Origin of the sequence: Arthrobacter citreus (assembly GCF_038405225.1) — a bacterium.
Lineage (GTDB): Bacteria > Actinomycetota > Actinomycetes > Actinomycetales > Micrococcaceae > Arthrobacter_B > Arthrobacter_B citreus_A.
The window spans coordinates 3306566-3420876 of record NZ_CP151657.1; the positions used below are offsets into that span (position 1 = coordinate 3306566).

At 65.4% G+C, this 114311-nt stretch carries 105 protein-coding genes, 3 tRNA genes, 1 pseudogene and 1 riboswitch (2 of these 110 running past the window's edge); of the genes and pseudogenes, 43 read left to right on the plus strand and 66 right to left on the minus strand.

The features are described 5' to 3' along the window. From AAE021_RS15300 to dacB, 10 genes are all read right to left on the minus strand, one after another. On the minus strand, positions 1-397 hold the 5' portion of the coding sequence (locus AAE021_RS15300; protein WP_342023159.1) for a DUF3180 domain-containing protein. Its footprint begins 116 nt before the window's first position; 397 of the gene's 513 nt are visible here — the first part of the coding sequence; the start codon lies at positions 395-397; its stop codon lies off the left edge, out of view. An 8-nt stretch (positions 398-405) separates the two neighbouring features. Further along, the gene (folK, locus tag AAE021_RS15305) at positions 406-906 is read right to left on the minus strand and encodes a 2-amino-4-hydroxy-6-hydroxymethyldihydropteridine diphosphokinase (protein ID WP_342023160.1); all 501 of its coding nucleotides are present in this window, start codon (positions 904-906) and stop codon (positions 406-408) included. Further along, on the minus strand, positions 903-1289 hold the full coding sequence (gene folB / locus AAE021_RS15310; protein WP_342023161.1) for a dihydroneopterin aldolase: 387 nt from the start codon (positions 1287-1289) through the stop codon (positions 903-905). The genes folK and folB overlap by 4 nt, the downstream gene beginning before the upstream one ends. Positions 1290-1292: 3 nt before the next feature. Beyond that, positions 1293-2198 (minus strand): dihydropteroate synthase, encoded by a 906-nt coding sequence (gene folP, locus AAE021_RS15315; RefSeq protein WP_342023162.1) that lies wholly within the window; start codon positions 2196-2198, stop codon positions 1293-1295. A gap of 14 nt (positions 2199-2212) precedes the next feature. Further along, positions 2213-2830, minus strand: a complete 618-nt coding sequence (gene folE, locus AAE021_RS15320; protein WP_342023163.1) for a GTP cyclohydrolase I FolE — start codon at positions 2828-2830, stop codon at positions 2213-2215. A 188-nt stretch (positions 2831-3018) separates the two neighbouring features. Next, a complete protein-coding gene (gene ftsH, locus AAE021_RS15325; RefSeq protein WP_342023164.1) occupies positions 3019-5136 on the minus strand; it encodes an ATP-dependent zinc metalloprotease FtsH in 2118 nt (705 codons plus the stop codon). Between the two features lie 220 nt (positions 5137-5356). Then, a complete protein-coding gene (gene hpt, locus AAE021_RS15330) occupies positions 5357-5908 on the minus strand; it encodes a hypoxanthine phosphoribosyltransferase (protein WP_152220688.1) in 552 nt (183 codons plus the stop codon). Between the two features lie 36 nt (positions 5909-5944). After that, on the minus strand, positions 5945-6988 hold the full coding sequence (gene tilS / locus AAE021_RS15335) for a tRNA lysidine(34) synthetase TilS (RefSeq protein WP_342023165.1): 1044 nt from the start codon (positions 6986-6988) through the stop codon (positions 5945-5947). Between the two features lie 111 nt (positions 6989-7099). Continuing rightward, positions 7100-8260 carry a zinc-dependent metalloprotease gene (locus AAE021_RS15340; protein WP_342023166.1) on the minus strand — a complete coding sequence of 387 codons (1161 nt, stop codon included), beginning with the start codon at positions 8258-8260 and terminating at the stop codon, positions 7100-7102. Between the two features lie 61 nt (positions 8261-8321). Continuing rightward, positions 8322-9830, minus strand: a complete 1509-nt coding sequence (dacB, locus tag AAE021_RS15345) for a D-alanyl-D-alanine carboxypeptidase/D-alanyl-D-alanine endopeptidase (protein WP_342023167.1) — start codon at positions 9828-9830, stop codon at positions 8322-8324. Between the two features lie 228 nt (positions 9831-10058). On the opposite strand from dacB, the gene AAE021_RS15350 reads away from it, so the two are divergent. Together AAE021_RS15350 and AAE021_RS15355 are read left to right on the plus strand one after the other, a co-directional pair. Next, positions 10059-10604, plus strand: a complete 546-nt coding sequence (locus AAE021_RS15350) for an inorganic diphosphatase (RefSeq protein WP_342023168.1) — start codon at positions 10059-10061, stop codon at positions 10602-10604. A gap of 246 nt (positions 10605-10850) precedes the next feature. After that, positions 10851-11480, plus strand: a complete 630-nt coding sequence (locus AAE021_RS15355; RefSeq protein WP_342023169.1) for a hypothetical protein — start codon at positions 10851-10853, stop codon at positions 11478-11480. Between the two features lie 20 nt (positions 11481-11500). Here the strand turns inward: AAE021_RS15355 and AAE021_RS15360 are convergent, their stop codons facing one another. Next, positions 11501-12352 carry an HAD family hydrolase gene (locus tag AAE021_RS15360; RefSeq protein WP_342023170.1) on the minus strand — a complete coding sequence of 284 codons (852 nt, stop codon included), beginning with the start codon at positions 12350-12352 and terminating at the stop codon, positions 11501-11503. A 96-nt stretch (positions 12353-12448) separates the two neighbouring features. Further along, complete coding sequence (gene serS / locus AAE021_RS15365) at positions 12449-13726, minus strand: serine--tRNA ligase (RefSeq protein ID WP_342023171.1); 1278 nt, start codon at positions 13724-13726, stop codon at positions 12449-12451. 64 nt (positions 13727-13790) lie between these two features. Between serS and AAE021_RS15370 the strand changes: the two genes are divergently transcribed. Continuing rightward, the gene (locus tag AAE021_RS15370) at positions 13791-14915 is read left to right on the plus strand and encodes a diacylglycerol/lipid kinase family protein (protein WP_342023172.1); all 1125 of its coding nucleotides are present in this window, start codon (positions 13791-13793) and stop codon (positions 14913-14915) included. On the opposite strand, the gene AAE021_RS15375 is transcribed toward AAE021_RS15370, so the two are convergent. The 4 genes from AAE021_RS15375 to AAE021_RS15390 form a co-directional block, all read right to left on the minus strand. Beyond that, on the minus strand, positions 14912-15184 hold the full coding sequence (locus tag AAE021_RS15375; protein WP_342023173.1) for a hypothetical protein: 273 nt from the start codon (positions 15182-15184) through the stop codon (positions 14912-14914). The two genes, AAE021_RS15370 and AAE021_RS15375, sit on opposite strands and share 4 nt — an antisense overlap. A 128-nt stretch (positions 15185-15312) precedes the next feature. Further along, positions 15313-16194, minus strand: coding sequence for a DNA topoisomerase IB (locus tag AAE021_RS15380; RefSeq protein WP_342023174.1), 882 nt, complete (start codon positions 16192-16194; stop codon positions 15313-15315). A 191-nt stretch (positions 16195-16385) separates the two neighbouring features. Next, positions 16386-17354, minus strand: coding sequence for a prephenate dehydratase (pheA, locus tag AAE021_RS15385; RefSeq protein WP_342023175.1), 969 nt, complete (start codon positions 17352-17354; stop codon positions 16386-16388). Then, on the minus strand, positions 17351-17668 hold the full coding sequence (locus tag AAE021_RS15390; RefSeq protein WP_342023176.1) for a rhodanese-like domain-containing protein: 318 nt from the start codon (positions 17666-17668) through the stop codon (positions 17351-17353). The genes pheA and AAE021_RS15390 overlap by 4 nt, the downstream gene beginning before the upstream one ends. A gap of 129 nt (positions 17669-17797) precedes the next feature. Here AAE021_RS15390 and AAE021_RS15395 point away from each other — a divergent pair, with 129 nt between their 5' ends. From AAE021_RS15395 to pgm, 4 genes are all read left to right on the plus strand, one after another. After that, positions 17798-19243, plus strand: a complete 1446-nt coding sequence (locus AAE021_RS15395) for an amidase (protein WP_342023177.1) — start codon at positions 17798-17800, stop codon at positions 19241-19243. Between the two features lie 243 nt (positions 19244-19486). After that, entirely contained in the window at positions 19487-20890 is a 1404-nt protein-coding gene (locus tag AAE021_RS15400) for a peptide MFS transporter (protein ID WP_425362489.1), read from the plus strand. Positions 20891-21029: 139 nt separating this feature from the next. Beyond that, positions 21030-21263 (plus strand): hypothetical protein, encoded by a 234-nt coding sequence (locus AAE021_RS15405; RefSeq protein ID WP_342023179.1) that lies wholly within the window; start codon positions 21030-21032, stop codon positions 21261-21263. A 49-nt stretch (positions 21264-21312) separates the two neighbouring features. Next, complete coding sequence (gene pgm, locus AAE021_RS15410; protein WP_342023180.1) at positions 21313-22944, plus strand: phosphoglucomutase (alpha-D-glucose-1,6-bisphosphate-dependent); 1632 nt, start codon at positions 21313-21315, stop codon at positions 22942-22944. A 92-nt stretch (positions 22945-23036) separates the two neighbouring features. Here pgm and AAE021_RS15415 read toward each other — a convergent pair whose 3' ends face one another. Continuing rightward, positions 23037-24446 (minus strand): aldehyde dehydrogenase family protein, encoded by a 1410-nt coding sequence (locus AAE021_RS15415; protein ID WP_342023181.1) that lies wholly within the window; start codon positions 24444-24446, stop codon positions 23037-23039. After that, entirely contained in the window at positions 24443-25306 is an 864-nt protein-coding gene (locus tag AAE021_RS15420; protein ID WP_342023182.1) for an SDR family NAD(P)-dependent oxidoreductase, read from the minus strand. The genes AAE021_RS15415 and AAE021_RS15420 overlap by 4 nt, the downstream gene beginning before the upstream one ends. A gap of 147 nt (positions 25307-25453) precedes the next feature. On the opposite strand from AAE021_RS15420, the gene AAE021_RS15425 reads away from it, so the two are divergent. Next, positions 25454-26767 (plus strand): uracil-xanthine permease family protein, encoded by a 1314-nt coding sequence (locus AAE021_RS15425; RefSeq protein WP_342023183.1) that lies wholly within the window; start codon positions 25454-25456, stop codon positions 26765-26767. Between the two features lie 58 nt (positions 26768-26825). On the opposite strand, the gene AAE021_RS15430 is transcribed toward AAE021_RS15425, so the two are convergent. Both AAE021_RS15430 and AAE021_RS15435 read right to left on the minus strand, forming a co-directional pair. After that, a complete protein-coding gene (locus AAE021_RS15430; protein WP_342023184.1) occupies positions 26826-27935 on the minus strand; it encodes a glycerate kinase in 1110 nt (369 codons plus the stop codon). 51 nt (positions 27936-27986) lie between these two features. Next, complete coding sequence (locus AAE021_RS15435) at positions 27987-28778, minus strand: glycerophosphodiester phosphodiesterase (RefSeq protein ID WP_342023185.1); 792 nt, start codon at positions 28776-28778, stop codon at positions 27987-27989. 170 nt (positions 28779-28948) lie between these two features. Between AAE021_RS15435 and AAE021_RS15440 the strand changes: the two genes are divergently transcribed. The 3 genes from AAE021_RS15440 to AAE021_RS15450 are packed head-to-tail and all read left to right on the plus strand — an operon-like array spanning position 28949 to position 33545. Continuing rightward, entirely contained in the window at positions 28949-31456 is a 2508-nt protein-coding gene (locus AAE021_RS15440) for a DUF2156 domain-containing protein (protein ID WP_342023186.1), read from the plus strand. Beyond that, positions 31453-32754, plus strand: coding sequence for an alpha/beta hydrolase (locus AAE021_RS15445; protein ID WP_342023187.1), 1302 nt, complete (start codon positions 31453-31455; stop codon positions 32752-32754). Before AAE021_RS15440 ends, AAE021_RS15445 begins: the two co-directional genes overlap by 4 nt. Beyond that, positions 32751-33545, plus strand: a complete 795-nt coding sequence (locus AAE021_RS15450) for a phosphatase PAP2 family protein (protein ID WP_342023188.1) — start codon at positions 32751-32753, stop codon at positions 33543-33545. Before AAE021_RS15445 ends, AAE021_RS15450 begins: the two co-directional genes overlap by 4 nt. A 46-nt stretch (positions 33546-33591) precedes the next feature. Here the strand turns inward: AAE021_RS15450 and AAE021_RS15455 are convergent, their stop codons facing one another. The 4 genes from AAE021_RS15455 to AAE021_RS15470 all read right to left on the minus strand — a co-directional run bounded on the left by AAE021_RS15455 (position 33592) and on the right by AAE021_RS15470 (position 36834). Next, complete coding sequence (locus AAE021_RS15455; RefSeq protein ID WP_342023189.1) at positions 33592-34395, minus strand: HAD family hydrolase; 804 nt, start codon at positions 34393-34395, stop codon at positions 33592-33594. Between the two features lie 100 nt (positions 34396-34495). Continuing rightward, complete coding sequence (locus AAE021_RS15460) at positions 34496-35032, minus strand: YbhB/YbcL family Raf kinase inhibitor-like protein (RefSeq protein ID WP_342023190.1); 537 nt, start codon at positions 35030-35032, stop codon at positions 34496-34498. Between the two features lie 46 nt (positions 35033-35078). Next, positions 35079-35999 (minus strand): carbohydrate kinase, encoded by a 921-nt coding sequence (locus AAE021_RS15465; RefSeq protein ID WP_342023191.1) that lies wholly within the window; start codon positions 35997-35999, stop codon positions 35079-35081. A 4-nt stretch (positions 36000-36003) separates the two neighbouring features. Continuing rightward, positions 36004-36834: an alpha/beta hydrolase gene (locus AAE021_RS15470; RefSeq protein WP_342023192.1), complete on the minus strand. Its 831-nt coding sequence runs from the start codon at positions 36832-36834 to the stop codon at positions 36004-36006. Positions 36835-36939: 105 nt separating this feature from the next. Between AAE021_RS15470 and AAE021_RS15475 the strand changes: the two genes are divergently transcribed. Both AAE021_RS15475 and AAE021_RS15480 read left to right on the plus strand, forming a co-directional pair. Further along, positions 36940-38046, plus strand: a complete 1107-nt coding sequence (locus tag AAE021_RS15475; protein WP_342023193.1) for a (p)ppGpp synthetase — start codon at positions 36940-36942, stop codon at positions 38044-38046. A 12-nt stretch (positions 38047-38058) separates the two neighbouring features. Further along, on the plus strand, positions 38059-39111 hold the full coding sequence (locus AAE021_RS15480) for a winged helix DNA-binding domain-containing protein (RefSeq protein ID WP_342023194.1): 1053 nt from the start codon (positions 38059-38061) through the stop codon (positions 39109-39111). Positions 39112-39124: 13 nt separating this feature from the next. Here AAE021_RS15480 and AAE021_RS15485 read toward each other — a convergent pair whose 3' ends face one another. Further along, on the minus strand, positions 39125-40135 hold the full coding sequence (locus AAE021_RS15485) for a LacI family DNA-binding transcriptional regulator (protein WP_342023195.1): 1011 nt from the start codon (positions 40133-40135) through the stop codon (positions 39125-39127). Between the two features lie 210 nt (positions 40136-40345). Between AAE021_RS15485 and AAE021_RS15490 the strand changes: the two genes are divergently transcribed. Continuing rightward, positions 40346-41344, plus strand: coding sequence for an SDR family oxidoreductase (locus AAE021_RS15490; RefSeq protein ID WP_342023196.1), 999 nt, complete (start codon positions 40346-40348; stop codon positions 41342-41344). A gap of 89 nt (positions 41345-41433) precedes the next feature. Here AAE021_RS15490 and AAE021_RS15495 read toward each other — a convergent pair whose 3' ends face one another. From AAE021_RS15495 to AAE021_RS15505, 3 genes are all read right to left on the minus strand, one after another. Beyond that, complete coding sequence (locus tag AAE021_RS15495; RefSeq protein ID WP_342023197.1) at positions 41434-41901, minus strand: SRPBCC family protein; 468 nt, start codon at positions 41899-41901, stop codon at positions 41434-41436. Between the two features lie 42 nt (positions 41902-41943). After that, on the minus strand, positions 41944-44403 hold the full coding sequence (locus AAE021_RS15500; protein ID WP_342023198.1) for a phosphoketolase family protein: 2460 nt from the start codon (positions 44401-44403) through the stop codon (positions 41944-41946). 128 nt (positions 44404-44531) lie between these two features. Then, a complete protein-coding gene (locus AAE021_RS15505) occupies positions 44532-47180 on the minus strand; it encodes an ATP-dependent DNA ligase (protein WP_342023199.1) in 2649 nt (882 codons plus the stop codon). A 122-nt stretch (positions 47181-47302) separates the two neighbouring features. On the opposite strand from AAE021_RS15505, the gene AAE021_RS15510 reads away from it, so the two are divergent. Continuing rightward, a complete protein-coding gene (locus tag AAE021_RS15510) occupies positions 47303-48781 on the plus strand; it encodes an SDR family oxidoreductase (RefSeq protein WP_342023200.1) in 1479 nt (492 codons plus the stop codon). Position 48782: 1 nt separating this feature from the next. On the opposite strand, the gene AAE021_RS15515 is transcribed toward AAE021_RS15510, so the two are convergent. The 7 genes from AAE021_RS15515 to soxR all read right to left on the minus strand — a co-directional run bounded on the left by AAE021_RS15515 (position 48783) and on the right by soxR (position 54100). After that, positions 48783-49469, minus strand: coding sequence for a pentapeptide repeat-containing protein (locus tag AAE021_RS15515; RefSeq protein ID WP_342023201.1), 687 nt, complete (start codon positions 49467-49469; stop codon positions 48783-48785). A gap of 2 nt (positions 49470-49471) precedes the next feature. Continuing rightward, a complete protein-coding gene (locus tag AAE021_RS15520; protein ID WP_342023202.1) occupies positions 49472-49615 on the minus strand; it encodes a PLDc N-terminal domain-containing protein in 144 nt (47 codons plus the stop codon). 146 nt (positions 49616-49761) lie between these two features. Next, a complete protein-coding gene (locus tag AAE021_RS15525; protein ID WP_342023203.1) occupies positions 49762-51393 on the minus strand; it encodes a bifunctional hydroxymethylpyrimidine kinase/phosphomethylpyrimidine kinase in 1632 nt (543 codons plus the stop codon). Beyond that, positions 51390-52085, minus strand: coding sequence for a thiamine phosphate synthase (gene thiE / locus AAE021_RS15530; RefSeq protein WP_342023204.1), 696 nt, complete (start codon positions 52083-52085; stop codon positions 51390-51392). The genes AAE021_RS15525 and thiE overlap by 4 nt, the downstream gene beginning before the upstream one ends. Continuing rightward, positions 52082-52891, minus strand: coding sequence for a hydroxyethylthiazole kinase (thiM, locus tag AAE021_RS15535; protein WP_342023205.1), 810 nt, complete (start codon positions 52889-52891; stop codon positions 52082-52084). Before thiM ends, thiE begins: the two co-directional genes overlap by 4 nt. Continuing rightward, positions 52883-52972: riboswitch (TPP riboswitch) on the minus strand. (Overlaps the previous gene by 9 nt.) Before the next feature lie 48 nt (positions 52973-53020). Continuing rightward, the gene (locus tag AAE021_RS15540) at positions 53021-53509 is read right to left on the minus strand and encodes a flavin reductase family protein (protein WP_342023206.1); all 489 of its coding nucleotides are present in this window, start codon (positions 53507-53509) and stop codon (positions 53021-53023) included. Between the two features lie 108 nt (positions 53510-53617). Next, positions 53618-54100, minus strand: a complete 483-nt coding sequence (soxR, locus tag AAE021_RS15545; RefSeq protein ID WP_342023207.1) for a redox-sensitive transcriptional activator SoxR — start codon at positions 54098-54100, stop codon at positions 53618-53620. A 169-nt stretch (positions 54101-54269) separates the two neighbouring features. Between soxR and AAE021_RS15550 the strand changes: the two genes are divergently transcribed. The 3 genes from AAE021_RS15550 to AAE021_RS15560 are packed head-to-tail and all read left to right on the plus strand — an operon-like array spanning position 54270 to position 56417. Continuing rightward, entirely contained in the window at positions 54270-55223 is a 954-nt protein-coding gene (locus AAE021_RS15550) for a hypothetical protein (protein ID WP_342023208.1), read from the plus strand. Between the two features lie 15 nt (positions 55224-55238). Further along, a complete protein-coding gene (locus tag AAE021_RS15555; RefSeq protein WP_342023209.1) occupies positions 55239-56153 on the plus strand; it encodes a Ku protein in 915 nt (304 codons plus the stop codon). 3 nt (positions 56154-56156) lie between these two features. Further along, positions 56157-56417 carry a hypothetical protein gene (locus tag AAE021_RS15560; RefSeq protein ID WP_342023210.1) on the plus strand — a complete coding sequence of 87 codons (261 nt, stop codon included), beginning with the start codon at positions 56157-56159 and terminating at the stop codon, positions 56415-56417. A gap of 45 nt (positions 56418-56462) precedes the next feature. Here AAE021_RS15560 and AAE021_RS15565 read toward each other — a convergent pair whose 3' ends face one another. The 5 genes from AAE021_RS15565 to AAE021_RS15585 form a co-directional block, all read right to left on the minus strand. Continuing rightward, positions 56463-56702 carry a DUF2630 family protein gene (locus AAE021_RS15565; RefSeq protein ID WP_342023211.1) on the minus strand — a complete coding sequence of 80 codons (240 nt, stop codon included), beginning with the start codon at positions 56700-56702 and terminating at the stop codon, positions 56463-56465. 62 nt (positions 56703-56764) lie between these two features. Next, the gene (locus tag AAE021_RS15570; RefSeq protein ID WP_342023212.1) at positions 56765-57478 is read right to left on the minus strand and encodes a glycosyltransferase; all 714 of its coding nucleotides are present in this window, start codon (positions 57476-57478) and stop codon (positions 56765-56767) included. Between the two features lie 4 nt (positions 57479-57482). Further along, positions 57483-58805, minus strand: coding sequence for a bifunctional PIG-L family deacetylase/class I SAM-dependent methyltransferase (locus AAE021_RS15575; protein WP_342023213.1), 1323 nt, complete (start codon positions 58803-58805; stop codon positions 57483-57485). Between the two features lie 23 nt (positions 58806-58828). Beyond that, positions 58829-59869: an acyl-CoA dehydrogenase gene (locus AAE021_RS15580; RefSeq protein ID WP_342023214.1), complete on the minus strand. Its 1041-nt coding sequence runs from the start codon at positions 59867-59869 to the stop codon at positions 58829-58831. A 202-nt stretch (positions 59870-60071) separates the two neighbouring features. Continuing rightward, entirely contained in the window at positions 60072-60536 is a 465-nt protein-coding gene (locus AAE021_RS15585; protein ID WP_342023215.1) for a DUF4383 domain-containing protein, read from the minus strand. A 164-nt stretch (positions 60537-60700) separates the two neighbouring features. On the opposite strand from AAE021_RS15585, the gene AAE021_RS15590 reads away from it, so the two are divergent. Together AAE021_RS15590 and AAE021_RS15595 are read left to right on the plus strand one after the other, a co-directional pair. Beyond that, entirely contained in the window at positions 60701-61498 is a 798-nt protein-coding gene (locus AAE021_RS15590) for an SDR family oxidoreductase (RefSeq protein WP_342023216.1), read from the plus strand. 3 nt (positions 61499-61501) lie between these two features. Next, positions 61502-62986 (plus strand): FAD-dependent oxidoreductase, encoded by a 1485-nt coding sequence (locus tag AAE021_RS15595; RefSeq protein ID WP_342023217.1) that lies wholly within the window; start codon positions 61502-61504, stop codon positions 62984-62986. Positions 62987-63189: 203 nt separating this feature from the next. On the opposite strand, the pseudogene AAE021_RS15600 reads toward AAE021_RS15595, so the two are convergent. After that, positions 63190-63639, minus strand: a pseudogene (locus AAE021_RS15600) (SRPBCC family protein); the annotation flags it as partial. Positions 63640-63819: 180 nt separating this feature from the next. Between AAE021_RS15600 and AAE021_RS15605 the strand changes: the two are divergent. Then, a complete protein-coding gene (locus AAE021_RS15605) occupies positions 63820-64317 on the plus strand; it encodes a Dps family protein (protein WP_152220810.1) in 498 nt (165 codons plus the stop codon). Positions 64318-64439: 122 nt separating this feature from the next. Here the strand turns inward: AAE021_RS15605 and AAE021_RS15610 are convergent, their stop codons facing one another. Beyond that, positions 64440-65147 (minus strand): FadR/GntR family transcriptional regulator, encoded by a 708-nt coding sequence (locus tag AAE021_RS15610; RefSeq protein WP_342023218.1) that lies wholly within the window; start codon positions 65145-65147, stop codon positions 64440-64442. 158 nt (positions 65148-65305) lie between these two features. Between AAE021_RS15610 and AAE021_RS15615 the strand changes: the two genes are divergently transcribed. The 4 genes from AAE021_RS15615 (at position 65306) to AAE021_RS15630 (ending at position 70161) form a co-directional block, all read left to right on the plus strand. Then, the gene (locus AAE021_RS15615; protein ID WP_342023219.1) at positions 65306-65824 is read left to right on the plus strand and encodes a gluconokinase; all 519 of its coding nucleotides are present in this window, start codon (positions 65306-65308) and stop codon (positions 65822-65824) included. A 75-nt stretch (positions 65825-65899) separates the two neighbouring features. Beyond that, complete coding sequence (locus tag AAE021_RS15620; RefSeq protein WP_342023220.1) at positions 65900-67300, plus strand: GntP family permease; 1401 nt, start codon at positions 65900-65902, stop codon at positions 67298-67300. 222 nt (positions 67301-67522) lie between these two features. Next, positions 67523-68296 carry a metal-dependent hydrolase gene (locus AAE021_RS15625; protein ID WP_342023221.1) on the plus strand — a complete coding sequence of 258 codons (774 nt, stop codon included), beginning with the start codon at positions 67523-67525 and terminating at the stop codon, positions 68294-68296. A gap of 128 nt (positions 68297-68424) precedes the next feature. Next, on the plus strand, positions 68425-70161 hold the full coding sequence (locus tag AAE021_RS15630) for a sodium:proton antiporter (RefSeq protein WP_342023223.1): 1737 nt from the start codon (positions 68425-68427) through the stop codon (positions 70159-70161). A 48-nt stretch (positions 70162-70209) separates the two neighbouring features. Here the strand turns inward: AAE021_RS15630 and AAE021_RS15635 are convergent, their stop codons facing one another. Together AAE021_RS15635 and AAE021_RS15640 are read right to left on the minus strand one after the other, a co-directional pair. After that, entirely contained in the window at positions 70210-70587 is a 378-nt protein-coding gene (locus AAE021_RS15635) for a VOC family protein (RefSeq protein WP_342023224.1), read from the minus strand. A 46-nt stretch (positions 70588-70633) separates the two neighbouring features. Then, positions 70634-71434, minus strand: coding sequence for a LysR substrate-binding domain-containing protein (locus tag AAE021_RS15640; protein ID WP_342023225.1), 801 nt, complete (start codon positions 71432-71434; stop codon positions 70634-70636). Between the two features lie 112 nt (positions 71435-71546). On the opposite strand from AAE021_RS15640, the gene AAE021_RS15645 reads away from it, so the two are divergent. Next, complete coding sequence (locus AAE021_RS15645; protein WP_342023226.1) at positions 71547-71978, plus strand: DUF5997 family protein; 432 nt, start codon at positions 71547-71549, stop codon at positions 71976-71978. Between the two features lie 105 nt (positions 71979-72083). Here AAE021_RS15645 and AAE021_RS15650 read toward each other — a convergent pair. Then, positions 72084-72166, minus strand: a tRNA-Leu gene (locus AAE021_RS15650). Between the two features lie 443 nt (positions 72167-72609). On the opposite strand from AAE021_RS15650, the gene AAE021_RS15655 reads away from it, so the two are divergent. Genes AAE021_RS15655 through pknB form a run of 7 tightly spaced genes read left to right on the plus strand, consistent with a single transcriptional unit; the run spans position 72610 to position 81976 of the window. Then, a complete protein-coding gene (locus tag AAE021_RS15655; RefSeq protein ID WP_342023227.1) occupies positions 72610-73338 on the plus strand; it encodes a DUF3662 and FHA domain-containing protein in 729 nt (242 codons plus the stop codon). A 59-nt stretch (positions 73339-73397) separates the two neighbouring features. Further along, a complete protein-coding gene (locus AAE021_RS15660; protein WP_342025437.1) occupies positions 73398-73823 on the plus strand; it encodes an FHA domain-containing protein FhaB/FipA in 426 nt (141 codons plus the stop codon). A gap of 44 nt (positions 73824-73867) precedes the next feature. Then, positions 73868-75334: a PP2C family protein-serine/threonine phosphatase gene (locus AAE021_RS15665; protein WP_425362490.1), complete on the plus strand. Its 1467-nt coding sequence runs from the start codon at positions 73868-73870 to the stop codon at positions 75332-75334. Further along, the gene (locus AAE021_RS15670; RefSeq protein WP_342023229.1) at positions 75334-76758 is read left to right on the plus strand and encodes an FtsW/RodA/SpoVE family cell cycle protein; all 1425 of its coding nucleotides are present in this window, start codon (positions 75334-75336) and stop codon (positions 76756-76758) included. Before AAE021_RS15665 ends, AAE021_RS15670 begins: the two co-directional genes overlap by 1 nt. Then, positions 76755-78209, plus strand: a complete 1455-nt coding sequence (locus tag AAE021_RS15675) for a penicillin-binding protein 2 (protein ID WP_342023230.1) — start codon at positions 76755-76757, stop codon at positions 78207-78209. Before AAE021_RS15670 ends, AAE021_RS15675 begins: the two co-directional genes overlap by 4 nt. Beyond that, entirely contained in the window at positions 78206-80050 is a 1845-nt protein-coding gene (locus tag AAE021_RS15680; protein WP_342023231.1) for a protein kinase domain-containing protein, read from the plus strand. The genes AAE021_RS15675 and AAE021_RS15680 overlap by 4 nt, the downstream gene beginning before the upstream one ends. A gap of 6 nt (positions 80051-80056) precedes the next feature. Further along, positions 80057-81976 (plus strand): Stk1 family PASTA domain-containing Ser/Thr kinase, encoded by a 1920-nt coding sequence (pknB, locus tag AAE021_RS15685; RefSeq protein WP_342023232.1) that lies wholly within the window; start codon positions 80057-80059, stop codon positions 81974-81976. On the opposite strand, the gene AAE021_RS15690 is transcribed toward pknB, so the two are convergent. From AAE021_RS15690 to AAE021_RS15700, 3 genes are read right to left on the minus strand one after another with little or no spacing between them, the layout of a single operon-like run. Next, a complete protein-coding gene (locus AAE021_RS15690; protein WP_342023233.1) occupies positions 81973-82632 on the minus strand; it encodes an aminodeoxychorismate/anthranilate synthase component II in 660 nt (219 codons plus the stop codon). The genes pknB and AAE021_RS15690 overlap by 4 nt on opposite strands. Before the next feature lie 5 nt (positions 82633-82637). Continuing rightward, positions 82638-82808, minus strand: a complete 171-nt coding sequence (locus tag AAE021_RS15695) for a hypothetical protein (RefSeq protein WP_342023234.1) — start codon at positions 82806-82808, stop codon at positions 82638-82640. A 1-nt stretch (position 82809) separates the two neighbouring features. Beyond that, entirely contained in the window at positions 82810-83613 is an 804-nt protein-coding gene (locus AAE021_RS15700; RefSeq protein WP_342023235.1) for a class E sortase, read from the minus strand. A gap of 215 nt (positions 83614-83828) precedes the next feature. On the opposite strand from AAE021_RS15700, the gene AAE021_RS15705 reads away from it, so the two are divergent. After that, a complete protein-coding gene (locus AAE021_RS15705; RefSeq protein ID WP_342023236.1) occupies positions 83829-84083 on the plus strand; it encodes a cell division protein CrgA in 255 nt (84 codons plus the stop codon). A 617-nt stretch (positions 84084-84700) separates the two neighbouring features. Here the strand turns inward: AAE021_RS15705 and AAE021_RS15710 are convergent. Both AAE021_RS15710 and AAE021_RS15715 read right to left on the minus strand, forming a co-directional pair. Next, positions 84701-85342 carry a rhomboid family intramembrane serine protease gene (locus AAE021_RS15710; protein WP_342023237.1) on the minus strand — a complete coding sequence of 214 codons (642 nt, stop codon included), beginning with the start codon at positions 85340-85342 and terminating at the stop codon, positions 84701-84703. A gap of 297 nt (positions 85343-85639) precedes the next feature. Further along, positions 85640-86182 (minus strand): peptidylprolyl isomerase, encoded by a 543-nt coding sequence (locus AAE021_RS15715; RefSeq protein ID WP_342023238.1) that lies wholly within the window; start codon positions 86180-86182, stop codon positions 85640-85642. Positions 86183-86353: 171 nt separating this feature from the next. Here AAE021_RS15715 and AAE021_RS15720 point away from each other — a divergent pair, with 171 nt between their 5' ends. Beyond that, on the plus strand, positions 86354-87307 hold the full coding sequence (locus AAE021_RS15720; protein WP_342023239.1) for a hypothetical protein: 954 nt from the start codon (positions 86354-86356) through the stop codon (positions 87305-87307). A gap of 72 nt (positions 87308-87379) precedes the next feature. Here the strand turns inward: AAE021_RS15720 and AAE021_RS15725 are convergent, their stop codons facing one another. The 12 genes from AAE021_RS15725 to dnaA form a co-directional block, all read right to left on the minus strand. Next, positions 87380-88291, minus strand: coding sequence for a DMT family transporter (locus AAE021_RS15725; protein WP_342023240.1), 912 nt, complete (start codon positions 88289-88291; stop codon positions 87380-87382). Between the two features lie 234 nt (positions 88292-88525). Then, positions 88526-88598, minus strand: a tRNA-Ala gene (locus AAE021_RS15730). Between the two features lie 67 nt (positions 88599-88665). Then, entirely contained in the window at positions 88666-88785 is a 120-nt protein-coding gene (locus AAE021_RS15735; RefSeq protein ID WP_342023241.1) for a DLW-39 family protein, read from the minus strand. A 45-nt stretch (positions 88786-88830) separates the two neighbouring features. After that, positions 88831-88904: transfer RNA gene (locus AAE021_RS15740), tRNA-Ile, on the minus strand. A gap of 150 nt (positions 88905-89054) precedes the next feature. Further along, positions 89055-89564, minus strand: coding sequence for a DUF3566 domain-containing protein (locus AAE021_RS15745; protein WP_152220854.1), 510 nt, complete (start codon positions 89562-89564; stop codon positions 89055-89057). Beyond that, positions 89561-92185 carry a DNA gyrase subunit A gene (gene gyrA / locus AAE021_RS15750; protein ID WP_342023242.1) on the minus strand — a complete coding sequence of 875 codons (2625 nt, stop codon included), beginning with the start codon at positions 92183-92185 and terminating at the stop codon, positions 89561-89563. The genes AAE021_RS15745 and gyrA overlap by 4 nt, the downstream gene beginning before the upstream one ends. Before the next feature lie 60 nt (positions 92186-92245). After that, the gene (gene gyrB / locus AAE021_RS15755) at positions 92246-94312 is read right to left on the minus strand and encodes a DNA topoisomerase (ATP-hydrolyzing) subunit B (RefSeq protein WP_425362411.1); all 2067 of its coding nucleotides are present in this window, start codon (positions 94310-94312) and stop codon (positions 92246-92248) included. A 293-nt stretch (positions 94313-94605) separates the two neighbouring features. Continuing rightward, positions 94606-95211: a DUF721 domain-containing protein gene (locus AAE021_RS15760; RefSeq protein WP_342023243.1), complete on the minus strand. Its 606-nt coding sequence runs from the start codon at positions 95209-95211 to the stop codon at positions 94606-94608. Continuing rightward, positions 95195-96379: a DNA replication/repair protein RecF gene (gene recF / locus AAE021_RS15765; protein WP_342023244.1), complete on the minus strand. Its 1185-nt coding sequence runs from the start codon at positions 96377-96379 to the stop codon at positions 95195-95197. Before recF ends, AAE021_RS15760 begins: the two co-directional genes overlap by 17 nt. 104 nt (positions 96380-96483) lie before the next feature. Then, positions 96484-97434 (minus strand): phosphogluconate dehydrogenase (NAD(+)-dependent, decarboxylating), encoded by a 951-nt coding sequence (gnd, locus tag AAE021_RS15770; RefSeq protein ID WP_342023245.1) that lies wholly within the window; start codon positions 97432-97434, stop codon positions 96484-96486. Between the two features lie 44 nt (positions 97435-97478). Continuing rightward, positions 97479-98603, minus strand: coding sequence for a DNA polymerase III subunit beta (gene dnaN, locus AAE021_RS15775; protein ID WP_342023246.1), 1125 nt, complete (start codon positions 98601-98603; stop codon positions 97479-97481). 565 nt (positions 98604-99168) lie between these two features. Then, positions 99169-100587: a chromosomal replication initiator protein DnaA gene (gene dnaA, locus AAE021_RS15780; RefSeq protein ID WP_342023247.1), complete on the minus strand. Its 1419-nt coding sequence runs from the start codon at positions 100585-100587 to the stop codon at positions 99169-99171. Between the two features lie 478 nt (positions 100588-101065). On the opposite strand from dnaA, the gene rpmH reads away from it, so the two are divergent. The 8 genes from rpmH to AAE021_RS15820 all read left to right on the plus strand — a co-directional run bounded on the left by rpmH (position 101066) and on the right by AAE021_RS15820 (position 107126). Further along, positions 101066-101203: a 50S ribosomal protein L34 gene (rpmH, locus tag AAE021_RS15785; RefSeq protein WP_056010217.1), complete on the plus strand. Its 138-nt coding sequence runs from the start codon at positions 101066-101068 to the stop codon at positions 101201-101203. A 62-nt stretch (positions 101204-101265) separates the two neighbouring features. Next, on the plus strand, positions 101266-101634 hold the full coding sequence (rnpA, locus tag AAE021_RS15790; protein WP_342023249.1) for a ribonuclease P protein component: 369 nt from the start codon (positions 101266-101268) through the stop codon (positions 101632-101634). Positions 101635-101641: 7 nt separating this feature from the next. Beyond that, positions 101642-102013 (plus strand): membrane protein insertion efficiency factor YidD, encoded by a 372-nt coding sequence (gene yidD / locus AAE021_RS15795; RefSeq protein ID WP_342023250.1) that lies wholly within the window; start codon positions 101642-101644, stop codon positions 102011-102013. Positions 102014-102021: 8 nt separating this feature from the next. Continuing rightward, positions 102022-102984: a membrane protein insertase YidC gene (gene yidC / locus AAE021_RS15800; RefSeq protein ID WP_342023251.1), complete on the plus strand. Its 963-nt coding sequence runs from the start codon at positions 102022-102024 to the stop codon at positions 102982-102984. A gap of 74 nt (positions 102985-103058) precedes the next feature. Further along, positions 103059-103553 carry a protein jag gene (locus AAE021_RS15805; RefSeq protein ID WP_342025439.1) on the plus strand — a complete coding sequence of 165 codons (495 nt, stop codon included), beginning with the start codon at positions 103059-103061 and terminating at the stop codon, positions 103551-103553. A 47-nt stretch (positions 103554-103600) separates the two neighbouring features. Next, positions 103601-104233: a 16S rRNA (guanine(527)-N(7))-methyltransferase RsmG gene (gene rsmG / locus AAE021_RS15810; RefSeq protein ID WP_342023252.1), complete on the plus strand. Its 633-nt coding sequence runs from the start codon at positions 103601-103603 to the stop codon at positions 104231-104233. Positions 104234-104781: 548 nt separating this feature from the next. After that, positions 104782-105669, plus strand: a complete 888-nt coding sequence (locus AAE021_RS15815) for a ParA family protein (protein WP_425362491.1) — start codon at positions 104782-104784, stop codon at positions 105667-105669. Between the two features lie 98 nt (positions 105670-105767). Continuing rightward, positions 105768-107126, plus strand: a complete 1359-nt coding sequence (locus AAE021_RS15820) for a ParB/RepB/Spo0J family partition protein (RefSeq protein WP_342023253.1) — start codon at positions 105768-105770, stop codon at positions 107124-107126. Between the two features lie 2906 nt (positions 107127-110032). On the opposite strand, the gene AAE021_RS15825 is transcribed toward AAE021_RS15820, so the two are convergent. From AAE021_RS15825 to AAE021_RS15840, 4 genes are all read right to left on the minus strand, one after another. Further along, complete coding sequence (locus AAE021_RS15825; protein WP_342023254.1) at positions 110033-111259, minus strand: glycosyltransferase family 2 protein; 1227 nt, start codon at positions 111257-111259, stop codon at positions 110033-110035. A gap of 66 nt (positions 111260-111325) precedes the next feature. Continuing rightward, positions 111326-112075 carry a hypothetical protein gene (locus AAE021_RS15830; protein ID WP_342023255.1) on the minus strand — a complete coding sequence of 250 codons (750 nt, stop codon included), beginning with the start codon at positions 112073-112075 and terminating at the stop codon, positions 111326-111328. Between the two features lie 17 nt (positions 112076-112092). Next, positions 112093-113718 (minus strand): polysaccharide deacetylase family protein, encoded by a 1626-nt coding sequence (locus AAE021_RS15835; RefSeq protein ID WP_342023256.1) that lies wholly within the window; start codon positions 113716-113718, stop codon positions 112093-112095. 45 nt (positions 113719-113763) lie between these two features. Further along, positions 113764-114311: the 3' portion of a GDP-mannose 4,6-dehydratase gene (locus tag AAE021_RS15840; RefSeq protein WP_342023257.1), read on the minus strand. The gene runs 454 nt beyond the window's last position; 548 of the gene's 1002 nt are visible here — the last part of the coding sequence; its start codon lies off the right edge, out of view; the stop codon is at positions 113764-113766.

Genomic DNA, 114311 nt, shown 5'->3' on the forward strand with positions numbered 1-114311 from the left:
CGGAGATCATGAGCGCTCCTCCGGCCATCATGGCCAGGGCGGACCATGTGGCGCTGTGTCCCGGCCGCAGCGACCACAGGGGTACCTGTTCCAGAAAGATACCCGCATGCCAGCCCAGCAGCAGCGAACCGGCATAGGCGGCGGCCTGGGCCAGGACCAGGGTCCGCGCCGCGGCGATGGGGTCCAGTTCGCGGTCCCGGTGGCCCTGCTGCCAGCGCCTGACCCGAAGTCCAAGGACGAGCGTGGCTCCCGAGATCAGCAGTACGGTCAGCAGCCCGAACAGGCTCAGGACCGGTGCGGGCAGGGAATTGCGGGTGGCCCAGTTGTTGACCAGCCAACCCAGGACACCGGACGCGATCGTTATGACGGCCAGCCAGCGGTACCGGATGTTCCCCACGTTAAGGATCAGTCTCCCTCGTAGATTTCCAGGCCGGGAAGGTCCTCGGCCCGGGCGGCGAGCTCGGCCACCGGGGTTCCCGACAGCTTGGCCTCGGGATCCATCCAGGCCCACGGCTGCAGGACAAAGGCCCGGGTGTGGGCCCGCGGATGCGGAAGGGTGAGGGTCTCGTCGTCGAGCACCGTGTCACCGTAGGTGATGATGTCCACGTCCAGGGTTCGCGGCCCCCAGCGCACCTCGCGCTTGCGGTGGTGGGAGTTTTCCACGCTCTGGCAGTGTGCCAGCAGGTCATGCGGCGGCAGGTCGGTCTCCACTGAGACCACAAGGTTCAGGTAGTCGGGCTGCTCGGGCCCGCCCACCGGGCTGGTCCGGACCACCGGAGAAACGGCCTGGAGCCGGACGCCGGGGTGATCGGCCAGTTCCGCCACTGCGCGTGAAAGGGTGTCCCGGCTTTCGCCGAGATTGCTGCCCAGGGCCAGGACCGCGGTGACCGCGGCGGGCGCGTTCATGCCCGGTCCCGGTGGATGGTTACCGCTACGTCGCCGAAGGGAACGGTGATGGGTGCCTGCGGTTTGTGGACGGTCACGTCAACGGCGCCAACCCCGGCAAACCCGTCCAGGACGGCTTGGGCAATGCGCTCCGCGAGGGCCTCGATCAGGTTCAGTGGTTCGCCGGCGATGATGGCCGCCACCTGTTCGGCAAGCTCGCCGTAATGCGCCGTCTGCGTCAGGTCGTCGCTGAGGCCGGCCGGCCGCAGGTCCGTGTGCAGCACCACGTCCACCACAAAGGGCTGGCCGTTGCGCCGCTCGTCCTCGAATACTCCGTGGAATCCCCGCGCGGTGATACCCGTCAGCGTGATGGTGTCGCGTGTGGCTGTGCCGGAAGCGTTCATGTCCTATCCCTTCCAGGCTGCGGTGGTCTTGACGGCATCGACGTTGGGGCCGACGTTGTGCACGCGGACGCACCACACCTTGGCGAAGGCGGCCAGTGCCGTAACCGCCGCCGTGGCGTTGTCGCGTTCCAGCGGCGGGGCGGCCTTGCCGGAGCTGGCCAGCAGGGATCCGAGGAAACGCTTCCGGGAAGCACCGATGAGCACCCGGTGGCCCAGGGCGTTAAACCGGTCAATGTTCCTCAGCAGCTCCCAGTTGGCGGCACCGTCCTTGGAGAATCCCAGTCCGGGGTCGAGGATGATCTGCTCGGGCGCCACGCCGGCGTCGAGAAACTGCTCCCGGATTTTCGTCAGTTCGGTGATGACGTCATCCACAACGGAGTCGTACTCCGCGTGGGGGTCGCTGCTGCGGACGGCGCCGCGGCTGTGCATCAGCACGTAGCGGACGCCGGTGCGCGCTATCAGCTCCGGCATCCCGGGATCAACATCCAGGCCGGAGACATCGTTGATGACGGCGGCGCCGGCGGTGATGGCCTTCTCTGCCGTGGAAGCGTTCATGGTGTCCACGCTGACCAGTGCGCCGGCCTTCACCAGCGCCTCAACGACGGGCAGGATCCGCTGCTGCTCCTCCGCGGGATCAACCCGGACCGAATCCGGCCGCGTGGACTCCCCGCCCACGTCAATGATGTCGGCGCCGTCATAATGCATCTTCAAACCGGCCTGGATCGCCTGGTCGGCCTGTCCGAACTGTCCGCCGTCGCTGAAGGAATCCGGCGTGACGTTCAGGATGCCCATCACCAGGGTGCGGTCCGCCGGAAGGTCTTCGAACCGGCGGGGCGTCCGAACCGGGCGGACCACTGGAAGAGGCGAGGTCGCGGGCCCGGTGCCGGGAGCGGCGGCGAGTGAATCCATGAGGTGGTGGGGTCCTATCGTCCGAGTATGAGGCTCATTGCTTCCGCACGGGTTGCGGTTTCGCGAAGCTGGCCGCGGACCGCCGAGGTGACGGTCTTGGCTCCGGGCTTCCGCACGCCGCGCATCGACATGCACAGGTGTTCGCATTCAATGACAACTATGGCACCGCGGGGGTCCAGGTTGTCCATCAGTGCGTCGACGATCTGTGTTGTCAGACGCTCCTGGACCTGCGGCCGCCGCGCGTACACGTCCACCAGGCGGGCCAGCTTGCTCAACCCGGTAACTTTGCCGTCCTTCGACGGAATGTAGCCGATGTGGGCGGTGCCGTGGAAGGGCACGAGGTGGTGTTCGCAGGTGGAGAAGAACGGGATGTCCTTGACCAGCACCATCTCCTCGTGTTCCAGGGCAAAAGTGGTGGCCAGCAGGTCCACCGGGCTCTGGTGCAGGCCGGCGAAGATTTCCGCGTAGGACTTCGCGACCCGCTTGGGGGTGTCCTGCAGTCCCTCACGGTCCGGATCCTCACCGATCGCGAGAAGAATTTCGCGGACCGCTTTTTCAATCCGGGGCTGATCCACGGGGGCCAGGGGGGCGGAGATGTCATCCGCAGTCAGTTCATCGTCGAAATCCGTCACTGGTCGATCCTACCGTGACTGCCGCCGGCGGCGGCCCGGCGGCGGCCCGGGGGCGGCGCGGCGGCCCGGGGGCGGCGCGGCGGCCCGGGGGCGCACCAGCCAGCGCGGCGCGCCGCCGGCAGGCGGGTACGCCGACGGCCCGGCACATGGTGCCGGGCCGTCGGAGTGCAACAGCTGTTCTAGCGGAACTAGCGGTCGTTCTGTGCCGGGTTCTCCGAACCATCGGTCCGGCCGGCGGTGCCGCCCTGGCCCGGGTGTCCGGATCCAGTGCCCTCCGGCTGCGGAAGCCCGTTGCTGGACACGTCAAAGTCCTGGGGCAGATCGGCGTCGGCAATCTGGTCCTGCGGTGAAACGCTGTCCGGATTGGGCTTGCCGTTGGCCGCGGCTTCACGCCGTTCCCGCGCGGATACCACCGGCGGCAGGCTGTGGACCTGGCGGGTTGGCTTGGAGAGCCAGACTTCGCGGACGTCGCGCTTGCGCACGTCGTGGAAGACCTCGGCGATCTCGGCCTGGTTCAGGGTCTCGCGTTCGAGCAGTTCCAGGGCCAGCCGGTCCAGGACGTCCCGGTTTTCGGTCAGGATTTGGTACGCCTCGTCGTGGGCGTTATCCAGCAGGCGCCGGATTTCCTCATCGACAACGTAGGCCACCTGGTCGGAGTAGTTCCGTTCCTGGCCCATGTCGCGGCCCAGGAAGGGTTCGCCGCCGCCGCTGCCGAGCTTTACGGAACCGATCCGCTCGCTCATGCCGTACTGGGTAACCATCTTGCGGGCCGTGGCGGTGGCCTTTTCGATGTCGTTGGAGGCACCGGTGGACGGATCGTGGAACACGATCTCTTCGGCCACCCGGCCGCCCATGGCGTAGGCGAGCTGGTCCAGCAGTTCGTTGCGCGTGATCGAGTACTTGTCATCCTGGGGCAGCACCATTGTGTACCCCAGGGCGCGGCCGCGGGGCAGGATGGTCACCTTGGTGACGGGGTCGGTGTTGCGCAGCGCTGCCGCCACTAGGGCGTGTCCACCCTCGTGGTAGGCCGTGATCTTGCGTTCCAGTTCCTTCATGACGCGGCTGCGCTTCTGCGGCCCGGCGATCACCCGGTCAATGGCCTCGTCCAGCGCGCGGTCGTCAATGAGCTGTGCGTTGGAGCGGGCCGTCAGCAGGGCTGCCTCGTTCAGGACGTTGGCGAGGTCCGCACCGGTGAAGCCTGGCGTCTTGCGTGCCACGGTTTCCAGGTCCACGCCGTCGGCCATCGGCTTGCCCTTGGCATGGACCTGCAGGATGTGCAGGCGGCCCTGCATGTCCGGAGCTTCGACGCCAATCTGGCGGTCAAAGCGGCCCGGGCGCAGCAGTGCCGGGTCCAGCACATCGGGCCGGTTGGTGGCGGCAATCAGGATGACGTTGGTGTTGCCGTCGAATCCGTCCATCTCCACCAGCAGCTGGTTCAGGGTCTGCTCGCGTTCGTCATTGCCGCCGCCCACGCCGGCGCCGCGGTGGCGGCCGACGGCGTCGATCTCGTCAACGAAGATGATGGCCGGGGCGTTGGTCTTGGCCTGCTCGAAGAGGTCGCGGACGCGGGATGCACCCACACCGACGAACATCTCGACGAAGTCGGAGCCGGAGATGGAGTAGAAGGGCACTCCCGCCTCACCGGCCACGGCACGGGCGAGCAGGGTCTTACCGGTGCCGGGAGGGCCGTACAGCAGCACACCCTTGGGGATCTTGGCGCCCACGGCCTGGAACTTGGCCGGATCCTGCAGGAATTCCTTGATTTCGTGCAGTTCCTCCACGGCCTCGTCCGCGCCTGCGACGTCGGCGAAGGTTACCTGCGGCATGTCCTTGTTGGTCAGCTTTGCCTTGGACTTTCCGAACTTCATCACCTGCGAGCCGCCGCCCTGCATGCGGGAGAGCAGGAACCAGAAGATGACGCCGATAATGATGAACGGCAGGAACAGGCCCAGGAAGCTGGTGAACCAGTTGGTCTGCACCGGCTGGTCGGTGAAGCCTTCGGCGCCGGAGTCGTTCACCGCGGCGACAATGTCCTCGCCGCGGGCGGTGCCGAAGAAGAACTGGACGTTCTCGCTTTCCTTGCCGCTGCTGTCCTTATACGGCTCCTCGAGCGTGAGGTCCACACGCTGCTCGCCGTCGTAGATTTTGGCCTGCTCCACCTTCTGGTCCTTGAGCAGCTGCAGGCCCACGCTGGTGTCCACCTGGGTTGCCCCGCTCGCGGAAAGGCTGGGAAGAATGAGCACAAGAAGGGCCAATGCCAGGACAATCCAAATGCCCGGCCCCTTGAAGAAGTTCTTAGATTTCATTCGTCGTCAGGGCGTACGCCCCGTCCCTCCTGATCAACAACGCTGATAATGCGCGGAAATATGCTTCAACTAGCTATACACCGTTACCTGTTGGAACACGTCCTGAAGACCCCGAAAGTTCCCTCTGGGCGTAGCACGCCGACGTGATGCTGATCGCTGACACGGAACCGGACGGCGGCCTGCTGGCCACCGTCCGGATTCTGCGTCAGCCGGGTGCCTGTTACTCGTAGACGTGCGGTGCCAGGGTTCCGATGAAGTCAAGGTTGCGGTACCGCTCCGCGAAGTCCAGGCCGTAGCCCACAACGAACTCGTTGGGGATCTCGTAACCGACGTACTTGACGTCGATTTCCACCTTCGCAGCGGTGGGCTTGCGCAGCAGCGTGCAGATTTCGACGCTGGCCGGGCCGCGGGACTGCAGGTTGGTGCGCAGCCAGGACAGGGTCAGGCCGGAGTCGATGATGTCTTCGACAATCAGCACGTGCTTGCCGAGGAGGTCCGTTTCCAGGTCCTTGAGGATCCGGACGACGCCCGAGGACTGAGTGCCGGAGCCGTAGGACGAGACTGCCATCCAGTCCATCGTGACGTGGCTGTGCAGGGCACGGGAGAGATCAGCCATGACCATGACGGCGCCCTTGAGCACGCCGACCAGCAGGATGTCTCGCCCGGCGTAGTCGCGGTCAATCTCGGCTGCGAGTTCGGTCACCCGCGTTTGGATCTGTTCCTTGGTGTAGAGAACGTGCTTGAGGTCTGACTGGACGTCGTGTGAATCCACGAATGGCTCCCGGGTACGAGATGTTGCAGCTGGATTTTAGGTGCTGCTCTTTTTCCTAAAGACAAGATTGCCATAGCCGGAGGGGCCTTGGGGAACGGGATTTGTGCGCACCTGGCGGTAAACGCTCACTTTGCCGACCAGTTCCACCGGGCCCGCGGACCCGGTGCGGCGCAGAAGTGCCTCCACTGAACGCAGTCTCTCGTAGCTGGGCTGGGCGGCTCCGAGTTCGACGGCGGCCAGAGCCAGGACGCGCTGGCGTACGGCGGGAGCCAGCTCACGCAGCTGTGCTTCCGGCAGCAGGAGCGTGCCGGAATCAGCAGTCCCGGCGCCGGCGGCATCCGCTGGAGAGACGCGCAGCCGCTCAAACGTTTCGGCGCTCACGGCGTCGAGGTAGTCCGCGTCATTGGCGAGGATACGTGAGGAACGGAACAGCGCCTCGGCGATTCCCGGGCCCAGTTTCTCTTCCAGGAACGGCAAAACCTCTGCCCGGACCCGCGACCGGGCAAAGGCCGGATCGGAGTTGGTGGGATCAAACCAGGGATCCAGGCCCTCGCTTTCGCAGATCTCCTCAGTCTCGCTGCGGCGCAGCCCGAGCAGTGGACGCAGGTATTTCCCGCGCACGGCCCGCATGCCTGCCAGCGACCGGGTGCCCGATCCGCGCGCGAGGCCCAGGAGCACCTGCTCGGCCTGGTCATCCAGTGTGTGCCCGAGCAGCACGGCGCTGGCGCCGGTCTCCTCCACGGCCTCGTCCAGGGCCGCGTACCGTACGGTCCTGGCAGCCGCTTCCGGACCCATGCCAGTGGCGGGCACCGAGACGGTGCGGACCTGGACCGGGTCCAGTCCCATGTTCCGCAGCTTCCGGGCGGCGGCTGCGGCGACGTCGGCCGAGCCGGGCTGCAGTGCGTGGTCCACGACGACGGCGCCCACCCGGTAGTCGCCCCGGCGGGCGAAGAACGAGGCGGCTTCGGCCAGGGCCAGGGAGTCCGGACCGCCGCTGCACGCCACCAGCAGCAGCGGCGGCGGAACGGCGGCGGTGCCCCGCGGCGCCAGCCCGGCGTCGTCGAGCGCTTCCCGGATCATGTTCCGGGCCTTGCCGAGGGTGGGGTTCAGGCGTTTGCGGGGTCGCCCTGAGGTGGAGTTCGAGGGAACACCGGGGACGAAAAAATCAGAGTCTTGCCTGTGCACGTGCGGTTACAGTCCCATCCGGGTCATCCACAGGGAGGGATTGTGGATTTCAGCTTCGCTGGGAAGATTGGCCGGGCCCTCCCAGACCCGGTTGAAGCCGTCCATGCCGGCGCCGTCGACAACCGCACGGACAAACTTCGAGCCGTCCTTGTACTGGCGCATCTTGGCGTCCAGTCCCATGATCTGCCGGAAGAAACGGTCCAGCCAGCCGTGGCTCTTGCCGCGGGCGTTAAAACGCTGCCTGATCGTCTTCACGCTGGGAACGATTGAGGAGTCGACGGCGTCCATCACCACGTTGGCGTGGCCCTCCAGCAGCGACATGACCGCGGTCAGGTGGGACATCCGTTCCTTGTCCTCGGGGTCCTGCAGCAGGGACATGATGTCCATGGGCCGCTTGGGAACGCCGTCACCACCGTCACCGCCATCACCGCCGGTTCCGCCGGTCAGCGCCTCGCGGCCGGCAGGCGACGCGAGGGTCTTGGCGGCCTGGCCGATGCGCTCGGACAGGGTTTGGGCCTTGTCCATCAAACCGTTGGTGAGCATGCCGATCTGTTCCAGCATGTGATCGCGCAGCCACGGCGCGGCCGCGAACTGGACCCGGTGGGTCTGCTCGTGCAGGCATACCCACAGCCGGAAATCAGCCGGGACCACGTTCAGTTCACGTTCCAGGGCAATGATGTTCGGTGCCACCAGCAGCAACCGGCCGCCGGAAGGACCGCCGGGGGTTTTCGCGGAGAACGGATCGTACTGTCCGAGCACCTTCGAGGAGAGGAAGGCCAGGACGGCGCCCAGCTGGGCCCCGGTGACGGTGCCGCTCAGGGCCGTGTTCGTGTTTGTCAGCTGGTCCGGGCGGGTTTGCGCCAGGTGTTCCAGCGCCGGGTTCATCAGTGCGGCAAAGCTGCGGGAATTGGCCTTGGCCCAGGATGCCCGGTCCACCACCAGCACCTCGGAATCGCGCAGGTCCCGGGCAGCTTCCAGCCCGGTGATGCGGTGGACGTGGGTCACTGCCTCGTCGGCGCGGGCGCGCAGGTCCGCAACGGCTTCGCGGATTTCGCGGGCCGGCATCTTGGGGCCGGCGGATACCAGGGTGGCCGCAGTTCCGGCGGCCAGGTCCCAGTTCACCAGATCGGGGGCGGCTGAGGCGGGGTGGCGCTGATAGCTCTCCATTCATCCATCAGACCACATGGCCTCCCTCATTGAAGAGGGGTTCGCTCAACGCCAAACGCCGTCAGCGGCAGCCGCACCCGGCCAGGACGGCTGCGGCGGCGTCGACGGCGTCGCGGGCCTGCGCCGTGTTGGCCTCGAGTCCATTGGCCACGAAGGCGAAGGACAGCAGCCGGCCGTCTGCGTCAGTGACGTACCCGCTGAGCGATGTCACGGCGAACAGGGTTCCGGTTTTGCCCCGGACGATGCCGGCGGCGGACTCCGAAGGCGGAGTGCCGTCGGAGAACCTGGAGGCGAGGGTGCCGCTCAGCCCGGCGACCGGGAGGGAGTATGGCAGGGCACGCACGTCGTTTTCCGTTGTGGTCAATGACGCCTGCACCGTTGCGGCGAGCTGCCCGGTGGTGATTTCCGTTCCGGCGGCCAGCCCGGAGGCATCGGCCAGGACCAGTCCCGCCGTATCAACGCCAAGCCGGGACACCGCGGCAGCCACTGCATCCGTTCCGCCCTGGAACGTTGCTTCCCGGCCGGTGGCCAGTGCACTCATTCGGGCCAGTGCTTCGGCCAGGTAATTGTCCGAGGTGAGCAGCATGTGCCGGACCTGGTCCGCAACGGGAGCCGACTCAACCGCGGCCAGCTGCTCAGCGCCGTCGGCTGCGGTGCCGCGTTCAATGACGGGGTTCACGCTGAATCCGTATCCGGCGGCCGATGTTTTCAGCGCGCCGGCAAAGGCCTTGGCCGCCGCCAGGGCTGCGTCGTCGACCCGCGGACCGGAGGAGACCCCTTCTTCGGCCCAGGCGGAATTGATGGCCAGCGGATACAGAGCCGCCATTTCTCCGGCCTCCACGTCCTCGGTGCTCCAGTCCGGCGACAGGGAGTCCCCGGTGAAGAGAGTGTCGTCGACCTGGACGCGGACGGTTCCCGTGGTTCCCCGTGCCTTTAGTGCCGCCGCCGTCTTATCGGCGAGGGTGGCCAAGCCGGCCCGGGCCGCCGTATGGTCTTCATCCGATTGGCCGTCATCAGTTTGGACTTCGTCCGTTTGGCCGCCATCAGTCTCGTCCGGCTGCTCGTCGTCCGATTCACCAGCGGTCAGGAGAACGTCTCCCCCGCCCTTGAGCACAATGGTTCCCCCGGCCCTGCCCTGGTGGACGGATGTTTCAAACCGGGTGTCGGCTCCGAGGTCCGCGAGTGCGGCGGCGGCCGTGAGGATCTTGAGGCTGGATGCCGGTGTTACCGCACTGGAGCCGTCGAGGTCATAGAGGACCTCCCCAGTCATGGCATCCAGAACCGAACCGTGGAACGTCCCGCTGCCGGTGACCGTCAGTTCGGCGTCCAGCAGTTCCTTGAGGGCCGCCGGGTCCGGGGCCGCCGATCCGGTGCCTGCCGGGACCGGGAATTCCTCGCCGCCGGCGGCAAGCCGGGATGGCGCGTTCTGGTGGGACGGCACCACGAGCTGCCGCTGGGGCTGCTCGGAACGGAGGGCGGCGAGGACCGGGGGCCCGACGTAGAGGGCCAGCGGGAGAACCAGCACGGCAAGAACCAGGGTCAGCAGCAGGCCGGTAAACGCCCGAGCCATCGCCTCACCACTGCTTTCCGTTAGCCTCGTCCACTGCCGGAAACAGTGAAAGGGCACCAAGACATATATCTTTAAGACTAGACCGGCGCCGCAGCCCGCGTTGACGCGGACACTCACGCGGCTGTTGGCGTGTTGATCAGCCTACGTTCACGGCACCGTTTTCCTTGACGCCGCGTTCGCCAATCCGTTGTGCGGTGCCCCCGGGTGCCGCGCGCAAGAGGAGTATCCATGAAGCTCGACGTCACCATCGAGATCCCCAAGGGATCCCGGGTCAAGTACGAAATCGACCACGAAACCCACCGCCTGCGCCTGGACCGCATCCTCTTCACGTCCATGGCCTACCCCACCCACTACGGCTACTTCGAGAACACCCTCGGTGAGGACGGCGATCCCCTGGACGCGCTGGTCATGCTGCAGGACTTCGACCTGATGCCGGGCGTCCTGGTGGAATCCCGCCCGATCGGCGTGTTCAACATGGTGGACGACGGCGGCGGAGACGCCAAGGTTCTGTGCGTTCCCGTGGACCCGCGTTTCGATCACATCCAGGACATCTCGGACGTGTCCGACTTCCTGCTCGATGAGATCAAGCACTTCTTCACCAAGTACAAGGACCTGGAGCCGGGCAAGTGGGTTGAAGCCGCTGACTGGGCCGGCCGCGAAGCTGCCGAGACCGAGGTTGAGGCATCCCTGAAGCGTTTCGAAGCGCTCGGCGAAGGCAGCGAAGAGGACGAGCCCCAGGGCCGCGACGTCGACGCCGATCCGAAGAACAACTAGCACTTCCTGCCCGGCCGGTGCCCCAGCGGTGCCGGATCCGGATCAGCGCCCGACGGCGGCTGCCCCCTTTACGGGGCGGCCGCCGTCGTCGTTTTGCACTGATTCCCTGATGCCGTTTTGCTGTGGTTCCGTGATGCCGGCTGCGCCGGTCCGGTGATTTTCCTGCCCACCGTCGGGGCAAGGCTTACGATGGCGCGCCGCAACCGAATCCGGTTGTTTTTCCTGCTGCTCTGGCATGCTGATCCCATGCATTACGTGCTGACCATTAACCAGCGGGACTCGCGGGAATCCGGAGACCTCGTCCCGGACCTGATCCGGTCACTGCGGCATCTGCCGGCATCTGTCCCGTTCCAGCGCTCCGTTGGCGACGAAGCGCAGGGCGTGCTGGCCGATGCCCCGGCGGCCGTGGAGGCGGCGCTGACGGCCATCCGGCAGCGGCGCTGGAACGTGGGGATCGGCGTCGGCGAACTGCGCCCGCCGCTGAAGCAGGCCATTCTGGATAATGACGGCTTCGGACTGGTCTACACCCGCCGCGCCGTGGACCGGGCACGAAAAACCGGCGAGCGTATTCCGCTTGCCGTGGACGGTCCGGATATGGATATTGCGGCCGAGGCCCAGGCTGTCCTGCGGCTGCTCGGCCAGATAGTGGCAAGCCGGACCGACGCCGAATGGAAGGTCCTGGATCTGATGACGCCGGGCGCGCGCGGCCAGCAGAAGTACGTGGCCGAACTCCTGGGCATCACCACGCAGGCAGTCAGCAAGGCTGTGGTGCGCTCCCACTGGCAGGAGGAGTGGGCAACCCGTCCCGCCGCAGCCCGGCTGCTGTCGCTCTGCTACGGACCGGCGGCACTGCCGCCTGCAGCGCTGACCTACTGACCAGCCGGGGTTACGCCGGCTTAGGCCTGAGCGTCCGACAGCCCGCGGAGAATTGTTGCCGCGCCGTCTTCATAAACGGTTCCCGTGACTTCAGTGGCCGCTTCCAGGACCTCCTGCGGAGCCTGGCCCATGGCCACTCCCCGGCCCGCCCAGCCGAGCATCTCGATGTCATTGCGGCCGTCACCCATGGCCAGGGTGTGTTTCCGGTCGATATCCAGGGTGCAGCGGACCTTTTCCAGGGCGCTGGCCTTGGTGACGCCCTCGGCCGCGATATCCAGCCACGCGGTCCAGCCCACGGAATACGTCACGCCGTGCAGCCCGATGGCCCGCACCGCCTCGCCGAACTCCTCGGCGGTTGAATCGGTGCTGAACACCACCACGCGGACCGCCTCAGCGCTGCGCAGCCGTTCAAAGTCGACGGGCTGGGCCTCGACACCAAAGCTGGCGTCCTGGAACCGTTCCGTGGAGAGGAAGTTGCCGTGGGAGTCCTCGAGCGCAAATTTGGCCGTGGGCAGGCTGACCCGCAGGGCGTCCAGTGCCACCGAGGGGTCAAAGACCACCCGGTCCAGCACCCGGTAACCGTCGGGCAGTGAAGTGTCGATTTCCAGGGTGACGCCACCGTTGGAGCACACGCAGTAGCCCTTGGTGATGCCGAGGCGTTCCAGGATGGGAAGGGCCGCTCCGTACGAGCGTCCCGTGGCGATCACCAGGTGGTGCCCGGCCGCGATGGCGGCCTGTGCGGCTTCGCGGACACCGGCGGACATGTGTCCGTCATGGTCCACGAGGGTGCCGTCAACGTCCAGTGCTACGAGGTGCGGATTGTTACGGGGATCTTGCCGGTCTTCGATGCCGGCACTTGTCAAAGTAGTCATCTCCCTTATTTAAACAGAAGACCGCTGATCCTCAAAGGACTCATCTCACATCTGCGCTGATTCCGGCAACAACTTTCCCTCCGGCACCACCTGTCCCTACAGGACGGGCAGGACCTCGAGTCCGCCGAGGTAGGGGCGAAGGGCGGCAGGCACCGTGACGGATCCGTCCGGGTTCTGGTGGTGCTCCAGGATGGCCACGATCCACCGGGTGGTGGCCAGGGTTCCGTTGAGCGTGGCCACGGCCCGCGTTCCCTTGCCCTCGCCGTCCTGGCGTTCGCGGATGTTCAGTCGGCGGGCCTGGAAGGTGGTGCAGTTGGACGTGGATGTCAGCTCCCGGTAGGCGTTCTGGGTGGGAACCCATGCCTCGCAGTCGAACTTCCGGGCGGCGGACATGCCCAGGTCCCCGGCTGCGGTGTCGATGACGCGGTACGGCAGCTCCACCTTGGCCAGCATTTCCTCTTCCCAGGCCAGCAGCCGCTGATGCTCCGCGGCGGCGTCCTCCGGCTTGGTGTAAATGAACATTTCCACCTTGTTGAACTGGTGGACGCGGATGATGCCGCGGGTGTCCTTGCCGTGGGATCCGGCTTCCCTGCGGTAGCAGGAGGACCAGCCGGCGTAGCGGACGGGGCCGCCGTTCAGGTCCAGGATTTCGTCGGCGTGGTAGCCGGCCAGGGGCACCTCGGACGTGCCCACCAGGTAAAGGTCGTCGTCGGCCAGACGGTAGATCTCGGCGTCGTGCGCAACGTCGAACCCGGTGCCCTGCATGGTTTCGGGGCGGACCAGCGTGGGAGTGATCATGGGAACAAAACCGGCCTGCACGGCCTGGTCCATGGCCATGTTCAGCAGTGCGAGCTCCAGGCGGGCACCGACACCGCGCAGGAAGTAGAACCGCGAGCCGGAGACCTTGGCGCCGCGCTCCATGTCAATGGCGCCCAGCAGTTCACCGATTTCCAGGTGGTCGCGGGGTGTGAAGCCCTCGGCCTCGAAGTCACGGGGCTTTCCGACCGTCTTGAGAACCTCGAAGTCGTCCTCGCCGCCGGCCGGAACGCCGTCCTGCACCAGGTTCGGGATCCGGCGCAGCAGCGCGTCGGACTCGGCCTGGGCGGCGTCAGCTTCGGCGCCGGCCGTCTTGACGGCACCGGCCAGTTCCTTGACCTCGGCCAGGAGCGCCTGCTTTTCCTCACCCTTGGCCTTGGCGACGCGCTTTCCAAACGCATTCTGCTCGGCGCGCAGGTTCTCGAAGCGGGTGCGGGAATCCCGGCGGGCAGCGTCTGCGGCAATGATCGCATCCACCAGGGACTCGTCCGCTTGGCGGGCGCGCTGGGAGGCTCGGAATTTTTCAGGGTTTTCGCGGAGCTCATTTACATCGATCACGCTTCAAGAGTACCCAAAACCGCGGCAGGGCCTGGCATGGACCCGGGTTAGGCTGGGAACCACTATGTCCACTCCCCAGATCCTCCTGCTTTCACTCCTCCTGGCCCTCGCGGCGGCGGGTGTGGTGTGGGCTTCGGTACGGCGACGGCGTCGCAAATCCGCGGGGCAGGCTGTCGTCAAGACGCTGGCCCCGGGGCACCAGAGAGTTGCAGTGGTCATCAATCCCATCAAGGTGCAGGCTCCGGCGGCACGGGTGCTGCTGGAGCAGGCGTGCGAGCTGGCCGGATGGGACCCGCCGCTGTTTCTGGAAACCACGGCCGACAGCCCCGGCTTTGAACAGGCGCGGTGGGCAGTGCAGTCAGGGGCCGACGTCGTTGTTGCGGCCGGTGGCGACGGAACCGTGCGGGAGGTTGCCCGTGCCCTGGCCAATAATCCGGCCGCCCTGGGGCTGCTCCCGCTGGGTACCGGAAACCTGCTGGCGCGGAACCTCGGCCTGCCGGTGCTGGACCTCCCGGCGGCCGTCAGCACCGCGCTGCACGGGCAGGAACGGCGCATCGACATGGGCACCATGACGCAGGAGAACTCGGTCACGGGGGAAACCAGCAGCAGTGCCTTCCTGGTGATGGGCGGTATCGGCCTGGATGCCGAAGTGCTGGCGGCCACCCGGGACGACCTGAAGGAACGCGTTGGCTGGATGGCCTACAGCGAGGCCGGTGTGCGGCTCCTGCCGGGACGCCGGACCAAGATGTCCATTTCCCTGGACGGCGAGCCGGCGCGGGTGCGCAAGGTGCGCAGCATCCTGTTTGCGAACATTGGGCGGCTGCCGGCCGGAATCGACTTCATCCCCGAAGCCCGCATGGACGACGGTCTCCTGGACGTGGTGGTCATGAGTCCGCGCAGCCTGGCCGGCTGGTTATGGCTGGCGGGCAAGGTGGTCACCAAATATCCCAAAGACCTTCCGGTGATTGACCACCGCCGTGCAAAGACCGTGGAAATCAGCGTGGGCCAGCCCACCCGCACCCAGTTGGACGGCGATGTCACCGGAACCGCCACCACCGTGCGGGTTCAGGTCAACCCGCTGGCGCTGCTGATCCGTTCACCGGCACCGGCCCGGCCGCGGCCCCGGCCGTTCGGGGGCCGGAACCAGGTTCCGGCCCGGAACGGGGCCGCGGCGGGCAGGACTTCCTAGGAGTCCTGGGTGCCTTCGGCGTCCGTGTAGCCGCCTTCTTCCTTGGCCGGCTGGCCGCCGTCGGCATCGTCCTTGTCGGTGTACTCGCCCTCGTCGCCGCGGTTCACCGATGCAGGCGATGCCTGCTCCCGGATCAGCTGCTCTTCCTCGGCGAAGCGGATGTCGTTGCCCTGGTCGCCGGCGTCACCGCGCCAGTTGTCATCACCGGTGGACTGCCCGCTCGGCTTGGGGTCGGTCAGCTGTTCTTCCTCATTGGGGTATTCAGACATGCGCTTGCCTTCCTGAACGTCTACACAGGACCGGCTCCGGCCCTGCTAACCGTGTGCAAAACCCTGCACACTTAACATCAGCATACTTACGACTACGGAAAGGGCGAAAGCCGGCTGTCGCCGCCGAATTACGAAGTGAGCATCATCCGCACCGCGGTTTCGGAGGCCGAGAACCCGGCAATGCCGATGACATCGCCATCCATGAAGCGGTCCACAACCCGGGGATCGATGTACGACTTCCGGGCCACGGCGGGCGTGTTCCCCAAGTGCTCGGCCACCTTGCGGGTTGTGGCGGTTACGGCTTTTTGCCGGTCCTTCTTGGTGGATACCAGGGGGAACGCACGGGCCAGGTGCATCGCTGCCACCACCGTTGCCTGCCAGGTGCGGAAGTCCTTGGCCGTGAAGTCGCCGCCGGTCACCTCTTTCAGGAACGCATTCAGCGACGAGCCGGTGATGCTGTGCCACGTCCCGTCCGCTCCCTGATAGGCAAGAGCCGTGTCCGGGTCCGGCCGCGCGAGCATCGGTTCCAAGGCTGCCACCAAGTCGGGATCTTCGATCAGGGTGTGCCACTCCTGCCCGCTCTTGCCGGGAAAATCGAACCTCACCTCGTTGCCCTGCACCGTCACATGCTCCACGCGCAGCGTAGTGGTCCCATAGGAGCCGTTGACTTCGGCGTAACGTTCCCCGCCAATCCGCAGGGCGCCGGCGTCGACAATGCGCAGCGCGGCCGCGTAGGCGCGCTGCGGGCCGCTGCCCCCGGCGCGCAGGTGCTTGGTGATCAGCCGCCGGGCAGCCGGAAGGGACTGTGCAAATTCCAGGGACCTGTCGAATTTCTCCCGGTCCTTCATCTCCCGCCAGTACGGATGATAGATGTACTGGCGCCGGCCCGCGGCGTCAGTACCGGTGGCCTGGATGTGCCCGTTGGGATAGGGACTGATCCACACATCCGTCCACGCCGGAGGTATGGCCAGGGACCGGACGCGCTCCAGGGTCTCCCTGTCGGTCAGCACATCACCGCGCAGACCCCGATAGCTGAAGCCCCGTCCCCAGCGCCGGCGTGAATATCCCGGATGCTCGCAGTTGCTCCTCCGCAGCCGCACCATGTTGTTCTCGTTTCAGGTCAATCACACATTCCGGTTCACCCTGACGTTCTTCCGCTCCGGGTGTGGGCCTTTTCTTACCGGCGGCCCCTGCGCCGAGATTAGCCTTTCAGCAGCCCCTGAAGCCAGAGGTCCGCGGAATGGAAGGCCTCGTCGCTGGTGTGTTTGGGGATTTCCGGCTCCCTGTGGTCGGCCCGGGGGTAGGACCCCAGGAACCGCAGCTTCGGACTGATCCGGTGCAGGCCCTTCAGCGCATCCGCCATCCGGGCGTCGCTGATGTGCCCGTCGGCGTCAATGCTGAAGAAGTAGTCGCCCAGGAACAGGCCGGTGGGACGGGACTCGATCCGGCTGAGGTTCACGCCGCGCGCGGAGAACTGGTCCAGGATTTCCATCAGGGCCCCGGGGTGGTCCTCCGGCAGGGGTACCACGAGGGTGGTTTTGTCCGCCCCGGTGGGCGCCGGCAGCTCTGGAGCAGCACTGAGCAGCACAAAGCGGGTCACGGCGTCGGCGACGTCGCCAATATCCCGGCGGAGCACCTCCAGTCCCAGCCGCTCCGCCACCAGCGGTGAACAGATGGCGGCGTCGTATCCCGGATCCGCCGAGGCGAGCCCGGTTGCCGCTGCGGCGGTCGACGACGCGGGAAGATATTCTGCCTGCGGAATATGTTTATCCGCCCAGTCCCGGCACTGCGCCCAAGCGTGGGAATGCGTGGAAACAGTCGATATTCCGGCCAGATCCAGCCCGGGCCGCACCGCCAGGACAAAAGTGATTGACACCAGGATTTCACGCTGGATACGCAGCGGATGGCCGGTGGAAATCGCGTCAAGGGTGGCGCTGACACCGCCCTCCACCGAATTCTCGATCGGCACCACCGCGGCATCAGCACGGCCGCTGCGGACCATTTCCAGCGCAGCGCTCACGCTGGTGGCGGGAATCCGTTCGGCTGTTTCGGCGCCCGGAACCTGCAGCAGGGCAGCTTCCGTAAAGGTGCCTTCAGGGCCAAGGTAGGTGTAAGTCGGCGTGCCGGAGACCGGGGCTCCCCCATCACCTTCACTCAGCGGATTACTCATACGACCGTGGGTTCCTGCCCGTTGTCCGAAACCATGGGCTTGCCGGCTTCCAGCCATGCACCCATGCCTCCGGTGACGTTCACCGCGGAGTAGCCATGGGATTCCAGCCATGCCGTGGCCCGGGCGCTGCGTCCGCCCGTGCGGCAGATGACTGCAAGATCCTGGTCGGGGTCCAGGTCGTTGAGACGTTCGGGAAGTGCGTCGAGCGGAATGTGGAGGGCGCCGTCCACATGGCCCGCTTCCCATTCGTAGTCTTCCCGCACATCCAAAATCCTGGCGTTGCTGCTGATGTCGCCGACGGATACGTTTTCCATTTGCGGACTCCTGTTCCTTGCTGGTTGGGGCCCGTCCGGCATGCCGGACCCAGGACCCCCGGGTCGATTCCCTCCCAGCCTATAGTGGGAGCCCTGCCCGGAAAATAATCCGCACGTCCCGGAGGTCACATGCCCGTTCCGCCGCTTCCCGGCTCCGCCTATCTGCCGCCGGATGAGCCCACGGCTCTTGCGTGGCGGGACCGCCTTGCATCGGGGGAAGTCAGCGCCCGCGAAGTGACCGCGCACTTCCTGCAGCGGATTGAGGAACGAAACCCCGCCCTGGGCGCTTTCCTGCTGGCAACACCGGAAACCGCCCTCCGGGAGGCAGCCGAAGCGGACGAGCGGTTTGCCCGCAGCGGTCCGGCGGGAATGCTCCACGGGATGCCTTTGGCCCATAAGGATCTGGCCGACGTTGCCGGCATTCCCACCACCCTGGGCACCGCCGCACTCACACCGTATGTCCCGGCGCAGGACGGCCCGCTGCCCGCCGTCCTGCGCCGCGCCGGGGCCATCAGCCTGGGCAAAACGCAGGTTCCGGAATTTGGGCTGAGCAGCTACAGCGAAAATCTTGTGGGACCTCCGGCGCGTAACCCCCTGGACCCCTCACGGAGCCCCGGCGGTTCCAGCGGTGGCAGTGCCGCCGCGGTGGCAGCGGGAATGCTCCCGTTTGCCCCGGGCACCGACGGTGGTGGATCCGTGCGCATTCCGGCGGCTGCCACCGGCCTGGTGGGCCTGAAACCAAACCGCGGCCGGGTGCCGTCCGGCGGCGGCCAGAACGATCTGGGCCAGTTTGTGGTGGCCGGGCCGCTGGCGCGCACCGCGGCGGACGCCGCCCTGCTGCTGGACGCCATGGTTGCCGGGCCCAACCACCACGCAACGTCGGCCGCGCCCGTCGACGGCAGTTTCCTGGCCGCAGCACTGCGCGCCGAGGGAAGGTTCCGCATTGGCGTGAGCACGGTTTCACCGTTCTCTTCCCGCTTGGACATCACACTGGACCCCGAGGCCACCTCAGCGCTGGAGGCCGGAGTCCGCGACCTCGCGGCGGCAGGACACGACGTGGTGGACGCAGACCTCAGCTATGACGAGAGGTATCCGGATGCCTTCCGGACGGTGTGGACGGCGTCGCTGGCCACGCTGGAGCTGCCCCGGGGCGGGGAGGCACGGTTGACCCCGCTGACTGCCGCGGTCCGCCGCCGGGCCCTGCGCCGTTCTGCGGCCGACCTGGTCTCGGCCATCGACATTCTGCGCCGCTTCGAGGAAGACACCATCCGCGCCTACAGCGCTTACGACATGATCCTCACCCCGGCCCTGGGCATGACTCCGCGCCCACTGGGGTGGTACCAGGCAAACGAACCGGGGGCCGGAGCTGGAGATGAGGACGCCCTGGGCATGGAGGACTACGCCCGGCAGTGCCGCTACTCCCCCTACACCTCCATGGTCAACGTCTGCGGACTGCCGGCCATCACGGTGCCGACCCTCAAGACGGAAACAGGACTGTCCATGGGCATCCAGCTCATTGGGCGGCCCGGGGCCGAGGCCCAGCTGCTGTCAGTGGCCGCCCAACTGGAGAAATAAACCGCATATCCTACCCCACGCTGTCCCGCAGCCCTTCCCAACAGCCGTAACAGTGTGCCGTGGCACCGATTTGTTCGTGACCTTTCTCACCGGGGCTCCTGCGGCAAAAGCCGCAGGACGGAGATTTATGGGCTGACGCCGCTGGAGACTCCCATGCTCCGGTGCGAATATGTTTGGGTGAGTTCTAATCCCAGCACCTCAGCCGCTCCGCCGGCCCGCAAGTCCTTTTTCGGCCATCCCCGTATGTTGGCGAACCTCTTCAGCGTTGAGCTGTGGGAACGGTTCTCCTTCTACGGCATGCAGGGCATCCTGCTGTACTACATGTACTACTCGGCTACGGAAGGCGGGCTGGGCATTGACCTGGCCGTCGCCACCGGCCTTGTCGGTGCATACGGAGGTGGCGTCTACCTGTCGACCATCCTCGGTGCCTGGATCGCGGACCGCCTGCTGGGTTCCGAGCGCGTGCTGTTCTACGCCGCCGTCATTGTCATGCTCGGCCATATTTCCCTGGCCGTCCTGCCGGGCGCCGCGGGACTTGCCGCCGGCCTGATCCTCATCGCCCTCGGTTCCGGCGGTGTGAAGGCCAACGCGACCTCGCTCGTCGGAACGCTGTACGAAGAGAAGGATGAGCGCCGCGACGCCGGTTTCTCCATCTTCTACATGGGCATCAACATCGGCGGCCTGCTTGGCCCGCTCCTGACCGGTCTGGCCTGGACTGAATACGGCTTCCATTACGGCTTCGGGCTGGCCGCCCTGGGTATGGCCATCGGCCTCATCCAGTACGGCATGACCCGCAAGTACCTGCCTGAATCCGCCCATGAGGTCAGCAACCCGCTGCCCCGCGCGCAGTTCACCAAGGTCATCATCTGGACAGTTGCCGCCATCGCCGTCATCATCCTGGCCGTGGTCTTCGGCCTGCTGGGCGCACAGAACCTGGCAGTGGTCATGGCCGTGGTGGCCATCCTGGCGTCCATCGGCTACTTCGTGGTGATCCTGACGAGCAAGAAGGTCAACAAGCTCGAACGCCGCCGCGTGTACTCCTTCATGCCGATGTTCATTGCCAGCGCAGCCTTCTGGGCCCTGTTCCAGCAGCAGTTCACCGTGGTGGCCATCTACGCCGACACGTCACTGAACCGCGACCTGTTTGGCTGGGAGATGCCGCCGAGCTTCGTGCAGTCCATCAACCCGATTTTCATCATCGTGTTCGCAGCGGTATTCGCCGGAGTCTGGACCAAGCTGGGCGACAAGCAGCCGTCCTCCCCGCTGAAGTTCGCCCTGGGCCTGGCCGTCATGGGCCTGGCATTCCTGGCCTTCATTCCGTTCTCCGGCGGAGGCCCCAACAGCACTCCGCTGCTGGCCCTGGCCGGGATCCTGCTGCTCTTCACGTTCGCTGAGCTGTTCCTGTCCCCAATCGGCCTGTCCGTGGCAACCAAGCTGGCGCCGTCCATTTTCCGGACCCAGATGGTGGCTCTGTTCTTCCTGTCCGTTTCCCTGGGCACCACCCTGGCCGGCTGGCTTGCACAGTTCTACAACCCGGATACCGAAGTCAGCTACTTCCTGTTCAGCGGCATCACGGCGATCGTCCTGGGCGTTGCCCTGGCCGCAGCCACTCCCGCCATCAAGAAGCTGATGGGTGGCGTGCGCTAAGCAGCACAGCACCGCACCACCCGCGGCTTCGCGGGGCAGACAACAACGACGACGGCCCACGCCGTCGTCGTTGTTGTTTAACTCCCTGCCCTGGTGCTAAACCTGAAACAGTAAGCACACTGACGATGAGGAGGATGCCGTGACTGACACCAAGGGCAGGGGCACCGGCAAAGATCCCGCCGAGGCCGCGGACAACCCGGCGGAAGCGCTGGCGAAGGACGCCGCTGACTTTGTCCCCGACGGAACCGGGGGCCTGAATGAAACCGACGACCAAGTGGAAGTCCACGCGAGTATTTCCGAAGGCATGAACTCGGAGAACAAGACCTCCGGCACCACTTCCACCGCTTCACCGGCGGACGGCCGAAAGCCCTAAAGGAGCGCTACTCCTGCCAAGGGGGTGTTTGTTTGGCATGCTTAGGGGTATGTCTAACCGAGCTGGCACAGTTGCCCAACCCTCCGACCTTGTTGACCTGACGGCGCTCTTGGATGCCTACTACGACATCTCGCCCGACATGCAGGACCCCTCGCAGCGCGTGGTCTTCGGCACGTCGGGCCACCGCGGATCATCCCTGAACGGTGCCTTTAACGAGCCCCACATCGCCGCCATCACGCAGGCGATCGTCGAGTACCGCACCGGACAGGGCATCACCGGCCCGCTGTTCATGGGCAAGGACACCCACGCGCTGTCAGAGCCGGCACAGAACACCGCGCTGGAGGTCCTCGCCGGCAACGGCGTGAACGTCCTGATCGATTCCCGCAACGGCTTCACGCCCACTCCGGCGCTGAGCCACGCCATCCTCAAGCACAACACCGGCCGCACCGAGGAGGCCGACGGCATCATCATCACCCCGTCGCACAATCCTCCGGCCGACGGCGGCTTCAAATACAACCCGCCCACCGGCGGGCCCGCCGGGTCGGAGGCCACCAACTGGATCGCCAACCGCGCCAACGAGCTGCTGGAAGACGGACTGCGCGGAGTCAAGCGCATTCCCCTCGGCGAGGCCCGGCTGGCCGACTCGGTGGGGACGTACGACTTCCTGCAGAACTATGTCCAGGACCTCCCTTCAGTCCTGAACCTCGATGCCATCCGCGAATCCGGGCTCCACATCGGGGCGGACCCGCTGGGCGGCGCATCAGTGGATTACTGGGGCGCCATTGCCGAGATGCACCAGCTGAACCTCACGGTCGTCAACCCGAACGTGGACCCGCAGTGGGCCTTCATGACCCTGGACTGGGACGAGAAGATCCGCATGGACTGCTCCTCGCCCTACGCGATGGCGTCCCTGATCTCCCGCGCCGGCGAATATGACATCGCCACGGGCAACGACGCCGACGCCGACCGCCACGGAATCGTCACCCCGGATGCCGGGCTGATGAACCCCAACCACTACCTCGCCGTCGCCATTGACTACCTGTACCGCAACCGTGCGGACTGGCCGAAGAACGCCGTCGTGGGCAAGACGCTGGTGTCCTCCTCGATGATCGACCGCGTGACGGGCGACCTGGGCCGCACCCTGATGGAGGTCCCCGTGGGCTTCAAGTGGTTTGTCCCGGGCCTGCTCAGCGGTGAAGCGGCCTTCGGCGGAGAGGAATCCGCCGGCGCGTCCTTCCTGCGCCGTGACGGCAAGGCGTGGACCACTGACAAGGACGGGATCCTGCTGGCCCTGCTGGCCTCGGAAATGACCGCTGTGACGGGCAAGACGCCGTCCCAGCGGTACCGGGAGCTGACCGGAAAGTTCGGCGACCCGGAGTACGCCCGCGTGGACGCCCCGGCCAGCCGGGACCAGAAGGCGGCGCTGGCCAAGCTGTCGCCGTCGGACGTCACAGCCACCACCCTGGCCGGCGAGGAGATCACCGCACGGCTCACCGAGGCGCCGGGCAACGGTGCTCCGGTTGGCGGGCTGAAGGTGACCACCGAGAACGCATGGTTTGCCGCACGCCCCTCCGGCACCGAGGACGTGTACAAGATCTACGCGGAGTCCTTCAAGGGCATCGAGCACCTGCGCACGGTCCAGGCCGAAGCCAAGGCCATTGTGGACGGGGTTATTTCCTAGCCCGGCCTAGCCCGGCCCCGCGAGATGGCGGAAAGTGCGTTTCCCAGGCCTGGGAAGGGCAGTTTCCGCCATCTCGCGGTGGGGTGGCGGATTCAGAGCAGGCGGCGCAGCAGCCGTCGCTTGAGCCCCGTGTAGGGCGGGTAGGCGACCTTCAGCGTGTCCAGCAGCGTTCCCTTGGTGAAGACCGGGCGTAGCTGGCTGAACGTGTCGAACGAGTACTTGCCGTGATAGGCACCGGTGCCGGACGCACCCGCACCGCCAAACGGCAGTCCGGGAACGGCCAGCTGCACGGTGCTCACGTTGTGGTTCACGCTGCCGGCCCGCACGCCGCGTTCGAAGGCCTTCCGGGCCGCGGGGGACTGCGTGTACAGGTAGGACGCCAGCGGCACCGGACGTGCGTTGATAAACGCCATGGCCTCGTCCAGGTCCTTGACGGTGAGCACGGGCAGGATCGGTCCGAAAATCTCTTCCTGCATAACCGCCGAGTCCGGCGGCACATCCGTCAGGATGGTCGGTTCCAGGTACAGCGAGTCCCGGTCGCCGCGCCCGCCGGCAAGAACCGTGCCGCTTTCCAGCAGCCCGTGCAGACGGTCCCAGTGCCGGGCATTGATGATCCTGCCCAGGTCAGCGCTCCGGGCCGGATCTTTGCCATACAGCTCTGTGACGGCCTTGGCCAGCTGCTTGCGGAGCTTCGGAGCGGCATCCTCTGTCACGAGGACGTAATCCGGTGCCACGCAGGTTTGGCCGGCATTGAGCATTTTGCCGAACACCAGGCGGCGGGCCACAGCGGCCATGTTCCCGTCCAGGACGACGGCGGGTGACTTGCCGCCGAGTTCGAGCGTGACCGGTGTCAGGTACTTGGCCGCCGCCTCCAGCACCACGCGGCCCACCCGCTCTCCTCCGGTGAAGAAGATGGAATCAAACCGCTCGGCGAGAAGAGCCGTGCTGGCCTCCTGCCCGCCCTCCACCACCACGACGGCGTCCGGGTCCAGATACTGCGGCACAAGCTCGGCAATGACCGCCGACGCGGCGGGCGCAAGCTCGGAGGGCTTGAGGACCGCTGCGTTGCCCGCTGCGAGCGCGCCGATCAGCGGTGCCAGCAGCAGCTGCACCGGATAGTTCCACGGTGCAATGATCAGCACCACGCCGAGCGGCTGGGGTTCGGTCCTGGCTGATGCGGGCTGCAGGCCCAGCGGCACCGGAACCCTGGTGCCGCGGGTCCACTGCGCCAGGTGCTTCAGCGCATACTCCGCCTCAGCCCGTGTAATGGACAGTTCCGTCAGGTATCCCTCCAACGGATTTTTTCCGAGGTCGCTGGCCAGGGCAGCGGCGAACTCAGACTCCCGTTCGCTGAGCATGCGGATCAGGCCGTGGAGCTGCGCGCGCCTCCATTCCAGCGGCCGGGTCCGGCCTGAGTCGCAGGTCCGGCGCACTGCCGCAACCAGTGAGCTGATATCCAGTTCCGGACTGTTCCCTGCGGTTTGCAGGACGCCGGCGCTCATCGGCGTGCCTCCGGCGCAGCATGTGCCGGGGTTTCCGGGCGTCCCGTGAAATGGTCCATCGACTGGTAAACCTTGAACACCCGCCCGGCAACAACATCCCACAGCGGCTGCGGCAGCAGTCCCCGCAGGGCGCTTCCCAGGGGCACCGTCCACGGCAGCTGGATTCTCGCCTTGCCGGCCATGAGGGCGGCCCACGCCCGGTCCACCACGTACGCAGGCTCCATCAGGGGCGTCATCAGGGGCCCGCGGGCGCCTGCAAACATGCCGGTCTTGATGTAGCTGGGAATCAGCGTGGTGACCTGGACATGACCGTTGCCGGATTCATTCAGTTCCAGCCGCAGCGAATCGCTCCACCCGATGACCGCCCACTTGGAGGCGGTGTACACACTCATCCTCGGCACCGAGAGGGTGCCTGACGCCGAAGCGACGTTCAGGATCCGGGCCGGCGTGCGGCGGGCAATCATTGCCGGCAGGAAGGCGCGGGTGATGTGCATCGGCGCCACCGCGTTTACCTGCATCACGGCTTGGATGTCCGCCCCGGGATCGTGCTCCCAGAAGTACTTTCCGCGGACAATTCCGGCGTTGTTGATCAAGACGTCAGGCACGGCGATCTCCGCCATGGTCTCTGCGGCGGCAGCCGTTACCTCCTCCAGGGAACTGACGTCCAGCGCCCGCGGGTGGACGGCTGCCGCACCCATGGCACGCAGGTCGGCGGCAGTTGCCTCCAGGGCATCGGCGTTGCGGTCCCAGAGGACCACGTGCGCGGCGCCGCCGCGCACGGCCCGCTCGGCGTACAGCCGGCCCATCCCCATGGCCGCACCGGTGATGAGTACCGTTCGGCCCGAAACTGATATGCCCATGCTGATCCGTCCGTTCGCGGGATACGACACATTCCGACCCCGATTGCTCTGCCGGTAAAATGGTTACGCCTGCAACGTAACACCGTGGACATCAACGCCCGGTACTATTCTGCACGAACCCTCCCTTGGTCTTTGAAAGGCACATCCATGAGCAGATTCGGTACGTCTTGGACCATTCATGGTGATGGGAAGACCATTAAACCCGGTGAATATGTGGCCCCCGGGGAACGGCTGAGCTGGCCGCGGACCATTGGCATCGGCTCCCAGCACGTGGTGGCCATGTTCGGCGCCACCTTCCTGGTTCCACTCCTGACCGGCTTCCCGCCCGCCACCACTCTGCTGTTCTCAGGCATCGGCACCATCCTGTTCCTGATCATCACGGCGGGACGGGTCCCCAGCTACCTGGGCTCCAGCTTCGCGTTCATAGCCCCCATTGGAGCGGCCACTAACCAGCATGGCCCCGGCGGCGCGCTGGGCGGCATCATCATGGCCGGCGCCGTCCTGTTCCTCATCGGCCTTGCCGTCCAGGTGGCGGGCACCAAGTGGATCCAGATCCTTATGCCGCCAGTGGTTACCGGAACCATCGTGGCCCTGATCGGCCTCAACCTCGCCGGCACCGCCCGGACCAACTTTGAGGAGGGACCGGTCACCGCCGTCGTGACAGTGGTGGTGATCCTGCTGTGCACCGTCCTGTTCCGGGGCTTCCTGGGCCGGCTGTCCATCCTGATCGGCGTGATCGCCGGTTATGTTGCGGCAATGATCCAGGGCCAGGTGGACTTCCAGGCGATCGGTGACGCCGCGTGGTTTGGACTGCCGGAATTCATGTCGCCAACCTTCCACTTCTCGGTGATCGGCCTTTTTGTCCCCGTCGTCCTGGTGCTGGTAGCCGAGAACATCGGCCATGTGAAGTCCGTGGCGGCGATGACCGGCCGCGATCTTGACCCCTACGCGGGACGCGCGCTGATGGCTGACGGCCTGGCCACCGTCCTGGCTGGATCCGGCGGCGGCTCCGCCACCACTACCTACGCGGAAAACATCGGCGTGATGGCAGCTTCCCGCGTGTATTCCACGGCCGCTTACTGGGTGGCCGGCATCGTGGCCATCCTGCTGAGCCTCTTTCCCAAGTTCGGCGCGATGATTGCCACCGTACCCCCGGGCGTGCTCGGCGGCGCGGGAGTGATCCTCTACGGCATGATCGGCATCCTGGGCGTGCGCATCTGGGTGGATAACCGGGTGAATTTCTCCAACCCGATCAACCTCTCCACCGCCGGCCTGGGCCTGATCATTGCCATCGCCAACTTCACCTGGGTGGTGGCCGGCCTGGAGTTCGGCGGGATCGCCCTGGGTACGGGAGCCACCCTGATCGCCTTCCACGGAATGCAGGCCGTGGCCCGCTGGCGCGGCACCGACCCGGACCAGCCGGCCGAAGACCTGGGCGCCAAGCCGAGCCGGCTGGGCTAGCTCCAGCCTGCAGGGGCTCCCGCCGCAAACAGCGGGAGCCCCTTATTGTCAGCGGCCGTTACGCGCCTTCGAGTGCCTGGACGGTAGCCCGGGTCAGCCACCGGCCGGCCTGGGTCATGGCTTCCTGCGGGTCCGACACCAGGTCCAGCAAGCTCACGGCTGCCACCACGCCGTATTCCGCCAGCACCTGCGGCGGCAGGGTGATCCGTCCCGCCAGGGCGACCACCGGGATACCGGAATCCCGGGCCCGCTCGGCAACTGACAGCGGAGCCTTGCCGTACCGGGACTGCTCATCCAGTGATCCTTCGCCCGTCAGGACCAGGTCAGCCTTCTCCAGTGCTGCATCCAGTCCCGTCAGCCGGGCGATGACGTCGAAGCCGCTTTCCAGGGAGGCATCGGTAAACGCGAGGAATGCTGACGGAAAACCGCCGGCCGCACCGGCTCCCGGAATATCGACGTCGACGCCGGTCCCCTCCCGCAGCAGCTCGGCCCACCGAACCAGCGCTTCATCCAGCAGCAGGCGGGCCGAGGCATCGGCGCCTTTCTGTTCCCCGAACACATGGGCCGCTCCTTCCGGGCCGGTGAGCGGGTTGGTGACGTCTGCGGCGATGCGTACCCGCACGCCGCGCAGCCGGCCATCCAGGCCCGATGCGTCAATCGCCGCCGCCAGGGACAGGCCGGCGCCACCCGGCGGCACCGGGTCTCCCGCTGCGTCCAGGATCCTCAAGCCCAGGGCGGTCAGGGCCCCGGAGCCGCCGTCCGTCATGGCCGAACCGCCAATGCCCAGCACAATTTCGGTGGCTCCGGCGTCCAGTGCCTCCCGGATCAGCTCCCCACTGCCGTAGCTGGAGGCCGCGAGCGATGACTGCACGGAGGGATCCACGAGCATCAGCCCGGAGGCGCGGGCAGTTTCAATTACTGCGGTTTTTCCGGTCAGGGCCCACACAGCGGTGACGTAACCGCCCAGGGGTCCGCTCACGCTTGCCGTGTTCTCGCTGGCCCCCGCGGCGAGCGCAGCTTCCAGGGTGCCTTCTCCGCCGTCAGCCACCGGAACCATGGTCACGTCCGCCTCCGGGTACACGGCGAGCACGCCTTCGGCCATGGCTTCCGCCGCTTCCACAGCGGAGAGTGAGCCTTTGAATTTATCCGGAGCTATGAGTACGCGCATGCACCCATACTGCCAGCCCGGGGGCCGATCCGGCTCTCCGGAGGCAGTGGGTTAAGGCCCGGCCGGCCCGGAGCCACGCTGCGGCCAGGTTCCCCGCTGCGCCAGCACCTCCGCGAGCAGGTCCGCCCGGTCGGAGACCAGTCCGTCCACGCCCAGGTCGAGCAGCCGTTCCATATCCGCCGGGTCATTGACAGTCCACACGTGCACCTGCAGGCCCGCTTTGTGGCAGTGGGCCAGGAAGCGTGCGGTGACAATCCGCAGTCGGCCCTGCACCTCGGGGACCTGCAGGCACTGATACCGGCCCAACCGTGCCAGCAGCCCCGCCAGGCCGGCCGGCGCCAGCAGGACGGTCAAGGCGGTAAAGAGCACCCCGGCGGAACTGGCTGCGGGCCGGGACAGGCGCCGCAGCGCGGCCAGACGACGGCGGTCCGAAAAGGATGTCACCAGCACCCTGTCCTGCGCGCCGTGTTTGTTCAGCAGCCGTGCCAGTTCAGCGGAACCGGCGGCGTCTTTGATGTCCACATTCAACCGGACGTCCGGCAGCTGCGTCAGGACCTCCTCGAACGTGGGGACGGGTTCCGATCCCCCGATCCGCGCCTGCCGGAGCTCGCGGAGGCTCAGGCTCCGCACGGGCCCTCCGGCGCCGGCAACGCGGTCCAGCGTGGCGTCATGGAACGCCAGCAGTACGCCGTCGCGGGTGGTGCGCACATCCGTCTCCAAGTACCCGAACCCGAGCTCCGCTGCGGCGCGGAACGCGGCCATGGAGTTTTCGAGGCCGTCCCGGGAGAATCCACGATGGGAAAAGCCCAGCGGTGCCGGGGAGTCAAAATAGGAAAAGCTCACGTGCGTACTTTATCCATAGCGTCCCCGGCAGCGGCACAGCCCATCCCCTTCCGGCGGTTCCGGTCCTAGACTGGCAGCACCCGGGCGCCGCTGTTCCGCACGGGAGCGGCGACGTGGTGCGGAGGTACCCGGTTTTGGCGACGAAGTCCACTGCAGGAAGGACATCCGGTATGCCGCGCCCGCTGCGCTGGCCGGCGCACTGGCTGCGCGGCAGTGCCCAGCGCGCGCCGGTAACCCTAAGCTTTCTCGCCGTCCTGTGGATTGCCGGGGCAGTCAGCGAAAGCCTGGTCTCCGGGCCCGCCGGTGAGGTGGCCAACTGGGTCATTCTCTCGGCCGGTTCACTCCCCGGGCATTGGCCGGCCCTGCTGCTCTCCGGGTTCTGGGCCGCCAATCTGGGCGGGTACATCATCGGCACCCTCCTGGTGCTGCTGGTGGCGCTTCCCTGCGAACGCCTTATCGGCTCGGCCAGATTTGCTGCGGCCGCCGTATTCAGCCAGGTTCTCGGCGCGCTGCTCGCGATCGGTTTCGCCCATGCCGCCAACGCCATTCCCGGAGAATGGTCGCTGGCCCTGGAATCCGAGTCCTTCGTGGGGCCGGTGGCCCTGGTCTGCGGTGTGGCCGCCGCGGCCAGCGCCCGCTTTCCCACCCTGTGGCGCCGCAGGGTGAGGGTTGGACTGTTCACCCTGCTGATCCTTCTGGCCCTGTACGGCGGCTCGTTCCACAGCATTACGGTGCTCGCTGCCACTGTGACAGGTGCCTTCGCGGGACCGGTGCTGGAGGGCCGGCCGCCCACCCTTCCGGGCCGGGTGGTGATCAGCCGGCGGGAAGCGCGCGTGCTGGTGGCCCTCATCGTGGCAGCGTCAGCGGCGGGGCCGGTCATTTCGGCGCTGAGTGCCCAAGCGGTGGGGCCGCTGGCGGTGCTGCGGTTCCTCAATACCGACATTGAACTCATCGACGCGCAGACTTTCGCGGCGCTGTGCAGCGAACCGGCACAAAAGACAGACTGCGGCGCCGCTGCGCTGCAGCTGCGTGCCGGTCCGGCCGGATTCTTCCTGGCCACGCTGCCCCAGGTTCTGTTGGTTGTCCTGGCCGAAGGGCTGCGGCGGGGGCGCCGTTTTGCCTGGTGGGGGGCCGTGGCACTGCAGGGCCTGATGACCGTCCTGGCGGCGCTCCGCGCGGCACGGTACCTCACCGGGGGATATGCCGGCCGGTATGAACTGGGTGCGGCCCAAAATGCGCTGGCCCTGGTCCTGCCCGTGTTGGTGCCCCTCGGTGTGTTCGTGCTGCTCTGTGCCGCCCGCGGCCTCTTCACGGTCTCGGCGCCGCCGGCCACGTACCGCCGGCTCTCGGTCACTGTGGCCGGAGCAGCCGTACTCCTCAGTGCCGTGTATGTCCTCGGTGGACTGGCCTTCCGCAATGACTTCACCCCGCAGGCGACGCCTGTGGCACTGATCGCCGACCTGCCGGAGCGGTTCCTGCCGGTCCTGGAACTGGAGATTCCGACGTCGACTCCCGGGCTCCTCCCGCTGACTCTGCCGGCCGACCTGCTGTATGAGGGCGTGGGCGTGCTGTTTTGGGTATTTGTCTGCGTGCTCCTGCTGAGGTCATTCCTGCAGCCTGCCTACCGCCGGGACTCCAGGGACACCGACCGGGCCCGCGCCCTCCTCAAGGCCCACGGCGGCGGAACCATGACGTGGATGACGCTTTGGCCCGGAAACACGTACTGGTTCTCCCCCAGCGGCAATTCATACGTCGCGTTCCGTCCCAACCCCGGCGTTGCGCTGACTGTCGGACGTCCCGTGGGACCGCGCCGCGAACTGCGCCGGACCATTGAGGAATTTGTCGATTTCTGCACGGCCAACGGAGCTGCCGCATGCTTCTATTCAGTGGACGAAGAGGTTGAAACCGTCACCGCCGGCCTGGGGTTCTCCAGGCTGCAGGTTGCCGAGGAGACCATCCTGGAGCTGGGGAACATGGAGTTCCGGGGGAAAAAATTCCAGGACCTGAGGACGGCGCTGAACCACGCCCGCAAGGCAGGCATCGAGGCGAAGTGGATCAACTATCCGACGGCGCCGCTGGCCGTGGTGGATCAGCTGCACGCCATTTCCGAAGAATGGGTGGCGGACAAAAAGATGCCGGAAATGGGCTTTACCCTGGGCGGGCTGGACGAGGTGGATGATCCCGAGGTCCGGTGCCTGATCGCCGTGGACAGCGACGGCACCATCCATGGCGTGACGTCCTGGCTCCCGGTGTACCGGGACGGCCGGGTGGTGGGGTGGACGCTGGATTTCATGCGCCGGCGCGGCAGCGGCTTCCGCCCGGCCATGGATTTCCTGATCGCATCCGCGGCCGGGATGCTGCAGGACGAGGGCTACGAGCTCCTCAGCCTCTCCGGCGCTCCCCTGGCCCGGACCGAGAGAACCGGAAAGGGTGACGCCCAGCTCCTGGACTCTGTCCTTGACCTGCTGGGCTCCACCTTGGAGCCGGTGTACGGCTTCCGCTCGCTGCTGGCCTTCAAAGCCAAGTTCCAGCCCCGTTATGTCCCCCTGTACATGACGTACTTCGATCCGGCGTCCCTGCCCGCCATCGGCAACGCCGTTGCACGGGCCTACCTGCCCCGGATCTCCCTGGCGCAGGGCCTCACCATGGTCCGGCGTATCGTGGACCGCGCCCGGTGACTTCGATTTCACTGGTCAGCGGGGCCGTGCCGGCGGTGCTGCTGGTCCTGGGCGCGCTGTCCCTGGTGTGGCTGGCGTGGGGTAGGCGACGGCACGTTTTCCTTGTGGTGCCGCTGGCAGCGGCGGTGGCGGTGCTGCTGACACTGATCCTCTACGGCCTGGCGGAAGACGTCTTTTATTGGTGGAATGCGTCGCTGCCGCGGATCCTTTACATCTATGCAGCATTCGGCATACTTTGCCTCATCCTGGTCTTTCCCCGAATCCGGGCGGCGGACTCCCTGTGGCCGCGGCTGGTAACCGTCACGGCAGCGGCCCTGGCAGTAACCGCTGTCGCAGGCGCGGCCAACAGCGCCTACGGGCAGTTCCCCACCGTGGGATCCCTGTTCAGCCCGCCGCAGCCCGAGGCTGAGCCGCTGCCGGAGCGAAGTCCCGGCAGCGCCGCGGGTTTGCCCGCCACCACCGACACCAATTGGACTCCCCCGGACTCGATGCCGGCGGGCGGCAAGGTGTACTCGGCCTCCATCCCGGGAGCAGTTTCCGGATATGCCTCAAACCCGGCGCTGGTCTATCTTCCGCCCGCCTACCTGGCGGACCCGGCGGCGGTAAACCTGCCGGTTCTGGTGCTCATCCACGGCCAGCCGGGTTCGCCCGGCGATTGGCTCGTGGGAGGACAGCTGCTCGAGATGATGGATTCCTTTGCCGCGGACCACGCGGGGCTGGCTCCCGTAGTGGTGATGCCCGATGCCTCCAATGCCAACAACAAAAACTGGCCACTGTGCCTGGATTCCGAGATCAGCTCCTCGGCCACGTACCTGGCGGTGGACGTTCCGGCATGGGTCCAGCAGCACCTGGCCGCCGGCCTGAACGGAGGATCCCAGTTCGGAATTGCCGGATACTCCTACGGCGGAACCTGCGCCCTGCAGCTGGCTGCAAATTATCCGGAGGCCTACCCCACCTTTATCGACATATCCGGGGAAGCGGAACCCGAAATCCCGCAGGGCAGGCAGGCCCTGATCAATACGTACTTCAACGGCGACGCGGCCGCGTTCACGAAACAGAATGCCCTGGACCTGCTGGCGGACGGTTCCTATCCCGAGTCAGCCGGGATTGTGGTGGTTGGAGCCGATGACTCCGTTTACGCCCCGCAGGGGGAGAAGGTTGCCGCCGCCGCCCGAAGCGCGGGCATGGAGATCATCCTGCAGAAGGTGCCCGGCGCCCACTCCTGGCAGGTGTGGAAAGCGGGTCTGGCACAAAACCTGGACTGGCTGGGCCGCCGGTTGGGCATACTGTCTTCATGACCCGAGACAGTTTTCAGCCTCCACCGCAGCAGGGCTCCGGTCCCCCGGAACGGTCCCGGTCCCGGGTACCGGGCTGGCTCGCCGCGGCGTTCCAATGGTTGGCGCAGCTGACCTCTCCGCATGCCGCGCTGCTCATCACACTGGCGGCGGGACTGGTTCCGGCCGTTCTCCTCACCCTGGGCTCGGCGGAAGTCTACGAGTCGGTGACCGAGTCGGACGGAGTGGCCCGCCTCGACCAGCCCGTCCTGGATGCGGCCCTGATGCTGCGTTCACCGCAGCTGGACAGTGCCGTGACGGCGTTCACCAACCTCGGCGGCACCATCGGCATGCCCATCCTGGCGGCCGCGGCGATGCTGGCCATGGCGCTGCGGTGGCGGTCCTGGACGCCGGTGCTGCTGGTATGCGCCGCGGCCGCCGGCTCACTGCTGATGACAGTGGCCGGCAAGGAAGTGGTGGGCCGCGCGCGGCCGGCCCTGACGGAGGCCGTTCCCCCGTTCGAGTATTCGGCATCCTTTCCCAGCGGGCATTCGCTGAACGCCGTCGTCATCAGCGGCGTGGTGGCGTACCTGCTGATCCTGCACCTGCACAGCCGCGGCGCGAAGGTGTTGACCGTGGTCCTGGCTTCAGCTTTTGCGGCCGCCATGGGCCTGAGCCGGGTCTACCTCGGGCACCACTGGTTCACTGACGTCCTGGTGGCCTGGACCCTGGGACTGGCCTGGCTGGCCGTGGTGATTACCGCGCACCGGCTGCTGCACTCCCGGCGGGCGGCGCAGCAAACGGCGCGCAGCTGATCCCACCGGCGGTTCCGGATGGTGTCCCGGCAGCGCCCCAAGAGCTTCAGGTGCGGCGCAGCAGCGCTTCGAGGATCTGTGCGACGCCGTCGTCAGCGAACGCCGGTGCCACCTTGTCCGCGGCGGCGAGGGCGTCCGCGTGTCCGGAGGCCATGGCATACCCGCAGCCTGCCCACTGCAGCATCTGCACGTCGTTGGGCATGTCCCCGAAGGCCACCACGTCCGCACGGTCGATGCCGCGGGATGCGGCATAGCCGGACAGGGTGACCGACTTGTCCAGGCCGAGCAGCGACATCTCCAGCAGCGCGGTGGAAGGCGCGGAATGCGTGGTCGAGACCAGGTGCGCCACGGAGGGCCGAACCTTGTGCAGGAACTCGTCCGGGGACGCACCGTCCACCCGGGCCAGGAACTTCACCACGGTGTGGGACTCGTCCAGGGTGGTTTCCAACGGTGCCGGAGTGGCGGCGCCGGGCAATTCACCGGATCCCGGCTCGAGGAAGCCCGGACCCAGATGGAACCCGTCCACGGTCTCGGCGGCGAAGCGTGCGCTGGGGTACAGCTCCCTGATGACGCCGGCGGCAGCAAAGATGTCCGGCAGGGCCAAAGCCTGAGCCTCCAGCACCCGCCCGGCCGCCAGGTCATACGTGATGGCACCGTTGGAGCAGATGACGGTCCCGCGGTGGCCCAGCAGGTCCCGCAGCGGACTGAGCCAGCGCGGCGGCCGGCCGGTGACAAAAACGACGTCGATGCCCGCTTCAGCGCAGTCGCGGAACGCGCGGACGGTCCGGTCGCTGATCCGGTTGTCGGGACCGACGATGGTCCCGTCCAGGTCACTTGCCACCAGACGCACCGGGCACCTCATTCACTCACGGAGTTGGTGTGCGCAGCTGCGCACGACTCCAGCCTAACCGGACCGGCGGGCTTCGCCGCAGGCGGCGAAGCGGCGTCCACTACTCGGCCGCGACCTCCGCAAGCCCGGTTATCCGGGCCCGGGCCAAGGTATGGGTAAACAGGTTGAATCCCAGGAAGGCAGGACTGGCATCCGCGGGCACTTCAAGGGTTTCCACGTCGACGGCGTGGACCACCACCATGTAGCGGTGCGGGCCGTGTCCCGCGGGCGGGGCCGCTCCCACGAATCCGCGGAACCCGGCGTCGTTCACCAGCTCCACCGTGCCTTTGGGCAGTTCATGCCGGTTTGAGGCGTCTGCCGGCAGGGATGACACCCCCGCCGGGATATTGAAGGCAGCCCAGTGCCAGAATCCGCTGCCGGTGGGTGCGTCGGGGTCGAAGATGGTCACCGCGAAGCTCTTGGTGCCCTCCGGTGCTCCGGACCAGCTCAGCTGCGGTGATTCATCCTTTCCGCCCGGCACTCCCATTTTTCCGCTGTACTGGGCCAGGGTGAACGGTTCAAGGTTCGAGAAATCATCGCTGGTGACGGTGAAGGCCGGCACCTGCGGCAACGCGTCATAGGGATCGTGGGACTGCATGTGTTTCTCTCCTTTTCCTGGTGGTTTTCGTGATGGGCGGGCGCGGTTACGGCAGTTCCAGCTCGGCCCGGTACGGCGGATTGGCTCCGGCGCGGGAAACGGTCACTGCGGCGGCGCGGACGGCGAAGTTGAGCACTGCCTGGAGGTCCCCGGTGCCGATTCGGGCCAGTTCAGCGCGCCGGGCACCGCCGTCGAGCTCCCGGTCCATCAGCGAAACCAGCAGGGCGGACATGAACGAGTCACCGGCTCCCACCGTATCCACCACGGTGACCGGCGGTACCGAAGCTTCAGCTTCACCGGCGGCGGTCACGGCCCATGCACCCTTGGAACCGCTGGTCACCGCGATCAGGGCCGGTCCCAGGCCAAGCCAGCGGCGGGCGGCGTCCTGGGGCGAATCCTGGGGATACAGCCAGGCCAGGTCCTCGTCGGAGGCCTTGACGACGTCGGAGAGGGCCACGAATTTTTCGGCCTGTTCCCGCGCGTAGGCCACATCGGTGATGATGGACGGCCGGCAGTTGGGGTCGTAGCTGATGATGATCCCAGGGCGGGCGCGTTCCACGGCCTGGAGCACGGCATCGGCGCCGGGGCGGAGCATTGCCGCAATGGATCCGGTGTGCAGGACGGTGGTCCCCTCCAGCAGCCGCGGCAGGGCGTCAGCCAGGGATGGCAGCTGCCACTCGAGGTCAAAGGTGTAGCGGGCACCGCCGGCCGGGTCCAGGACCGCGGTGGCCACGCTGGTGGGAAGGTTGTCGGCGGGCAGCGGGGTGAGGACCGAGTTGGCGCGCAGGTGCTGTTCGATCAGCAGCCCGTACTCATCCGTGCCGTAGCGGCCCGCGAACTGCACCGGCCGTCCCAGCCGGGCCACGCCGACGGCGACGTTCAGAGGGCTTCCACCGGGATGGAAACGCTTGGGAGCGGTGTCGCTGACAACCTCGTCCACGAGGGCTTCGCCGATTACTGTGAGCACGACCTCAACCTAACAGAGCAGCACGCCGGATGCCTTGAGAATGGTCCACATCAAAACTGTCCATGCCAAAGACCCCGGCCCCTTCGGCGGCCTGCGTCAGGGCGGTGACGACGGCGGACCATGCCGGGGTCCCGGGTGTGATGGGCGCGAAGTGGTCTCCGGGAACGAGCCGCAGTTCGGCCGGTGATCCGCTGGCCAGGGCGGCGTTCACAAACGTGGTGGAACAGCTCAGGGGAACAGCGGAATCGCTCTCTGAGTGCAGGGCCACAACGGGCACGGACAGCGGAAGCAGCTGCAGCGGATCCGCGCTGCGGTACCGGTCCCCGTCATCCGCGGGCGAGGATCCGAGAAAATTGCGGACCGCGCCGTCGCTCAATTCCAGCTCCAAGGCCTGGGCCATGTTCAGCACGCCCGCCTGGCTCACGACGCCGGTCACCGGCACGGCGGCACCGCTCCGGGCCGCCGCCCACACCGCTAGCTGCCCTCCCGCGGAATGGCCCAGCACGGTAACCCGGGACAGGTCCAGGCCGTGTTCCCGTGAGGCGGGACCGAGGGCGTCGATCCCGTCGCTGATGTCGTTGAAGGTCTCCGGCCAGCCGCCGCCGTTCCCGGCCCGCCGGTACTCCAGGTTCCAGCACGTGAAGCCCCGGCCGGCAAGATCGAGCGCACCGGGACGCCCCAACTCGGCGGTGTGTTTGGACCGCCAGTAGCCGCCGTGGATGATGACCACCACTCCGGCGTGCGGGACCGTGCGCCCGGAACTCTCCGGAAGTGTGAGCTCGGCATATTGTTCCGGGTCAGGCCCGTAAGGAATTCGAAGCGGACGCGGCGGCATCGGTAGCACTCCTTCAACTGGCCTAATGTGGTACTGAGCCTAATGGCCGGCGCGGCCGGCCGGAGGGCGACACATCGGGGTTCGTGAACGAATGGAGAGTTTTTTATGGGCGCGTGGGACAGCCTTGATGACCGGCTGCGTCCGGTGGTCCAGGCGAGTACTGAGGAGTATGCCCGGGTTCGCCCCGCCTTGGAAAAGCTCACCCGGGAGATGGAGGAAAGCCTCCGCGGCACCTTCACTGACAGCCCGGTCCGCCCGCTCTTTGTCGCATCCCGGACCAAAACAGTGGAGTCCTTCCGGGACAAGGCCTCCAGGACTTTGCCTTCCGAGGATCCCGACGAGCTGCCGACGCTGCTGTTTCCCGATCCGCTGCGCAACCTGATCGATCTGGTGGGTCTGCGCGTTATCGTGACGCTGCCCCACGAGGTGGACGAGGCGGCCAACCTCATCAAGCGGCAGCGCGCCGAATTCGACTGCCGCGGAGACCGTGAAAAAGACATCGGTTCCATCGAGTCCGGCACCTACGGCTATTCCAGCCGCCACCTGATCCTGCGGACCATCCAAAATGACACCGTCCGGGAGTACCACAAACTGCTGGACCCGGAACAGCGGCCTAACGGCAGCTACCTGTTCGAGGTGCAGATCCGCACCGTACTGGCGCACGCCTGGTCCGAGATCGAACATGACATCCGCTTCAAGGCGGGCGATCCCCGCGCCTGGAGCCCTTATTTTGACCGCCAGTTCACCGCCACGGCCGCCATGCTGGAAACCGTGGAAACGGCCTTCGCCGAACTGCACGAACGCTACGAGACCGTGACCGGTTTCTGGGACGAGGAGGGCGAGGGCAGTGCACCTCTGACGCCGAACCGGATCCGGGACGTGTGGATGACGCTGCTGCCGCACGTGAACCGCAAAACCGGGGATGACTGGGGCTGGGCGGCGGAACTGCTGGCCGCGCACGGCATGAAAACCACCATGGACCTGGCCGGGCTGCTGCAGGCCGACGCCATCACCGAGGTCCGCCAGGCGCTGGACCACCGGTACTCCCCCGGCCCGGACCGGCTGCTGGATGACCTGCTGCTGTGGCGCTTCGGCAAGGAACACATTGACCTCACCGCCGAACCGGAGGATGCCCCGGTGAAACCGCGGCGCGAGTCCCTGGGCCGGCGGTACCGGCAGATGCAGCTCTTCCGGGCCCGCGAGGCACAGTAGTAACTTTGCCCCGTGGGCATCGAACTGACCGGGCGGGACGCACGCCGGCTGCGGTGGCAGTCGCAGCTGCTGGGCGGCTCCGACCTGTCACCGGCCGGTGTCGTGCGCCGCGCCGTGGCACTGCAGGGGCAGGACTTGCCCGCCGTGCTGCAGGCCATCGCCATCCGCTCCCGCCCGGGAACCACCGTGCAGGACGTCCGCGGCGCCTTTGACCGCGGCGATCTGGTCCGCAGCTGGCCGATGCGCGGCACGCTTTTCGCCACCACACCGCAATTCCTGGGGGTCCTGCTGGCCTTCACCGCCGGACGCATCCGCGCCATGGCAGCACGGCGCCGCGCCGAGCTGGGGCTGGATGAAACGGTGATTTCCAGCGCCCGGGAAACCCTGCGGCAGGCTCTGCAGGAGCGGCCGCTGCTGCGCTCCGGCGCCATGGAGCTGTGGGAGGACGCCGGGATCAGCACGGCTGACGGGCGGGGCTACCACCTGCTGATGCACCTGGCGGTGGAGGGGCTGGTGCATTGGGGACCGTTCACCCCGGACGGCACGCAGCAGCAGCACCTCGTCCTGTCGGAACCGCATCACCCCGGGGAACCGGATGCCGCACTGGCGGAGGTGGTCCGCAGCTTTGTCCTGGCGCGGGGACCGGTGACGGAGGCGGACCTGGCCTGGTGGACCAAACTGCCCAAAACCATGGTCCGGCGTGCTGCCGCCGCAGCCGGGGATCTGGTGGAAGTCCGGGTGGATGGCGCTCCGGCATGGATGGTGGGCGAACCCCCGGTTCCGGCACAATCCGGCGTCACGCTGGTTCCGGGCTTCGACGAGTGGATCCTTGGCTACGCGGACCGGTCACTGGCGGCAAGCCCGGCCATGCTCGCCGCCCTGGTTCCGGGCAACAACGGAATTTTCCGGCCCGCCGTCCTGGTGGACGGCGTCGTCGTGGGGACCTGGCGGTGGCCACGCACCTCCCGGCTCGCACGCGAGCCGGTGCTGGAGATGGTGGAACCGGTGAGCCCGGCAACGCTGCGGCGGATCAAGCAGGCGCTGGCGGACTGGCCGCACCGCTGACGCGGCCCAAGCCTTAGGCCGAGGCGCGCCGAATCAGGGTCACCGGCGGCAGGGTGCCGGATTCCGCGGGCCCGGCTTCCGGGGCGGGACTGTTTCCGGTCCCGTCGCCGTCGACGGTTTGCGCCAGCACCATCCGGGCGAAACGCTCCCCGAGCGTGGCCGAGTCCACCCGCACGGTGGTCAGCGGGGGCAGCGCAAGTGATGCCAGCGGAACGTCTTCGGCACCGATCACGGCGAGGTCCCGGGGCGCCTGCCGGCCGTGCGCCGCCAGCCCGGCCAGCAGCGCAAAGGCATGGTCATCATCAAAGGCGCAGGCTGCGGTAACGGGCGCCGGTCCATCCAGGAAGCGGCCGACGACGGCGGCGGCCTCCCCAGCGTCCAGCCGCAGTGGCTCAATCACCGGCGGCGGAAGCCGGAGCCGGGCGCAGGCGTCAGTGATGGCCGCCAGCCGGATCTGTACGCGCCACGCATAGCCTGCTTCCGGCGGCACTGCCACGCCTATCCGCTGATGCCCGGCCGCGGCCAGATACTGCACCTGCAGCGCGCCTATGCCGAGGTCCGGATCGAGCGGATCCGAGAGCGTTTCCTGCAGTGAGGCGACGGGCAGACCGCTGGACCGCAGGGCAGCCAGTTCAGCCTCCTCCAGCGGGGTGGTGAGGATCAGTCCGGCGGGGGTGAGCGAATGCACCAGTGAAACGGCACCGCCCTGCGCCGGCAGCCGGTGCGCGATCAGCCGCAGCCCGTGGCGTTCCAGCTGTTCGGAGGCGGCGTCAATGATCATGGCCAGCGCACGGCCCAGCGGCTCGGGCGGCAGCAGCATCAGCACCAGGTCGCTGCGGCCGCGGCGCAGGGTGCGGGCGGCGGTTGACGGCGTGTAACCCAGCGCCCGGGCCGCGGCCAGGACCCGGTCTCGGGTGGCTGCGGAAATGCTTTGTCCCGTGTTGCCGTTCAGCACGTAGCTGACGGTCGCCCGGGAAACTCCCGCGGCCTGCGCGACGTCGCTCGACGTAACCCTGCGATCCACCCGCTGCGCACCTTTCACTGTCTTCCCGGGCCAACTTCCCGGGTAATCCGCCCCGGAATGTGCGGGGCTTATGTGTTCCGGATTTCTCCGGTATTCTGACGATACAGGGAACTTACACGTGTAACCTGCACGTGTAGCCTGCACCGGATAACTGCCGGTGAACCAGCGGCCGCAGATCCACGGCCGCCCTCCGACCGAAAGGACCGGCTCGTGGCCAACCAGCCCATCACCGCCCAGAACACCGTCCAGCAGTGGCTCGACCACCCGGCAGGCGGACCCGCCATCCGCGGCATGCTCGCCGCCGCAGGCAGCGACGAATCCACGCTGGGCCCGGCACTGACCCTGAAGCTGCAGCAGCTTGTCGACCTGAGCCAGGGCAAGTTCCCGCAGGCCGCGGTGGACGAGCTCGTGAAGGCAGCCAACGGCGGAGTGATGCCCGAAACCGCCGAGACCGCTCTGCCGACCGTGGCCGGACGTTTCGAAGGCCGCACCGTGATCGTCACGGGCGCCGGGTCCGGCATTGGCCGCGCCACCGCCGGACGGATCGCCCGCGAAGGCGGCCGCGTGATCGCCGTCGACATTGCCGAGGGCCGCATCAAGGAGCTCGCCGAAGAGCTCGGCGACGCCATTGTTCCGGTAGCCGCCGACCTGACGGACCTCGACGCCGTGGAGCGGATCATCGCCGCCGCCGGCGGACAGATTGACGGCCTGGCCAACGTGGCCGGCATCAACGATGACTTCAGCCCGCTGCACGAGGTGTCCGACGCCATGTGGCAGAAGGTGTTCGCCGTGAACGTTGACGGCCTCGTGCGCCTGACCCGCGCCGTACTGCCGTCCATGCTCGAAGCACACAAGGGCTCAATCGTGAACATCACCTCGGAGGCCGGCCTGCGCGGCTCGGCGTCCGGCGTGGCCTACACCGCCTCCAAGCACGCGGTGGTCGGCATTACCCGCAGCACCGCGTTCATGTACGCCAAGGAAGGCATCCGCGTGAACGCCGTGGCTCCGGGCGGCGTGGCCACCGGCATTCCCATGGGCGGGGCGACCAGCGAGTACGGCGAAGCCCGCCTCGGCCCGGCCCGCATCAACATTCCGGGCCTGGCATCGGCCGAGGAGCTGGCAGCGTCCATCACGTTCCTGCTCAGCGACGACGGCGTGAACATCAACGGCGCCATCCTTCCCTCTGACGGCGGCTGGTCGGCGGTCTAACCGCTGCCGTACCCGCTGCATCACGACGGCGGCCGGTGCCTTCCCAGGGGAAGGCACCGGCCGCCGTCGTCGTGCAGTCAGCGAATCAGCTACGCTCCGGAGACTCCGGCGGCGAGCTTGTTCAGCGACTCCTCCAGGTCGTCCTTGGACACCATCGGGAAGGAGACCTTCTTGAGGGTCTCCTTGTCGGTGACGTTGGACCAGTCATAGGTCAGCGTCACTTCGGTGGAGTCCGGGCCCTGGGGTTCGAGTTCCCAGACCCACTGCCAGCCCTTGGGCTCGGTGCCGGCCGGAGCCGTCTGCCAGGCCAGGAGCTTGTTGTGGTCGTACCCGGTGACGGTGTTTTCCGTCTGGTAGTCGCCCATTTTTTCGTTGTTCATGTTCATGGTGAAGACCTGCCCGGAGGCGGTGATGCGGTCGGTCTTCTCGTCCGAGATCACCATGCCGGAGCCGTCCAGCTCGGGGTGACGCTCGGGGTTGGACAGGAGGTTGAAAATGTCTGCTGCTGAAGCATCGATGATTCGTGAGACAACAACACTGCTCTGATCAGTGGTCAATGAACTCTCCTTCGATAGATGGATCGTACGTACCTGCGCGGGTCAGTCCGTGGTCTGCTCCGAGGCTTCCTGCAGTTCCCAGCCGGTGATGTACGGCGGGTCCTGCCCTTCGTCCCGGGTGTACTGCCGGCAGCGTGCCCGTTCATCCTGCAGCCACTGCCGGAAACCGGCCTGCGTTGATCCCAGCGACGCTACCCGGTCCAGCACGTCGATGGCCAACTGGAACCGGTCGATCTGGTTCAGCATGGCCATGTCGAACGGCGTGGTGGTGGTGCCCTCTTCCTTGTAGCCGCGCACGTGCAGGTTCCCGTGGTTGGTGCGCCGGTAGGTCAGGCGGTGGATCAGCCAGGGGTAGCCGTGGTAGGCGAAAATCACGGGCTTGTCCTGGGTGAAAAGGGTGTCAAAATCCCTGTCGGACAGCCCGTGCGGGTGCTCCGCCTCGTCCTGCAGGCGCATTAGGTCCACCACGTTGACCACCCGGATTTTCAGGTCCGGCAACTGCTCTTTGAGCAGGGCGGCGGCGGCCACGGTTTCCAGGGTGGGCACGTCGCCGGCGCAGGCCATCACGACGTCGGGATCGGTCTTTTCCCCGGGCCCCGCTGTTTCGCTGCCGGCGAAGTCCCAGATGCCAATGCCGCGCTGCACGTGCAGCAGGGCTTCCTGCGGATCAAGCCAGGCGGGAGTGGGCTGCTTGCCCGAGACCACCACGTTCACGCGGTCCCGGGTGCCCAGGATGTGCCGCGTGACGACGAGCATGGTGTTCACGTCCGGCGGCAGGTACACCCGGATGACGTCGGCCTTTTTGTTCACCACGTGGTCGATGAAGCCCGGGTCCTGGTGCGAGAACCCGTTGTGGTCCTGCTGCCAGACGTGGCTGGACAGCAGGTAGTTCAGCGACGCCACAGGCTGGCGCCAGGACAGTCCGCGGCTGACTTTCAGCCACTTGGCGTGCTGGTTGAACATGGAATCGACAATGTGGACAAAGGCTTCGTAGCAGTTGAACACTCCGTGCCGGCCGGTGAGCAGGTAGCCCTCCAGCCAGCCCTCGCAGAGGTGTTCGCTCAGGACTTCGGCCACGCGTCCGCTGCGGGCGAGGTTCTCGTCGATCTCGTCGATGCGCTGCTGCCAGGCCTTGTCCGTCACTTCGTACACGGCCTGCAGCCGGTTGGAGGCCGTCTCGTCCGGCCCGAAGATGCGGAAGTTGGAGGGGTTCTTCGAGATGACGTCCCGCAGGTAGCCGCCGGCGGTGATCATCGGGGAGATCCGCTGCGTGCCGGGTTTCTCCACATCCACGGCGTGCTCGGAGTAGGCCGGCAGTGCCAGGTCCTGCAGCAGCCGGCCGCCGTTCGCATACGGGGTGGCGCTCATCCGCAGGTCCCCCGCCGGTGCCAGGGCGGCGATTTCCGCGCGCAGCCGGCCGGCGTCGTCGAACAGTTCCTCCGGCCGGTAGGAAGCCAACCACTGTTCAAGCTGCGCCAGGTGCTCGGGGTTGTCATGGATTTCGGACAGCGGCACCTGGTGCGCGCGCCAGGTGCCCTCCACCTGCTTGCCGTCCACCACCGCGGGTCCGGTCCAGCCCTTGGGCGAGCGGAGGATGATCATCGGCCAGCGCGGGGCGTGGAGGTTGCGCTCGTCAGCGTCCGGTGCGTCGGCGGGCACGGCGGTACGCTCCCCGGAGCGGTAGGGCGCCTGGATGGCGTCGATTTCCGCGAGGCATGCCTCCAGCGCGGCGGCGAAATCGGCGTGCGCCTGCGCCGTGGACGCCGGGTCCTCCACGGTGACGAGGTGCGGGTGGTAGCCGTAGCCCTCCATCAGTTTCACCAGCTGCTCCTCGGGCATCCGCGCGAGGATCGTGGGGTTGGCAATCTTGTAGCCGTTCAGGTGCAGGATGGGCAGCACCGCGCCGTCCACGGCGGGATCCAGGAAGCTGTTGGAGTGCCAGCTGGCCGCGAGCGGCCCGGTTTCCGCCTCGCCGTCGCCAATCACGGTGGCGGCAATCAGGTTGGGGTTGTCGAACACCGCACCGTAGGCGTGGGCCAGGGAATAGCCCAGCTCGCCGCCCTCATGGATGGACCCGGGAGTTTCCGGGGCGGCGTGGCTGGGCACGCCGCCGGGGTAGGAGAACTGCTTGAACAGAGTCCGCAAACCCTCCTCATCCTTGCCCACGTGACTGTAAATCTCCGAGTAGGTGCCCTCGAGCCAGGCGTTGGCGACGTTGGCGGGACCGCCGTGGCCGGGCCCGGTAATGAACAGGACTTCCCGCTCCTGCTCCCGGATCAGCCGGTTCAAGTGGGCGTAGATGAAGTTCAGCCCGGGCGTGGTGCCCCAGTGGCCCAGCAGCCGGGCCTTCACATCCGTTTTCTCCAGCGGCCGGCGCAGCAGCGGGTTGTCCCGCAGGTAGATCTGCCCGGCGGAGAGGTAATTGGCGGCGCGCCACCACGTGTCCACGTCTTTCAGGGTTTCGCTCAGGGGTTGTTCCGGTGCAACTGGCGCAGAGGTCATGCGGTGCCTCCTTGGCGGGGTTGGTTCATCGGGATCAGTTCAGCGCGGTTTCAGACGGCGGGATTTACGACGGCGGGACGGCGGCGGGCCCGACGGCGGGACGATGACGGTGGATTGTCGTCGATGTATCAGGGAGCCTCCACCACAACGTCGGAGGGTTTTTTGTCCGGGCGCAGCCCCCGCCACGCGGGATGGCGCAGCTTGCCGGTGCCGGTGCGTTCAGAGTACGTCACCTCACCCACGAGGACCGGGCGGACCCACTGCGCATCAGAGGCGTCGGCGCCGGGAACACCGTCCAGCGGAGCCGTTTTGCGGGCCAGCTTCTTGAGCTTGCCGCCCACCAGTGCCAGGTCCCGTTCGCTGAGCCCTGAGCCCACCCGGCCAATGTAGGCCAAATCATGCCCGTCCGGCACCGCCACGAGCAGGGAACCGATCTTGGAGGCACGGTTGCCCTTGCCCGGACGCCAGCCAACAATCACCACTTCCTGGGTGAAGGAATTCTTGAGCTTGATCCAGCTCTTCGACCGGCGGCCGGGGGAATACGTGCTGTCCAGCCGCTTGGCCATCACTCCTTCAAGCCCGAGTTCCCTGCTGGAATCCACGGCCTCATCCATGGACATCTCCAGTGCCGGCGGGACCTGGACGTGCCCGTCCTCCCCCGCCGGTTCCACCGCCTGCTGCAGGATTTCCCGGCGCTGGGTGTACGGCAGCTCCAGCAGGGAATTGCCGTCCAGCCAGAGCAGGTCAAAGAGCATCAGGTGCACGGGGGTGCGGGCTGCGGCGGCATCTATGTCGCGCTTTTTGGTCAGGTGCATCCGGGGCTGCAGCAGCCCGAAGTCCGGCCGCCCAGCCTTATTGACGGCGATGATCTCCCCGTCGAGCACGGCGCGCTCCCCGTTCAGGTACCGGCCCAGTTCCTGCAGTTCGGGATACGCCGCGGTCATGTCGTTGCCGTTGCGGCTGATCAGGCGGGTTCCCTCCGGCGTCACGTCCACGATGGCGCGCACACCGTCCCATTTCATCTCAAAGCCCCACTCGTCGTCGTCGTTGACGTCCGCCCGGGTGCCCAGCGTGGCGAGCATGGGTTCAATGGACGGCAGTCCGTGGTCGGCGGCGTCGGCGGCCACTGCCTTCACCACCGCGCCGGCATCCGGAAGTGCCGCGCGGGGCGCCGGTGCGGCAGCGGCGGCGGCCACCGTTTCCTCGGGCGACGCTGCGGCCTCGGCCTTCGGTGCTTCCTGCCCGGATTCCCTCTTCTTCGGCGCGCCCTTCGACTCCGCTTTTGGCGCCGCCTTCGACGCGGAATCCGCCTGCCCGTCCTCGTCGGGCTCCGCAGCGGGCTGGTGCTTCATCAAGTGGATGAGCCAGTTATTGGCTCCGCCCTTGCCTCCGGTGTGGATCAGCGCGAACCGCCGCACCGCACCGCCTTCGGAGGCGAGTCCGCCGTCGGGCTGCCCGTGCAGCACCGCGATGACTTCCTTGCCGTCGCGCCATTTTTCCTTCTCGTACGTGCCGTGGTCCCAGATCCGGACTTCTCCGGCCCCGTACTCCCCTTTCGGGATGGTGCCTTCAAAGCTGCCGTAATCCAGCGGATGATCCTCGGTCTGGACGGCCAGGTGATTCTTGTCCGGCGAATCCGGCGGCCCCTTCGGCAGTGCCCAGGACACCAGGACGCCGTCGTGCTCCAGCCGGAAGTCCCAGTGCAGCCGCCGGGCATGATGTTCCTGGATCACAAAGCTGTTGCCCTCCGAAGGTTCGGCGGGTTCCTCGGGCACCGGTTCCGGCGTTTTGGCCGCATCGCGCATGCTGCGGTATTTGCTGAGCCGGTCGGCGGCGGCTTCGTCCTCACCGAGAACATCCGCGTCCACTTCACCGGAATTCATCCCCGCCAGCAGATCGCCGTCGTCGGCCAGCCGCTGCATCACCGCTTCATAATCCAGCTGTGCCAGGTCCGGATCGTCCAGCTCCTCCCAGGTGCGCGGAGCGGCAACCGTGGGGGTGAACCGCCCACGCAGGGAATACGGGCAAATGGTGGTTTTGTTGCGGTGGTTCTGGCTCCAGTCCAGCAGCACCTTCCCGGTGCGCCGGGACTTCTTCATGTCGGACACAATCAGGTCCGGGTGGTCCGCTTCCAGCGCCCGGGCCAGCTCGTGGGCCACGGCGCTGACCTCGTCGGACGTCTGCTGCCCGTCCAGGGCCGCGTACAGGTGAATGCCCTTGGATCCGCTGGTGACCGGCCGGGCGTCGAGGCCCATGTCGGCGAGGATGCCGCGGGCCAGCCGCGCCACTTCGGCGCACTGGGCCAGGTCCGCGCCGTCCCCCGGGTCCAGATCCAGCACCAGCCGGTCCGGGTTGTTGATCTTTCCGCGCGGGCCGAACCGCCACTGCGGAACATGGATTTCCAGGGCGGCGCTCTGGGCCAGCCAGGTGAGCGTGGCCAGGTCATTCACCAGCGGATAGATGTTGGTGGAGCTCTTGTGCTCAATCGCGAAGCGCTTCACCCAGGTGGGCGCGGAGGTTTCAATGTTTTTCTGGAAAAACACCTGCCCGGGCTCCTGCGGAGTTCCCACCCCGTGCACCCAGCGCTTCCGCGTGCACGGGCGGTCGCGGGAGTACGGCAGCAGCGCTTCGGCTACGGCGGCGTAATACGCCAGGACCTCCGCCTTGGTGGTTCCGGTCTCCGGATAGAGCACCTTGTCCAGGTTGGTCAGCCGCAGCCGGTGGCCGTCCACATTAACAGTCTCCTGCTGCTTCAGACCCGCTCCGCTGCTCGCCATGGTCCCTAGTCTTACCGGGATTACCGGCCGATTTCCACTATTTGTCAGACTGCTGAGGGAATTACGCCGAGGGCGTTCCGCCTCCCCTCGGCCCCGTGGCGCAAACTGTGTAAGTTGGAAAAATGAGTGAGCCGCAGCGGGTCTTGGTAACGGGTGCAACGGGCTACATCGGCGGACGGCTTGTTCCGCTCCTGATTCAGGACGGGCACAAGGTGCGGGTCCTGGTGCGGTCCCCGGAAAAGCTTAATGATGTGCCGTGGCACGACGACGTCGAGATTGTCCAGGGCGACCTGACGGACAAGGACTCCGTGGCCGGTGCCATGGCGGACACCGACACCGTGTACTTCCTGGTCCATTCGATGGCCTCCGGCAAGGGTTTCGCCGCCCAGGAGGAGGACATCGCCAACATCGTGGCCCAGGCCGCCGAGGAGGCCGGCGTCTCGCGGATCGTCTATCTGGGCGGCCTCCATCCGGAGGGCGAACTGTCCCCGCACATGCGCTCCCGCACCGAGGTGGGGCGGATCCTGCTGGAGGGCAAGGTTCCCGCCGTCGTGTATCAGGCCGGAGTGGTCATCGGCTCCGGGTCTGCATCGTTCGAGATGATCCGGCACCTGACCGAAACCCTCCCGGTGATGCCGGCTCCGAGCTGGGTGCGCCGGCGGATCGAACCCATCGCCATCCGCGACGTGCTGCATTACCTGGTGCGCGCCGTCGATCTGCCCGCGGACATCAACCGCACCTTCGACATCGGCTCCCGCGAGGTGCTGACCTACGCGGAGATCATGAATGGCTATGCCGAGGAAGCGGGCCTGCCGCGGCGCCGGATTTACGCCCTGCCGCTGCCAGCCCCGCGGCTGGCCGGCATGTGGGTGGCCCTGGTGACCCCCATTCCACGGTCCATGTCGCTGCCGCTGGTCGAATCCCTCCAGCACGACGCCGTGGCCAAGGAACACGACATTGATCAGTACCTGCCCCTGCCCGACGGCGGACTCACCGGATACTCGGAGGCGGTCAAGCGGGCGCTGGGCAAGGAGAAGCGCGGGGAAGTGGAAACCACCTGGGCCGGAGCATCGCCGGCGGCGGACGAGGCGTCCTCGCCGCTTCCCAGCGACCCGGACTGGGCCGGCCAAACGGTTTACGTGGACTCCCGGCAGCGCCGGTCAGCCGTTGCCCCGGAGCATGTCTGGAAGGTGATCGAGGGCATCGGCGGCAAGAACGGCTGGTATTCGCTGCCCATGGCCTGGGCCATCCGCGGCGTGCTGGACAAGACCGTGGGCGGGGCGGGGCTGACCCGCGGCCGGCGGAACCCCACCACCCTCTTCACCGGCGACGTCGTGGACTGGTGGCGGGTGGAGCTCCTGGAGCGCGGAAGCCTGCTGCGGCTGCGTGCCGAAATGCGGGTTCCGGGCAAGGCCTGGCTGGAGCTGCGGGTGGATCCCGACGGCGACGGCAGCCTGTACCGGCAGCGCGCCATTTACTTCCCGAAGGGTCTGGGCGGAAGACTGTACTGGTGGCTGATCGCCCCGTTCCACGGACTGATTTTCCCGTCCATGGCCAAGAACATCACCAAGCACGCCGCCAGGCTGGCCGAAGAGACCTGAGTCAGCCCTCCACACGCAGGCCCAGGTTGACCGCCAGCAGCGGGGCCAGCATCATCAGCTGCGCCTCGTCCACGGTGGCTCCGCTGAGACCGGGGAGGTGCGTGATGGAACGGAACCCGGTGGTGCGCAGGTCAACGTCCTGCAGCACCGCGCCGGACAGGTTCAGGCTGCCGATGGTGCAGTCGCGGAACGCCACCCGGGTGGCGTGGACACCGTCCAGGTCCAGTTCCTCGATCCTGCAGTTGCTGAACAGCACGTCGGTAAGCCGGGAACTGCGCAGGTTCACGAAGTCCAGCTTGCCGCCGTCCACATGCACCGAGTTCCAGCCGCTGTCGTAAAGCTCCGCCGACCCCAGCCTGCTGCCCTCCAGCACCACGTCCCTGAACGTGCTGCGCGGCGCCCGGAACACCGGGGCGTACAGGCCCGAAAACCGGCACTCCAGGAATCGGGCACCGCGCAGCCCGGTGTCCATCATGGAGACCGAGGCGAACTCGCACTCCAGGAAGGTGCTGCCCTGCAGGTCCCTTCCGTCGAAGGACTCGCCGTCGAAACGCAGCCCCTCGCAGGTGTCCCCGGCCTCCTGCGCCGGGGCGTCAGTCAGACCGTTCAGCCGCACCGGATCCAAAGCCGGGGCCCTGGTTTTTCCGGCGGATTTTGTGCTTCCGGACCGGCGGGCTGCCGAAGCCACGCCTACTTGCGCCGGCCGAAGATGAAGTAGGAGAGCGGGCCGACAAAGTTCACGGCACAGGCCGCCGACCACAGCGCCCGGGATCCGCGCACTTCCCCGGCCGGGCGCCGCCAGATGTCAGCCAGGGCCAGGCCGGCGAGAAGCACCTAGACGGTGGAGGCCACACCCACCATCTTCTTCTGCTGGGCGGTGAGGTCCCTGATGGATTTTTTCTTAACCAACGTGCTCTCGTTTCTGTCGGGGACGCCGGGATGGAGGCTGCTGCCTCCATCCCGGCACCGAGTGCTTTTGACTACGATTCTCCCGCACCAGCGGCGAAAAACTCATACTCCCGGTGCGCCGATTCGTGGAAGGCGGAGCGGGTGAGCTCTCTGACATCCTCGGGGCTGCGGTCCAGCACACGTTCCAGAATGTCCACCGCGGCTGTCGTGGATCCGGCAAAAGCCGGGTCGCTGTAGGTGTCCAGCCATTCGGCGTAGGGGTGGCCCGAATGGTTGGCATCCGACAGCCGGGTGCCCACATCCGCATAAATCCAGAAGCACGGCAGGAGCGCGCCAACCAGCCGTTCGTATTCGTTGGCTCCCCGGCCGGCGCCCGGGCCGGCAGCGTCGGCGCTGCCCAGCAGATGCTGCAGATATCCGCGGGTCACCGGTCCCGGCACGGCCTCCCGTCCCGCCAGCCCACCGTCAGTCCCTCCGCCGATCCCACCGCCGATCCCACCGTCCGGCAGCCACGAGGTGTGCAGCTCCATCTCGGTGGCCAGGGCATCGTACGCTGCCTTGGCCCAGAACACCTGCTCGTCGAGGGCGGGCGCCAGTTCGCTGGCACGCGCCAGTGCCCGGGCGTAGCCGCGGAGGTACAGGGCATCCTGGGCGAGGTAGAACTCGAAGGCTTCCCGGTTCAGGTGTCCGCTGCCCAGGGCCCGGACGAAGTCCAGCTCGTTGATGTCCGCCCGCACGGCGGCCGTCTGCTCCCACAGTGCCGCGGTGTGGGGGCCGGCCGCTTGGACCGGAGGAGCTTCCTTCATGGCTTCCGGCGCCGCCGCGGCTGCCCCAAGCGGTGCAAGCCCGCGTTCCCACACCCCGCGAAAATGGTGCACCGGGCCGTGGCCGGCGCCGACGTCGAGCTCGTCGGCGTATTCCAGCGCCTCCTGCAGCCACTCCTTGGTGGCCGTCAGCGCCAGGTCCCAGCGGCCCGTCCGGGCGTAACAGGTGGCCAGGGCCGCGGACATGGAGCATCCCGTTCCGTGGGTGTTGACCGTATCCACCCGCGGCGTCCGCACCTGCAGCACCACAGGGTCCGCAGCGGCGGCGTCCACTAGGGCATCGGGGCACCACTGGCCCGCAAGATGGCCGCCCTTGACCAGCACCTGCACGCCGTAGGCCGCGGACAGGCGTTCACCCTGCGCCAGCGCCGAGCTCCAGTCCCGGGCAACGGGTTCCTGCACCAGCACCGCCAGTTCCGGAAGGTTCGGTGTCACCACGTCCACGCGGTGCAGCAGCTGCCGGAGGGCGGCTTCCGCGCCGTCGTCCAGCAGGCGGTCTCCGCTGGTGGCAATCATGACCGGATCCAGCACCACGGCGGGCACCTGGGCCTCAGCCAGCCAGGCGTCAACGGTGTGCGTGACGCCGGTGCTGCCCAGCATGCCGATCTTCACGGCGTCGATAATGACGTCGTCGCTCACGGCGTCCAGCTGTTCACGCAGGAAACCGACGGGCGGAGTGTGCACCGAGCGCACGCCGCGGGTGTTCTGGGCGACGAGCGCGGTCACCACGGCCATCCCGTAGCCGCCGGTGGCCGCGATCGATTTCAGGTCCGCCTGGATACCGGCACCGCCGGCGGGATCAGTGCCGGCAATACTGAGGATCCGGGGAACCCTGTGGATGCTGCCGAAGTCCGAGCCGGCGTTTGTGCCGGCGCTCATGCGGGAATCCCCGCATTCCAGGCCCGGACCAGGTCAGCTGCCGCCCGCTGCGGATCAGCTGCCGCGCAGATGGCCGAGACCACTGCGGCGCCGGTGGCTCCGGCGGCCCGCAGCGGTCCGACGTCGTGGTGCAGGATGCCGCCGATGGCCACCACCGGAAGCGGGGCCCGGGCAGCGAAGCCGGCAAAGCCCTCCACCCCCAGCGGCTCCGGATGGTCGGGCTTGGTGTGAGTGGGGCGGATAACGCCGGCCCCGAGGTAATCCACGGTTCCCGGCGGCAGCACCGCGAGGGCGTCCAGATGCTCGGTGGTGTTGGCGGTCAGGCCGACAACGGCGTCCGGGCCCACCAGGGTGCGCACCAGTTCGGCGGGAAGATCCTTCTGGCCCACGTGCACGCCATGGACGTCGGCTCGCGCTGCCCGGGCGGCAAGATAAATATCAACCCGGTCATCCACCAGCACGGTGGCCCGGCCGGCCGCGGCCTCGGCGACGGCGAGGACGAGGGCATAAAAGTCCGCGGCGGAGGCGTCTTTTTCCCGCACCTGGATGGTTTCCACGCCGCCGGCCACGGCCGCCCGGACCGTTTCGACAACGCCGCGCGGCCCGCACAGGAGGGTGTCGGTCACCAGGTAGATGCCGCTGCTGCGGATACGCTCCCGGGAGCGGGACACGTCCGCCACTCCGGCCTTCACGCGGTCACCAGCCGCTGCTCCAGGTCCTGCCCGGTCAGGGAGGCAAGGGCATCGAGGAATCCGGCGGCGAAGCTGCCCGGCCCGGAGGATGCCTGCGCGGCAGGTTCAGCGGCCACCGTGTAAACCGCTGTTGCCGCTGCCACGGCGGCCAGCGCGCCGCCGTCGTCGGCCACTGCGAGGAAGGCCGCGGTGACCGCACCCAGCGCACACCCGCCGCCGGTAACCCGTGTCAGGAGCGCATCCCCGTTGCTGATCCGGAGGGTCTGGACCCCGTCCGTGATCAGGTCTGTCGGTCCGGACACGGCCACCACGGAGCCATGCTTCTCCGCGAGCAGGAGCGCTGCGGGCAGAGCTGCTTCCGGGTCATCGGTCGCGTCGACGCCGCGGCCGCCGGTCCCCAGACCGGCGAGGGCGATGATCTCCGACGCGTTCCCGCGGATGGCCGTTGGCCGCAGGGCCAGCAGTTCCGCGGCCAGGGCGGTGCGCACGGGCAGGCTGCCCACGGCCACCGGATCCAGGACCCAGGGGGTTCCGGCGTCATTGGCGGCTTCGGCTGCCTCCAGCATGGCCCGGCGCTGTTCCTCGTGCGGGGTGCCCAAGTTGATCAGCACGCCGGAGGCAGCCCGGGCAAACGGTCCGGCCTCCCCCGGGATGTCGGTCATGGCCGGCGCCGCGCCCAGCGCCAGCAGCACGTTGGCGGTGAAGTTGGTGACCACGGCATTGGTCAGGCACTGCACCAGCGGCGGCTCGGTGCGCACGCGGTCCAGGAGGGTGGAAACAGTTAACGGTGTCAGGCGAATAGTCATCCGCGACATCCCTTCGCTAGTTCGAACTAGATCAGGTTCAACGGGTCTTATCTCAGCCTTGCGGCACCCCGTGTCACTGCAGACGACTCTAGGCCATTTCCGTGCCCGTTCCCACCTGTGCGGGGAGCGTCAGAGCGTGGAGTGCTCTCCCAGACGGTGGTAGGTGCGGTTGTGGTAGACCAGCGGCTCGTCCGGCGCGCCGGGCGTCAGGACCTCCAGGACCTCGGCGGTGACCAGCACCGATGAGCCGACGGCGGTGCGGCCCAGCACGCGGGAGCGGAGGGCACGCGGGACCTCGCGCAGCAGCGGTTCACCGGTGGGAAGCTGTTCCCAGGCCAGGGAGGAGGTGAAGCGGTCCGATCCCGGGCGGGCAAACAGGCCGGCGAGGCCGGCATTCCGGGCCCCCAGGAGGTGGACCACAATCGTTTCGGCGGAGGCGACCACGCCGGCCGAGCCGGAGGCAGAAGCAAGCGAGAACACCAGGATGGCCGGGTCCGCGGAGACCGACGACACAGACGAAGCAGTGAGTCCCACCGGACCGGACCCGCCGGCTGCGGTAATGACGGCCACTCCCGCGGGATGGGCACGGAAGGCGTCCTTGAAAAGGTCTGTGAGCATAGCTCTACGCTAGAACCTCAACAATGGTTGAGGTCAAATCGGTGGTCCTCCGAACGCCGGATACACAGCGGATTGTTCTTCCCTTCCCGGCCGGAACCAGCCGGAACCTCAGTACTCCAGGAGCGGGGCCCCGGTTCCCCGGCCGGCCGACTCGTCACCGGGATTCACAAACCGGCATTCGGCCAGTGAGAGGCAGCCGCAGCCAATGCAGCCGCCGAGCCGGTCCCGCAGGGCCTCCAGGGAATGGATCCGGGCGTCCAGTTCCTCCCGCCAGGCGCGGGACAGCCGCTGCCAGTCGTTATGGTCCGGCACGGCGTCTTTCGGCAGTTCATCGAGGGCGCGGGCGATGGTGGCCAGCGGAACTCCGGCGCGCTGGGCGGCCCGGATGACCGCAACCCTGCGGAGCACCGACCGGTCAAAGCGGCGCTGGTTCCCTGCGGTGCGGCGGCTGACGATCAGCCCCTGCCGCTCATAAAAATGCAGGGCGGACACCGCCACTCCGCTGCGCTCGGCCACCTGGCCCACGGTCAGTTCGGACCGGGCCCACCCGCGTGCGTCAGCTACTCCGTCATTACCCACCGTCTTGCCCATGTTCCCCTCCGTTCCTCCATTATCGGCCCATGGGCATTCCGCGCGCGCCCCCTTGCCAGCGTCAGCCATGATTTCACGGGCCGGGTTCTGGCTACTCCACCGCCGGCGTGCCTACAGTGGCGCACTAAACAGTGTCCGGGCACCTGTCCGGCCCGGAAAGGCACCCTCCGTGAGCGCTGCACCTCCTGAACCTCCGGCCGCCGGAACCCTGGTTTTCCTGCAGGGCGCCGGCGGTCCCGATCCTGTTCCCGCCCAGACCATCCGTGAGCAGCTGTCGTTGGAACCAGGCCTGGCCGATTACACGGTCCTGAATGTTGCCTGGGCCGCCGGAGCCGCTCCCGACATCAGCGTGGCGCCCGCCCTGCCCCCGCGCTACCGGGATTCCACCACCGCTGAGATACCCGGGGCCTACAGCGGCGGGCGGGGGATGGCACTGGTTGGAATGGATTTGCTGCGCGCATCAGCGGCGTGGCCGCCGGGCGCCGGTTCAGCCGCAGGGGCGGATGCAGCGGATGCAGAGAACCTGATGCTGGCCGGCAGCGTTCAGCGGCTGGTGCTGGGGCTGGTCACGGACGCCGCAGTCAACCGGCGCGTGCCGCTGATGGATGCTGCATCGGATTTTTCCCGCAGTATCATCTATTACCTTCGCCGCGGAGCCGAGGCCCGGTCCGTCATAACCAATGCCCTGCGGATGATCCCGCAGGACGCCCCGGTCATCCTGTTCGGCCACAGCCTCGGCGGCGTGGCCGCCGTGGACCTGTTGACCGGGCCGGAGTGGGATGCGGCCGGAGCGCGCGTTGATCTGCTGGTCACCGCCGGCTCCCAGAGCCCCTGGCTCTTCCTGCTGAATGGACTGGAACATGTGGGCCCCGGAATTCCCGGGAACGTTCCGGTGCCCTGGCTGAACTTCTGGGATGAACGTGACCTGCTGTCCTTCTGCGCCGAAGAGGTCTTTTCCGGCAGAGGTGACTTCATCCGCGATGTTCAGATCACCTCGGGTGAACCATTCCCTGCCTCGCATGGTTCCTATTTCACCGATCCGGTACTCTACGCGGCCATGCGCGAGCGGATGGCGGGCACGGATCCAGCCCGGGACGGCTCTGGTCCGGACACCGGGGTTTAGTGTTCACTGGACTACATGAGAGCCATCTGGAAGGGCGCCATCGCCTTTGGACTGGTCAACGTGCCGGTTAAGGTTTACGCCGCCACGGAAGACCACGACGTCAGCCTGCATCAGGTCCACGAAAAGGACGGCGGGCGCATCCGCTACCAGCGGCGCTGCGAAGTGTGCGGCGAGGTGGTGGAGTACAAGGACATCGCCAAGGCGTACGACGACGGTGAACAGACCGTGGTGCTCACTGATGAGGACCTGGCCTCCCTGCCGGTGGAAAAGAGCCGGGAAATCGACGTCGTTGAATTCGTGCCCAGCGAGCAGGTTGACCCGATCCTGTTCAACAAGACCTACTACCTGGAGCCGGACTCAAAATCCACAAAGTCCTACGTGCTGCTGCGCCGGACGCTGGAGGACACTGAGCGCACGGCCATTGTGCAGTTTTCGCTGCGCCAGAAGAGCCGGCTTGGGGCTTTGAGAGTCCGGGGAGACGTCCTGACCCTGCAGACGCTGCTGTGGGAGGACGAAGTGCGCGAAGCGTCGTTCCCGTCGCTGGACGAGCGGGTTCGGATCAGCGCCAAGGAACTGGAAATGTCCTCGGCCCTCGTTGACTCCTTCAGCTCGGACTTCAACCCCGCCGAATTCACTGATGACTACCAGGAGCAGCTGAAGACGCTGATCGAAGCCAAGCTGGAAAAGGGCGAGGCGCTGGACACCGAGGAAACCTTCGGTGCCGAGTCCGAAGACGAGGGCGGCAAGGTGCTGGACCTGATGGAGGCGCTGCGCCGCAGCGTGGAGAAAAACCGCGGCAAGAAATCCGGCGGGGCCACATCCGGCGGATCCGGGTCACGGTCATCGTCCCGCAAGGACGACGACGAAGAAGCAGGCGGAAAGAAGCCCGCGGCACGTAAAACGGCCGCCAAAACCAAGAAGGGTGCCTAGACCATGGCCATCACGAACTTCTTCCGGGACCGCAACGGGCGGATCCGGGTCTTTGAAGCACCCAACCTTCCCATCCTGGCCTGGGCCGGATTCGGTGCCGCTTCCATGATGGCCCTGACGCCGAAGTACCGTCAGCTCCTGGCCAGCCTCAGCAGAGGTTCGCTGGTGATCTGGGCGCTGTTGGAGGCGGCTACCGGCCGCAGTCCGTTCCGCCGGACCCTGGGCGCGGCAACCCTCGCACGGGAAGTCCTGCCCGGGGACTAAGGAACTGCTCAGTCCATCGACCTGATCCGCGTCTGCCGCGCTCAGTTACTGCTTGTAGCCTTCGACTTCACCCACCGGGCGCACCGTGGCCGCGTCCGGGTTTTCGCCGGCGTCCAGACGTGCCCGGCGCTGGCGCAGCAAATCCCAGCATTGGTCCAGCTGCTCCTCGACCCGGCGCAGCTGCTCCAACCGGTCCTCCGGATGGTCGCCGGCCGGCGAATCCCGCAGGGACTGTTCCTTCTCCACTAGTTCGGAAATACGGTGCTGAATTTCGCTGGCATCCATGCCCCTACGCTAGCCACCCGGCACGCCCGTGACCAGTACCCGGCAGCCAACCGGAAGCGGCCCTACCCGGTGAGCAGCTGGCGCAGGAACCGGGAAAAGCCCTCAGGCGCCCGTCCGTCGCGGCGCCCCGAGGTCACCACCCGCATCGTGTCGGTGGCGGTCCACGCGGTTCCGGCCGCTTTGATCCGTGCCGCCAGATCCACGTCCTCGTGGGATGCCAGCGGTGCAAATCCCCCGGCCCGGTGGTACGCCCCGGCGCTGAACCCCATGCTGGCCCCATGGATGTGGGGGTGGCCTTCCCCCAGCGGATGCAGCTGCTGCCAGGCCCGGAGCTCATCATCGGTGAGATCCGCCGGATCGGGAACCGCGGTTCCCAGCACGAGGCCGTAGCCGGCGGACGCCAGGCGGTGCTGGTGGAGGAGCCAGTGTTCCGGAACCACGGTGTCGGCGTCGGTGTTGGCTATCCACAGGCCGGACCGCAGCGGTTGGGCGGCGATGCCGGCGGCGCGGGCGGCCCCCACCGTTCCAAAAGACCCGGACAGGATCCGCAGGCCCAGTTCCGGCGCCCACAGGTCCCGAGCCCGGTACGCCTCCTCCTCGGAGCTGTCGGTGCAGGAATCAAGCACCACGGTGACACTCACGCTCACCCGCCGGCCGTCCAAATCGGCGGCACCCAACGCCCGGGCGGCAGCGTGGACCGAGGACAGCGCGGCCGGCAGCAGCTCTTCTTCATTTCGGGCCGGAAGAACAACAGCTATATGTTCCGGAGCGGTCAAGCGGTCACCGCGGGTCCGCCTGCTGATCCATAACCGCCGAGGCCAGGGTCAGCACGTCAATGCGGAAATCCGCCTCGCGGTGTTCGGCAAGCACCCGCAGGCCCTTCCGCGCCCGGAAGGCTTCATGGACCTGGTCCCCCGTGAGTTCCCAGCCATCGTTGGGGTGCCGCCAGTGGCACAGCAGGACGACGCCGTCGTCCGTCAGGGACGCTTCGGTGCGGGCCGCCAGTTCCGAAAGGTCGCGGTGCTGGAGGAAGTAGCCGATTTCGGAAACAACCACCAGATCAAACCTGCCCTCCGGCCAGTCCTGCGGCACCGACCCCTGCGCCAGGGTGACATGCGGTGCCTCCGCCAGCCGCCGGCGGGCAAGGTCAAGGGCCCGGTCGCTGATGTCCGTCGCGGTCACCGCGTCAGCCCGGACGGCCAGCTCCCGGGTGAGGACACCAATGGAACACCCGGGCTCAAACACCGAGCCGAAACGTGCCCGCGGCAGCATTGCCAGGCTCAGCGCCCGTTTGCGGTGCTCGTAGAAACTGCTCTCAAACTCCCAGGGATCCGCCGAGCGCAGATAGAGATCCTCGAAGACCTCCCGCGGTGGGCGCGGGCGGGTCAACACGAAGGACTCAAACCGGCGTTCGAAATGGGCCAGGACCTCTTGGCTCAGCAGAGCCTCATCCCCGGGAGCAGCGGACAATGGTTCCACCTGGCTGACGTGCGTTGCCATCGCGCGGGCCTTTGCCGCCGCGGCGTCGTCCGCCAGTGGCAGAACCGCCAGATCGGACGGGAGATCCGCCGGGGTTCCCCAGTGCCACAGCCAGATGGGGTATTCCAGGAGCGGAAGTCCGAGGGTCCTGGCCAGCGCGGCAGCGGCCAGCCCGGCGGTGTCGTGGTCAGTGTGTCCGTCGGTCCGCCAGGGAGCCGCCAGGACGGTGTTCGCCGCCGCCGGCCCAATGATGGCGGCGAGGGCGGTGTCGAGTTCGCTCCGTGCGGCGGCGAGTCCGCCGTCGGGCAGGTCCAGGACATGGACAACGGCTTCGGGTGCCAGCTGCGCCACTGCGTTCCGCAGTTCCACCCGGCGGATCCGGGCCAGTTCGGCGCTGGTGTGGGTGGGTGATTCGGGATGGGATGCCTCCCCGGCGGTGGCCACGACAACGTCGACGGCGGCGCCGAGGGCGGCCGCTGAGGCGATCAGTCCGCCGGCGCCGAGAGTTTCGTCGTCGGGATGAGCGGCCAGAACCACCAGGCGGCCGGAGCGCTCCGGGAAGAGCGCCGCCAGATCCAGAACGGGGCGGTCGGCCAGCGCATCGATCCATGCCGTTTCAGGCATGGATTCATCCATGTGACTGAAACTCACCACGGAACATCCTCTCCCTGCAGCAGTGCGGAACCCAGAGCGGCATAGTCGCGTTCGGCATGGTGCTGGCGAAGGTAGATCCTCAAGTCCGCGGTACGGCGGGCGTGTTCCTCTTCCAAGGCCAGTGGTCCGGGTCCGAGTCCGTGGTCCGCAAGGGCCAGGACCTCTTCGGCGGCGTCGGCCACGATACTGCGCACCCGGCTGGCGAGCAGCGCGCCCTGCCGGCCTTCGGCCCTGCCCCCGTCCACTTCATGAGCGGCGAAATCCAGCGCGGCCCGCGCGGCTTGAAGCCGTGCGTCGGCTTTACCCAGCAGCATGTGGGCAATCTGGTCCGGTTCCCGTTCCCGCGCGGCGGCCATCATCCTGCGGGCAACACCCACCGCTCCTCCGTACCAGCAGGCGGCCACGCCGATGCCTCCCCAGGCGAAACCCGGCCGCTGCAGGTACCAGTTGTCGGCACCGACCGGACGCGCGGCAACCTTGTGGAAATCCACCGGACCACTGTCCACTTCGGACAGGCCGCGGCTGACCCAGGTTCCGGACATCGGGCTCACTCCGGGCTGGCGAAGATCAAGGGCAAAGGCCCTGCGGAGGCCTTCACCGGTATGCGCGGTGACCACGGCATGGTCAAGGCTCCCGGCGAGCGAGCACCATGGCTTGCGTCCGGACAGTTCCCAGCCGGAAGGCGTCCGGGTGGCCGTCAACGCGGTTCCGGGTCCCTCCGCCGCGAAAACTCCCCAAGTGCCGGGTTCCGGAGTTTCCCCGGCCTGCTCCATGATGGCGAGGGCGTCCAGGTGGGGTTCCACGGTGCGGGCCGCCGCCAGATCAGCGGCGGCCACGACGGCGAGAAGGGACCACAGCCGCTTTGTGCTTCCCTGCCCGGGGAGCGGCGCCGCTGCCGCGACGCTTTCCGCCATGTTCAGTGCCGCAGCGGCCGAACCGCGGACGGCAGCGGCCTGACGGGAAAGTTCCGCCAGTTCCGGCGTCTCCTGCGCTCCGAAGCCCGGATTAAGTGCCGGAATAACTAAGGTGTTCACCGCGTCCTTACTCTCCAAGGATGGGTCAACAACCGGTCCAAGGTGCCTGTGTGGAAACTTTGCCCCCAGTTTGCCAGCTTTGCGGAACCATTTCCTCTTCGAGGCTTCCGCCGCTCCTGAGGATCTGCCTGAAAACGCCGTAACCCCCGGACACGGAAAAGGACCGGGGCAGCCCCCGGTCCTTTCCCTGAACCCGCGAACCCTAGGCCGGGGATGTCCTCTGCGCAGGCGCCGAGCGGCTGCCGAACAACAGTCCCAGGCCCACCATCACCACACCCAAAACCAGGTGCAGCCAATTGTCCGCGTTGTTGACCGGGACAAAGTTCCCCGCCGAATGGTGCGGCACGATCAATCCGTAGATCCACAGCAGCAGGTAAACAATCCCGCCGCCGATAAGGAAGATCCGGGCCGTGTTGTGGGCCCTGGCCAGAATCAGACCCAGGAAGCCGAACAACAGATGGACTATGTTATGCAGGATTGACACTTGGAAAACACCGAGAAGGACTGCCTCCGAAGTGTTTCCGGCGAAATAGAGAGCCTCATAGTTCTGGGTAATTCCCGGAACGAACCCCAGAACGCCTATCACGATGAAGATCAGGCCGAAATACCAGGACGCCCGTTGGGCATTGCTGCGGCGAAGTGATCTGCCGCCGGTGGGATAGGACATAGCGAACTCCTTTGCTTTGCCGAACTCCTTGCCTTGCCGGTTGTCCCCCGGCCGCGGCCGATACCCGAGACATATTCCCCGGGACGAATGGCTCTTCAACTGTTGCACAATCCCCTGAAGATGGGAAGCATACTTAGCATCACCGATTTGAAGGGATTGAAGTCATGGTTTTTGCCCCCAGCACAGCGATCGTCACCGGCTCGGACTCCGGGATAGGACGCGCCACGGCAGTGGCGCTGGCAGCCGCCGGAATGGATGTCGGTATCACGTGGAACACCGATGAGGAGGGGGCAAAGGAAACCGCTGAAGAGGTCCGTGCCTCCGGCCGGAAGGCCTTCACCGCCCGGCTGGACACCACCGACCTGCCCGGTTGCGGTGCTGTCATTGATGACCTCGTCAGGCAACTCGGTTCCTTGGACGTGTTTGTCAACAACGCCGGCACCGGTGACGGAAAGCCATTCCTGGACCTGGACTACGAAACGTGGATGGAGACCCTGGACACCAACCTCAACGGGGCGTTTGTCTGCCTGCAGCATGCGGCCCGGACGATGGTAAGCGCCGGCACGGAGGGCCGGCTGATCGCTGTCACCAGTGTCCACGAAACCCAGCCGCGGGTGGGATCGTCCGCCTACACAGCCTCCAAGCACGGGCTGGGCGGGCTGATGAAGGTCATGGCGCTTGAACTGGGCCGGCATGGAATCACTGTCAACTCGGTGGCACCGGGGGAAATTGCCACCCCCATGACGGATCAGCACAACGAGGATCCGCATGAAGCCGACCGGCCGGGCATTCCCCTGGGCAGGCCCGGAGATGCCCGGGAGATTGCCGCCGTCGTGGCCTTCCTCGCTTCCCCGGCCGCCAGCTATGTCACCGGCGCCTCCTGGCCGGTGGACGGCGGGATGCTGCAGATGGGGCCGCAGGCCGGCTCGCACATCACCTCCACCGACTGGCTGGAGGCTTAGCCCGTGGAATCACTGTGGCTGGCGACTGCGCCGCCGATCCCCGTTGATGCCTTTACCCCGGGCAGTTCCTACGACACAGTGGTGGTGGGTGCCGGTCTGACCGGGCTCACAACGGCCCTGCTCCTGGCCCGCCGCGGCCAGAAGGTGGCTGTGTTGGAAGCCCGCCAAACCGGAGCCGTCACCACCGGAAACACCACGGCCAAGGTGTCCCTGCTCCAGGGCCTGCAGCTGTCCAGCATTTCCTCCCATCAGGGAGCGGACGGCGTCCGGAGTTACGTGGAAGCGAACCGGGCAGGCCAGGACTGGCTGCTGGAATTCTGCCGGGATCACGGCGTGGACCACGAGGTCCGCACCGCCTACACCTACGCGAACAGTGACAACGGCAGGCAAAGCCTGGAAAAGGAACTGTCCGCAGCCACGGCCGCGGGGCTTCCGGTGCGCATGACCAAGGACACCGAACTGCCTTTTGAGGTCTCCGGCGCCCTTGAACTTGCCGGGCAGGCACAGATTCATCCGCTGCAGGCCCTGGCCTCGCTCGCGGGCGAATTCCGGGCGAACGGCGGAACCCTGGTGCACGACGTCCGCGTTACCGGTGCGGGCTCCGCTGACGGGGACCTGGTCCGGGTGATCACCTCGTCCGGGTCGGTGACCGCGCGGCAGCTGGTCCTGGCCACCGGCATTCCCGTGCTGGACCGCGGCGGTTACTTCGCCAGGCTCCTGCCGCTGCGGTCCTACGCGGCCGCGCATCCCCTCCGGGGAGACGTGCCACAGGGAATGTACCTGTCCATCGATGCCCCGTCCCGGTCCCTGCGCACGGCCCGGGTGGACGGGATGGATTATCTCGTCTCGGGCGGCAACGGCCACGCCGTCGGGCGCCATCCGCATCCGCAGGCGCTGGTGGATGATTTGGCGGAGTGGACGGTACGGCATTTTCCGGTGGCGGCGGCGGCTTATGCATGGTCGGCGCAGGACTATGAGCCGGCAGCCGGCCTGCCCTATGTGGGACAAGTTCCGTTTGGCAACGGGAACATCTTTGCCGCCACCGGCTTCAACAAGTGGGGGATGACCAATGCGGTGGCCGCGGGGCTGGCCATGAGCGAGGCGATAGCTCCGGACCGCGACGGCGGCGGCGCCCGGAACTGGTACCAGCCAAAGCTGTCATCGCGGGACGTCCTGACTGCTGTGCGGGACAACGCAGAGGTGGGGTTGGAGATGCTGGCCGGCTGGGCGTCGTCAATGGCCGACACCAGCGAGTCCGCGCCCCCGGAAGGGCAGGGGAAGGTGGTGCGGCGGAACCTTAAGCCGGTGGGCGTATGCACCGTGGACGGCAGCGTGTCCCGGGTATCGGCCATCTGCCCGCATCTGGGCGGAGTGCTGTCCTGGAATGATGCCGAATCATCCTGGGACTGCCCGCTGCACGGCTCCCGTTTTGCCGCCGACGGAACCCTGCTGGAGGGACCCGCCGTTCGCGGGCTGGACCGGGCCTAAGGGTCCGTTCAAGACCTGCGGCGCCCCACATGTGAGGCGCCGCAGGTCTTGGCGGAAGGCGGCAGGTGCCCTGCCGGTCAGACTCCGGCGCGGGGACCGCCGGATTCAGGATCATCCATCGCGGGATCGGACTCCGGTGCCGCTGCCAGGTTCGATGTGGACGTCGCAGCTGCTGCCGCCGGGGCGCTGTCGGCCGTTGGCGGAGCATCAACATTTCCGCGCCATGCGCCCGTCGCGGAACCCTTGCTCTCGATGAATTCCTTGAAGCGCTTGAGGTCGGACTTGACCTGCCGGTCGTCTGCTCCGACCACATGCCCGACCTTCTCCATGAAGGTTTCCGGATCCCAGTCCAGCTGGACTGTTACCCGGGTTTCGGAATCCCCCAGCCGGTGGAACGTCACCACTCCGGCGTGTGAGGTGCCGTCGGTGCTCTTCCAGGCCACCCGCTCGTCCGGGTGCTGTTCAGTGATTTCCGTGTCGAAAACCCGCTCCACACCGCCGATCTTGGTGACCCAATGGCTGGCAGTTTCAGAAGTTTGGGTGATGGATTCCACGCCGCCCATAAACTGGGGAAATGATTCAAACTGCGTCCACTGGTTGTACGCCGTGGAAACGGGAACAGCAACATCAATTGATTCTTCTACGGTGGTCATGAAAGTCCCTACGGTAGTCGGATCGTGCGTCATTCAGGTGTTCACGCTACCCAACGGACCTGCGGACTTCAACCGGAAGGTAAGCTTACTTAGGTTGATGGCTGCTTCCCCTCTCTGAGGGACAGTTCAAAACTGCGCAGACGTCTCTCGTCAACATATTTCGTCAACATTGGAGGAAACGTGAAGGCATCCAAGGAACTGACAACCAATCTGCAGGCCGTGCTCGTGGACCTCATCGAACTGCATTTGCAAGGCAAGCAGGCGCACTGGAACGTTGTGGGCAAGAACTTCCGCGACCTTCACCTGCAGCTCGATGAAATCATCGAGGACGCCCGCCTCTTCGCTGATGAGCTGGCCGAGCGCATGCGCGCCCTGGAGGCCATCCCGGACGGCCGCAGCGTGGCCGTCGCCGAGGGAACCTCACTGCCGCCCTTCCCTGCGGGCCTGGTGGACACCAAGGACACGGTGACGCTCACCGTCGGCATGCTGAACGCCGCCGTCGGAACCATGCGGAAGGTTCACGACCAGGTGGATGAGGAAGATCCCACCACCGCCGACATCCTGCACGGCTTCATCAGCAAGCTGGAGCAGTACGCGTGGATGGTCAACGCCGAAAACGTGCTGCCCACAGCCACGGTGGTCACCCCCGACAACGCCAATTCGCAGGCGACTCTGTAAGGTTGCGGCGCCTTGTACGGCCGGCCTGCCCCCTCGGGGCCGGCCGGCCGGGGAGGTTAAGCCCCAGTTAAGCCCCAGGTAAGGCCCCCAGCCATCCCGGATTCACCGAGGGCCCTGGCAGCCTAGGCCACTGCGGCCCGCACCTCTTCAAGCAGTGCGGTCATCTGCAGCATCGCCTCATCGCCGTCGCCGCCGGCAACGGCCCTGGCCACCTGCTCATGACCCCGCAGCGCCACTTCCCGCGGATGATCCGGCATGAGTCCCTGCACGGTGCGCCCGGTCAAAACTTCAGCCACCACGGAATCCAGCGAAGCAAACATTTCATTTCCGCTGGTGCGCAGCAGGAGGGTGTGGAAGGCGATGTCCGCGGCCAGGAAGTCATCCAGCCGCCCTTCCTCCCCCAGCAGCCGCAGGCGCGCGGCCAGCTCCACCAGCGCCTTCCGGTCGTCCTCGCCGGCATGCCGTGCCGCCCCGCAGGCCGCCATCGGCTCCACGGCCACGCGCAGTTCCGTCAGTGTCCGGTACTGCTCGTCGCGCCCCGGACCGTTGAGGCGCCAGCGGATAATGCGGGCGTCGAACCAGTTCCAGTGCCGCGATTCCTGCACCACAATGCCAATCCGCCGCTTGGAATAGACCAGGTTCATTGATTCCAGGATCCGCATGCAGTCCCGGACCACAGTGCGGGACACGCCAAAGGTCTCCTGGAGCCCCTCAAGGGTCAGCCGGCTCCCCGGCTGGAGGACGCCGGAGATGATGTCGGCACCAATGGCGTCGATGATGGCGCCGTTCATGACGGTTGCCGCCGGCCGCGGCGAAACGCTGCGCTCCATGTTGTCCCCCTGGCTGCTGATTGCGGCAGAATCTACAACAGCCAAGCCTAGCGCGGCATTGGTGTTATCAATCACCTATATGGTGATACCTTTGTGCTCAGATTACTTCGGAGGGGGCCCGCCCGCTTCGGCGACAACGGCGTCCAAGGAGAGAGAAAATGAGCCCCACCCCCCAGCACCTCGTCATCATGGGTGTTTCCGGTTCCGGCAAGACCACCATTTCAACCCTGCTGTCCGAGCATCTGGGCTGGATTGCCGCAGAAGCCGATGAATTCCACCCCGAAGCCAACATCGCCAAGATGTCCTCCGGCACCCCGCTGACCGATGAGGACCGCTGGCCCTGGCTGGACTCGATCCGGAACTGGATGGACTCCCAGGCCGGGAACGGACGCTCCACCATCGTCACCTGCTCCGCCCTCAAGCGCACCTACCGTGACATCCTGGCCACGGCGTCGGGCGAGGTCCACTTTGTGCACCTCAACGGGGACACCGCAGTGCTGCAGGAACGGATGAAGACCCGCAGCGGCCATTTCATGCCCGCTTCCCTGCTGCCGTCCCAGCTGAGCACTTTGGAGCCGCTGGCCGGGGATGAGCCAGGCATCGTCGTCGACATCCTCAAAACACCCGCGGACATCGCCTCGGACATCCTGACCCGCCTGGATCTTCCCACCAACTAACATCTCAGGGCTCCGGCGCCCTGCCGACGCAGCCATTTCCCCAGCAAGAGTTTCCATGAGCAACGGAGCTAATCCATGACAATTGAAGGCTGGTCCCCGACCCTCGGAGCGGGACCCCTCCTCCTGATCGCGGCAGGAGCCATTGCGCTGCTGCTGTTCCTGATCCTGAAACTGCGCCTGCATGCGTTTGTTTCGCTGATTCTGGTGAGCCTGGTGACGGCTTTTGCCACCGGCATTCCCACCGCAAGCGTGGTCACCGTCCTTACCGGCAGCTTCGGCAATACGCTGGCAACCGTGGCCCTGCTCGTCGGCCTCGGCGCCATGCTCGGCCGGCTGGTGGAAACCAGCGGCGGCGCCAAGGTCCTGGCCGAAACCCTGATCCGGGCCTTCGGTGAGAAGCGCGCCCCCTTCGCCCTGGGCGTCGCGTCGCTGATCTTCGGTTTCCCCATCTTCTTTGACGCGGGCCTTGTGGTCATGCTCCCCGTGATCTTCTCCGTGGCCCGCCGCCTCGGCGGCGGTGTGCTGCGTTACGGGCTGCCGGCCGCCGGCGCGTTCTCCGTCATGCACGTCTTCGTTCCCCCGCATCCCGGCCCCGTCACCGCCTCCGGCTTCTTTGAAGCCAACATTGGCGTTGTGCTGATCGTCGGCCTCATCATTGCCCTGCCCACCTGGTACGTCACGTCCTACCTGTTCGGTCTGTGGGCCGGCCGGAAGTTCGTTCTGCCCGTTCCCGCGGTGCTCGGCGAGCTCGACGGCGAAGAGATCAAGAATCCTCCGAAGTTCGGAACCGTGGTGGCTGTGCTGCTGCTGCCCCTGATCCTGATCTTCCTGAACACCGGCCTCAACACGCTGGCGTCAGCCGGAGTGGTTTCCGCCGAAGCGGCGGAACAGCCGTGGTTCGCCTTCCTGCGCACGCTGGGTGAAACACCGGTGGCACTGCTGATTTCCCTCCTGGTGGCCTGCGTGGTCCTGGGCACCCGGCGCGGCGAATCCAAGACCGCCATTGAAAAAGTGCTCGAATCCGCATTGGGCCCGGTGTGCTCGGTCATCCTGATCACCGGCGCCGGCGGAATGTTCGGCGGCGTCCTGCGCACCTCCGGCATTGGCGACGCGCTGGGCGACGTCCTCAGCGACCTCGGCGTTCCGCTGATCCTCGCCGGCTTCCTGATTGCCGCCATCCTCCGCATCGCGCAGGGCTCGGCCACGGTGGCCCTGACCACCGCCGCTGCCCTGATCGCCCCGGGTGTGCTGGAGGGCGGGTACAACACGCTGCAGACAGCATCCATGGTGGTGGCCGTTGCCGCCGGCTCCGTGGTGGTCAGCCACGTGAATGACTCCGGTTTCTGGCTGGTGGGCCGGTTCATGGGCATGGACGTGAAAACCACGCTGAAGACGTGGACCGTGCTCGAAACACTGATCGGCGTCATGGGCTTCGCCCTCGCCGCAGTGGTCTTCGGGCTGGCGTCACTGCTCTAACCAACGCACGACGACGGCGGGGCACCTGTGCGGGTGCCCCGCCATCGCTGTGCCTGCGGGTGGTCTGCGGCGGGGCTGCGACGGGGCTGCGGCGGGGCTGCGCTGCGCGCCCGCTGTGTCCGGCAGGCCAGTGGTGCAGGAGTGTCAGAAGCGCGTGAAAGCATAAGAAGTTACGAAAGTTTTCGGTGCTTTACACCGCCCTAGGGAAGGACCCCACGCACCATGATGGGTGGTCATCACGCAGCATCAGGCGCCGCAGCCTGGATAGCTGTTGCTTCAACCGCACCGCACGCCCTCGGCTGGTATCCGGTCACGCCGCTGGGGGTAGTGACCGGCGCCCTCCTTACCGCCGGCGCCGCCCTGCTCCCGGACCTGGACCACCACAGCGGAACAATCGCGCATTCGCTGCCTCCGGTCACCAAGATCCTGGCCCGTGCCACCGAGAAAGTCAGCGGCGGGCACCGCCGGGGCACGCATTCACTGCTGGGGCTGGCGGTGTTCGTGGCCTTATCCACCGCACTGGGCAAGGTCACCGCCGTCGTCCCGTTCTTTGGCTCGGTGGCGGTCGGAGCCGGCCTGCTGTCGGTCCTGCTGATGGGGTTTGCGCTGAAGGCGCTGAAGATCGCCGGCGGCCCCGGGCGCAGCTGGCTTTTTGCGCTGGGCCTCTCGGCCTTCATCGCCGTTTATGCGCCGGAAAACAATGACTGGCTTCCGGTGGCCGTGGGGTTGGGAGTCGCCGTGCACATTGTCGGGGACCTGCTGACCCATCAGGGCGTCATGATCTTTTGGCCGCTGCGGATCAAGCGTCCGCGTTCCCTGGCCGGCATGCCGGTGCTCAACAAGCTGTGGCGCAGCAGCGGCGCCATGTCGCTGCCGCTGATCGGGGCTGCGGGGTCCTGGCGGGAGTGGGCGCTCATGGTTCCGGTAACTGTCTATGCCATCTACGGCGTGGTCCATGCCGCGTTCCTGACACTGACGCAGTGGGCGGCGGCCTAGCGGTTCAGCCGCGGCCCGCGGCCCGCGGCCCGCGACCCGGGACCCGGGGCCCGGGGCCCGGGGCCAGCGGCATCACCGGGTGTGACACCGTGAGGCCCCAACTGGACAGTTCACTACTGTGAACGATAATGGCAGGTGTGGAACTAGCCCTTTTTGCTGTCATCGGCGTGGCTGTCATAGTCACCGTCGCCGCTTTCTCCAAGCGGCTGGGCATTGCCGCGCCGCTGATCCTGGTGGTGGTGGGGCTCGGGCTGTCCTATCTTCCCGGGCTGCCGACGTTCACCGTTCCACATGAACTAATCCTGATGGGCGTGCTGCCGCCGCTTCTCTACGCCGCAGCGGTGAACGTTCCCGTGGTGGACTTCCGGCGGAATTTCGGCGCCATTTCGAGCCTGTCCGTCTTCCTCGTCCTGGTTTCCGCCTTTGCCACCGGGTGGCTGCTCTACGTTCTGCTGCCGGACCTGAACCTCGCCGCGGCCATCGCCCTGGGCGCCGTGGTCAGCCCTCCGGACGCCGTGGCCGCCACATCCATCGGCAAGAAACTCGGCCTGCCTCCGCGGCTCGTCACTGTCCTCGAGGGCGAGGGCCTGGTCAACGACGCCACCGCACTGGTGCTGCTGCGCTCGGCAATTGCGGCCAGCGCCGGCGGCCTGGCCAGTATTTGGGACGGGATCGCGGACTTCGGCTTCGCCGTGGTGGCTGCCGTCGCCGTCGGGCTGCTGGTGGGAATTGCCACCGTGTACATCCGGTCCAAGCTCCATGATCCCGTGTTGGACACCGCCATTTCCTTTGTGGTGCCCTTCCTGGCCTTCATACCGGCCGAGGAAATGCACGCATCGGGTGTGCTGGCCGTGGTGGTTGCCGGACTGTACACCGGGCACCGGAGCGGATCCGCCTTCAGCGCCCAGGCGCGGATCAATGACAGCGTCAACTGGCACACGGTCCAGTTCCTGCTCGAAAACGGCGTCTTCCTGCTGATGGGCCTGGAAATCCGCTACCTCGTCGAGGAGATCAATCCGGAACTGCTCACCGTGGGCGAGTCGGTCGTCATTGGACTGGCGGTCACCGCCCTGCTCATCATGATCCGCTTCGTGTGGATGGGTCCGCTGATCCTGCTGCTGCGTGCCAAGGTGGGATACCAGGAACGGCGGACCAACCGCTTCCGGGCTGCCCTGGACCGCCTCAAGCTGCAGGAACCCGGGGATGAACGCGCCCAGCGCCGGGCCAACCGCGGAGAGCAGATCTACCGCCGCCGCAAAACGGACATCATGCAGCTGCGCGCCGAGGGCCTGGACTGGCGCGGCGGGGTGGTGATCGGCTGGTCCGGGATGCGCGGTGTGGTGACGCTGGCCGCCGCGCAGTCCCTGCCGGAGGCTACGCCGTACCGGGAGCAACTGGTGCTGATCGCCTTCACCGTTGCCGTGGTGACGCTGCTGCTGCAGGGCGGAACCCTTCCCTGGGTGATCCGGGCCCTGGAGGTCCGCGGCATTAATGCAGCCGCGGACCAGCGCAGCCTGGCCACCCTGCTGGACCAGATCAGCGATGCCGGCCTGCGGGTGCTGGAAAACCCGGGAGCCTGCCTCGATCATGCCGATGTGGATCCCGATGTGGTGGAGCGGGTGCGGCAGAGCACCTTCCTGCGCAGCGAACTGGCCTGGGAACGGGTTAAGGCGCTGGGTGTGGGGGCATCCCCCACCCCGCAGCTGCAGTACCGGGAGCTGCGCCGCGCCGTCGTCGACGCCGAACGCGAGGCGCTGCTGCTCGCACGCAGGGAAGGGCACTTCCCCTCGCGGACCCTCGCCGACGCCCAGCGCCTGCTGGACCTGGAGGAATCCCGGCTCAAACCCCGGCTGGGCGAGCACTAGCGGCGGCTTCAGCGCCGGCACCGGGCGCCCGTTGAGCCTGGAGGAAGCTCAGTCCTGGTGCAGCTGCAGGTAGTTTCCGCAGCCGTCATCAAACACGGCCTGGGTTCCCATCGCGTCAGTGGACGGCGGCCCGGTGAAGCGGACGCCGAGGCCGCTCAGCCGCTCCATCTCCGCGGCCACGTCCTCCACTCCCAGCACGAGGGCGGGCAGGCCCATCCCATACAGTCCGCTGCGGTAGGCCTCGGCCAGGGGATTGTCGCTGGGTTCCAGCAGCAGGCCGGGGCCGTCCGGAATATCGCGGGCACGGACAATGAACAGGTTGTACTCCGGCATCACCATCAGCGGCTCAAAACCCAGCGTGCCGGTGTAGAAGTCGAAGGCGGCAGCCGGATCAAGGACGTGGATGCTGCTCATCTTTACGCGCATGGGCGAAAGGCTACTCCGTCAACGGCCGCCGGCGGCACCCCTTCGCCTACCGGCTTCCGCGCGGCTTTCCACCCTTGCGGCCGCCCTTGGTCTTATTGGCTGTCTTCTGGGCCTGGCCGCCCTTGCTGCCCGCGGCACCCTTGCCGCCGCCCTTGGCAGCGGGCCGGCCGCCCGACTTCGCTGTCCCCTTGTCCGCGCTCCTGCTCTGACGTTCCTTGGTGCGCTGCCGGGCCGTCAACTTTTGTTCCGCCTGCACCGAGGGCTGGCGTGAACTGTTGGCCGTCCGTCCGCGCACAATTCCCACCAGCTCTTCGATTCCCGGATCCGCGCTGCCGTCAAGCCAGGCAACGGCGATCCGGGTTCCGGGAACACCCGCCAGGGGGCGTGCCACCACGTCGCGGCGTGAGTACAGCTTGGCCACTGACATGGGGAGGATCAGAAGGCCGGCGCCGGAGGCCACCACTTCCATGCCGGTCTCCACACCGCCCATTTCGTGAAGGTCCAGGAAAGTCTCGCCCGCCAGGTCAGCAAGGTCCAGTTCGTCGAAGGCCGCGACGGCGGAATCCTTGGCAGCAGCCACCACCGGGAGTTCCTCGTAAAGGGTGATGACGCTCAGGTCCGCCGGACGGATGAATCCCTCGTCCGGAACACGGATAAACACCACGTCGGCGCGGCCCGCACGCAGGTCATCCACAACCTCGTCTTCGGGGCGCTGAAAAGCCTGCAGCTCACGGTCCTGCCGCTCGTTCCACCTGCCGATCCACTTTCCGGGCGTCACACCGGGAACGTACGCCAGCTTCAGCGGCTGGGCTGGACGGGGCTTGTGGGAGGGGTCATCAATTGGCACCTTTTCAGGTTAGCCCAGCATGGTCTGCCTTCTTCGCGCCCGTTCGTTGCGGATCCAGGCTGCAGCAGCGGAGCGGGATACCCTTGCCTCCCGCTCCGGATACCCTTATTAGATGACTTCCGAGAAATCCCAATCCATGAAACCTGCCACGGCAGCCAAGAAACTGGGCATCTATCTGCCCGCCGCGCCGCAGGAGTTCCAGGACGGGCCTATTTCCCGGGCCCAGTTTGATGAACTTCAGGCCAATCCCCCGCAGTGGCTGATTGATCTGCGCCGCAACGGACCCCACCCGCGTCCTGTCGTGGCACAAAAACTGAATATCTCCATCAGCGGCCTGACCCGCTCCGGAATCACCGAGGCCCTGACCACGGAGGAGATCACCGCGCTGCTGGCTGCTCCCCCCGCTTGGCTCGTTGAGGAACGGGCCAGCTTCGCCGCCGTGCGTGAGGAGGCCAAACGCGTGAAGGAAGCCGAAGCCAAGAAGGAGCGCAAGGCGCAGGAGGCAGCCCATATTGCGGCTAAGGAACCCAAACAGCGCCGCTAAGTTTTCGCTGTCCCCTGTCATGCCTCCTTAATGGCGGGGCGGGCGGGGGCCGGCTGCGGGCATAAAAAAATCACCCCGGTCTTTCAACCGGGGTGATTCATTTTGTGCGCGAGGGGGGATTTGAACCCCCACGCCCTCTCGGACACTGGCACCTGAAGCCAGCGCGTCTGCCGTTCCGCCACTCGCGCCTAAATGGTTTCCCGAAGAGAGTGTGCCTTCCGTCTCACGACTGTCGGCGTCTCGATTCCTCGGGAACAGCAGAATCAAGCATACCCACATTTTGGGAAAACACCTAAACGGCTGCTGCACGGCATTAAAAACCGCGCCAGGACGCGGTTTTTGCGTCTCCCGAACAGGGCGGGCAACGCGGTCTCCACCTGCCCGCGTGGCTCAGGCGGACCTTCCGACACCTCGAGGCGCTCCACCCGCGTTAGGACATTTTTCAGCTGTCCCCAGTACTATCGAAGTGGACCTGTGCACCTTTGGCCTGCCTTGCCGCTGCGCCGGAATTGCCCCTGCGGGCACTGCCGGAGCGGATTCCGGGCTTGCCGCAGGCGTGCACGGGCCAGATATCCACCGGAGTATCCGCCGGACATCCGGACAGAAGCAGGACCTAGGGAAGGAGGCGAACATGGGCTTACTCGATAACGTCGAACGCGGAATCGAAAAAGTAGTGCGAGGTGCCTTCTCCTCGGGCGGTTCCGGCCGGGTGGAACCCCTTGAACTGGCGATCGCCATGAGGCGTGAACTGGACGAGCGTTCCTTCACCGTGGGACAGGGCCGCACCCTGGCCCCAAACGTCTTTACTGCCCGGCTGTCTGATTCGGACTTCAAACGCGCGCAGGAATGGGGCGCTCCGTTGGCCGAAGAACTCTGCGATGTGGTGATCAAGCACGCCCGAAGCCAGTCCTACACGCTCCAGGGGCCGGTCCGGGTTTCCTTCACCCGCGATTCCTCGCTCAAGCCGGGCGTCCTGGAAGTTGATTCGTCAACCGAGAAGGCGGGAGCCCCCGCACCCCGGCAGGCTGCCCCGCCCGCTCCGCGTCAGGGTCCGGGACGCATGCAGCCCGTTTTGGACATCGACGGCCAGCGATATTCACTAAATGCGCCATCGGTGGTTCTCGGGCGGTCCTCCGAGGCGGATATCCTCGTTGATGACACCGGCGTTTCCCGCCGCCACCTGGAAATCCGCACTGAAAACGGTGTTAGCCGCGCCATCGACCTCGGTTCCACCAACGGAAGCTTCGTCAACGGCCAGAAAGTACAAGGGGAAGCAGATCTTACGGATGGTTCCACTATTGCCATGGGTCGAACCCGCATCACGTTCCGGCTTCTGCCGTATCGGACCGGGGGACGTTAGTGGACAGTGAACTCATTGTGACCCTGCTGCGCTACGGGTTCCTGATCCTGCTGTGGTTAATGGTCATCAGTGTCGTCGGTGCCATCCGGCGTGACCTGGTAGTCGGCAGCCGCAACCGGACCGGCACGCCCAGCGCCCGGCAGATCCGCCGAAATCCCGCCCTTGAGAAGCAGGTGCCCGCCCCGGCCAGGGTTCCCGCCCGCCAGGTGGTTGTCACCGAGGGTCCCCTGCGCGGAACCACCCTGGACCTGGCGTCCAGCCCCATTCTGCTCGGCCGCGCGCAGGAGGCCACGCTCGTCCTCGACGACGACTATGCCTCCGGCCGCCATGCCCGTCTCTTCCCGCAGGGCAGCCGTTGGTTCATCGAGGACCTCGGCTCCACCAATGGCACGTTCCTCGGCGGAAGCCAGCTGACCCGGGCCCTGCCCGTGGAGCCCGGTGTTCCGATCCGCATCGGCAAGACGGTCCTTGAGTTGAGGCCTTAGCCGTGGCCCTGGTGCTCAACTACGCAGCACGGTCCGACGTCGGCATGGTTCGTTTAAAGAATGACGACTCAGCCTACGTCGGCCGATATTTGGCCGTTGTCGCCGACGGCATGGGTGGTCATGCCGGCGGCAACGTCGCCTCAGCCTCGACCGTGCTGGATCTGGTGCATCTGGACAGCGGAACCCACGACGACGAACCCCTCACCGTCCTGGCGGATGAAATCCAGGCGGCGAACTCCCTCCTGTCCGAGCTCGTGACCACCAGCCCGCAGCTGTCCGGTATGGGCACCACGGTCACGGCCCTCCTGCTGAACGGCAACCGGTTTGCGTTCGCCCATATTGGGGACTCACGCGCCTACCGCCTCAAGAACGGTGTCTTCGAGCAAATCAGCATCGATCACACCTTTGTCCAGCGGCTCATCGACGAAGGCCGGCTGCGCCCCGACGAAGCTGAAGTGCATCCGCACAAGAACGTGCTCATGAGGGTGCTGGGCGATGTGGACGCCAGCCCGGAACTTGATCTTGCCTCCTTCGAAGTTGAACCCGGCGAAAAATGGCTGCTGTGTTCAGACGGTTTGACCGCTGTCCTGCGGGACTCGGACATCGAAACTGTCCTTCGGGAGACCTCTGACCTGCAGCGCTGCGTCGACATCCTGGTTGAACTCACCCTTGCCGGCGGTTCCCCGGACAACGTCACGGTGGCGGTCATCGAGATTGCAGAGGTCCCGGACGATTCCCTGCCGGTGGAAGCTTCCTCAGCCCGGGTTTCCCTGCCCGGCGGACCGGTTCTGCCCGCAGTGGTGTCCGCTCCCGCGCCGGAGTCTTCCCCTGCCGGCGGGCCGGACAATGCACCCTCCGCAGACGATGAACCCGTCCGGGCGGACCTCATCCGGCAGGACCTCTCCTCACGGCCGCACGTTCTTGTTGGCGCAGCGTCACTGGCCACTGAAACCGGACAAATCCCCATCGTCACCAAACGGACGGCCGAACGCCGCGCTGCCCGTTTGCTGACCCACAAGGCAGCACCGGAAACGGAAACCGCGCAGGAACAGGAGCCGCCCAAGCAACGGCGCCGGCCGCGCTGGCTGGTGCCCACCGCACTGGCCGTGATTGCTGTTCTGCTGGCCGCTGTCCTTTGGGTCGGCTACACCTGGACGCAAACCCGCTACTACGTGGGGTCCAGCGACAACAACGTTGCCATCTACAACGGTGTCTCGCAGTCCCTGGGTCCAATCCGGCTGTCCACCGTCACCGAACGGACCGACATCACCGTGGACAGCCTGCCCGAATACCAGCGCAACCGGGTCCAGGGCACCATTCCCGCCAAGGACCTGCTGCACGCCGAGCAAATCGTTGAGGACCTGCGGGGTACGGCCCGCACCGCTGCCTGTGATCCCGCCGAGCCCGCCACACCGGCCGCCGGCGCCACGGCTGCCAAGCCCTCGGCTGCGCCATCACCCCCGGCATCAGCGAATCCGGCTGACCCCAGTGAATGCGAGGGGCAGAAGTAATGTCCGACGTTCTGACGGTTCCCAAATCACGGCGCAACGTTGAAGCCGTGCTCCTGCTGCTTGCCCTCCTGGTGGGTATCGGGGCGAACTTCGTTGTGGGATTGGACCAGGACCGCGCCTTCGACGCTGATTTCTGGACACAGGGGGCCACCCTTGTGGCCCTGGTGCTGGCCTTCCACATTGTGCTCCGCTTCCGCGCTAAATATGCCGATCCGGTAATACTTCCGATCGTGACCGCTCTGAACGGCATCGGGCTGGCCATGATCCACCGCTTGGACATCTCGGACGGCACCAATGCCGCGGACCGGCAGCTGTTGTGGAGTGCCCTTGCCGTCGCTGCGGCAATTGCCGTTCTCTTCCTCATCAAGGACCACCGGATCCTGCGCCGGTACACCTACATCTCGCTCATCGTGAGTGCGATCCTGCTGCTGCTTCCGTTGACTCCGCTTGGTGTGGAAATCAACGGCGCGCGGATCTGGGTCAGTATCGGCGGCGACAGGACCTTCCAGCCGGGCGAAATCGCCAAAATCACCCTGGCTATATTCTTCGCGGGGTATCTATCCACGAACCGCGACCTGATCCTGCTGGCCGGACGCAAGGTCGGCCCCCTCCAGCTGCCGCGCCTGAAGGACCTGGGGCCCATGATGGCAGCCTGGATCGTCAGCATCGGCGTGCTCGTCTTCCAGCGGGACCTCGGGTCCTCGATCCTGTTCTTCGGACTGTTCATGGCCATGATCTACGTGGCCACGAGCCGGGTCAGCTGGGTCCTGATCGGGGTTGCCCTGCTGACGGCCGGCGGCCTGGTCGCGATGCAGCTGTTCAGCCACGTGGCACTGCGGATTGACGGGTGGCTCAATGCCTTCGATCCTGAGGTCTACAACCGATCCGGTGGCGGCAGCTACCAAGTGGTACAGGGCCTCTTTGGCCTCGCCAGCGGAGGTCTTGCCGGAACGGGGCTCGGCCAGGGCCGTCCGGATCTGGTGGCCTACGCCAACTCCGACATGATCATTGCCGCCCTCGGTGAAGAACTGGGCCTGATCGGCATCTTCGCCATTGTCCTGATGTACGTGCTGCTGGTGTCGCGCGGCTTCCGTGCAGCACTGGGCACCCGTGACGGATTCGGCAAGCTGCTCGCCTGCGGACTGTCCTTCACGATCGCCCTGCAGTGTTTCGTGGTGATTGGCGGGGTGACGCGGTTGATCCCCCTCACCGGCCTCACCACACCCTTCATGTCAGCCGGCGGTTCCTCGCTGCTGGCCAACTGGATCATCGTCGCGCTGCTGCTGCTGATCTCCGAGGCGGCCCGCCGGCCGGCGGCCACCGGGCCGCTGACCGGCCCCATGGTGCCGGCCATGCAGGAATCACCGGTGGGATCAGCCCCACGCAAGTCATCACAGCGCGAACAGGAGGTACGCGGCGCATGAATCAAGCCATTCGCAACAGCTGGATCGTGGCCCTGTCCATGTTCGTCCTCATTCTCGGGTCCCTGACCTATGTCCAGTTCATTTCCGCCGACAAGCTCAACGCGGATCCGAATAACAACCGGACCATTTACCAGGACTTCGGCCAGAACCGCGGCTCGATCCTGGTGGACGGGGTTCCGATTGCCGAATCCGTGCCGTCGGACGATCAGTTCAACTTCCAGCGCGTCTACCACCAGCCGGAGCTGTACTCGCAGCTGACCGGGTTCTTCTCCCTTGGCAGCGGTATCACCCAGCTGGAACAGGTGATGAACGAGGAACTCACCGGCAACAGTGACCAGCAGTTTTTTGACCGGCTGGTCCAACTGGTCTCCGGCAGCCCTGTCCAGGGTGCCTCGGTCGAGCTGACAATCGATTCCGAACTGCAGCAGCTGGCCTATGACCTGATCCCCGAGGGCCAGAAGGGCTCCATTGTCATGATGGAGCCGAAAACCGGAAACATTCTGGCCATGGTTTCCAAGCCCAGCTACGACACCAATCTGCTGGCCGTCCATGACACGGAGGTAGTTGCGAAGAACATGGAGGCGCTGCTCACGGTCGACGGGCTCTCGCCCTACCGCAACGCAGCCACCCAGTCCCTGCTGGCCCCCGGCTCGGTCTTCAAGCTGGTGGATGCCGCGGCCGCCCTCGAGTCAGGCGATTACGACGCCGATTCACTCGTGGACAATCCCAGCGAACTTCCGCTGCCGGGCACGAATATCTCCCTGCCGAACTACACCAACGGCAACTGTGCCGCCCGGTCCGAGGCCACCATCGGTTTCGCCCTGGAGCAGTCCTGCAACACCGTCTTTGCCCAGATTGCGTGGGACGTCGGCGAGGACGCCATCGCGTCGCAGGCGGAGAAGTTCGGTTTCAACAAGGCGCTGAGCCTGCCCGAGCGGGGCATGTACGAGGTGGTGGCCAGCGGCTTCCCCACCGGCATGGACCAGGCCCAGCTGGCGCAGGCGGCCATCGGGCAGTACAGCGTCACCGCCACTCCGCTGGAAATTGCCCTGATGTCCTCAGCCATCGCCAACAACGGCGTGCAGATGACCCCCAACCTGATTCGCAACGTCAGGGACGCCGATTTGTCGATCATCGATGAACCGGAACCGGAGGTCCTGAACACCTCGGTCAGCCCGGAAACCGCACGTCAGCTCACCAACTGGATGGTCGGCGTCGTTAACAACGGCACCGCCTCCGCGGCGCGGATCCCCGGCGTCGAGGTGGCAGGCAAGACCGGCACCGCTGAAGTGCAGGGCAAGGGCGACAATGCCTGGTTCACCGGCTTCGCACCCGCCAACGACCCCCAAGTGGCTATCTCCATCGTCATGGAAGACGTGGATCTGGCCACCGGATCACAACTGACCACTCCAAGCGCGCAGAAACTCCTAGAGGCGGTGTTAAATAAGTGAGGCCTACATCAGGAATCACCTTAGGCGGCAGATTCCAGCTCACTGACCGTATCGCCATCGGCGGTATGGGTGAAGTGTGGAAGGCACGGGACCTCGTCCTGGGCCGCATTGTTGCCATCAAGATCCTCAAGGAGGAGTACACCGGGGATCCGGGCTTCCTGAACCGGTTCCGGGCCGAAGCGCGCCACACCGCGCTGCTGAACCACGAGGGCATCGCCAACGTCTTCGATTACGGCGAGGAAGAGGGCTCCGCCTACCTCGTGATGGAGCTCGTTCCGGGCCTGCCCCTGTCCTCCATCATTGAGCGCGACAAGAGCCTCACTCCGGACCGCACCCTTTCCATCATCGGCCAGACCGCCACCGCGCTGGCCGCGGCGCATAAGCAGGGACTCGTCCACCGCGACGTGAAGCCCGGCAATCTCCTGATCCTGCCTGACGGCCGGGTCAAAATCACCGACTTCGGCATCGCCCGCCTGGCCGACCAGGTGCCTCTGACCGCCACCGGCCAGGTGATGGGAACAGCGCAGTACCTGGCTCCGGAACAGGCCACCGGCCAGCAGGCCACCGGTTCCAGCGACATTTATGCCCTCGGCGTCATTGGCTATGAGCTCCTGGCCGGCACCCGCCCCTTCTCCGGCGAGTCACAGATTGCCATTGCCCTGGCCCAGGTCAACGACACACCGCCGCCGCTGCCTGAGAGCATTCCGGTGCCGGTCCGCGCCCTGATCATGTCCATGCTGGCCAAAGATCCGGCCGACCGCCCGGCTGACGCCGAAGCACTGGCCCGGGCCGTTGCCGCCATCCGGCGTGGCGACATTGCCGCTGCCGAGGCCGCCGTGCCCGGCATGCTGCTCTTCGGCGGCGGCGCCACTGCCGTGAACGACGCCGTCACCGCACCGGTGCCCACCACCGGAACCTCAGCCACCCGTGTGGTCAACACCGCGCCGTCCACCTCGGCGCTTCCCACTGTTGCAGGGGCGGCAGTGGGAGCGGAGTCCCCGGCAACCGGTGAACTGGCCGCGTCACGGGAATGGACCGATGAGGACGTTGACGACGCCGACGGCGGCGTTGTCGGAAACGGCGGGGATGGCGGGGACGACGCCCCCGACAAGCGTCGCCGCCCGTGGATCATTCCCCTTGTGGTCGTGCTGGCACTGCTAGCCGCCGCCGCTGTTGTCTGGGCCCTGGTGTCCGGGAACAGCAGTGATAACCCCGAGCCCAAGCCCTCGGCCACCACCACTCAGCCGAGCCCGAGCCCCAGCCGCACCAGCCAGTCTCCCTCCCCGACGCCGTCGGAGGATGCAGACGAGATCACCATCAACGCCGCCAGCTTTGAAGGCCGCAGTTACAACGATGTGGAAGCCGAACTGATCAACCTCGGCCTCGCCGTCAACGGTGTGGGCGCATCGTCCTCGGACGTCCCCGAGGGCACCGTGATGGATGTCAACCCGGTGGGGACACTCCAGCGCGGAACCCTGGTCACGGTCACCTATTCGACCGGCCCGGAGCCGACGCAGTCCCCCTCCATGACCACGGTTCCCTCCGGCATCACGGGCCAGAACGCATCCGCCGCGGAACAGCGGATCAAGGATGCGGGCCTGGTGCCGGTCAACGGCGGCACACAGGCCTCCAGCCAGCCTCAGGGCACCGTGGTGGCCGTCAACCCGTCCGAGGGCGCACCCCTTCCCGAGGGCTCGACGGTGACGTACTTTACGTCCGAGGGACCGGCAGCTGTTGAACCGGCCCCCGCCCCCACCAGCGCTCCGGAGCCAACGCCCACAGTGACTTCGGAGTCCTCTGTTCCCGCGGCGCCCAACGGCACGAATCCAACGGCCGGGTAAGCACTCATGAGCGCAGAATTCCTCAAAGGACACCCCACCTTGAACACCGAACGGGTGTTGAACGGCCGCTACGAGATCGGTGAGCTCATTGGCCGCGGCGGCATGGCCGACGTGTACCTTGGCCGTGACATTCGGCTGGGCCGTTCCGTGGCCATTAAGGTGCTGCGCCCCGATCTTGCCCGCGATCCGCTGTTCCAATCACGGTTTCGCCGGGAGGCGCAGGCGGTGGCAGGCCTGAACCATCCGGCGATTGTGTCCGTCTACGACACCGGCGACCAGGAGTCCCCGGGGTCTTCGCCGGAAGATGTCCGGCTGCCGTTCATCGTGATGGAATATGTCCCCGGCCGCACCCTCCGGGACTTGGTCAAAGCAGGAGAAATCACCACGGACAAAGCCGTGGAATACATCCTTGGAGTCCTTTCGGCGCTGGAATACAGCCACCGGTCCGGAATTGTGCACCGCGACATCAAGCCCGCCAACGTCATGGTGACCGCCGACGGCGGCGTCAAGGTCATGGACTTCGGCATTGCCCGGGCCATGGCCGATTCGGCCGCCACCATGACCCAGACCCAGGCTGTCATTGGAACGGCGCAGTATCTCTCGCCGGAGCAGGCCCGCGGTGAAACCGTTGATGCCAGGAGCGACCTCTATTCGGCAGCCTGCCTGCTGTTCGAAATGCTGGCAGGACGGCCTCCGTTTATTGGCGACAGCCCTGTATCGGTGGCCTACCAGCATGTCCGGGAGGCACCGCCGAAGGCCAGCAGCTTCAATGCGGAGATTCCAGCCGCACTGGATGCCGTGCTCGAGCGGGGGCTGGCGAAGGACCGCGCCGATCGTTACCAGGATGCCCATGCTTTCCGTGACGCCCTGTTGGCGGTCCGCAGCGGGGTGCCCGCAGCTGACCCGGCCCCTGCCACCGACGCCACGGAGGCCCTGACCGTTTCAGCCCCGGCCCGCCCGGCAGTCGACGTCAGCCCCATTGAAGACGAGCCGCGCACCCGGGCCATGGCGCGGGTGCGCTCCGGCGGTCCACTGACCACATCCGCCCACGAAGAAGAAGATGACGACGACGGCGAGCTGACCATCGGAGCCACCGGTGACCGGGATCCGGAGCAGAAGGCGCGGCGGCGGGCCTGGATCACCACCCTGTTCATTGTCCTGATACTCCTGCTGGGTGCCGGATCCGTGCTGGCCTATAACCTGATGAATCCCAAGGAAGTCGCTCCGGTGACCGCCACGATGCCCAACGTGGAATCCAAAAGCCAGACAGATGCGCTGAATATCATCATGGATGCCGGATTCGGACCGCCAACCATCGAACCCGAGTACAGCGACACCGTAGCCAGCGGCCTTGCCATCCGCACTGACCCCGCGGGTGGATCGGTGGTTCCGCTGGAGGAGAACGTCATCCTCTACCTGTCACAGGGACCGTCGAGCGTCACCGTGCCTGGAAACCTTGCCGGCATGACCGAACCGGAGGCCCGCGACGAACTGCGCAGGGCGGGGCTGCAGGGAGGAACCACGGCCGAGGCGAACAGTGCCACGGTTCCGGCCGGGCGGGTCCTTTCCAGCAGCCCGGCGCCCGGAGCGGCTGTTCCGGTCAGTTCCACGGTTAACCTTGTGCTGTCCACCGGCAATGTCACCGTTCCGGATCTGGTGGGCAGCACTATGGAGGATGCCCGGGCAATCCTTTCCAGTGAGATGGTCGGGCTGGGGATCACTGTGAACGAGGTCGAGAATTCCACGGTTGCTCCGGGGCTGGTCATCGAGCAGAGTGTCCCCGCGGGCATGGATGTGGAACAGGGTTCCACGATATCCGTGACCGTGGCCAAGGCCCCGGTGGAACCCACGGAGGAACCCGAGCCCAGCCCGAGTGCGTCTCCGGAGCCGTCCGAAACGGCGAAGGGCAAGAAGAAGGACGACTAGCGCGGCAGTGTGCCTGCTGCGGTCGACATGAGCGGACTGAGCGTGGCGGCGTGGGCTGCCGCGCCGGTCAGGCCCAAGCCTTCCAGCCAGTTGCCCAGCATCTGGTAGCCGCCTTCGGTAAGCACCGATTCCGGATGGAACTGCACCCCGGACAGGGGAGCCGTGGAGTGGCGCAGTCCCATGATGATTCCGCTGTCGGTTCGCGCGGTGACCTGCAGTTCCTTCGGAATGGTGTCAGCCACTGCAGCGAGTGAGTGGTAGCGGGTGGCGGTGACCGGGCTGGGCAGGCCAGCAAACACATCGGTGCCTTCGTGCCGGACCAGCGACGTTTTGCCGTGCATAAGCTCGGGGGCATGCGTCACTGTGCCGCCGTAGGCCTCCGCCAGGGCCTGGTGGCCCAAGCAGATCCCCAGCATGGCCTTGTTGTTTTCTCCGCACCAGCGGATCAGGTCAACACACACTCCCGCCTCGGCCGGAGCCCCCGGGCCCGGAGATACCAGCACACCGTCGCGTGCGGCGGCTAATTCAACCGCTTCGGCGAGCGTGACGTCGTCGTTGCGCACCACGGTGGTCTCGGCACCGAGCTGCTGCAGGTATCCCACCAGCGTGTAGACAAAGCTGTCGTAGTTGTCGACGACCAGGATTCGAATGCTCATGTGTTCTAGGAACCGCCAATCGTGGAATCGGTGAAGGGACTGAGGAAGCTGTATTCGGAGAACCACGGGAAAACGTAGTTCATGAGAAGCAGCACCACGCCGGCAATCAGCACGAGCGCGGTAAGGATGCGCACCCAGAGCGGACCCGGCAGGTTCCTGAAGATCCAAGCGTACATTTTACTTTGCCCCTTCCGCATTTTGGGCTACTTGAGCGGCAATCTCGGCAGGCGGTCCCGCTGACAGCGGCTGCCAGGAGTCCATGACCGCGTAGGCGATGATCCGCTCTTCAGCGCCGAACCGGGGGTTGCAGCTGGTCAACGTCAAAAAGCGCTCGGTGGGTATGGCTGCCGGCTGGGTGGGAACCGGAGCAATGACGTCCACCCGGTCCGGCAGCACAATCTGGTTGTTCCGGTACACGTAGCTGTAGTAGCCGTCTTTGGTCTGCACATAGACCTTGTCCCCGGGCACGAGGGTGTGGATGGCATCCAGGACCTGCCCGTGTGTCTGACGGTGACCTGCCAAAGCAAAATTGCCGACCTCGCCGGGCATGGCCGTGGAGGGGTAATGACCCAGGCCGAGGGAATCCAGTACGGCTGTTCCCACGCCGCTGGTGACGGGGCGGGAATAGGACTCCCCGAACCGGGGAATGTACACCACGCCAAACGTACGGCCTTCTTCGGCGATGGGCGGCATGACAACGGGGTCGCCGTAGTCGGGCTCCGCAGCGGTTTCCGGCGCCGGTGCAACGGGCGCGTCGAATTCCTGGAACAGGTTTCCCACGGCCTGCTCCTGCTTGTTGTTGGCGTCAATGTTGGTCCACCACAACTCCCACACCACATACAGCACCAGCAGCAGCCCAAGGGTGATCAGGAGCTCGCCGATCACCTGGATGATCAGCTGGCCGGCACTTCGCCGGCGGCGGCCGGAGCCGGGCGGCGCGGATCCCCTGCGCGAGTGTGCTGCCCTGCTGGAGGTAGCCATAGTTCCCTTTTCCTTCGAGACCGGACTGTTGCGGGGGCGGCGCCGGGAGGTGCCGCCATTCGCTACGATGAGTACAAGGGAAACAGCCAGGTGCGGTGGCAGCCCCAAGTCAGGATACAGCCGGGCCATGGCCCGCTGCGGCAGCACTGCACCCCCGTCCCCGCCATGACCGTCTATACCGGCGCTCCACAGAGCCGGTTCCGCCAGGAGGATCCGTGCCCGAGTCGAAGTCCCGCAAGAAGCCCGCAGCAACCTCACCGGCTGCCGCAAAGACCCCCTCTGCGCCCAAGCCCAATCCGGTGTGGTACAAACCGGTGATGTTCGGCCTGATGATCATTGGCCTGCTGTGGATCATTGTCTTTTATATTTCGGAATCCCGCTTTCCGATTCCGGCGCTCGGTGCCGGTAATATCCTGGCCGGCTTCGGGATCGCCATTGTCGGGTTCCTCATGACCACCCGCTGGCGCTGAGGATAACTCCCCGCACTCCAGCGAGCGGTATCCGGCCGGGCCAAGGGAACGTGACTGGCCCGCAGGCCACCCCCTCTGCCTTCCTCCCCCGCAGCCGCGGCATCCACCCTTCCCCAGAGTCAGCGGGGAACGGTTGTGGATGTCCGCGGCTTTTCATCGTGTCCCCACCCGGTGTCCCACCCTGTGTCCCAGCCTGTGCAGAACTTTTGTACACACACTGTGCACAGAGTTATCCACAGGTGTGTGTAACTTTTCGGGCCCGTCGGCAAAAATTACCGCCAGCATAGGCACAGGAGTTATCCACAGCTGTGGAATTACATGTGTGTAACTCGGTTTTGCCTCTGGATAACCTGTTCACAGCTACCCCAACAGCCTGTGGATAACTCCCAGCGCGCGCGGGCAAACAGCGCATTTAGTGTGGCTGGACCGCCGCACGGACAGCGTCCGCGGTGCCGGCCCGTCCCGGTCCCGCCCTTAAGCAGACCGGATTTCCGCCCCAAATTGCGATCGTCGAACCCATCGGAGCCCGCAGTGCCTCCGCGAGTTATTAACACTGTGGGTATCCCTGTGGAAAACATTTCGATGCTTGTGGACAGTGCGGGCAGCATACCGGCGGGTTACAGGAGCAGCAGCCCCTTTGCTCCTGCCAGCACCGCGGTGAGGACGCACAGGACAACGACGATGACGGCCAGGCCGCCAAACTGGACCAGGGCCCGTTTATTGCCCTTGGGTGCGTACACGAGGACCGCCGCGCAGGCGGCGCCGGTCAACAGGCCGCCCAGATGGGCCTGCCAGGCAATGTTGGGGATAAAGAATCCCAGGGCGAAGTTGGCCGCGAGCAGGATCAGCACTGACCGGACACTGGCGCGGCGCTGCAGCAGGACCACCAGGAGGGCGCCGAACAGGCCGAAGATCGCTCCGGAGGCTCCCACGACGGCCTGGTTGATCGGGCTGAGGGCCAGTACACCCACGGAGCCGCCCAGTGCCGATACCAAGTACAGCAGGGCAAACCGGAGCCGGCCCAGTTGGGGTTCAAGTCCCTGCCCCAGGAACCAGAGCGCATAGAGATTGAAGAGAATGTGCAGGATCGAACCGGGCGAATGCAGGAAGGCAGCGGACAGCATCCGCCATGGTTCAACCCCAGTGTAGAGCGGGGCATACAGCAGTTCGCGAGTGAAGGCGGGGTTCAGGTACTGAATCACAAAAAACACCGCGCAGATGACCATCAGCGTGATGGTGACCACGGGCTTACCCTGCACGGCTTTTCCACCGTACGGGGTCCGGTATGCGGGCGCGGAACGCCGGCTTTCCTGGAAGCAGTCCACGCACTGAATGCCTACCGGGGCAGCGTGCTGGCATTCGGGGCAGGCTGCCCGGCCGCAGCGCTGGCAGCGGATGTAGCTGACCCGGTCCGGGTGCCGCGGGCAGACAGGAACCTGTGAGGCTGGTGTTTCAGCAGGCACTCCATACGACATTGCGGTACTCCCAAAGAGAAATGAGGCCAGATGGACGAAAGGCCCCGGCCGGAGATTCCGGCCGGGGCATCCGTGAACGGGCTAGAGCTGCTCGACGGTGATGCTGTTGATGACCACGTCTTCGGCCGGCTTGTCGCGCATGTCGGTGGCGACGGCGTTGAGCTGGTCAACCAAGGCGCGCGACTCATCGTCGGCTACCTCGCCGAAGATGGTGTGCTTGCCCTGGAGCCAGGTGGTGGGAACGGAGGTGATGAAGAACTGCGATCCGTTGGTTCCGCGGCCCATCTGGATTCCGGCGTTGGCCATGGCCAGCTTGTACGGGGTGGAGAAGTCCAGATCGGGGTTGATCTCGTCGTCGAACTGGTAGCCCGGTCCGCCGGTGCCGCGGCCCAGGGGATCGCCGCCCTGGATCATGAAGTCCTTGATGATGCGGTGGAAGATGGTGCCGTCGTACAGCGGGCGGCTGGTCTTCTCTCCTGTTGCCGGGTCGGTCCACTCGATCTCGCCGGTGGCCAGGCCAACAAAGTTCTTAACCGTCTTGGGCGCGTGGTTGCCGAAGAGGTTGACCTTGATGTCGCCAAGGGAAGTGTGGATGGTTGCAATTGCGGTAGGAATAGCAGTCATATATTTCATTGTTCCACGGCGGCGGGCCATGCGGGCGGAATTCGCCCGGTTCAGCGCACAGTGAAAAGTCCGCCCCGCCCGGGGTATCAATGGCACGCACTTGCCATCTCAACGTAGGGTAAGGATGAACCGTCACTATCCCGGGAGGTAGTTTTGAAGAAGAAGGACCGCATGGCCCGTGACTTTGAAGCCAATGTCACTGCAGGCGTAGAGACCGCACGTGACTGGGCTGCACCGAAGGTGGAAGCCGCCCGCGACTGGGCAGTGCCCCGTATCGAAAAGGGCATCGAAACCGCTTCACCCAAGATCCAGGAAGGCCTCAAGCGTGCCGGCGACGGCGTTGCCGCGGGAGTAGCAACGGTCACCCCCCGCATCCAGGAAGGCCTGCAGAAGGTCGGCCCAAGGATCAGCCACGCTGTGGATGAAGCAGCGCCCCGCATCCAGCACACCCTGGACCGCGCCACTCCGGTGATCACCGGCGCGCGGGACAAAGTGGTGGACGACTACATCCCGGGCCTCTCCACGCGGATTGGAGACGCTTCCGCCACGGTAACCCGCAGCTTGGGCGCCGCTTCCGTACCGGTGCAGACGGCTGTCGCCAAGGCGACCGGCAACAAGAAGGCTCTGAAGAAGGCACAGAAGGCTGCCGCACAGGCTGCCAAGGCTGCCGGCAGGAACCGGAAGGGCCGCGGCAAGGGCTGGCTGATCTTCGGCATCCTCGCCGCTGCCGTCACCGCCGGTGTTGCTGCCTGGCGCGCGTCGCGTCCGGTGGAGGACCCGTGGAAGACTCCTGCTCCGGCCAAGCCCGAAACCATCAAGGTTCCCGAGCCCAAGCCCGCAGCAACCTCCCCGGCCGCTCCCGCCGCCCCCACGGCTCCTGCTCCCACCGCCGTCAAGCCCGAAAGCGACGTTTCCAAGGCGTCCTCCAACGGCAAGGAATCCGTGAAGGAAACCAAGGAGACTGTTGCCAGCATCAAGGAGGCTGCCGAGCGCGCAGCAGCCCGCAGCGGTGAGAAGGTTGCCGAAGCTGCCAAGCACAGCAAGGAAGCAGCAGCCAAGGCCACTGACGCTGCCAAGGCATCCGGCGCCCACGCCGACAAGTCCGCGGAGAAGACCGGAGAATAACCCGGCCTTTTAGCGCAACGGAGGGTTCCCGCATCAGCGGGAACCCTCCGTTTTTGTCTGCCTGCGGGTCCCTTAGTTTCCCGGGCCGCCGCCCAGGGCGGGCGGCGCCGGAGGCAACGCCTGGGACCGGTTGCGCCGTCCCTGTCCCGTCACGACTACGGCCAGGCCGGCAAGGATAAGGCCCAGCCCGGCGTACGTTCCCGCCGGCAGCTGTTCGTTGAGGAAGACGGCGGCAAGAATCGCGGCTCCCGGAATCTCCAGCAGGATGATCATGGAGACCACCAGCGGTGAGATGACGGCCAGCAGGTGGTTGAACACGCTGTGTCCCAGGAGCTGGGCCACCACGGTGACAGCCAAGATTCCGGCCCATGCCGCCGGTTCAAACCCCACCAGCGGCTGGCCGAACGCCAGGCACATCACCAGCAGCAGGACCGAGCACAGGCCGTAGCAGAGGGACGTGTAGGTCCCCGTGCTCATCGTGGCCCGGGCCTTGCCTCCGGCAATGGTGTAGAGCCCGGCCAGCGCCCCTCCGGCCACGGCGAGCAGGTCCCCGATAAGTGCCTCCCGGGACAGGGCAAGGTCAAAGCCCGTAATGATGACGACGCCGATCAGGGAGGCACCCAGCCCGGCCAGCACCCGCGGGGCTACGGCAATGCCCCGAAACAGGTTGAAAAGCGCGATCCAGCCCGCCTGGAGGCACACCAGCGCCGTGGCCGCAGCCACCGAGGTGAGCTGCAGGGACGTAATGAAGCAGGCAAAGTGCAGGGCGAGGGCCACCGATGCCAGAGCCGTCCATTTGGTCTCTGACCTGGTCAGCCGGGTAAAGGTCCCGGGCCGCCGCAGCGCTGCCGGTGCGCCCATGACCACGGCACCAATGGCATTGCGCCAGAACGCAATGGCGAGGGCGGGGGCGGCCGTTGCGGCCATGATGGGACCGGAGGCCGAAACTCCGAGGACGCCGACCACGGCGAGGAAAACAATCACACAGCAACAATAGGTGACCGCGGAGAGCCGGCCCGTCCACAGGACCGGTCAGGGCCGGACAGGACCGGACAGGACAGGACCGGACAGGACAGGACCGGACAGGACCGGACAGGACCGGACAGGACCGGTCAGGGCCGGCGCCGGCTGCCAGGCCCCCCGGCACGGGTTGGGTCCTCAACGCGGAAGGGTCTTAAACGCGGAAAGTCCCGGCCGATGGCCGGGACTTTCTTTCGGTGGAGGCACGGGGACTCGAACCCCGAACCCCCTGCTTGCAAAGCAGGTGCGCTACCAATTGCGCCATGCCCCCGAAATGTGAACTCATCCAGTATAACCCACCCTGACCTGCGGTGGAACCGATTCATTCAGTATGGAAATCAATCAACCTTGTCGGTGGCCGACTTCCAAATGGATTTCTCCGCGGCAGTTTCCTGCCATTTTTTTACCGCAAGGATTCCCGCGACTGCCGCTGCAGCTACTGCCAGCAACTTCTTCACAGTGCCTCCTTGCCTAGTGGCTCATCACCTTGCGGTGATGTTCCGTGGGCGCACCAGGACTTGAACCTGGGACCTCTTCGTTATCAGCGAAGCGCTCTAACCGCCTGAGCTATGCGCCCCGATACCTTCTCGGGCCGAGATAAAACTTTACCCCACCTCTGCCGGGAACCCAAATCAGGATCCGGATTCGGCTCCAATTTCCTGCCCGGCCGGCAATTTTGCGGCGCCGGCCGGGCAAAAAATCGGATTTTCCGCTGTTTTTTCAGGCTCTAGTCGTCCGTCAGGGTGACGCCGATGCCGCCCACCAGGGTGGAGGCAATGTTGTACAGCACCGAGGCGAGCATCGACAGCGCCGTCAGCAGGAGCACGTTGACGACGGCGATGATGGTCGCGAAGGACACCACCTGACCCAGGGAAGCGAACTCCCGCAGGTCAAAGCCGCCGGACTCGGTCCCGGCGATATCGCCGAGCAGCGTGTTAACCCGGTCGAAGATCCCCGTCAGGTCCAGCACTGTCCACAGGACGATGGCCGCCACCACGGTGACCACGCCGAGGGCGACGGAGAGCAGGAACGCCATCTTCAGCACGGACCAGGGATCAATCTTGCTGACGAGCAGGCGGGCCTTGCGGGCCTTGGCCTTTGGTGCCGGCTTGACGAGCGGCTGCCGGTTGGCCGGTGCGCTCTGACCACCCCCGGGGCGCTGGGCCGGGCGCGCGGGTGTCTTTACCCGAGGGCCCGCGCCCGACGTCGACCTGGGATTTGAGTTGGTCGAGCTCACTCGTTACCTCCATCTTCTGCTGGCTGCGCTTCCTGCGCCGCCGTTTCGTCTGTAGCCAACGGTACTTCATTGGCATCGGTGCCTACAGACTCGGCTGCGGTCTGCGGGACTGTGTCACCGGTTCCGGCGCCGTCCACAGCGTCGTCTTCGTCGGCTTCTTCAATGCCGAGATCACGCTCGGAATTGCGCGCCACCGCAATGATGCGGTCGTTCTTGTCCGGCTTGGCAAAGATCACGCCCATGGTGTCGCGGCCCTTGGCCGGGACACCGGCGACGGAGGAACGGACCACCTTGCCGCCCTGCATGACCACCAGGACTTCGTCTTCCTCCTGGACAATCATGCCGCCCACCAGGTGCCCGCGGTCCTCGGCCAGCTTGGCAACCTTGATGCCCAGGCCGCCGCGGCCCTGGACCCGGTACTCGTCCACTGCGGTGCGCTTGGCATAGCCGCCCTCGGTGACGATGAAGACGTAGGAATCCTCGGTGACGACGTCGGCCGCCAGCAGTTCGTCATCCTCGCGGAACTTCATGCCGGTGACACCGGACGTGGCGCGGCCCATGGGCCGCAGCGCGTCGTCGGTGGCGGTGAAGCGCAGCGACTGGCCCTTGCGGGACACCAGCATCAGGTCATCGGTTTCGGAGACCAGCTGGGCGGAAACGAGTTCGTCGCCGTCGCGCAGGTTGATGGCAATGACACCGGCGGAACGGTTGGTGTCGTAGTCCTCCAGCCTGGTTTTTTTCACCAGTCCGCGCTTGGTCGCGAGGACCAGGTACGGGGCGGCGTCGTAGCCGGGCAGGTCCAGGACCTGGGCAATGTGTTCATCCGGCTGGAAAGCCAGCAGGTTGGCCACGTGCTGGCCCTTGGCGTCGCGTCCGGCCTCCACCAGTTCATAGGCCTTGGCGCGGTACACGCGGCCCAGGTTGGTGAAGAACAGCAGCCAGTGGTGCGTGGTGGTGACGAAGAAGTGCTCGACGACGTCGTCGCCGCGCAGCTGCGCGCCCTTGATGCCCTTGCCGCCGCGTGCCTGCTGGCGGTAGTTGTCGCTGCGGGTCCGCTTGACGTATCCGCCCCGCGTAATGGTGACCACCATTTCCTCTTCGGGAATGAGGTCTTCCATGCTCATGTCGCCGTCATAGCCCATGAGGATGTGCGTGCGCCGGTCGTCACCGTATTTGTCAGTGATTTCCCGCAGCTCTTCGCTGACGATCTGCCGCTGGCGTGCCTCGGACCCGAGGATCTCGTTGTACTCGGCGATCTCGATCTGCAGCTTGGCGTGCTGGTCCTGGATTTTCTGGCGTTCCAGGGCGGCCAGGCGGCGCAGCTGCATGTCCAGGATGGCCTGGGCCTGCAGTTCGTCAATGTCCAGCAGGCCCATCAGGCCGGTGCGGGCCTCCTCCACCGTGGTGGAGCGGCGGATCAGGGCAATGACGTCGTCCAGGGCATCCAGTGCCTTGAGCAGGCCCAGCAGGATGTGGGCCACTTCCTCGGCCTTGCGCAGCCGGTAGCGGGTGCGCCGGACAATCACTTCGAGCTGGTGGGTGACCCAGTGGCGGATGAAGGCGTCCAGGCTCAGGGTGCGCGGCACCCCGTCCACGATGGCCAGCATGTTGGCGCCGAAGTTTTCCTGCAGCTGGGTGTGCTTGTAGAGGTTGTTCAGCACCACCTTGGGCACGGCGTCGCGCTTGAGCACGATGACCAGGCGCTGGCCGGTGCGGCCCGAGGTTTCATCGCGCATGTCGGCGATGCCGGAGACCTTGCCGTCCTTGACGAGCTCGGCGATCTTGATCGCCAGGTTGTCGGGGTTGGCCTGGTAGGGGAGCTCGGTGACCACGAGGCAGGTGCGGCCCTGCAGCTCTTCGACGTTGACGACGGCACGCATGGTGATGGAGCCGCGGCCGGTGCGGTAGGCGTCCTCGATGCCCTTGTGGCCCAGGATCTGGGCGCCCGTGGGGAAGTCCGGGCCCTTGATGCGGCGGATCAGTTCCTCGAGCAGGACGTCATTGGGGGCTTCCGGGTTTTCCAGGTACCACTGGACGCCGTCGGCCACTTCGCGCAGGTTGTGCGGCGGAATGTTGGTGGCCATGCCCACGGCGATGCCGGAGGAGCCGTTGACCAGGAGGTTCGGGAAGCGTGACGGCAGGATGGTGGGTTCCTGGTTCCGGCCGTCATAGTTGTCCATGAAATCGACGGTTTCCTCGTCGATGTCGCGGACCATTTCCATGGCCAGCGGGGCCATTTTGGTTTCCGTGTACCGGGGTGCCGCGGCGCCGTCGTTGCCGGGGGAGCCGAAGTTGCCCTGTCCCAGCGCCAGCGGGTAACGCATGGTCCAGTCCTGGATCAGGCGGACCAGGGCGTCGTAGATGGCCGAGTCGCCGTGCGGGTGGTACTGGCCCATGACTTCGCCGACCACGCGCGCGCACTTGTTGAACGAGCGCTCCGGGCGGTAGCCGCCGTCGAACATTGCGTACAGGACGCGGCGGTGCACGGGCTTCAGCCCGTCGCGCACATCCGGCAGGGCACGCCCGACGATAACCGCCATGGCGTAATCCAGGTAGGACCGCTGCATTTCAGTCTGCAGGTCGATCTGTTCAACCCGGTCTGAGAGGGTCTCTTCACTCATTGGTTGTTCCGTTCTTCAAAAGCTCTGTAAATCCGCGGGCGCAGGGAGGTGGCGGTTTTCCTAGATGTCCAGGAAGCGCACGTCCTTGGCATTCTGCTGGATGAAGTTGCGGCGGGATTCGACATCCTCGCCCATGAGGACGGAGAAAATCTGGTCCACGGCTGCGGCGTCGTCCATGGTGACCTGCAGCAGCGTGCGGTGGTCCGGATCCATGGTGGTGTCCCAGAGCTCGGTGTAGTCCATTTCGCCCAGGCCCTTGTAGCGCTGGATGCCGTTGTCCTTGGGCAGGCGCTGGTTGTTTGCCAGGCCGCGGGCCACGACTTCGTCGCGTTCGCGGTCGCTGTACACGTAGTCGTGGGCATGGTTGGACCACTTGATGCGGTACAGCGGCGGCTGCGCCAGGTAAACGAAACCGCTCTCGATCAGGGGCCGCATGTAGCGGAAGAGCAGCGTCAGCAGCAGGGTGGTAATGTGCTGGCCGTCAACGTCGGCATCGGCCATCAGCACAATCTTGTGATAGCGGGCCTTCTCCACATCGAAGTCCTCGCCAATGCCTGCGCCGAAGGCGGTGATCATGGACTGGACTTCAGCGTTGCCCAGCGCCCGGTCCAGACGCGCGCGCTCCACGTTCAGGATCTTGCCGCGCAGCGGCAGGATGGCCTGGGTCTCGGGGTTGCGGCCGCGGACGGCGGAACCGCCGGCCGAGTCGCCCTCCACGATGTAGATTTCGGACTTGGAAGGATCCTTGGAGGAGCAGTCCTTGAGCTTGCCGGGCATCCCGCCGGATTCCAGCAGTCCCTTGCGGCGCGTTGATTCGCGGGCCTTGCGGGCAGCGAGGCGGGCCTGGGATGCCTGGATGGACTTGCGGATGACGTCGCGGGCGGGGCCGGGGTTGCGTTCGAGCCAGTCGCCCAGCTGGTCGGTGACCACGCGCTGCACGAAGCCCTTGACCTCGGAGTTGCCCAGCTTGGTCTTCGTCTGGCCCTCGAACTGCGGCTCGGCCAGTTTCACGGAAATGACGGCGGTCAGGCCCTCGCGGATGTCATCACCGGTGAGGTTGTCATCCTTTTCCTTGATGATGTTCTTCTCACGGGCGTAGCGGTTGATCAGCGACGTCATGGCGGCGCGGAAACCCTCTTCGTGGGTGCCGCCCTCATGGGTATTGATCGTGTTGGCGTAGGTGTGCACGCTCTCGGAGTACGCCGTGGTCCACTGCAGGGCCATTTCCACGGCCATCTTCTTGTCATTGTCTTCGGTTTCGAAGGCAATGACGTCGTCGTGGATGGCCTCGTACTTCTTGGACGAGTTCAGGTGCTTGACGTAGTCCAGCAGCCCGTCCTTGTACATGTAGTCCACCACGCGGTGCTTGGGGCCGGTGTCTTCGCCCTCTTCGCCGGGGGCAGCGGTGATTTCTTCGGTGTCCTCCTCCAGTGTCCGCTCGTCCGTGAGCACAATGCGCAGTCCCTTATTGAGGAAGGCCATCTGCTGGAAGCGGGCACGGAGGGTTTCGAAGTCGAATTCCGTGGATTCGAAAATGGTGGCATCGGGGTAGAACGTCTGCGTGGTTCCGGTGGCTTCCGTGGCCTCGCCCTTGCGCAGGCCGCCCACCGGGTGGCCGCCGTCGGCGAAGGACTGGTGCCAGACAAAACCCTGCCGGCGGATTTCGGTTTCCACCCGTGAGGAGAGTGCGTTGACCACTGAGATGCCGACGCCGTGCAAACCACCGGAGACGGCGTAACCGCCGCCGCCGAACTTGCCGCCGGCGTGCAGGATGGTCATGACCACCTGGACGGTGGGCATGTTTTCCGTCGGGTGCATGTCCACCGGAATGCCGCGGCCGTTGTCCTCGACGCGGACACCGCCGTCTGCCTGCAGCGTGATGTCGATCCGGTCGCAGTAGCCGGCCAGGGCCTCGTCCACCGAGTTGTCGACCACTTCGTAGACCAGGTGGTGCAGGCCGCGGGGTCCGGTGGAACCGATGTACATGCCGGGGCGCTTGCGAACTGCTTCGAGGCCCTCCAGTACGGTAATTTCATTGGCGCCGTACTCATGCGGAGTGGCCACATCAGGTTCGCTGTGGTTCTCTGCTGTTACGTCAGCGTTGTCCATCTCATTGTCGTTAGCCACAGGTGCTGTCGACTCCTCAGGGTATTGGTCAAATTTTGACGCCTCTCCGCAGGACAGGCGTCTCAACTACCAATTCTACCGTGCCGCAGGGGTCATTACGTCCCAAAACACCCTCTAAGCGGCCACCAAAGCTGGGTTTGAGCCTATATCCACCCCGTCTCTAGGTCCGGATATGGCTGGAGGGGTGCCAGAGCCGCTAAAAGCCACAGAGCAACTGTGACCGGGAGCGCTTTTGGCTCCCCGTGAACATCGCCGGCGCTTCCCGCCAAGACCCGGAACCGGACGGAGAACTGCTATCCGTAGGTGTCCCGCGGGCCGCGTCCCTTGACACTGCGCAGCCCCTTGCGCCAGTTTGGTGCGGCCGGGCCAATCACTTCGATTTTGGTGACGACGCCGGGGCCGAGTTCGGCGTCGAAGCGGCTGATCAGTGAGCTGCGCAGCAGCCGCAGCTGAGTTGCCCACGCGGTGGAATCACAGCGCACCTGAACGGTCGTGTCCGAAAAGGACTCCGGTTTACAGTGGGCGCTGACCTCTGCTCCCACCAGTTCCTCCCAGCGGGAGATCACCGAACCGACGGCAACGGGGGAGTTCCAGCCGCGTTCACTGACAAAGCGGTTGAAGACTTTGCCCACGCCCTGGGGATCCCGGCCGGTGTATTCGCCGGGAACGAACGGCAGGGCCGCGCGCCGGTGTCCGGCTTTGCGCCGGCCAGCGGGGATCCGCTGATTGCCCCGTGCCTGGGCCGCCTGCCGCATGCGGTTCAGCTGGGCCTGGGCCGCATCCTGCCGGACCTCGGTTTCCTCAGCCCCCTGCTTGTCCTTGGCTCCGGCGGGCGGAAGGCCGGCCCGGGGATCTGGTGTGGTGCCGCCTGCGCCGGTTCCGTCAGAGGGCGGGAACACTGATGCCTCCGGGAACCACCGTGATGACTTCGCCCGCCAGCGCCTCAGGGATGTCTCCGGCCACGGCGGCGGTCACAAGGACCTGCTCGGCTCCCGACACGATGCCGGCCAGCCGGTTGCGCCGCTGTACATCGAGTTCGGCGAAAACATCGTCCAGGATCAGGATGGGTCCGGCGCCGGAACTCTCGTCGTCGCTGAGGAGCAGGTAATACGTTCCCAGGCGCAGCGCCAGCGCAAAGGACCAGGTTTCTCCGTGGGACGCATAGCCCTTGGCGGGAGCCTGGCCCAGGATGAGCTCCAGGTCATCGCGGTGCGGTCCCACCAGGGAGACTCCGCGTTCGATTTCCCGGCGGCGGTTGGCAAGGAAGGCGGCGAGGAAGCGTTCGGTAAGTTCCGCTTCCGTCAGCGCGTACAGCTCGTCCGGATCGGAATCTCCGGTGACGGCGCCGTCGTCGTTCACTGCCCCCTGGAGCGTGGAGCGGTACACCGCCCGGGCGGTTTTGGTGCCGTCTGTCAGGTCCCGGTAAGCGCTCTGCAGATGCGGCTGCAGCCTGCTCAGGGCCTGCAGCCTGGCCGACAGGAGCCGGGCTCCGGCCACGGCCATGTGCTGGTCCCACACTTCAAGGGTGGCTTCGTGGGAAGAGGTGAACCGGCCTGCGGCCCTGGCTGATTTCAGCAGGGCATTGCGCTGTTTGAGGACCCGTTCATAATCGCTGCGCGTGGCGGAGTGGTGGGGCACCAGGGACACGATCAGATCGTCAATGAACTTGCGCCGGCTGGAGGGATCGCCCTTGACCAGGGTCAGGTCCTCGGGGGCGAAGAGCACCGTTCGGCACAGCCCAAGGATGTCGCGTGCCCGCACCGGATTGGCCCGGTTAATCCGGGCCCGGTTGGTGCGTCCGGGATTCAGTTCAAGCTCAACGCTGGTGCGCTGGGTTCCCCTCACCAGGCGGGCACGGACCAGTGCCTGACCCGCGTCAAAGGCGACCAGGGGAGCATCAGTGCTGACCCGGTGGGAGGACAGCGACGCCAGATAGCCGATGGCTTCAACGATGTTGGTTTTCCCGGTTCCGTTCGGACCGACAAAAACCGTCACTCCGGGCTTGAGTTCCAGATCCAGCTGCGCATAGCTGCGAAAACCTGTCAGGGAGAGGTAATCAACGTACAAGCCTGCCCACCTTTGCCCTGCCTTTTTCCAGTGTTTGATCCTGCGTTCCCGTCCGGTGTGCCCGGTGGATCCGTTCTGTCTTCCAGCGTACTGCCGCCGGCAGATTATTCCGGGCTGCCGGTGCCGTCAACGGCAGCCGGAGGCTGCACCCCGGACTGCGTTCCGTCATTGTCGCCGGCCGGTTTTACCGCGTGCCCGCCGAATTGATTCCGCAGTGCGGCCACCATCTTCATCGCCGGCGATTCATCCTGCCGGGACGCGAACCTGGCGTAGAGGGCCGCGGTTATGGCGGGCGCCGGAATACCGCCGGCCACCGCTTCCTCCACTGTCCACCGCCCGGCCCCGGAGTCCTCGGCATAACCAGCTATCCGGCTCAGTTCGGGATCATCCTCCAGCGCGTTAACCACCAGATCCAGCAGCCACGACCGGATCACCGTGCCGTCCTGCCAGGCATGCATGACGCCGGGAACGTTCGTGATGATGTCCTTGGCCGCCAGCAGTTCGTACCCTTCGGCGTAGGCCTGCATGAGGCCGTATTCGATGCCGTTGTGAATCATCTTTGCGTAGTGTCCGGCACCGATGCTGCCCGCGTGCACAAAGCTCCGCTCTCGGCTTCCGCCTGGCCGCAGGGCGTCAAACACCGGCATGGCCAGCGCAATGTCCTCATCGCTGCCGCCCACCATCAGTGCGTAGCCGTTTTCCTGGCCCCAGACACCTCCGGAGACACCGCAGTCGACATAGCGGATACCGGCCGAAGCCAGCTTTTGCGCGTTCCGGAGGTCGGCGTCGTACCGGGAGTTGCCGCCGTCGATGATCAGATCACCGCTGGACAGCACCTCGGCCAGCTCCGCGATCACCGCGTCAGTGACGGCTCCGGCCGGAACCATAACCCACACCACCCGTGGTGAGGGCAGATCCGCAGCCAGCTCCGTCAGCGACATCACATCGCTCACCACCGGGTTGCGGTCGAATCCGGTGACGTCGATCCCGTTGCGCCGCAGCCGTTCCCGCATGTGGAAACCCATTTTGCCGAGTCCTATGAGGCCTACATGCATATCGGGTTCCTCTTTCCTGAGTCCTGGCGGGAACGGCCCCGCTGCTACTGGTTTGGCAGCCGGACCGGCATCAGCAGGTACCGGTAGTCTTCCCGGTCATCACCGGTGAGTTCTTCCTGAGCTGAGATGACGGCGGGCTTGGGCGGTGTCGTAAAGGAGAACCGCACGTATTTGCTGGGGAATGCTCCCAGACCCTCGCTGAGGTAGTGCGGATTGAAGGCAACCGTGATGTCGTCGCCAATCAGGGACGCTTCCAGTGCCTCGGAAGCCTGTGCGTCCTCGCCCGTGCCTGCATCGAGCGTGACCTGGCCGTCGGTGAAGGCAAGGCGAACGGGGGTGTTCCGTTCGGCAACCAGGGATACGCGGCGGACGGCCTCCACGAGGGCACTTGTTTCCACGGTGGCGTGAATTGGCGTGTTGTCCGGGAACAGAGAGCGGATCTTGGGGTAATCCCCGTCCACGAGCAGCGACGTGGTGCGGCGGCCGCCGCTTTCGAAGCCAATCAGCTCGCTGTCATCGGAGAACGCAATGTTCAGGTCTCCGCCGCCGCCGAGGGTCTTGGCCACTTCGTTCAGGGTCTTGGCTTTCACCAGCGCGCTGGTGGAGATTCCCGCGGTGGCCGGTTTCCAGGACAGCTCACGCAGCGCAAGGCGGTACCGGTCAGTGGCGAGGAAGGTGATGAGATCATCTTCGATTTCCATCCGGACACCGGTCAGGATGGGCAGGGTGTCATCGCGGCTGGCGGCAATGATGACCTGTGACACGGCCTGGGCGAAGGCATCGCCGTCGACGACGCCGCTGACCTCTGGAAGGGCCGGAAGTTCCGGATACTCGGCAACCGGCATGGTGGCCAGGTTGAAGCGGCTGTTCCGGCAGGTCAGCGTGACCTTGGAACCGTCGGTTTCAACTTCCACGGGTGCCGACGGCAGGCTGCGGCAAATTTCCGCCAGGAGCCGGCCGGAGACCAGGATGGTGCCCTCTTCCGCGATATCGGCGGCAATCTGAAGCCGGGCAGAAATTTCGTAGTCGAAGCTGGCAATGCTCAGTGATCCGCTCTCCGCCCTGATCAGCAGGCCCGAGAGAACCGGGACCGGGGGACGCGGGGAGAGGGAACGCGCTGTCCATGTAACCGCTTCGGCCAGGACATCCCGCTCAACTCTGAACTTCACTGAAGGGTGCCGCCTTTCACAACGTACTTCTCAGTACAACTGAATCTTCATGACAAGTGAGGGAGCATCGCGGGCCCTGCAGCGCCGCAGCTGCGCCGCATTCGAGGCACCACCTTGGGATGGAGCCGCGGATGACAACAATACTCTGTGTCAGCTTAGCTTCCGACCCGCTGTTCATGCACGGTCTTCGGCTCGCCGCTGATCCCGGGTCTGCTCTTTGCGGAAGACATCCGATGTTCGTTCAGTGGATGTGCGAGATGTGGTCCGGAAAGGTCAGATGTTATTTGGTGGAACTGAATTTCTTAAGGTTCGTAGTGTTAATAACTCCTGTGGATACTGTGGATAACCCAGCCCATCGTCGCATCATGGCGTTTTAAGCCTGTGGATAACCTGTGGGTCCACGCTGCGGCGAACTCGGCGGGCTGTGGGGAACTTTTATGTAATTCCGCGTATCCACAGGGAACTGCTGCCTACAGGGAGTTATCCACCGGGTTATCCACAGCCTTGTCCACATCTGTTAATTCGAAGCCCCTGCGGGGCTGTAAATCCCCGCCACTCCGCGGATTTATGCCTCGCGCTGCTGCTGCTTGATCCGGTTGGTAAGTTCCGTGACCTGGTTGTAGATGGCCCGGCGCTCCGCCATGAGCTCACGGATTTTCCGGTCCGCGTGGATGACCGTGGTGTGATCCCTGCCCCCGAGCTCCTGTCCAATCTTGGGGAGCGACATGTCCGTCAGTTCGCGGCACAGGTACATGGCGATCTGCCGGGCGGTCACCAACGTCCGGGTCCGGGATTTCGAGCACAGTTCCTCCAGACTGATCTGGAAGTAGGCCGCCGTCTGCCCGAGGATCGACGCGGCGGTGATTTCCTGGGCGCCGTCGTCGGTAATCAGGTCCTTGAGGACAATTTCGGCCAACCCAACGTCCACCTGCTGCCGGTTCAGGCTGGCGAACGCCGTTACCCGGATCAGCGCGCCTTCCAGTTCCCGGATATTCGTGGAGATCTTGGACGCGATGTACTCCAACACATCGTCCGGGGCGCTGAGGCTGTCGCCGATGGCCTTCTTGCGCAGGATCGCAATCCGGGTTTCAAGCTCCGGCGGCTGGACATCGGTCAACAGGCCCCACTCGAAGCGGGAGCGCATGCGTTCTTCGAACCCGGAGAGCTGCTTGGGCGGCAGGTCGGAGGTGATGACGACCTGCTTGTTGTGGTTGTGCAGGGCATTAAAGGTGTGGAAGAACTCTTCCTGTGTGGCGTCCTTGTTGGCCAGGAACTGAATGTCGTCAATGAGCAGGATGTCCACATTGCGGTACAGCTGCTTGAAGCTGGCGCCTTCGTCATACCGGATCGAGTTGATGAAGTCGTTGGTGAACTCTTCGGAATTCACGTACCGGACGCGGATGCCGGTGTAGAGGTGGCGCGCGTAGTGTCCGATCGCGTGCAGCAGGTGGGTCTTGCCCAGCCCGGAGTCACCATAGATGAACAGCGGGTTGTAGGCCTTGGCCGGAGCCTCAGCCACCGCCACGGCGGCGGCGTGGGCAAACCGGTTGGAGGAACCGATGACGAAGGTTTCGAAGACGTACTTGGGGTTCAGCCGGCCAAACTCCTGGGACGTGCTGGGCGGAGTCGGCGACGGAGCGCTTTCCCCGCTGGGGACCGGGCTGGGAGCAGGCTGCTCGGGTTCCGGCTCGGGATCCGCCTTCACCGCGGGGATCATGTCCGAGTCAATAACGAAGGCACACTGAATGTCGGCCTGGAAGACGCCGCGGAGCACCTCGTCGAGGATGTGTTTGAGCTGGGTCTGGAGGACTTCGCGGGTGAGCTCGTTCGGAACGGCCACCAGCAGTGTGGTTCCGATCAGCCCCTGAGCCTGGGCCAAAACCACGAAGCCGCGCTGCCTCGGGGAGACGCGGTCGTCGGTTTCCAGTGTCCGAATGACCTTGCGCCAGGAACTGCCGACGTCGTTGATTTCGTCCGTGCCCACAAAAACCTCTCGTGATCGCCCTCAGCGGTCTCAGAAAACATGGAAGCCCGATCGGGGTTCCGGCGGTTCATCCACAGAGTTATACACAGTTGGTGGATAAAACGCCCGTGGCCAAGCCTAGAGGATGATTTACCCCGGTGGTAGCTGGATTCCGGCTGTGGACAGCCGCTGGGACTGGGCTCACATGGCCCCGTGCCGAGGCCCGCGCACGGCAGTTGTCCACAGGTGTGGATGTAATTGTATAAACAGGGCATGGACGTGATGCCCTGCTGCCCGGTTTGACTGGCGGCGGTCCTGCCCCTAACGTGGAGTAGTCCTTTGTGTCTGCTATCTGCACTCATTCATGCCCATCAGGGTTCTGGGAATCAGGGTCCAGGTCCGGGTTGAGAGCAGTCAGAACACATGAAATAAGCGCCGCTTGTTCTTCCCCCTTGTCGTAGCAAGCCAGCGCAACTCAGATTGTCTTGGAGTAACTACCGTGAGCAAGCGGACTTTTCAGCCGAATAACCGCCGTCGTGCCAAGAAGCACGGCTTCCGCCTTCGCATGCGTACCCGTGCCGGCCGTGGAATCCTTTCCGCACGCCGCGCCAAGGGCCGTACCGAACTGTCGGCATAAATAGCCTCAAGTTTGTCGATGCTGCCTACAAGCAGCCCCGTCTTCGATTCCAGGTGGTCTGAATGCTGGCCGTAGGGAACCGGGTGCGGACATCGGCCGATTTTTCTTTTACTGTACGTTCCGGTGCCCGCAGTGGGCGCCGGAACGTCGTGTTATATGCGGTGTCCAAGGGGCCAGCCCCTACCCGCGTAGGCTTCATCGTCGCGAAAAGCGTCGGGAACGCCGTGACACGGAACCTCGTTAAGAGAAGACTGAGAGAAGCAGCTGCCCAAAGTCTGCGTGAGTATCCCACCGGGTTCGATATTGTCGTCCGTGCGTTGCCGCCGGCGGCAACCGCGTCGTGGCAGGAGCTTCGCACGGATTACCTTGGTGCGCTGCGCACCTGTGCGGGGAAACTTGACCGCACCCGAACTCCGAGCCAGAAGGGGTGAAACGCTGATGAGCCGTTCCGGGACCGATCCGGTAAGGGCTGTTCCGGCGATTGCCCGCGGCGTATGGAATCTTCCACGCTTCCTTCTGATGGGCTTCTTAATGGCCTACCGCAAAACCATTTCGCCTCTGTACGGACCGGTCTGCAGGTTTTTTCCCTCCTGTTCCGCATATGCTCTTGAAGCCGTAACTGTTCACGGTGCCGTCCGCGGCACCTGGTTGGCGGCGCGCCGGCTTGCCCGCTGCCATCCGTGGAACGACGGCGGCGTGGACCATGTCCCGCCTGGACACAGGATTTGGGACCAGGAAAAGGTTCCGAGGATTATTGTGCTGAATCATCCCGTGATTCCAGCCGACGAAGACAGCCGCGAAGCGGCTTAGGAGAGTAAATGGGTTTCTTCGAGACGATACTGTTCCCCTTTAAGTGGGTAGTGTCCTGGATTATGTGGATCTTCCACGAGGGATTTGTCTTCCTCGGGATGGACGAAGCATCGGGCTGGACCTGGACGTTGTCCATCATCGGCCTCGTCATCGTGATCCGTGCCGCGCTGATTCCGGTCTTCGTGAAGCAGATCAAGGCCCAGCGCGGGATGCAGTCGCTGCAGCCGGACCTGAAGAAACTCCAGCAGAAGTACAAGGGCAAGACCGACCAGCTTTCGCGTCAGGCAATGACGCAGGAGCAGATGGCGCTCTACAAGAAGCACGGGACCAACCCGTTTGCCGCCTGCCTGCCAATGCTGATCCAGATGCCGTTCTTCTTCGCCCTGTTCCAGGTGCTGAACGGTGTATCGAAGGCCAGCGACAGCGGCGAAAAAATTGGTGCCCTGTCACCGGAAGCCATCCAGCAGTTTGATGCGGCCACCATTCTCGGCGCTCCGCTATCCTCCTCGCTGCTGCACGGCGGCGGCGGAGACGGCCAGGTGGCCGTCGTCATCCTCTCCATCATCATGATCCTGGCCATGACCGCTTCGCAGTTCATCACGCAGAAGCAGATCATGTCCAAGAACATGTCCGAGGAAGCCTTGGCCAGCCCGTTCATGCGGCAGCAGAAGATGATGCTCTACATCCTGCCGTTGGTCTTCGGCATCGGTGGCATCAACTTCCCGATCGGTGTGCTCATCTACTGGACCACCACCAACCTCTGGACCATGGGTCAGCAGTTCTTCGTTATCCGCCGGATGCCGACTCCCGGCTCCCCCGCAGCGAAGGCGCTGGCCGACCGCCGCGCCAAGAAGGGTCTGCCAATGACCCCGCTTCTGGGGGAGGCCAAGGGCGACGCCGCCGAGCCTGCGCCGGTGGCCACTAAAACCCAGCGTCAGCAGCCCCAGCGGAAGAACAGGAAAAGGCGATGACCTCCGAGCCCGTGGCGGAATCCTCTGACAATGCATCCGAGCTTGTGGAAGAAGCCCCGGTTGCTGCGGATGAGATGGCGGAACCGCGCGGTCCCGGACGCCTCGAAGAAGAGGGCGACGTAGCGGCGGACTATCTCGAGGAACTGCTTGATATTGCCGATATTGACGGCGACATCGACATTGAGGTTCGTCACGGGCGGACCTACATTTCCATCGTTGCCGAAGAGGGTGACACCACGGGCCTGCAGGCCCTGGTGGGAGGGGACGGCGCAGTCCTCGAGGCATTGCAGGAGCTGACCCGGCTGGCGGTCCTCACGGCCACGGAGAGCCGTTCGCGGCTGGTCCTGGACATCACCGGCTACCGCAGGGAGCGGGGCGCGCAGCTGCAGGTCATAGCCGAGCAGGCAGTGAGCAGGGCCAAGGAAGACGGACAGGACGTAGCGCTGCGTCCGATGAGCGCCTATGAACGCAAGATTGTCCACGACGCCGTTGCGGACCTGGGACTCGTCAGCGAGTCCGAGGGCGAAGGGGAAGAGCGCCACATAGTGGTGTCGCTGCCTGAATCGTAGGGCACATTCGTAGCTGGAAAACTGCACCGCAGACAAGGAATTACCACGTGGTTGAAACAACGCCCGCTGAACGCACGGCGGCGGAAAAGATTTTTGGTTCCCGGCTTGAACTGGCCGAGCGCTACGTAGAACACCTGGCGACGTCCGGCATGGAACGCGGACTGTTGGGCCCGCGGGAGGTTCCCAGGCTGTGGAGCCGGCACGTCTTGAACTGCGCCGTCGTGGCTGACCTGATTGACGAAAACGCACGGGTGGCCGACGTCGGCAGCGGCGCCGGCCTGCCCGGGCTTTGCCTGGCGATTGCCCGCCCGGATCTGCAGCTGACCCTCATTGAACCGCTCGAGCGCCGGGTGATCTGGCTTAATGAGGTCGTTGAGGATCTGGGCCTGGAAAATGTCACTGTGATCCGCGGACGCGCCGAGCAGGTTATCGACGACGTCGAGGCGGATGTTGTCACGGCCCGCGCGGTTTCCGCCCTGGGCTCGCTGGCCGGACTGACGATTCCCCTGTTGAAGGGGAAGGGCGTGGTGCTGGCCATCAAGGGCCGAAGCGCGGAAGAAGAGATACAAAAGGCAGCCAAAGCCATCCGCAAGCTTGGGGGCAGGGAAACCTCGATCCTGACCGCGGGTGAGGGTCTGCTTGAGGAGCACACGACGGTGGTCCGCATCCGCGTCGGGTAGCGGGCATGATCTTATGCACACACCGGGTGTGATCCGGGATATTTGCCGGGCACCGGATAGGCTAGATGAACTGATGCCTATGTTTGGAAAGTGAGCCTGTCCAGGTGAGTGCGCGCCGTGATTCCGCTGCAAAACGGATTCCACCCTTTGCAGCGTTGGGTTCTGCCCTCTCGGCACAGTTCTCCAGGATTCAACCCCAAATGTTTGCAAACAACCAAACAGCGGTTCCGGCTGCTCAGCCTGAGCCGGTTCCGCAAGCGATAGAAGCTCCGATGGACAAAGCTGTTGTTCCCGAGCAGGTTGTCCCGGGGACCGTCCATCCGGAATCTGCTGCGGCAGGCTCAGTTAAGGTGGAGTCCGTTCCTCCGGCGCCTGCCCCAGTCGAGCTTCACACTGCGACGCCGGCACCTGATACGGCACAAACCGTTCCACGTGAAACATTGGACAGCGTTTTCACCCTGCCCGCAGCTGATGAAGCTGCCGGCCCCGAGGCTATCGAAGGTGGTGTATCTGACTCGGCGGTCGTGCCGTCGACGTCGGTGGACGTTATGGACCTAATGGACGAAAGCACTCCCCTTGCCCGGGAACTGGCACATGAAAACCGCCGGCGTGAGAAATTACGCGGACGTGTTCTGCCGCGGCCCGCTGAAACCCGGATAATGACGGTCAGCAACCAAAAAGGCGGTGTCGGGAAGACGACCACCACTGTTAACCTGGCGGCGGCTCTGGCCAGCGCCGGACTTAACGTGCTCGTCATCGACATTGACCCGCAGGGCAATGCCTCCACCGCACTCGGAATTGATCACCACGCCGAGGTGGAGAGCATCTACGACGTTCTCATTGACGATCTGCCGCTGGCGAATGTTGTGGCTCAGTGCCCGGATATCTCGAATCTGATCTGTGCTCCCGCCACCATCCACCTGGCCGGCGCTGAAATTGAGCTGGTCTCCCTGGTGGCCAGGGAACAGCGGCTGCGGAGGGCGATTGATACATACGCCGCTGAGCGGGAGCGGCGTGGCGAGGAAAGGCTCGACTACATCTTCATTGACTGCCCCCCGAGTCTGGGGTTGCTGACCGTCAATGCTTTTGTTGCCGCCAAGGAAGTCCTCATCCCCATCCAGTGTGAGTACTACGCCCTGGAGGGGTTGAGCCAGCTGCTGAAGAACATTGAGATGATCCAGAAGCACCTGAACGCCGACTTGGTTGTCTCCACAATTCTCTTGACCATGTACGACGGCAGAACCAACCTCGCGGCCCAGGTCGCCGCGGAAGTTCGGGAGCACTTCCCGGAGCAGGTGCTTGGCGCTGTGGTTCCCCGGTCGGTGCGGATCTCTGAAGCGCCCAGCTATCAGCAGACAGTTCTGACGTACGACCCGTCATCCAGCGGTGCGCTTTCCTATCTGGAAGCCGCCGCCGAGATTGCCCAGCGCGGCTAGACACCCGTCATGCCCTGCGCAGTTATTGGCGTTCTGAATCGTAGAATACAGTCACAATCAATCCATGCCGCTTGTGTGCATAAGGGAAGGACATACCCATGACCGAAAAGCGTCGTGGTTTGGGAAGAGGCCTGGGAGCTTTGATTCCCAGCAGCGCAGAATCAGAGGCGGCGTCTTCCGCATCCTCAGCGCCGGCTCGTGCCGGCCGTCCCGTCGATGTCTTTTTCCCGTCCGCCAGCGACACGGTGACCCCCTCCCGTCCTGTGACCGGCGCCCGTCGTGGTTCCGGCATCAATAAGGATGCTTTGCGTGGTCCCTCGCACTCCTCAACAGGCGGAACTTCACCGCGTGGCCCGCGGCAGGCGCCGGTTCCGGGCCTGGAAGCGGACGTCGCCGAACCGGCCGCCGCCGGCACTGCTGCTGAAGATGCTGCGGAGCGCTCTGCGGACCGTGGTGGCGCTGCCAAGCGTCAGTCCAAGGGCAACGGCAAGAAGGCCCCCCAAGGCGCCCAGAAGGCCGCCGCGGACGCCGGGGATGTCTCGGTGGAGGCAGACGCGCAGCCTGCCGGCCCGGAGCAAGACCTCGGAGTCACTGATGGTTCGGGTGAAGCCGCTGTTTCACGTGAAACACTGGTCGAGGTTCCCGGAGCGACATTCGCCGAGATTCCTGTCGACTCCATTCATCCGAACCGCAAACAGCCACGTTCTGTCTTCAACGAAGAAGACATGGCCGAGTTGGTGCACTCTATCCGGGAGATCGGTGTTCTGCAGCCGATCGTGGTGCGCCCCTCGCCTGAAGATGATCCGGAACATCCCTATGAACTCGTTATGGGTGAGCGCCGTTGGCGCGCCAGCAGGGAAGCCGGGCTGGAAGCGGTCCCGGCCATCATTCGGTCGACGCAGGACGTCGACCTGCTGCGCGACGCGCTTCTCGAGAACCTTCACCGCAGCCAGCTGAATCCCTTGGAAGAAGCCGCGGCTTATCAGCAGCTGCTCGACGATTTTGAATGCTCCCATGAGGAGCTGGCGGACCGTATTGGCAGGTCTCGGCCGCAGGTAACCAACACACTTCGGTTGATGAAGCTCCCGCCACTGGTTCAGCGCCGCCTAGCAGCGGGTATTCTGTCTGCCGGCCACTCCCGTGCGCTGCTCGGCCTGGCGGACGCTGCTGAAATGGAAAAGCTGGCCCAGCGGATTGTGGCTGAGGGGCTATCCGTTCGGGCGACGGAAGAAATCGTCTCCATGAGTGAGGGCCTGCGGCGTCCCCCGAAGGAGACCAAGCCGAAGGTTGGAGCGCGTCACGAAAGGCTGGATTACCTGGCGACGTCGTTGTCGGACCGGTTGGATACCAATGTGAAGATTACTCTGGGTGCTCGCAAGGGTAAGGTGAGCATCGAGTTTGCCAGCGTGGATGATCTAAACCGGATTATGGGCGTCCTGGCTCCGCCTGCCAGCTAGGTCGTAATGCTCCGCTGAGCTTCCTATGGTCATTACAGCAGGCCAGTGAAATCCATACCTGCTTTGTTAGGTAGGAGGTGGTTCATGTTCCACGTGAAACATGAACCACCTTTTCTGACATAGGGATTTGGTGCTTCGTCGAGCCCTATAGCCCTGATGCAGGTAGGGAGCCCGGATCTGGGGCAGCTGAGCAGCGGCGTTTTTCTCTTGTGGGACCCTGGTGGACTCGAGTCATGCAAATTCTGGCCGATTGGGCACGCATATAAGAGTTGAGTCACGCTGTTCGCTTGGTATTTCGAGTTCCGGAGAATGCCCTTCGACTCACCGGGCGCAACGTTTCACGTGAAACGACGTTGGTTCACTGGTCATCCCTCCTATTGCCCAAGTTTTTCGCCTATCTACCTGATTTCGGCGGGCACGACCGCCCATAGCCTCGTAGAAGCACTTGCTCCAGGGGCCCTGCGTATGGCCAGCTTGAGGTCGACACGCCCTGGACCCGCTCGCGACCGATAGTGAGTCTGAGCACTCCAGTCCAACCTCGTCGTGTTCCATAGTTGTGTCATCGACAGCGGGCTTAGTTCCAAGTATGTTTCACGTGGAACAGCAGTGGCCTGAGCACTGGGACGACCACCTCGATGCTTCCTCCACTCCGTCAGCGCATTTCGACCTTCCGCTCCCGCGCGCTTACCGGACTAATTCTTTTACAGTCGTACTGCGGTACACCTTGAATAGAGTGACAATCGGTCTTTTCCTAGCGACCCCGTTGCGCTCACGTGCACATCTCAGTTCTATGGAGCTTGGACGTTTTTTGTTTCAAGGGTGCGCTGGTTCCTTTGGTACGCCTTCTGTGGGCAATGGCTGTTTCACGTGAAACGACTTCGGCCCGTCCAGGGCAAGTCCTCGGCCCTTGTAAGGGGCGGTGATTGTGGTTGCTATGTGCTCCAAAATACCTGGATAAGTTTCAACCGAGAACAGTACGCATGGGTGGCCTTCGGGCTCCACATGCCTGGACCTCGGGCAACCCGTGTTCCTATTTCGGGCTTGAATCAATGTCTCTGCACCAGACTGGGCACCACAAGACAAATGCAGGAGCGGTTCCGATAGGTTAGGAATGCACGAGACATGTGAGGTGTAGGTGCCTGGATACTCGGAATTCGAGGTCATCGTCGAGCGGGTACCCAATAGGCGTCAGTACGGTGGCACGTACCTGAGCGGTATGCTCTCTACAGGTTTGCTCCTGTTTGAATCTGCCAGACTAGATGTTTCACGTGAAACTGGTGCGGGAGGTTCGCCTGTAGATACCGGCCGGACAGTGTATGGTCCGGCTTCGACGACAGGCGGACTTACTTCTAGTCCGTCTCGCCGGGTACTCCCTATGGCTCCTACGCCCAGCGATTCGTCGGCTCAAGGGCTCGGGTTGGAGGCGGCCAGACCTACGGTGTTCCGTCGTTTGGGCAGGCGTGAATGTTGTGCGTGGAGGTCGCGCGGTGACGCTACCGTGTCACGCGTTGTGTCGACTCCAAGGTCACTAAGCGCCCTCGGCGTGCGGTGTCGTGGAGCCACGAGGGTTCGTTGTTATCTCCTCCGTAAAACTACGCCGATAGGAAACCGGATACCCGCCGGATCCGTTTCACGTGAAACACGCCTCCCGATTCAGGGCAATCTCTTTCAGATCCCACTGTGCCCGACGTGGCTAAGGCTCTGTCCTCAGCGCTAAGACTCTGTCCTCAGCCCTGCATCCTGGTCGCTGTGCGCTTGTGAAGATGCTCTTCGTACCTTGACGGCAAGACGGGCCACTCAGTTGCTAGGTGGGGTGGCTGTGAGTGAGCGAGTCGTTTCACGGGAAACACAAGAAATACACCCGGCATAGCCGGCACCTGAGTGCAGGTTCGTGCGGATTGCGGAAAGCCGCCACCGCTAGGATCATGCGCCATCTGCGCGCACCTCAGACTCCCGGTCCCCGAACCGAATCAACCTTGCCCTGCCCAGCCTGACCGTGTCGTGACCAGTCAGCCCATGCACACCTTGCAGTGTCCAGCCAGCAAGTCGAAGCCCACCAGCGTCTGTCGGCGGCCGCGACCCCCGGCTGTGTTGATGGCCCGACGATACGCTCAGGAGCTGCAGGCGGTCAGCGTGCCCGCCTACAGGAAATGGATTACCGCCTGCTGCTGGGAGACCCCGGCTAGACGGGTAGGGAGTCCACATAACTGCGGCAGCTTTGTTCTGCACCGTTGTGTTCGGCGCCTTCGTCCTGCCTGATCAAAGGAAACAAATCAGTACTCACCCCTTACGGAATCCGTGCACCTTTGGGGCATGCTCGACCGACCATGCGTTCGGCGTCGGTTGATGTCAGCTGCGGGGCGGTGGCAGCGGAGAAGAGGAGGAGGTGCGTTGCTTGCTCCCTTTTGTTGTATTCAGGTGTGGAGGTCCGGAAGGGGTGAAACGGTTCGAGCACCAAGCATTCCTGTTGCAGCATTTGGCAACGAACGGGGAACGCATACCCGTTATGTCTTCCCCCGAGCCATGCCCCTCAAATGGCACCAACGCCTTTCCTGACGCCGAACCGGCCTCCAGGAACCTACCAGCCCCGCTCTCTCGAGAACCCGGAGGATATTCGGAAGGCTCAGTAGGCTTCGACCATTCCGCAGGTGCCTCCCAATTAGCTGGAGGCACCGGCACGTGTGGTTGTCACCGATGTGGCCGGCCCATCCAGGTCGTCAATGTTTTCAACTTCGACCCGCTCACTCCCTGGCCGCTGGTTGACTTGCAGGGCCACAAAATCTGGGCCCGCTGGGAACAGCGTGCCTGGACCAGGACCGTCGATAGAACAGCCGGGCCCACCACGCAGCGGCACAGGAAAAGGTCGGGTGGAGCAGGCATGCATGGCCCCTGCCTGAAGGCCGGATTCAGTTGGCCAGTGATGCCCTCTCCGTCGTCGGCTGCAGCCGGCGGGTGGGGCTCACCCATACTCCGGTTGTCGCTCTGGTCCACGCCTGGACCAGCGTGATAAGGCAGACTCCGGCATCCAGGAGGCGGATCAAGGGGAACGCCAAACCCCACAGCAGCAGCACCGGCCGCCGAAGGACGGTGGCAGCGAATACCGTCAGGAGGAAATCAGGCAGCACTACGCCAATAAGTAGGTCGACGGGGCGCAGCAGGGATACGTCGGTCAGCTGCGACAGGATGACGATGGGGACAGCCAAAATAAGGACAAGACTCGCGGAGATCAACTCAACAATGTGGATCAGGAGCACCGCCCAGAATCGGCCCCTGTGCAGTCCGTGCCTGCGGACCGTTTGCCAGAAGCCCAAGCTCCATCGGCGAACCTGGCGCACGTACTCCTTGAGATTGTCGGGATCCTGGGTATAGGCGAGAGCGGCCGAGGGGTGGAATTCGATCCTCCCGAGCTTCTTGGCATGGACCTCAAACGTCATGTTGAAGTCCTCAATGAGCAGTCCCGGGGCCGCGACGTCGATTTCGGACAGGACCCTCGTTCTGTACATGCTGGCGAAGCCGGGCACAATGTTCACCACGTTCGCCCGTTCCGAAGCCTGCCCGTATTTAATCAATACCTGCACGGCAGCATAAAGGCGCTCCCGGTATCCGAGGAGAATGCGGCCAATGATCCCGTGCCCTCCGCCGGGTGGAAGAGACACGGCCCGCCCGGCCACGGCAACAACGTCGGGCGCCGCAAACAGGGGCAGCCCTGTTTCCAGGTAATCCGGCGCGAGCCGGGTGTCGGCGTCCAACAGGAGCACCACTTCGTAGTTGGAGGCGAGATCAAAGTGATCGATCCCCGCGGCCAAAGCCCCGGCCTTTCCGCGGTTGGGTGACAGCTCAAGGCAGTTCACTCCCGCACGCAGCGCAATCTCAGCTGTGGCATCGCTTGAACCGTCCGAGATGACATGGATGTTTGATGCCGGCACCAGCGTCAACGCGGAGGAGATGGTTTCGGAAATAACCAGCTCCTCGTTATGCGCAGCGATGAGCACCGCAACCTGGCCGGGCACCACGGTGTTCCTCCCGAGGCGGGCCAGGTGTTCAGGGGCGGACTTGTTCTGCCATTCCCCGACCCGGCGCAGCAGTCCGATGGTCGCCCAAAAGGGCGTGCTGATGCCAAGTATCAGCAGCAAGATGACCAGTATGGCCCATGGTTCCATTACCTACCCCCAAAAGGTGTTAAGTGGTCGTTCACGTCGCTAGCCATGCTGGACCTGCCTGGTGGTGACGATTTCCAGCCAGGGACCGTCAGGGACATCCTCATCGTCCACAAACTGCCAGCTGACCCGGTCATTGGCACCATTGAGTGATTCGAAGCCAAGGCAGCCGTTGAGTGCCGGTGAAACATCCATGCCGGCACCGTTGTAATCGGTGTTGGCCGGTCTGGCATCGTTCTCGCTAAAGACATAGTTGTCGTCGTCGTAAAGAGTTGGCCCGGCGTCCTGGATCTGGCCGTAGCACTCGCGGTCGTCCTTGGTGATTCTCACCCAGCGGTTCTTCATGTAACTGAATTTCTGGTCCCGCTCCCGGCCCGCAAAACCCGGGTCGTTGGCCCAAGGAATGACGTAGCTTCTGATCGCAAAGGCACGGGGGTTATTGACGTCATCGAACGGCAAATCCAGATAGAACGGGTTTTCCAGCGGAGTCATGTGCCGGGGCAGCCAGCTTTCGGCCTCGGTCCGTTCTTCAGTTTCACAGATTTCGTCGACGATCCGTCCGTCGCAGCCGCCATAACTCTCCAACCAGAAACTGTCATAGGCGGAACGCACCTGGCTTCCGTCGGGAGCATCCGGGTCATGAATCTCTCCGACCCAAAAGGTGGTTGCGACGATGTCCGTATGCCAGGGATATTTATCTTCCGCTGCTTCTTCATCGCCGGCATTGCCTGAACCGTTATTTGAAGCGCAGCCAACGCCGGTCAGGACCAGCGCGGTGACAATGGATGCCATCTGTTTCCTGCGTCTCGTCATCCGGCCCCGCTTCCTTTTCCTGGCTGGGCGGCTCCGCCGCTGGGCACAGGCTGGGTGGCCGGCACCGGCGGGGCGAACTCCGCGTCATACAGCCCGTAATCATCGCTGACGAGGAAACCCTCGTCGCTAAGGGCCAGACCAAAACTGAGAGCGACGGCGCCGTCCGGCACCGGGGGAGTGGTCCATTCCGCGGACAAGAAATCGCTGCTGGGCTCAAGGAACGGACTGGCGACCCAGAAATGCCACTCGCCCATTTCGTCCCGGTAGTGGACGCTGAACTGGGTGCGGACATCGGAGGTGTACGAAGCCCGGAGGGAGTACCGGCGCCCCTGCTCCACCGCCGGCGCGCAGGCGCCGAGATCCTGTTTCGATGCGAGCTTGGCGTCGCCGTCGTGGTGGCTCAACATGTTGGTGCGGGCGCCGATGGACCCATGGGCTCCAGGGGCCTTGCTGAATTCAGCCCGATTGGTGCCATACCCGGCTTGGATCCAGCAGGTGGGAGCCTTGTCGGTCCACTGCTCCAGATCGGGATTCTTGATGGCATTTTCTCCGCGCGGGACAGGCTGGGCGGCAGGCCCCTCCACGGGTGGCAACAGTGGGCCGCCGATAACTTCCTGAACCGTCCGCACAACAGTGTTTTGAGTCGCTGTTCTCTCAGCGAGCCAAGTGGCGAACTCACTGAACAGCTGTTCATCAATGTCGATCCAGTCGCACTGATAGGGGCACAATCCATGGAAGGTGAGGATGACCCAGCCGCCCTCGGCCTCGGCGGAAGTGACGGCGTCCTGCAGATCGGCCAGGGTCCAGTCCCTTTCCACCTGCTGCGGTGCTTTCAGCAGGTTGGGCTCGTCGGGGCGCAGCGACTCGGTTTGCGGACAACCCGCGCAACCGTCACTGTACGTTCCGCCAAGGCCGCGTCCGGTGTTGTACCCGCATTCCTGGACGAGTGATGTCACCGCTGCGCCGGAGGCAAACGGATAGGCAAAATTGGTCACCTGGAAACCCATGGACAGCAGATTCTCCCGGTCCTGGCAGATCTCCCGTTTGGCCTCCTCCAGGCTCAGCGTGTCAATGTCCGGGTGGGAGAAGGTGTGGCCCGCGATCTCATGACCGGCCAGGGCAACCTCCTTGGCCTGCCGGAGGGTCAGGGATCCTGCTTCATCCAGCAGTCCGGAGTTCAGGTAGAAGGTTCCCTTGAGGCCGGCAGCGCTCAGTATCTGCGCCGCGGGTTCCTGTCCGCTGAACCCATCGTCAAAGGTGAGGGACACGACGGTCTGTCCCGGCGTGATGCCCATCGGCTCTGCCGGGATATAGGCAGGGACAGCGAGGGCTGCCGCCGCTTCGCGTTCGGCGGCGGCAGCTTCCCGGGCCAGGGTTTCCTCCTTTGCCACCCGCATTTTTTCCTCAGCCTCAAGGTCCCGGACCTCGACGACACCCCGGGTGCCGTCGTTGTCGGGACCCAGCCCCGCTGCGGCAAGCCATTGCCCGCCAAAGAGGAGAAAGGACACCGGCAGGGCCAGGACCAGCAGTGCAGCTGCGTTCTGCAGGGAGCGCTTCGGTTTCCGGTGCGCCGGGATGTGAGGCCCGCGGGGGGAATCGGATGAATCGTGCGTGGTACCCATGTATTGGTTCTTTCTAGATTGGGCGGCCTGTCTGCGGCCGCCGTCCTATGCTCCGGCGAGTTGGGGTGAGCTGCTGTTTCGAACCATTCCCGCCGGGGAACCCGTGGCCACGTTCGTGATGATTTGATCAATGGTGGTGGTGGGGTTGAATCCCACCAGGTTGCGGGCCTTGGTGTTGTCCGGCACCCGGCGGCGCATGTCTTCGTAACCGGATGCGTAGGCCTGCTCGTAGGGGATGAGGCTGATGGTGCTCGGGCTGTCCAGGAGTTCCACGACCCGTTTGGCCAGATCCAGGATGGAAACCTCCTGAGTGCCGCCCAGGTTGAACGCCTTGCCATAGGCATCGGGGTGTTCGGCAAGGCGAACCAGTGCCGGCACCACGTCGGCAACGTAGGAGAAGCACCGGGTCTGCTGTCCGTCGCCGAAAACGGTCAAGGCTTCCCCGCGCTGTGCCTGGCCCACCAGGTTGGGCACCACCATGCCGTACCGTCCTGTCTGCCGGGGACCAACAGTGTTGAACAAACGGACGATCGCTGCCCGCAGCCCGTATTCCTTCCAATAGGCATAGGCGAAGGCTTCGTCAATGCCCTTGG

Bases quoted from the DNA above. Each gene is read 5' to 3' on its own strand.
- folK (WP_342023160.1), bottom strand. From the start codon at position 906: ATGAACGCGCCCGCCGCGGTCACCGCGGTCCTGGCCCTGGGCAGCAAT.
- folB (WP_342023161.1), bottom strand. From the start codon at position 1,289: ATGAACGCTTCCGGCACAGCCACACGCGACACCATCACGCTGACGGGT.
- folP (WP_342023162.1), bottom strand. From the start codon at position 2,198: ATGGATTCACTCGCCGCCGCTCCCGGCACCGGGCCCGCGACCTCGCCT.
- ftsH (WP_342023164.1), bottom strand. From the start codon at position 5,136: ATGAAATCTAAGAACTTCTTCAAGGGGCCGGGCATTTGGATTGTCCTG.
- tilS (WP_342023165.1), bottom strand. From the start codon at position 6,988: ATGATCCGGGAAGCGCTCGACGACGCCGGGCTGGCGCCGCGGGGCACC.
- AAE021_RS15340 (WP_342023166.1), bottom strand. From the start codon at position 8,260: ATGGAGAGCTATCAGCGCCACCCCGCCTCAGCCGCCCCCGATCTGGTG.
- dacB (WP_342023167.1), bottom strand. From the start codon at position 9,830: ATGGCTCGGGCGTTTACCGGCCTGCTGCTGACCCTGGTTCTTGCCGTG.
- AAE021_RS15350 (WP_342023168.1), top strand. From the start codon at position 10,059: ATGAAGCTCGACGTCACCATCGAGATCCCCAAGGGATCCCGGGTCAAG.
- AAE021_RS15355 (WP_342023169.1), top strand. From the start codon at position 10,851: ATGCATTACGTGCTGACCATTAACCAGCGGGACTCGCGGGAATCCGGA.
- AAE021_RS15360 (WP_342023170.1), bottom strand. From the start codon at position 12,352: ATGACTACTTTGACAAGTGCCGGCATCGAAGACCGGCAAGATCCCCGT.
- AAE021_RS15370 (WP_342023172.1), top strand. From the start codon at position 13,791: ATGTCCACTCCCCAGATCCTCCTGCTTTCACTCCTCCTGGCCCTCGCG.
- AAE021_RS15375 (WP_342023173.1), bottom strand. From the start codon at position 15,184: ATGTCTGAATACCCCAATGAGGAAGAACAGCTGACCGACCCCAAGCCG.
- pheA (WP_342023175.1), bottom strand. From the start codon at position 17,354: ATGAGTAATCCGCTGAGTGAAGGTGATGGGGGAGCCCCGGTCTCCGGC.
- AAE021_RS15390 (WP_342023176.1), bottom strand. From the start codon at position 17,668: ATGGAAAACGTATCCGTCGGCGACATCAGCAGCAACGCCAGGATTTTG.
- AAE021_RS15395 (WP_342023177.1), top strand. From the start codon at position 17,798: ATGCCCGTTCCGCCGCTTCCCGGCTCCGCCTATCTGCCGCCGGATGAG.
- AAE021_RS15400 (WP_425362489.1), top strand. From the start codon at position 19,487: ATGTTGGCGAACCTCTTCAGCGTTGAGCTGTGGGAACGGTTCTCCTTC.
- pgm (WP_342023180.1), top strand. From the start codon at position 21,313: ATGTCTAACCGAGCTGGCACAGTTGCCCAACCCTCCGACCTTGTTGAC.
- AAE021_RS15415 (WP_342023181.1), bottom strand. From the start codon at position 24,446: ATGAGCGCCGGCGTCCTGCAAACCGCAGGGAACAGTCCGGAACTGGAT.
- AAE021_RS15420 (WP_342023182.1), bottom strand. From the start codon at position 25,306: ATGGGCATATCAGTTTCGGGCCGAACGGTACTCATCACCGGTGCGGCC.
- AAE021_RS15425 (WP_342023183.1), top strand. From the start codon at position 25,454: ATGAGCAGATTCGGTACGTCTTGGACCATTCATGGTGATGGGAAGACC.
- AAE021_RS15430 (WP_342023184.1), bottom strand. From the start codon at position 27,935: ATGCGCGTACTCATAGCTCCGGATAAATTCAAAGGCTCACTCTCCGCT.
- AAE021_RS15440 (WP_342023186.1), top strand. From the start codon at position 28,949: ATGCCGCGCCCGCTGCGCTGGCCGGCGCACTGGCTGCGCGGCAGTGCC.
- AAE021_RS15450 (WP_342023188.1), top strand. From the start codon at position 32,751: ATGACCCGAGACAGTTTTCAGCCTCCACCGCAGCAGGGCTCCGGTCCC.
- AAE021_RS15460 (WP_342023190.1), bottom strand. From the start codon at position 35,032: ATGCAGTCCCACGATCCCTATGACGCGTTGCCGCAGGTGCCGGCCTTC.
- AAE021_RS15470 (WP_342023192.1), bottom strand. From the start codon at position 36,834: ATGCCGCCGCGTCCGCTTCGAATTCCTTACGGGCCTGACCCGGAACAA.
- AAE021_RS15475 (WP_342023193.1), top strand. From the start codon at position 36,940: ATGGGCGCGTGGGACAGCCTTGATGACCGGCTGCGTCCGGTGGTCCAG.
- AAE021_RS15500 (WP_342023198.1), bottom strand. From the start codon at position 44,403: ATGACCTCTGCGCCAGTTGCACCGGAACAACCCCTGAGCGAAACCCTG.
- AAE021_RS15505 (WP_342023199.1), bottom strand. From the start codon at position 47,180: ATGGCGAGCAGCGGAGCGGGTCTGAAGCAGCAGGAGACTGTTAATGTG.
- AAE021_RS15510 (WP_342023200.1), top strand. From the start codon at position 47,303: ATGAGTGAGCCGCAGCGGGTCTTGGTAACGGGTGCAACGGGCTACATC.
- AAE021_RS15525 (WP_342023203.1), bottom strand. From the start codon at position 51,393: ATGAGCGCCGGCACAAACGCCGGCTCGGACTTCGGCAGCATCCACAGG.
- thiM (WP_342023205.1), bottom strand. From the start codon at position 52,891: ATGACTATTCGCCTGACACCGTTAACTGTTTCCACCCTCCTGGACCGC.
- AAE021_RS15540 (WP_342023206.1), bottom strand. From the start codon at position 53,509: ATGCTCACAGACCTTTTCAAGGACGCCTTCCGTGCCCATCCCGCGGGA.
- soxR (WP_342023207.1), bottom strand. From the start codon at position 54,100: ATGGGCAAGACGGTGGGTAATGACGGAGTAGCTGACGCACGCGGGTGG.
- AAE021_RS15555 (WP_342023209.1), top strand. From the start codon at position 55,239: ATGAGAGCCATCTGGAAGGGCGCCATCGCCTTTGGACTGGTCAACGTG.
- AAE021_RS15560 (WP_342023210.1), top strand. From the start codon at position 56,157: ATGGCCATCACGAACTTCTTCCGGGACCGCAACGGGCGGATCCGGGTC.
- AAE021_RS15565 (WP_342023211.1), bottom strand. From the start codon at position 56,702: ATGGATGCCAGCGAAATTCAGCACCGTATTTCCGAACTAGTGGAGAAG.
- AAE021_RS15575 (WP_342023213.1), bottom strand. From the start codon at position 58,805: ATGCCTGAAACGGCATGGATCGATGCGCTGGCCGACCGCCCCGTTCTG.
- AAE021_RS15585 (WP_342023215.1), bottom strand. From the start codon at position 60,536: ATGTCCTATCCCACCGGCGGCAGATCACTTCGCCGCAGCAATGCCCAA.
- AAE021_RS15590 (WP_342023216.1), top strand. From the start codon at position 60,701: ATGGTTTTTGCCCCCAGCACAGCGATCGTCACCGGCTCGGACTCCGGG.
- AAE021_RS15610 (WP_342023218.1), bottom strand. From the start codon at position 65,147: ATGGAGCGCAGCGTTTCGCCGCGGCCGGCGGCAACCGTCATGAACGGC.
- AAE021_RS15615 (WP_342023219.1), top strand. From the start codon at position 65,306: ATGAGCCCCACCCCCCAGCACCTCGTCATCATGGGTGTTTCCGGTTCC.
- AAE021_RS15620 (WP_342023220.1), top strand. From the start codon at position 65,900: ATGACAATTGAAGGCTGGTCCCCGACCCTCGGAGCGGGACCCCTCCTC.
- AAE021_RS15625 (WP_342023221.1), top strand. From the start codon at position 67,523: ATGATGGGTGGTCATCACGCAGCATCAGGCGCCGCAGCCTGGATAGCT.
- AAE021_RS15630 (WP_342023223.1), top strand. From the start codon at position 68,425: ATGGCAGGTGTGGAACTAGCCCTTTTTGCTGTCATCGGCGTGGCTGTC.
- AAE021_RS15635 (WP_342023224.1), bottom strand. From the start codon at position 70,587: ATGCGCGTAAAGATGAGCAGCATCCACGTCCTTGATCCGGCTGCCGCC.
- AAE021_RS15645 (WP_342023226.1), top strand. From the start codon at position 71,547: ATGACTTCCGAGAAATCCCAATCCATGAAACCTGCCACGGCAGCCAAG.
- AAE021_RS15655 (WP_342023227.1), top strand. From the start codon at position 72,610: ATGGGCTTACTCGATAACGTCGAACGCGGAATCGAAAAAGTAGTGCGA.
- AAE021_RS15660 (WP_342025437.1), top strand. From the start codon at position 73,398: ATGGTCATCAGTGTCGTCGGTGCCATCCGGCGTGACCTGGTAGTCGGC.
- AAE021_RS15665 (WP_425362490.1), top strand. From the start codon at position 73,868: ATGGTTCGTTTAAAGAATGACGACTCAGCCTACGTCGGCCGATATTTG.
- AAE021_RS15670 (WP_342023229.1), top strand. From the start codon at position 75,334: ATGTCCGACGTTCTGACGGTTCCCAAATCACGGCGCAACGTTGAAGCC.
- AAE021_RS15675 (WP_342023230.1), top strand. From the start codon at position 76,755: ATGAATCAAGCCATTCGCAACAGCTGGATCGTGGCCCTGTCCATGTTC.
- pknB (WP_342023232.1), top strand. From the start codon at position 80,057: ATGAGCGCAGAATTCCTCAAAGGACACCCCACCTTGAACACCGAACGG.
- AAE021_RS15690 (WP_342023233.1), bottom strand. From the start codon at position 82,632: ATGAGCATTCGAATCCTGGTCGTCGACAACTACGACAGCTTTGTCTAC.
- AAE021_RS15695 (WP_342023234.1), bottom strand. From the start codon at position 82,808: ATGTACGCTTGGATCTTCAGGAACCTGCCGGGTCCGCTCTGGGTGCGC.
- AAE021_RS15700 (WP_342023235.1), bottom strand. From the start codon at position 83,613: ATGGCTACCTCCAGCAGGGCAGCACACTCGCGCAGGGGATCCGCGCCG.
- AAE021_RS15715 (WP_342023238.1), bottom strand. From the start codon at position 86,182: ATGACTGCTATTCCTACCGCAATTGCAACCATCCACACTTCCCTTGGC.
- AAE021_RS15720 (WP_342023239.1), top strand. From the start codon at position 86,354: ATGGCCCGTGACTTTGAAGCCAATGTCACTGCAGGCGTAGAGACCGCA.
- gyrA (WP_342023242.1), bottom strand. From the start codon at position 92,185: ATGAGTGAAGAGACCCTCTCAGACCGGGTTGAACAGATCGACCTGCAG.
- gnd (WP_342023245.1), bottom strand. From the start codon at position 97,434: ATGCATGTAGGCCTCATAGGACTCGGCAAAATGGGTTTCCACATGCGG.
- rnpA (WP_342023249.1), top strand. From the start codon at position 101,266: ATGCTGGCCGTAGGGAACCGGGTGCGGACATCGGCCGATTTTTCTTTT.
- yidD (WP_342023250.1), top strand. From the start codon at position 101,642: ATGAGCCGTTCCGGGACCGATCCGGTAAGGGCTGTTCCGGCGATTGCC.
- yidC (WP_342023251.1), top strand. From the start codon at position 102,022: ATGGGTTTCTTCGAGACGATACTGTTCCCCTTTAAGTGGGTAGTGTCC.
- AAE021_RS15805 (WP_342025439.1), top strand. From the start codon at position 103,059: ATGGCGGAACCGCGCGGTCCCGGACGCCTCGAAGAAGAGGGCGACGTA.
- AAE021_RS15815 (WP_425362491.1), top strand. From the start codon at position 104,782: ATGGACCTAATGGACGAAAGCACTCCCCTTGCCCGGGAACTGGCACAT.
- AAE021_RS15820 (WP_342023253.1), top strand. From the start codon at position 105,768: ATGACCGAAAAGCGTCGTGGTTTGGGAAGAGGCCTGGGAGCTTTGATT.
- AAE021_RS15830 (WP_342023255.1), bottom strand. From the start codon at position 112,075: ATGGCATCCATTGTCACCGCGCTGGTCCTGACCGGCGTTGGCTGCGCT.
- AAE021_RS15835 (WP_342023256.1), bottom strand. From the start codon at position 113,718: ATGGGTACCACGCACGATTCATCCGATTCCCCCCGCGGGCCTCACATC.